This is a genomic window from Microbacterium testaceum StLB037 (genome assembly GCF_008763945.1).
Lineage (GTDB): Bacteria > Actinomycetota > Actinomycetes > Actinomycetales > Microbacteriaceae > Microbacterium > Microbacterium testaceum_G.
Map to the genome: position 1 here is coordinate 744,110 of NZ_VTQH01000001.1, position 111,437 is coordinate 855,546.

The window sequence follows — 111,437 nt, forward strand, 5'->3', positions numbered from 1 at the left end:
GATGTCCAGCTGATCCAGCGCGTCAGCGATGTCCAGCTGATCCAGCGCGTCAGCGATGTCCAGCTGATCCAGCGCGTCAGCGATGTCCAGCGCGTCGATCACGTCCGTGTCAGCCACGTCGGCGTCGAGCACATCGGCGTCGACGACATCCGCATCTGCCACGTCCGCGTCAGCGACATCCGCGTCCGCGTCGATGTCGGCCACATCAGCGTCCGCGTCAACGACGTCCGCGTCGATGTCCGCGACGTCCGCGTCTACGACGTCGGCGTCAGCAACGTCGGCGTCGACAACGTCCGCGTCAACAACGTCAGCATCGATGTCCGCCACGTCAGCGTCCACAACGTCCGCGTCAACCACGTCAGCATCGATGTCCGCCACGTCAGCGTCGACAACGTCCGCGTCGATGTCAGCAACGTCCGCATCCACGACATCAGCGTCCACAACGTCCGCGTCGATGTCAGCAACGTCCGCATCCACGACATCCGCGTCAACCACGTCCGCATCGATGTCCGCCACGTCCGCATCCACGACATCCGCGTCAACAACGTCAGCATCGATGTCCGCCACGTCCGCATCCACGACATCCGCGTCAACCACGTCCGCGTCGATGTCAGCCACGTCCGCATCCACGACATCCGCGTCAACCACGTCCGCGTCGATGTCCGCCACGTCCGCGTCCACAACGTCCGCGTCGATGTCAGCGACGTCCGCGTCCGCGTCGGTCACGTCCACGTCGACCGCGTCGGCGTCTGCTGCCGCGGCGCTGACCGCGAATGTGACGGTGTCCGTCGAGCCGTCGATGTCCTGCACGGCGGTGGCGGTGAACTGCCCCACCCCGACGTCGAGGAACGAGACGGACCACAGCCCGGTCTCGAGGACCGTCGTCGTCTCGACATCGCCGTTCGACAGAGTGACCTCGATCTCGGCGCCGGCCTGACCGGTACCCGAGACGACTACCGTGCGCGTGGCATCCGGCTCGCCGACCTCGTATTCGGTGCCGTCGATCGGAGCGGTGATCGTGACGGGTGTCGCGAGCACGACCGAGAAGTCGACGGTGTCCGTCGAGTCGTCGGCATCCTGTGTCGCCGTCGCGGTGTAGTCGCCGATCGGCAGATCCGTGAAGTCGACGCTCCACGAACCGTCGTCGCCGACCACGTCGGTCTCGGTGTCACCGTTGTCGAGCACCACCGTCACGGTCGCGCCCGGCGAGCCGCTGCCCGAGACGGTCACCGTGGCGACGTCGTCCTCGGCGCCCACCGCGATCTCGGTACCGTCCGCCGGCTCCTCGATCACGACGTCGGGCGTCTCGGCGATCGAGAAGTCGACCTCGTCCGTGGAGCCGTCGATCTCCTGCGTCACCTCGGCGGTGTAGTCACCGATCGGCAGATCCTCGAAGGTCGCCGTCCAGGTGCCCTCCGGGGTGACCGTCACCGTCTGCGTCTCACCGTCGACCGTGACGTCGACCTCCGAACCCGGCGAGCCGGTGCCCGTGACCGTCACATCGATCACGTCGTCGGCGCCCGGGACCACGAAGATCTGATCGGGCGTCGGGGTGAGGATCGCCACATCGGGCGCCTCGACGACCGCGAAGGTCACGTCGGCGGTGGTCTGGTCGACGTCCTGGGTGGCGGTGGCCGTGTACTCGCCGACCGGCAGGTCGGGGAAGGTCACGGTCCAGGCGCCGGTCTCGTCGACCGTGTCGGTCTGGTCTTCCTGACCGGGAATCGAGACGGTGATCTCAGCCCCCGGCTCACCGGTGCCCGAGATCGTCACGTCGGAGACGTCATCGGCATTGGGCACGACGAACTGGTCGCCGTCCTCGGGCTCGGTGATCGTCACGTCGGCGTTGGCATCGAGGGCGTTGGGACCCACGGTGGCGTTGGCCAGTTCGATGGTTGTTGCGAGGGTTCCGGGCAGGATCGTCACGATGACGGCCGTCTCCGAGAAAACCCCCGGCGAAGGCTCGCTCTGGTTGTTGACCGTCACGGTGACGAGCTCCGGCAGGATCTCGTCTAGCGCGGGGGTCAGCACCGTGGTCACCGGGGCGGCCACGGCCTCGACGGTCGCGCCGAGGTTCGTCAGCAGCGTCTCCAGGGGCGTCGTCAGGCCATCCACGAGCCCCTCCACGCCACCCCCGAGTCCCAGGCCGATGCCGAGCAGCTGGACGCCGGTGGTCTGGCCATCGAGAAGAGCCCCGACCGTCGTGTTCACGGTGAGGACGTTGACACTCCCGAGGCCGAGGTTGACGGACGCTCCGCCCGTGACGCTGAGCCCGCGGACTGCGGTGACAAGAGCCTCGTTCACGTCGTCGACGAGACCACCGACGAGTTCGGCGACGGCATCGCCGATCTCGCCCACCGTCTCAGACCCAAGGATGTTCGTTCCCGGCGCGAGGCCGTTGAGGGGCTGGATCTCGTCGAGGTCGACGATGATCTCGCCCGTGGAGAGATCGATGATCACCCCGGGGTAGTCGGGAGAGGTGAGTTGCCCCTGCAGGAGCCCCTCGACCGCCTCGGTGAGGCTCGTGGTGCTCACGGAGAGGTTCGCCGTGACCAGACCGCCGAGCGGTCCGAGCAGCGTGGCGAGCGTGCTGTTCAGGCCGGTGTCGACGTTGTCGACCGTGCCCTGCGCTCCGGCGACCGCGGCGTTCAGATCCGCGGTCAGAGCGGCGAGAGTTGCGCTCTCGATGACGAGCTGACCGCCGGCGATCGTGTAGTCGCGAACCAGCTCGGGTTCGCCCTCCTCCGTCGCCTGAAGAGAGGCACGGGCCGAAACGGCGTCCAGCGTGAGGTCGACATCGGCGAGCTCGGCGACGAGTCCCGCCGCGACCGACCCGGCGAGGGCATCGACCGCTCCGCCGAGGCTGACGTTCAGCGGGCCGGTCGCGGGCGCGCCGGTGCCGATGACACCGCCCGAACCGACCGCTCCCGAGGCGCCGACGGAACCGCCGTCGGGGTCGGCCTCGGCATACTGCCCGACCACACCGAGAGAGCCGAGGTCGACGGGAACCTGGATGCCGCCGGGCACGGTGACGTTCACGACGCCCAGCGCCGTGAGGTCCAGGGTGTTGTAGTCGACGACCGTCGGCTGCGTGCCGTCATTGACCGCCGACGCACCCTCGAGGTTCGCGATGGCGTCGAGGTCGATGAGGCTGAGGATCGAACCGCCGAGGAACGTCCCCGTCGCGTTCGAGGTGTCCCCGGGGGCGGCGTTCGCGGCCGTCACACCACCGAACAAGCTGAGAGAGGCGGCCCCCACCACCGCGGCCGTCTTGACCGACGCCCGCCCGATACGGGAGCGGGACCACAGTCCGCTCCTCCTTCGTGTTCCGGACCGCCCGGGCGATGCCCCGGACGTCCCCCATTCCGCGCGATCCATAGAGATGCTCCTGTACCTGGTGCTCGGGACGCCGCGTGTGCAGCACCCTCTGCGGCCTTCCGACAGCCGTGCGAACCATTCAAAAGCGCTATGTACAGGCTGTGAATCGGCCGGCATACCGGGATCGCTACCGGTTCCGGGGCCAGGAAACCTCAGTAGGTACTACGGGGACTACCGACAACGCGGCCCTTCTGGCGCGCGCCCGGGGCGTCAGAGCTTGCGCAACAGCACCGACTCGACGGTGTGGTCCGCGCCCTTCTGCAGCACGAGCTTCGCGCGGTGGCGCGTCGGTAGCACGTTCTCTTCGAGGTTGGGGAGGTTGATCTCGCGCCAATAGCCGAGGGCGCGCTCGACGGCCTCGTCGTCGCTGATGTCGGCGAAGACCTTGAAGAACGAGGTCGGGTTGGTGAAGGCGTTGTCCCGCAGAGCGAGGAACCGGTCGACGTACCAGCGTTCGATGTGCGCGGCGTCGGCGTCGACGTAGATCGAGAAGTCGAAGAGGTCGCTCACCGCCACCTCGTTCGGCGAGGGCGGCGGCTGCAGCACGTTCAGCCCCTCGACGATGACGACATCGGGACGGTGCACGGTGACGTGCGCATCGGGCATGATGTCGTACCGCACGTGGGAGTAGAACGGCGCACGCGCCTCCTCGGCCCCGGACTTCACCTCGCTCAGGAACTCCACGAGCGCCCGGCGGTCGTACGACTCGGGGAAGCCCTTGCGATCCATCAGGCCGCGGCGCTCGAGCTCCGCGTTCGGGTAGAGGAAGCCGTCGGTGGTCACCAGCTCCACGCGAGGCGTGTCGGGCCACCGGCTCATCAGCTCGCGCAGCAGACGGGCGATCGTCGACTTGCCCACCGCCACCGATCCCGCGACGCCGATGACGAAGGGGGTCGTGGCATCCGCCTCCCCGAGGAACGTGCTCGTGTCGGCGCCCAATCGGCGCGTGGCCCGCGCGTACAGGCTGAGCAGACGGCTGAGCGGCAGATACACCTCGGCGACCTCGCGCGGATCCAGCCGGTCTCCGATGCCCCGCAGCTGCACGATCTCGTTCTCGGTGAGCGGCTGCTCCAACCCTCCGGCCATGCGAGCCCAGTCGTCACGGTCGATCTGACGGTAGGGGCTCAGCGACGGTGCGGGAGCTGTGGTCTCGGCGGCGGACACCCGCTCATGCTACCCGGGGCACCCGCGCATCTCGGGAGTCCGGCCACCGCGCGAGACCGCGCTGCGGCGCCCACTACGCTCGGACCGTGCGCCTGGGAGTCCTCGACATCGGTTCGAACACCGTCCACCTGCTGGTCGCGAACGCCCGGGCGGGGGGCCGCCCGACCGCCACCACCTCGCACCGCTCCGTGCTGCGGCTCATGCGGTATCTGCTGCCGGACGGGTCCATCTCCCCCGAGGGTGTCCAGGGACTGGTGGATGCCGTGACCGCCGCGTGCGAACGCGCCCGGGCCGAGGGGGTCGATGAACTCCTCGCCACCGCGACCTCTGCGGTGCGCGACGCGACCAACGGCGAGGAGGTGATCTCGCTCATCGAGCAGGCGCTGGGCCAACCCCTCCAGGTCCTCGGCGGCGCGACGGAGGCCCGGCTCACCTACCTGGCGGTGCGTCGCTGGTTCGGCTGGTCGGCGGGGCAGATCCTTCTCTTCGACATCGGTGGCGGCTCGCTCGAGATCGCCGGCGGCGCCGATGAGCTCCCCGACCTCGCCGAATCCGTCCCGCTCGGTGCGGGACGCTCCACGGTGCAGTTCCTCCCCCACGACCCGCCGAGCGTAGACGAGATCGACGCCCTCCGTCGGCACGCGATGGATGTGCTCGCTCCCGTCGCCGATCGTTTCGCCGCCCTCCCGCGCCCCGATCACGTCGTGGGGTCGTCGAAGGCCATCCGCTCGCTCGCGAAACTCGCGGGCTACCCCGTGCCGGGGTGGTCGGGCATCGACCGCATGGTGCTGCCGCGCCGCGAACTGAAGGACTGGATCCCCCGGCTGGCGCGCATCCCCGCCGACGCACGCGAGGCCCTGCCCGGGATCACCGCCGACCGCACGTTCCAGATCGTGGCGGCCGCGGTCGTCGTCGAACGCGCGATGAAGGCGCTCGACGTCGAAGAGCTCGAGGTCTCGCCCTGGGCCCTGCGCGAGGGCGTGCTGCTGCGCTTCATCGAGTCGCTCGAATACTGACGAAGGCTCAGGCCGCTCCGAAAGACGGAGGGCCTGAGCCTGTCGAAAGCGCGGTGGTTACAGCGCGAGCCGCTCCCGCACGACCTCGGCCAGACGGTCCGCGTGCGCACGGGCATCCTCTTCCGAGGCGGCCTCGACCATCACGCGCACCAGCTGCTCCGTACCCGACGCGCGCAGCAGGACGCGCCCGGAGTCACCGAGCGCGGCGGACGACGCCGCCACGGCCTCCTGCACGCCGTCGTCGCTCACTCCGTCGCGGTCGACGCCGCGCACGTTGACGAGCACCTGCGGGTACACGGTCATGATCGACGCGAGCTCGGCCAGCGTCTTGTTCTGGCGAGCCATCTCGGCCACGAGGTGCAGGCCGGTCAACAGCCCGTCTCCGGTCGTGGCGAACTCGCTCATGATGACGTGACCCGACTGTTCGCCGCCGAGGGAGTAGCCCCCCTCGTTCATGGCCTCGAGCACGTAGCGGTCGCCCACGGCGGTCTGCAGAACCCGGATGCCGTGAGCCTCCATCGCCCGGTGGAGCCCGAGGTTGCTCATGACCGTCGCCACGAGCGTGTCATCGGCGAGGGCCCCGCGGTCCTTCATGGCCACCGCGAGGATGGCCATGATCTGGTCGCCGTCGACGACATTGCCCTGGGCGTCCACGGCGAGGCAGCGATCGGCGTCGCCGTCGTGGGCGATTCCGACGTCGGCGCCGAGGCGCACGACAGCCTCGGCGAGCACGTCGAGGTGGGTCGAGCCCACGCCGTCGTTGATGTTCAGGCCGTCGGGTTCGGCGCCGATGACGGTGACCTGGGCGCCCGCGTCCTTGAACGTCTCGGGCGAGACCCCGGCCGCGGCACCGTGGGCGCAGTCGAGGACGACGTGGATGCCGTCGAGACGGTGCGGCAGCGACCCGAGGAGGTGAAGCACGTAGCGGTCCTCGGCGTCGGCGAAGCGGCGGATGCGTCCGACGCCCGCGCCGGTCGGCTGCAGCCGCTCCCCCTCGAGGGCGCGCTCGATGCGCTGCTCGACGATGTCGGGGAGCTTCGTGCCGCCACGGGCGAAGATCTTGATCCCGTTGTCAGGCGCCGGGTTGTGCGACGCCGAGACCATCACGCCGAAGTCGGCGTCGTGGTCGGCGATGAGGAAGGCGGTGGCGGGGGTGGGGATGACGCCGGCGTCGAGCACGTCGACCCCGGAGGAGGCCAGGCCTGCGGCGACCGCGGCCGAGAGGAACTCTCCCGAGACGCGCGGGTCGCGCGCGACGACGGCCGTGAGTCGACGGCCCTCGGCCTTGCGCGCCTCCGCAGAACGGCCCTGGCCCAGGACGACAGCAGTCGCCTGGGCCAGGTGCAGCGCGAGTTCGGCGGTGAGGAGGCCGTTGGCCAGCCCCCGCACCCCGTCCGTGCCAAAGAGAGGCATACGGAGGATCGAACTCAGCGCTTGGAGTACTGAGGCGCCTTGCGGGCCTTCTTGAGACCGGCCTTCTTGCGCTCCTTGACGCGAGCGTCGCGCGAGAGGAAGCCGGCCTTCTTCAGGGTGGGGCGGTTGTTCTCGGCGTCGATCTCGTTGAGCGCGCGCGCGATGCCCAGGCGCAGTGCGCCGGCCTGACCCGAGGGGCCGCCGCCGGAGATGCGAGCGATCACGTCGTACGAGCCCGCGAGCTCGAGAACCGTGAACGGGTCGTTGATCAGCTGCTGGTGCAGCTTGTTCGGGAAGTAGTCCTCGATCGTGCGGCCATTGACCGTGATCGTGCCCGAACCGGGAACGAGACGCACGCGGGCGATGGCCTGCTTGCGACGGCCCACGGCTGCGCCGGGGACGGAGAGCACGGGGCGCTCGGCCGCGACGGCCGACTGCTCGGCCGGCGTCTCGGTGCTGTAGTTGCTGGAGTCGATGTTCGACACTGTTTCGTCCTTATCCGGCGGCGCTTACTGGGCGACCTGGTCGAAGGTGTATGCCGTGGGCTGCTGGGCACCGTGGGGGTGCTCGGCGCCGCGGTACACCTTGAGCTTCTTGAGCTGCGCCGCGCCGAGGCTGTTCTTGGGCAGCATGCCGCGGATGGCCTTCTCGACCGCGCGGACGGGGTTCTTCTCGAGGAGTTCGTCGTAGGTGACGGACTTGAGACCGCCCGGGAAGCCCGAGTGGCGGTAGGCCTTCTTCTGCGTGAGCTTCTGACCCGTGAGCGCGACCTTGTCGGCGTTGATCACGATGACGAAGTCACCCGAGTCGATGTGGTTGGCGAAGGTCGCCTTGTGCTTGCCGCGGAGGAGGACCGCCGCGTGCGAGGCCAGACGGCCGAGAACGACGTCGGTGGCGTCGATAACGACCCACTCGCGCGTGACCTCAGCGGCCTTGGGGGTGAAAGTGCGCGTCACAGTAGTGCTGCTTTCTTGATCGAACGGAGGAGTTCGTGAATCCCGCTCCGGTGGTCCGTTTCCTCGCCGATGGCGGGGGAACAGGGCCGGTGGAGGGCTCACGTTCGGGCGACCCGCTCGCAGAGAGGCGGGCACCAAAGAGCAAGACTACGTCATCCGGATGCCAGGACCAAACGCGCGCGGTCGCCCTCAAGCCAGCAGTGTCCCCACCGCGATCATCGCGAACCCCGTCGCGTTGAAGACGAGATGCACCCACACCGCGGGCCACAGGCGACCGGTCCCGACGACGAAGGCCCCCGCGACCACCCCGAGCAGAGCCAGGATGGCGAGGTCCACGGCATCCGGGTCTCCGACGAAGATGTGGGCGACGACGAAGAGGACGGTGGACAGAGCGACCGCCGCGATGCCGGCCGCCACGGCACCCGCCACCCGTCGGATCGCGACGAAGGCGCACACGAGCACGACACCGCGGAAGAACGCCTCCTCGAGCACGGGCGACACGACGACGCCGGCGATCGCCCGCGCCGAGAAGGACGCCGGCAGTCCTCCTCCGGTCGAGAACGTCGAGGGCCAGGGCGCGGGAGTCCCCCCGAGCCCCGAGACGACGCCCTGAGCGGCGCGCAACAGCACGCCGAAGACGACCCCGTAGGCGAGGTCGATCGCGCGCAGACGCAACAGTCCGCGCGGCCGTGAGCGTCGGAGAGCGACGACGACGGGGAGGGCGAAGCAGAGCCAGACGAGGAGCTGGGCCGCGAGACCCGCCGCCTCGGACGGGAGCGTGAGCTCGACGACGTGCGCCCCGATGACTCCCACTCCGAGGAGGCACACGGCCAGCCCCAGGAGACCGACGTCCCAGCCGACGACGCTCGATTCCCCCTCTCTCCAGCGTCGGGGCCGACGAGGACGCCCCGAGCGTGAGGCGCGGGACGGGGCGGCGGGCGAGGGGGCGAACATGCGCGTCAGGCTAGGGCCTGCGCACCCGGCGCCCTCGCGACAGCCGTGCGGGGGCCGAGAGCGTCACCCCGCGACTCACCCGTTCGGCTGAATCGTTCCCCCGGACGACGTCTGCCCCGTCACCGAGCGGGCGACGGGGCAGACGGCATCCGTTCGCGTCCTCCGCGGATGCGGGCGAGAGGGGACGCGAGCGAGGATCAGCGCTGGAGGAAGTCGATGAGGACGCGGTTGAACTCCTCGGCGTGGCTGACGTTGACTCCGTGCGGAGCCCCCGCGACGACGTGGAGTTCGCTGCCCGCGATCGCCTCGTGCGTGCGCTTGCCCGACCCCTCGAAGGGGACGGTGGAGTCGCTGTCGCCGTGGATGACGAGGGTGGGCACGGTGACGCGGGGCAGGTCCTCGCGGAAGTCGGTCGTGGCGAACGCCTCCATCGATTTCAGGGCCGCGTGGTGGTCGGCCTGGTTCGCGAGACGCTCGGCCTCGGCGCGATCGGCCTCCGAGACGGCGAGCGTGCCATCGACCGAGAAGAAGTCGGTCGTGAACTGGTGGTAGAACGCCTTCTCGTCGTCCTCGAGACCCTGCTTCATCCCGTCGGCCGTCGCATCGTCGAGCGGGCCCTCCGGGTTGTCGTCGGTCTGGGCGAGGTACGGGGGCACCGCGGCGGCGAAGACGACGCTGTGGATGCGGTCGGAGCCGTGACGCGACAGGTACCGTGCCACTTCGCCACCCCCCATCGAGAAACCGACCAGCGTGACGTCGCGGAGGTCGAGGGCCTCGAGCACCGCCTCGAGGTCGTTGCTGAAGGTGTCGTAGTCGTAGCCGCCGCGCGGCTTGTCGCTGCGGCCGAACCCTCGGCGGTCGTACGTGACGACGCGGTATCCCGCCCCCTCGAGGGCGGGGACCTGGTGCGCCCAGGACTCGCCGGAGAGGGGCCAGCCATGGATGAGGACGACGGGGCGGCCCGTGCCGCCGGTGTCGTCGACGTGGAGGTCGATGTCGGTCAGAAGTCCGTGGTGTGCGGTGATCTCGCTCATGCGCTCAGAGTTCGGGTCGAAGCTGAACGGACGCCGCCCGTTGACGAAGCTCGGCCCGCTTGGTAAGCCCCGTTACGCACACTCCCCCGCCGGACCGCAACGCCTGCCCCCGACCGGGGCGACCCGCATAGCCTGCCCTCATGGCTCCGTCCCGCACGCCCGCCGTCGCTCTCCTGCTCACCGCGGGCGCACTGCTTCTCAGCGCCTGCTCGGCGAGCACCCCGGCAGGCGGCTCCGCCGCCAATGACCGCGAGGCCGTGCGCGCCATCACCGCCGCGGAATCGAGCGCCGGCGGTCGTGCCTTCCAGCTCGAATCCGACGACGGGGTGTGGGAGGTGCACGTGGCCTCCGGGGACCGCGAGGTCGAGGTTCGCGTAAGTGCCGACGGCGGGGAGGTCACCGCGACCTCGGACTCCGGCGCACTCGACGGTGCGGACCGTGCCGCCCTCGATGCCGCGGTTACGACTCTGGCCGACGCCGTGCGCATCGCCGCGGCTCAGGGCGAGGGCGGCGCGATCGACGAGGCAGAGCTCCGACGCGAGGGCTCGACGACGACGTGGGACGTCGAGCTGATCGGGGGCGCCGTCGTGCGCGTCTCGGCGGCCGACGGCAGCATCGGCTGAACCGAACCGAACCGGTCGGCCCCACGGCACGGGCGGCCGGCGCGAGCCGGTCGGCTCGCGCTCGAGGAGGCGGTCAGGCGAGGTCGCCGGCGAGCGGGGCGACAGGTGCGCCGAGCTCGAAGTGGTGCCCGTTGATGGCGAGCAGATCCCGGTCGCCTTCGGGGAGGAACCCCGAGGGCGCGGAAGCGCTCGCGTCGCTGCGGCTGATCATGCGACCCATGCTCCGACGTCGGGCGCGCCGATGTTCAGGGCTTGACAGCACCGCGGCTCGCGAATCGGGGATCTAGGGATTCAGTTGTGCGCAATTAAATTGTGTGCAATAGTTCTTGCATGCCCGCCGTCGATCACCTCGTGTGCTTCGCCCTGTATGCCGCGAACCGCACGACCACCCAGGCCTACCGGGTGCTGCTCGAACCGTGGAACCTGACGTACCCGCAGTACATCGCCCTCGTCACCCTCTGGAACGACGGCGAACAGACGGTGGGCAGCCTGGGCGAGGCGCTCCAGCTCGACTCCGGCACGCTGTCACCGATGCTCGCCCGCATGGAGAACGCGGGCTACCTCACCCGCTCGCGCCGCCTCGACGACGAGCGCGTCGTCGAGGTCGCCCTGACACCCCGAGGGCTCGCGTTGCGCGCCGAGCTCGCCCACGTCCCCCGCTGCATCGCCGCGGGGTCCGGACTCACCGACGCCGACAGCGCCCGTGAGTTGATCGATGCCCTCCATCAGCTCACCGAGGCCATGAAAGACCTGCGCGACCACCCCGCCGAAGCCCGCGACGCCGATGCGGCGCGCAACCCGGCCTGACGCGCGCCCCCCCACCGTCCTCAGAAAGGAACACCATGGACGTTCTCTACACCGCTGAAGCCGTCTCCACCGGCCAGGGCCGCCTGGGTCACGTGACCGCCGGCACCTACCTCGACCTCGATGTCGCGCCCCCGGCCGAGCTCGGCGGATCCGGCGCCGGCACGAACCCCGAGCAGCTCTTCGCCGCCGGCTACGCCGCGTGCTTCCACAGCGCGCTGCACTCCGTGGCCCGCGCCCGCAAGGTGAAGATCGAGGACTCCTCGGTCGGCGGCCGCGTCCACATCGGTCCCAACGGCCAGGGCGGTTACCAGCTCGCCGTGCTCCTCGAGGTCGTTCTGCCGGGCATCGAGCCCGATCTCGCCCAGCAGCTCGCCGACGAGGCGCACCAGGTCTGCCCCTACTCGAACGCCACGCGCGGCAACATCGAGGTCACCGTCACCGTCTCCGAGGACTGACCTCCCCCAGACCCCGGGGCGAGGCGCTGAGCCCCACGTATCGCGCCTCGTCCCGGCCCCGCCGCCCCGCCCCCGGGGCGGCTTCGTCGTCTCGCGACGAAGGTGTCGGCGTACAGTGACTGTCGTGATCCGGGTGGTTGTCGTCGACGACGAGGCTCTTGTCCGCTCCAGCTTCGCCATCATCCTCAACGCGGCCGACGACATCCAGGTGGTCGCCGCCGTCGACGGACCCGACGCGCTCGACGTCATCCGCACGCTCCGCCCCGACGTCGTCCTCCTCGACATCCGGATGCCGGGACGCAGCGGCCTCGACATCCTCGCCGACCTGCGCGGCACCGACCGGCCCGTGGTCGGCATCCTGACGACCTTCGCGGCCGATGAGGACATCGCCCGGGCGCTGCGGGACGGCGCCTCCGGGTTCCTGGTGAAGGACACCGACCCCGAGCACCTCGCCGCGATGGTGCGCTCCCTCGCGGCGGGCGGGGTCGTGCTGTCGCCCCAGATCTCGCGCGCCCTGGTCGCGGGCTTCTCCGGTGGACCGGACCGCGAGGCCGTTCGCCGCGTCTCCCTCCTGACCGACCGAGAGCGCGACGTGCTCGCGTGCCTGCCCACCGGAAGCTCGAACACCGAGATCGGTCGCCGTCTGCACCTGAGCGCGGCCACGGTCAAAGACCACGTCAGCTCCATCCTGGGCAAGCTGTCGGTGTCGTCGCGGGTCGAGGCCGCCCTCATCGCCGAACGCGCGAGCGCCTCCCCCGACCGCCGCTGAGCTCAGGTGAGGCGCAGCTGGTCCTCGGTCTTGCCGTACGAGCGGCGCAGCCATTGGCCGAACCCCGGTTGCGCGAGGCAGGCCGCCGCGGTGTCGCACGTGACCACGGGGTCCTGCGCGGCGTAGGTCGCGTACACGTCGACCTTGGCATCCAGCTCCTCGCCCTCCACGTTCACCGGCTCGTGCCGTGAGGGATAGCCGATGTAGTACGTGACAGCCTCGGGGGCGACACCCGCGACGGGAGCCACGGCACGCACCAGCGAGCCGACGCAGGAGTGGTCGGGATGGTCGCCTCGGGCGAAAGCGCTCTCGTGAGGGATGTTCGTCGTGACGTGTTCCGGGCGTCCGGCGTGGATGAGCTCGGCGACGGTCTCCGACAGGCGGCGCGTGTCGAGGGTCGGCCCGTCGTCGATCGGCGAGAGCACCGGGACGAGCCCGTTGATCAGCTGCGTCAGCCCCGCCTCGCCCGTCGTCGGGAAACCCTTGCCGCTGAGGTTGCCATCGGGCAGCCGCAGCACTGTGATCGACAGGCGCGGATCATCGGACGGCACGAACCGCGTGACCCGGGCTCCGCTGAGCAGATTCAGCTCGGTGGTCTGCCAGGGCTCGGTGCTCCCGCGCATCTCGTCGTACGCCGCCCGGATGCCGGCCTCGCGCTGCTGCGCGTAGGCGAGGCCACGACCCGCGTCGCCCGCCGTGACGAAGATCGTGCGCAGGGTCGCCCCCGAGGCGATGAGCCCCGCGAGATGAGGGTTGGCGAAGATGATGTCGTCGTCGGCGTGCGCCCAGACCGCCACGGTCGTCTCCAGCCCCGGCGCTTCGAACGCCGGCGATGCCGCGCGCGGCGTGGACTCCGGCACGGGCACGATGGGGCTGAGCTTGACCCAGGTCCCCTCCGGGGCCGCGGAGCGCCGGATCTCGCGGTAGACGAGCGCTCCTCCGCCCAGCGCAGCGAGCCCGCCGACGGCGACGCCGCCGAACACCAGCGCTCGGCGCGAGATCTCCGATCGTCGCGGCGACGCGGGTTCGTCGGGAGCCCGATCGGCACCCGAAGGCTCGTCGATGTCACTCACGGCGACTCCGTCCTGTACTTCGCCCCCCGGCGACGGATTGCGGGTTTCCCCTCGCCCTCGGGCGCCGTTCGACGCTATCGCGGCGACGGCTCTTTCCGAATTCGAAACCCCGCAGTCCCGCCACCCGGCGGGGTGGGGTGGAACCGATCGGCGGATCACGCTCCCACAGCGCGAGCGGATGAGCAGCGGGTCCGCACCGCACGCATCGACGATCCTCAGCGCGCACCTAAAGAGACTGACGACACTCGCACCATGCAGACGTCCACACCGCCGCGGTCATTGTCGCCCGCTGCTCTGCGCATCCGCGCCGTCCTCAACGACTGGGACCCCATCGGGGTCCACCACATCGGCCAGGGATGGCCCGCCGACGAGTACGACGACCTCATCCTGCCGATCCTGGCTGCTCTCGATGCGCAGCCCTCCGTCGACGATCTCGCCGTGCAGTTGCGCTCCGTCGTCGAGAACGACTACGGACTCCCCGCGCCCGACGGTTGCCACGAGACCGCGCTCGCCCTTCTCCGGCTCCCGCGCTGAGCGCTATCCCTCGACGGAGCCGGACGCAAGCCCCGCCGTCCGGTCACCGTCGGGCTCTAGCCTCCCCCTCATGGTCGATCTCTCCCGCCCGCAGACGCCCGATCCGTACCCCCTCCTCCCGTCCGCGCCGTCCTTCGACGTGCGCAGCGACGACGTCGTCGACGGGCAGCCGCTGAAGGACGATCAGGTCGCCGACAAGGGGAACAGCTCCCCGCACCTCGCGTGGTCGAACGTGCCCGAGGGCACCCGGTCCTTCGTGATCACGGCCTTCGACCCCGACGCTCCCACCCCGAGCGGCTTCTGGCACTGGGTTCTCGTCGACGTTCCCGCGGACGTGCGGGAACTGGCATCCGGTGCTGCCGGCGAGGCCCTCCCCGGCGCGGCCTTCCACGTGCGCAACGACGGCGGCGAGGCCGGCTTCCTCGGTGCCGCTCCGCCGCAGGGCGACCAACCGCATCGATACTTCTTCGTCGTCCACGCCGTCGGCGAGGAGTCGCTCGGCGTCGACGCCGACGCCTCTCCCGCCGTCGTCTCCTTCAACCTGGCCTTCAAGACGCGGGGTCGAGCGATCCTGCACGGCACCTATCAGCACTGAGGAGCCGGACGATGACGAAGCGCGACGAAGGTTTCGACAAGGACGAGACGATCGCGGGCGTCGAGGAGCGGGTGAAGGCGCGCTTCCCCGAGGCCGCGCCCGAGATGGTGCACGAAGAGGCCGTCGTGGCCGTGGACAAGTACGCCGACGCCCCGGTGAAGGACTTCGTCGACATCATCGCCGAGCGCGAGGCTCGGGCTGCGGTCGCGGATTCCCTGACGACCGAGTCCTGATCTCGCCCGAGGTCACCCCGCGGGTCACCCCATCTGCAGTTCGCCCTCGGCCTTGGGGTACGACCGCTGCAACCACTCGCCGAACTTGCGGGTCTTGAGGCACGCCGTGCGATCGGCGCACCGGATCACCTGGTCCTGCTGCGTGTAGATGCGGTACGTGTCGACCTTCCTGTCGAGCACGGCGCCCTCGAGATTGCGCGGCAGATTCTCCGAGGGGTAGCCCACGAAATACCGGATGCCGGGCCCCACCGCCGCATCGGAGGTCAAGGTGTCGCGCACGAGGGCGCCGACGACCGAATGATCGGGGTGGTCCCCGGGGGCGAAGGCGCTTCCCCGGGGAATGTGGGTGAGCGTGCTCTCGGGAGCGAACGCCGACGCCAGTTCCCGCACGGAGGCCACGAGTTGATCCCGCGTCACCGCGGGGCCCCCGTCGACCGGGCTGAGCGAGCCGGCCGCTCCGTCGTAGAGCTTGCTCAGGGTGGCATGCCCCGTCGCGTCGAAGCCGGCGCCGGTGATGTTGCCGTCCGGAAGGCGCAGGAACAGCGCCGACACACGCGGATCGTCCTTCGGCGTGAGCCGACGTACCTTCATGCCCGTGTCGAGCGTGATCTCGCTGACATCCCACTCGCCGTCCTTACCCCGCATGGCGTTGTAGGCGCGCAGGATGCCGAGCTCCCGGGCCTGCACGTACCCCATGCCCTTGCCCGCGTCGCCGGCCGTGACGAACACGGTGCGCACGCACCGTCCGGCGCCGATGGCGTCCGAGATGGTCGGGTTCGCGAAGATGATGTCGTCGTCGGGGTGGGCCCAGACCGTCAGCAGGGTCGATGACCCCTCGCACCCCTGCGCCGCCGGGGAGGCCGGGGGCGGGGGCGGAACCGGCGTCGAGGTCGGCGTCGGCGTCGAGATCGGCGGGGGCGTCGAGGGCGACGTCGTCGTCGGCGCGGCGGGCGTCGCGGAGGCCGCCGGCGACGCGGTCGACACCGGCTCGGGCCGCAGCAGGGCGAAGCCGAGGATCCCGGCGACGGCGATCGCCACGATGGCGGCGACGGCGATGGCCGCGATCAGACCGGCCGATGCTCTGCGACGGCGTGGCGAGGTCGAGGGCGTCGAGGCGCGGGGCATCGGAACCTTTCGTGCGGACGGCGGTGGCGACCCCGCCGTGCGGCACGATCTCGCGGGAGCCGAGCTCGGCTGATCCGCGCCCGAGTGTAGAGGAACAGTCTCCGCCGTACCAAGGCTTCACCCGCCGGACGGGTTTCGGCGTTCGGCCGGTCATGTTTCCTCCGTATGACGAGAGGCGACGGGTGAATCAGCGGGTGAATTTGCCTGTTACTGTTCGCGGGAGAGTTCCACTCGCGGGGGTGGCGCGCGCGGCGTGGGGGAAGGGGCACACATGGCGATCTCTGGCCTGCGCCCGGACGCGTCGTCCTCCGATGCGAACCCGGACGACATCCTCCCCACGCTCGCGGGTGACGCGACCCCGCCGTCCACCTCGGCGGCGACGCCGCGATCCGTGACACCGGTATCGACCCTCGCGCACACGCGCGACCCGTGGCGCCGCCGCTACCGCCGCAACCTCGTCGTCACCGACTTCCTCGCCCTGGTGTGGGTCGTGTACGGCACCCAGCTGCTGTGGTTCGGCCTGGGCAACGCCCAGCTCGCCGCGGGGCGCGACAGCCGTATCAGCGACCTGTCGTACTGGGCCTTCTCGGCGATCCTCATCGTCACCTGGATGTGGGCCCTCGCCTTCGTCGAATCCCGCAGCGACCGCGTGATCGGCACCGGTTCCGCCGAGTACGTCCGCATCGCCGACGCCAGTTTCCGCCTGTTCGGGACCGTCGCGATCATCGCGTTCCTCACACAGATCGACGTCGCCCGCGGCTATCTCCTGGTGAGCCTGCCCCTCGGTATCCTGGTGCTCTGCTTCACCCGCTGGATGTGGCGTCAGTGGCTCGTGGTGCAACGGTCGCGCGGGCGGTATTCGGCGAACGTGCTCCTGGTGGGCTCGCTCCCCTCGGTGACGCAGTTGGCCCGAGAGCTGGCGCGCACCCCGAGCGCGGGATACCGCGTGGTCGGCGCGTGCGTGCCGAACGGCAAGATCGCCGACACCATCCCCGGCACGGCGATTCCGATCATGGGTCACGTCGGGGACGTGACCGGCGCGCTCCAGGCGACCGGGGCCGACACCGTCGCGATCACGAGCGCCGACGAGCTGCCCGCCGAGAAGGTCAAAGAGATCTCCTGGAGTCTCGAGGCCGGCCGCCAGCACCTCGTGCTCGCGCCGAGCATCGTCGACGTCGCCGGACCGCGCCTGCACACCCGTCCGGTCGCCGGCCTTCCGCTCATCCATGTCGAGACGCCCAAGTTCTCGAGGGGACAGAGCTTCCTGAAGAGATCCGTCGATCTCATCGCCGCCAGTGTCGGGGTGGTGCTGCTCAGCCCTCTGCTGCTGTTCCTGGCCCTGACCGTACGACTGTCGAGCGAGGGACCGGTCCTCTTCCGCCAGACGCGGGTGGGTTTCCGCGGTCGCGAGTTCACCATGATCAAGTTCCGCTCGATGGTGATCAACGCGGAGGAACTCCTCGCTCAGCTGGCCTCGCAACAGCGCGACTCGGGCAACGAGGTGCTGTTCAAGATGAAGAACGATCCGCGGGTGACGCCGATCGGTCGGATCATGCGCAAGTTCAGCCTGGATGAGCTCCCCCAGCTGTTCAACGTCATCGGCGGATCCATGTCCCTCGTCGGTCCCCGCCCGCCCCTTCCGTCGGAGGTGGCGGTCTATGCCGACCACGTCCACCGCCGCTTCCTCGCCAAGCCCGGGATCACCGGCCTGTGGCAGGTGAGTGGGCGCTCCTCCCTCTCCTGGGAGGAGTCGGTTCGACTCGACCTGTCCTACGTGGAGAACTGGACCCTCCTCGGCGACTTCGTCATCCTCGGCAGAACGGCCCGCGCAGCGCTCGCCCCCGGCGAGACCGCGGCGTGACCGTCGCTCCGCTGCGCCGCGGCATCCCTCGTGGGGTCCGTGCGTGTGCTCTCCGAAAATCTGAAAGGCTCTGATCGTGCGTCTGTCTGTGGTGGGTTGCGGATATCTGGGAGCCGTTCACGCGGCGGCGATGGCCTCGATCGGCCACGAGGTGGTCGGTATCGATGTCGATGAGCGCAAGATCGCCGCGCTCTCCCGAGGTGAGGCACCGTTCTTCGAGCCCGGCCTGCAGCAGATCCTCACCGAGGGCATCGCTTCGGGGCGCCTGACCTTCACGACCGAGATGTCGGCGGCGCAGGGCGCCGCGGTGCACTTCGTGGGCGTCGGAACCCCCCAACAGGCGGGTGGCTACGCCGCCGACCTCACCTATGTCGACGCCGCGATCGACGGACTGCTGCCGTACCTCACCCCGGGCGACGTCGTGGCGGGCAAGTCGACCGTCCCGGTGGGCACCGCCGCGCGACTGGCCCCTCGGGTGGCGGAGCGCGGCGCCGTCCTCGTGTGGAATCCGGAGTTCCTCCGCGAAGGATGGGCCGTTCAGGACACCATCGACCCCGACCGACTGGTCGCGGGCGTCCCCTCCGACGACGGCGCCCCGACGGCGGAGGGCGAGCGGACAGCGCAGATCCTCCGCGAGGTCTATCACCCCTCCATCGCGAAGGGCACGCCCTTCATCGTCACCGACTACGCGACGGCGGAGTTGGTCAAGGTCGCCGCGAACGCGTTCCTCGCCACGAAGATCAGCTTCATCAACGCCATGGCCGAGATCGCCGAGGTCACGGGGGCCGACGTGACGACCCTGGCCGACGCGATCGGTCACGACGCGCGCATCGGCCGCCGGTTCCTCGGTGCCGGCATCGGATTCGGCGGGGGCTGCCTCCCCAAGGACATCCGCGCGTTCTCGGCGCGCGCCGAAGAACTCGGGCGCGGCGAGTCGATCGCCTTCCTCCGCGAAGTGGATGCCATCAACCTCCGCCGCCGCGACCGTGCGGTGGAACTCGCGATCAGCGCGCTGGGAGGGAGCGTCTTCGAGAAGAAGATCGCCGTTCTGGGCGCGGCCTTCAAGCCCCACAGCGACGACATCCGCGACTCCCCCGCTCTCGACGTGGCCGTGCGCCTGCACGGGCTCGGTGCGCACGTGACCCTGACCGACCCGGCCGCGATCGACAACGCGCGCCGCGTGCACCCGCAGCTCGCCTATGACGACGATCTCGATTCCACCCTCCGCGGTGCGGACGCGGTCATCGTGGTCACCGAGTGGGACGAGTACCGACGGGAACTGAGCCCTGAGCACGCCGCATCGCTCGTGCGGGGCCGAGTCGTGATCGACGGACGCAACTGCCTCGACCCCGCCGCCTGGCGCGCCGCCGGCTGGGCCTACCACGGCATGGGTCGCCCCTGACGGACCGCTGTCGTCCGATCGATGCGGGTTCCCGCGTGACGAAACCCGTGGCACGCCCGTCTCAGTGGTGACGGATCCCGCCCCTCGGCTTCCCAGCCGGCGAGGGGGCGGGGTTCTCATCGACAAGGAGACAGCCATGCGCAACAAGCTCATCCTGATCGGCGCCGTCGCTCTGATCGCCTACGCCGTCGGAACCCGCACCCCGCGCGTCCAGATCAAGAACCGCGAGTCGGTCGGCCACCAGATCGTGCGTCTCTGGAACGACCCGCGGGCGCGCAAGCGTCGTCACAAGGCCGCCAAGAAGGCGGCTCGAGCCGCCGAGAAGCGCGCCAAGAAGGCCGCGCGCGATCTTCGGAAGTGAGACGGGCCATGACGCGCTTCTCCACGGACGCGGGCCTGGTGACCTCCCGCCGCAGCGCCACCGCTGCGGCCGTGGGGGCAGGTCTCATCGTCATGATCGCCCTCGTGCTGTATCTGCCGCTCGTCGGCTTCCTCGCCGGCGCCACCGCGAGCACCGCCGGCCTGATCCCGTTCCCCACGCTGAGCGTGGGGTTGGTGACGGTGTTCGGCGCCGTCGTCGTCCTGGGACTGCTGGCCCTCGCCGCCACGCGTCGACGCTCGGGCGTGGCCTGGGTGCTGGTGGTCGTCGCCATCCTCGCGGCCCTCGGTGTCACGGCCTTCCCCCTCGTCGCGGTCGTCCTCGGTTCGGCGCAGCGCGTGGGCGAGATCGGTCCCGTCGTCTCGAGCCTGTGGCAGCAGGTGTCGGGCTTGTTCTGAGAGCCCCTGTGGACAACGACTGACACCCTGCATGCGCATGTCAGAATGCCGCATGCACACCTTCACCCTCCCCGCCCTCCACCACCACGGCCACCCACTCGGGTCCGACCATGACGACGACGTGCTCGCGGGCTTCGCCCCGGCGTGCGCATCCTGCGGGGGCGTCGTCGAACCCCTCGAGAGAGGTGCGGCGGCGTGGTGGCACTGCCCTCGATGCGGGCTGGCCCGACTCGCCTGAGCCCGCCGGGCTACGCTGACCACGTGGTGGCCAGCATTCTGATCTCGATCGCCGCGGTCGTCTCGGCGGTCCTCGTCGGCTTCGTCGCGCGGCGCGTGCTCGGCACGGCCGTCGGATGGCCCCGCAGCATCGTCGTCGGCCTGCTCGTCTTCCTGCTGGGAATCCCCTCGGCGGGATGGACCCTGCGCCAGACCGGCTTCCCGGACGCCTCGGCATCCCTCCCCGCCGAAGACGGATGGATCTGGGCGGGGCTGATCGCCCTCTCCCTCGCCTGGGTCTTCGCGCTCGGGGTCGCTGCGCTCGTCGCCAGCGAGGCGATCTTCCCGACGCGCCCGCTCCGCAATCCGATCGACGTCGTGCGAGCGGCACTCCGGCAGCGCAAGCGCACCCGAAGGTATCTGGAGATCCTCGCGATCGCATCGCGTCACGGTGTGGGCTGGATGTTCCACGGGGGCCGAGCCCGCGTCGAGGAGCAACTGAGCACGTCGGAGGAGCGCGCCCGCGCCGTCGTGGCGACGATCAACGACGCCGGCGTCAGCTTCGTCAAACTCGGTCAGGTGCTGTCCACCCGTCGCGACCTCGTGCCCGAGCCGTACCTGAGCGCGCTCGCGTCTCTGCAGACGAGCGCCACGACCCTCCCGTGGGACACCGTGCGCGCGGTGATCGAGAACGACCTGGGAGTCCCCATCGACGCTGTGTACGCGGAGGTCGACCCGACCCCCCTGGCGGCGGCCTCCGTCGCTCAGGTACACAGGGCACGCCTGCTCGACGGCACGCCCGTCGTCGTCAAGGTGCAGCGCCCCGCGGCGCGGGCGCAGGTGGAGGCGGATGCCGACATCATCGGCCGCCTCGCGCACCGGGCGGAGGCGCGCACGCGTGTCGGTCGCGACCTGCGGATCGAGTCGGTCGCACGTGGATTCACGGCGACTCTGCTCGAGGAACTCGACTACCGGATCGAAGCGCGCAACACGCAGATGATCGGATCGACCCTCGAGCTGATCGACCGTGCCGAGCCCGCACGACGCGGACTCGTGACGGTTCCGCAGGTCTTCGCCGAGGCGTCAGGACAGCGTGTGCTCACGATGGGACTCGTCGACGGAGCGGCCCTCAGCGACGCGGCTCCCCTCATCGCCCGTCTCGACCCCGACCGGCGCGACCGTCTCGCGGAGACGCTCATGGCCACGGTCCTCGAGCAGATCCTGGTCTACGGGGTGTTCCACGCCGATCTGCACCCCGGGAACGTGCTCCTCAAGGCCGACGGCACCCTCGGTCTCATCGACTTCGGCGCCGTCGGCATCATCGAGAGGAGCCGGCGCCAGCACATGACGGCCTTCCTCCTGGCAGCCCTTAGCGAGAACGATGTGGCCGCCACCGACGCCCTGCTCCTGATCGTGGACGCCCCCGACGACGTCGACCTCGAAGCCTTCCGGCACGACGTCGGCGTGGTCCTCACCACCGAACATCTCCGCACGAGCGGCCACGGCTCGATCTTCACGCGGATGGTCGACGTCATCCGCCAGCATCACATCGCCCTCCCGGGCGAGCTGGCGTCGGCGTTCCGCAGTTTCGCGACCCTCGAGGGGTGTCTTCGGGTCATCGTGGACGATTTCGACATGGTCGGTCGCGCTCTTCCGCTCATGCCGACGCTTCTGCGCAGGACGGTGTCGATCTCGCGGATGGCCACCGACGCACAGGCGCAGGCGGTCATCGCCCTCGCGCGCCTGGAGCAGATCCCCCGCCGCCTCGACGCCCTGCTCACGGGCGTCGAGAAGGGATCCATCGGAATCACCCTCCGCAGCGCCGACGGAGAAGACGTCAGCGGCATCCTCGGCCGTGCGACGGGCGAGATCGCGTCGACCCTCGTCTCGATCGCGGCCGTCGTCATCGCCGTCGTCCTGATCATCGCGGGCGGCGGTCCGGTGCTCGGCGGGTCCATCACGCTCTTCGCCGTGCTCGGCGCGGTCACCGGGCTCTTCGGCTTCCTCGGCCTGCTCCGTATCGTCCGCAGGACGTTCGGTCGCCGCTCCTGAACCCTGCTCACCCCGCCGCCGGAGCACCGTGACGGGGGTCGGGGTGTGCCTACAGTGGTGCGTGCCCACCCCCGGCGCGCCGCTCCGGCGCAGACACGTCGCGATGATCGTGGCGGCCGTCTACCTCTGCGGCCTCGGGGTCATCCTGCTCTGGCCCGATCATCTCGACCGTCACGCCGGTGCTGCTTACGCGATCCTGTACGCCCTCTTCCCCGGTGCGACCGCCGAGACGATGGACTTCGGCCTCAACGTCGTCCTCTTCGCGCCCTTCGGCGTCCTCTTGTCGGCGCTGCTGCGCGGACACCCTTGGCGACTGCTCGGCGTCGCCTGGGTGGTCCCGCTCCTGGTCGAGATCTTCCAGGGGGTCTTCCTGCCCGGGCGAACCAGCAGCGCCCTGGACGTCGCCGCCAACACCGTCGGTGGTGTCGTCGGGGCGGTCGCGACGGTGGTCGTCCGACGCTTCCTCACCCGCTCGCACACCCGCGATCGGTCCTGACTTCGCCCCCTCCGGGGCCGGTGCCGTGGCCCGAGCCGCTTCCTCCCCGAGGTCGCGCAGGATTCGACGCGGGTCGAGCTGACGCGGGTCGTACTCCCGCCAGTCGGGGGCCAGCTCGTCGAGCTCACCCACGACCTGAGATCGGCCCTGCTGATACAGCGCGTGCACGCGGCCGACGAAGCGCGGCAGGGCTCGACGCCACTCCCGAAGCCTCGCCGGGCCCGCGATGACGCCGATCAGGATGCCCACGATGACAAGCTTGTCGATCCCCATGTCGAACATGTCACGACCGCCAGGGGGCCACGGAAGGCATCGGCGACGCCGCTCTCGAGCGGTACTCCCGACGCGAGGAAGGGATGCCGACGGCTCCCTCTCCCTCGGCCGCGACGGCGGGGAGGGCGTTGAGGGCTCCGAGGATCGCCGAGACGGCGAGAGTGGCCTGCCGCTCGAACTCCAACCACACAGGCTCTCCTTGCCCGATCGGATCCACGATGTCGTCGTCACTGCCCGCACCCGCGGAGGAGACGGCGAGCCGCGCGCGGGCCGCCGCGCGCACGAGGGTCGGCCACGACGACGCCGCCTCGCGCACCCGGGCCGACTCGACGAGACGCGCGAATTCCCTCACCGTGAACACGGATGAGATCAAGTCGGGGCGCAGGTCGAGGACGACGCGGCGGTGCGCGCGCTCGGCGCACAGGACCGTGTCGCCGGTCTGCAGGACTGCGTCATCGAGTCGCCGCGAACGATGAGCGCTCAGGTCGACGCCGTAGACGCCCCCGAGCCGGACCACCTCGTCGACGGCGGGCATCCCTGCTCGCGCTACCGTGCCGGCGCTGGCGACGACGAGGGCGGAGGCCGAGCCCGCGGCGAGACGCGAGGCCAGCAATCCCCCCACGAAGGGGGATCGGATCACGTTGGCCGTGCAGACGACGACGATGCGACCGCCGATCATCCTGTGCTCTTCCGCATCGTTCCGCTCCTCCCGCGCCGACCGCGACGCCCGGACAGTCAAGCTCATCCGGTTCTCGAGGCTGGCCGGGCCGGAAACTACGGGCACCCTCGCTCGGCAGGTGAAGTGGCCCCTCCTCGAGGGCGAAGTTGCGGTCCGACGCCCGGCGCCGCGCCGAGGGCGATCGACCATGGAGATTCGACTTCGAACGAAGGGTCCCCCGATGGGCATTTTCGGAAACGCGTTCTCCGGGTGGCATCTCATCCTCATCCTGGCCGTCATCCTGCTGCTGTTCGGCGCGGCCAAACTGCCCGGCCTCGCCAAGAGCGTCGGGGAATCGGTTCGCATCCTGAGGTCCGAGACGAAAGAGACCAAGGCCGGGAAAGACGCCGACACGCCGTCGCCGACCGCCACCACGGACGAGCACCCCGGACACGGCGGCTCCGGTTCGACGTCGACTCCATGACACGCAGCGGGCGCGGTCGACGCCCCCGCGAAGCCGGGCAGGCAGACGGCCGGGGAGGCGCCATGCCTCTGCTTTCGCACCTCTCCGAGCTGCGCAAACGCGTCACCATCGCCGCCGTGGCGATCATCGTCGCGGGAATCGTGGGCTTCGCCTTCTCGGATGCGGTCATCGCCGCGGCGGCCGAGCCTGTCGCCCACGTCACGGGGCCTTCGCTGACGAGCCTCAACTTCACGCGGATCGGCGAAGCTTTCGATCTGCGGTTCAAGATCGCCCTGGCCATCGGCATCGTGCTCGCCGCCCCCGTCTGGCTGTACCAGATCTGGGCTTTCCTCGTCCCGGGACTGACCCGACGCGAGCGACGCATCGGCGTCGCGTTCGTCGGCACCGCCGTTCCCCTCTTCGCCGGCGGTGTCGCCTTCGGCTGGTTGGTGGTGCCGCAGATCGTCCATCTGCTCGCCGGATTCGCACCGGCGGGCTCGACGACGATGCTGACGGCGAGTCAGTACTTCGACTTCCTCCTCAAGCTCGTCGTCGGCGTCGGAGTGGCTTTCGTGTCACCGCTCGCCGTCATCGCGCTGAACGCCGTCGGCGTCCTCAGCGCGGCGAGCATCATCCGAGGGTGGCGGGTCGCGCTGATCGTGATCGTGATCTTCTCGGCGACGGTCACCCCTCCGTCAGACCTCATGAGCATGCTCATCATCGCCCTCCCGCTGTGCGGCTTGTACGTCGGCTCCGCCCTCTGGGCATGGGCACACGACCGACGCGCCGCGCGCCGGGTGGCCGCCGCGTCCCGCTGACCCGACGGCCCCGCCGATCAGTCGAGGTCTTCCCGCGGAGACAGCACAGCGGCGACCGGGCGGTCCTCCCCCACGCGGGCGATGAGAGCACGTACCGCGTGCACCGGGAGACAGATCGACGTGCCGTCGCTCGTCTCGACCACCACCCACGTCTCGGAGTCGTCGCCGCGCTGCAGAAGTCCGACCTCGACATCCGTCAGGACCCCGGACCCACGCGCCGCGCCCCTGCGCACGCGCGCGGTGAGGCCGGTCCCCCGGCTGCGGTGATCCTCATCGTCGGGGTGCACGGTCGCACCGTGTTCGGTGGTGCACCACGCGAAGACGCATCTGCGGTCCTCGCTGGTCTGCTCGTGTCTTCCGCGTGAACTCATGCCTGACACCTCTCTTCCGGGGTCGCCGCCGACGACGACCCGAACACCGGTGGGCACGAACGCATTACATCGCGAACCTCCGACACCGCCGTCACTGACCGGGCGGGAGGCCCTTCGGCGGGGTGGGGATCAGGTCGCGAAGCGGTACTCCGAGGACGTCCGACAGCGCGACGAGAGTGCGCAGACGCGGATTCGCCGCGGTGCCGGGGTTGGATTCGCCCTTCTCGAGCTTGCGATACGTGAAGGTCGCCAGGCCCGCTGCGTGAGCGACCTGCTCCTGCGACATCTTCTTCTCGGCCCGCGCGCGCAGCATGCGCACGCCCAACTCTCGAGCGAAATCGGACCAGGGGTCGGGTGCGTCGGTCATGGTTCCAGCTTGATCGGCGGCCCACGCTCACATGAACATGTAAACATTCCCACCGAAGGCCTCGCGCCCCTTAGCCGACGCCCGCGGGAACGGGTGAGGTCGATGCCCTCCGGGGTGAGATCGCAGGCGATCATCCGACTAGGGAGAACGCGCGCGCCGCCCCGCCCTGAGCGGCACGCGCACCGCGGGAAGCGGACGCTCAGCGCTCGACAGGCGCCTCACCCCGTTGCGCTCCGGGAAGCACGTTCCGATCGCGCGACGGCGAGGTGGGAGAGTCCCCGCGCCCACCGCCCTCTCCGCACCCGGAGCGAGGCACGGGGAAAGTCCCCGGGCGTCAACTGCGGAGCAGTCATGAAAACATCCGTCTCACTCGCTGAGTCACCCGAAGTCCCCGCGGAGATCACCCCGCCCTCGGGCCCGCGCCGCGGCTCCTGGCAGCGGCGGTACGCACGCCTCGTCGCAGGTGTCGACGTCGTGGTGGTCTTCGCCGCCGTGTTCGGCTCGCAGGTCGTCTGGCTGGGCCCGCACACCGTCCACGTGGCATCCGCTCCGCTGGACTACACGACGGTTTCCGCCGTGCTCTCCGTGGCGTGGCTGATCGCGCTGGCGGTGTGGGGCACACGCCAGCCGAGGGCCATCGGGTACGGCGTCGGGGAGTATCGACTCATCCTGAGCGCTTCGGCGCAGCTCTTCGGGCTCGTCGGGATCGCGGCGTATCTGACGAGTGCCGATCTCTCCCGCGGGTACTTCCTGCTCGCCCTCCCCCTGGGCGCGGCGAGCCTCGTCTTCGGACGCATGATCTGCCGCGTGTGGCTCGCTCGACGCCGTCGCGCCGGCGGGATGAGCACCCGGGTCCTGCTCGTGGGCAGTGCGCAGGAGAACATCCGCGTCGCCGACGAGCTCGCACGACACCCCGCCGCGGGACTGCGCGTCGTGGGCGAACTCGCCGTCGCCCGGGCGAGCTCGGGGGCGACCTGGACCGACGACCTGGCGGGCGATCTTCGCGACCGGCTGTCCGTGTGCGAGGCCGACAGCGTGCTGGTCTCCGGTGGGGCGACGCTCGACGCCCACGACATCCGACGTATCGGGTGGACCCTCCACCCCGGCCGACAGCACCTCATCGTCGCCGTCAATCTCACCGACGTCGCGGGCCCGCGCCTGCACACGCGCCCGGTCGCGGGACTGCCGCTCGTCCACGTCGAGACGCCCCGGTTCTCCGCCGCCCAGAGCGTGATGAAGCGCGGCTTCGACATCCTGGGATCGGGGGCTCTGATCCTCCTGCTCTCTCCCGTGCTGGCGGCGATCGCTCTTCTGGTGCGCGCGTCCGGGCCCGGCCGGATCCTCTACCGTCAGGAACGCGTGGGCCAGGGCGGAGAGCCCTTCGGGATGCTCAAGTTCCGGTCGATGATCGACGGGGCCGACTCCCGACTACAGGAGCTGCTGTCCGCCCAGGGCCGCTCGGAAACCCCGTTGTTCAAAGTGGAGAACGACCCGCGCATCACCCCCGTCGGACGATGGCTGCGCAAGTACTCCTTGGACGAGCTCCCGCAGCTGTTCAACGTGCTGGGCGGCCAGATGAGCCTCGTCGGCCCCCGGCCTCAGCGAGACGCCGAGGTGCGCTTCTACGACGACGACGCGCACCGCCGCCTGATGGTGCGCCCGGGCATGAGCGGCCTGTGGCAGGTGAGCGGCCGCTCCGCCCTCGCCTGGGACGACGCGATCCGCCTCGATCTGTTCTACGTGGAGAACTGGTCGCTCGTGGGAGATGTGGCGATCCTGCTCCGAACCTTCAAGGCGGTCTTCGCGCCCGGCTCCACCGCGCACTGAGAACGACGAAGGCGCCGACTCGATCGAGTCGGCGCCTTCGTCGTTCACCGGGGAGCGCTCACCCCTCCCTCGACCGTCCTCGACGAGGAGGGATTCCGGATTCCTGCAGGGAGTGGTCGACGTTCGGATCGCCCCCGACTTCGCCCGCTCCATCACCCGCGGGGTTCCCCGGCTTCCTCCGCTGGGAGAGAGTCCGCAGTCCACTGACGTTCTCGGGCGGGAACTCGCTCGAGCGATGCTGCCTCGCCGCTGCCTCCTCTGCGCCCGACCCCGTCGAGGCGCCTCGACGGGTTCGCAGGAATCCGAACCGCCGCGAACGTCGGCCGCGCTGCGGGGCCCCGTAGCCGTAGTACCCGGCGTACTGCGAGCCGTAGTAGCCGGAGTCCGCTCCGCGCAGGGCCACGCGGTTCAGGACGATGCCGAGCAGCCGCCCTCGTGTCTTGGCGATGTTGTCGGCGGCGCGCGTGAGCATGTCGTCGGTCGTGCGGCCGGCGGTGACGACGAGGACGGCTCCATCCGCCCAGCTCGCGATCACGGCCGCGTCGGCCACGGCGAGGGTCGGCGGCGAGTCGATGATGACGACCAGATCCTCCGCGAGCTTGTGGGCGAGCGACTGCATCCGCTGCGAGCCCACCATCTCGCTCGGATTGGGGGGCGTGCGCCCCGCCGCGACGACGAACAGGCGCGCGTGCTCGTCGACCTGGTGCGCCACCTGTTCGATCTGAGCGCGTCCGGCCAACACGTCCGACAGGCCGACGTCGTCGGAGAACCCGAACACGCTGCCCAGGACGGGTCGCCGCAGATCGGCGTCGATCAGCACCACCGACTGTCCCGTCGCCGCGATGCTCACGGCGAGGTTCGCCGCGGTGGTCGACTTTCCGTCACCCGGCAGGGGGCTGGTCACGACCAGGATGCGGGCAGGACGATCGACGTCCACGTATTGGAGGTTGGTCCGGAGCTCGCGCACCGCCTCCTTATGCGCGAACGATCCGCGACCGTCCCTGATGTCGTCGAACGAGAAGACGGCTCGACCCCCGGCGAGCTCCTTGTCCACGGGGAGGGCACCGATCACCGAGGCATCGGTGACCTCGGCGACGTCGCGCACGGTGCGCACTCTGCGGTCGAAGGTGCGGCGGACGAGCGCGAAGATGACACCGATGACCGCGCCGCCCAGCGCGCCGATGGCGATGTCCAGCTTGACGTTCGGCGACGACGGCGCGGTCGGCAGGCGGGCGGAATCGCCGGCGACGAGGCGCACGGCCCCCTTCCCGCTGCCACCGGTCTCGAGCTGATCGACCTGCTTCGCCATCCCCTGGATCCATGCCTCGGCGAGGTCACGCGCGGCTTCGGGCGTGGGGCCCGTGGCATCTACCCGGACGTTGACCGTGTCGACGGGGTTCGACACCCGGATGCGTTGGACGAGCTCCTCGGGGCTGTCCGTCAGACCCAGCTGGTCGCGCGCCGTCTCCGCGACGCTGCGCCAATACCCCATGTCGACGAAGGACTTGACCTTCGAGAGGGCCAGCTGATCTCCGGCGAGCGCGGCTCCGGTCGATCCGTCCGAGGCGACGGCCGCGACGTATCCGCTCGCGTCGGCCGTGTACACCCGCGGCTGCACGGCGCTCCACGCGAAGCCCGCCAACCCGCCGATCACCGTGAGGGCGATGATCGCCCTCCAGTAGGCGCGCAAGATGCGCACCACCCGCTGCATATCCACTCGTTCCGCCTTTCGCCTGACGCAACGGCGGCGCCGTCGGGTCGCCCGAAGCCTAGGCACCCGCCACATCGCCGCCGCCGAGCGGGTGGCGGATGAGGACCGGGCGAAAAGCGGGGGGTACACCGGGCGACGCTCGAGGCGAGGGTGATGCCGAGAGGGTGAAGAGGGGATGACGAGGGGGATGAAAGATCCGGATTCGGCACGGGTGGGCCGTAGATCACCCACAAGATCATCTCGACGCGGCACTTTTTCGCCTCGTCGGCGACCGCCCCACCCGAAGGGGCGCGTCGCCCCAGCTCTGGGAGGTCCTGATGTTGATCGATGTGGATGCCGTGCCCGCCGGTGTTCGTGCTGTGCGTCGTACGAGCCGGTTCTGGGCCCCGCGTACCGACGCACTGAACCGTCTCGAAGAAGCACTCAGCAGCGACGTCGTCCTCCTGCGCGGACCCGCCGGCGTCGGCAAGACCTCTCTCCTGCGTCAGTTCGCGGCGGCGCTCGAGGCAGACCCCGAGCGCGGCGTGCAGTTCATCGACGGCACGCTCACCTCCCCCGAGGCGCTCCAACGCATCGTCGACGCGTTCGCCGAGGGACCGGCCGCTCACGTCCTGCTGATCGACAACCACGTCGAGGGCGTGGGGCTTTCCAGCGACCATCTCCTCCAGCTTCTGCGCGCCGACAGCAATCTGCGCCTGGTCGTGGCCACACGGCTGGCGACCGGGCTGGAGAGCCCGCTCATCGCCCTCGAGTTCGACGTGCAGGTCCTTCCCGCTCCCGACCTGCTCATGACCCGCGACGAAGTGGCCGCCGTCCTGACCCTGAACGGGATCGAATCGACCGAGGTCGCGATCGACGAGCTGGCGGAGCGGACGCACGGGTGGCCCGCGCTGGTGCAGCTGGCCGGTGCACGGCTCCGCCTGGAGGAGCTGACCCTGCGCACCCGAGAGGAGGCGGCCGCGGTGGCGGCCTACGCGGGCGCGGCGCTCACCCGCGACATGGAGCAACGCCTCACCGAGCCCGTCACCGACGACGTCCGACTCCTCGCCGTCGCCCCGTACGTCACAGAGCCGATCGCACACGCGCTGGGGGTCGACTCCACGGCGGGCACCACGCGAGAGCTGCTCGATCACCTGCAGAACGCGGGGTTCGTGTGGCCCAGTGCGACGAGACTGGTGCTGGCCGAGCCCATCCGCGAGCGCTGGCTGCACGACATCACCGCCCGACAGCCGGCGCTGGTGTCGGCGGCGCGGTTGCGCCTGCTCGACCACCTCGTCTCCGGCGGCGAACCGCTCCTCGCCGCCCAGCTCGCGGCCGACGCCGGGCAGTGGTCCATCTTGGCCCGGGTGCTGCGCAGCTCCGGACCGGAGATCTGGGCGCGCAACGGCGAGGGCTTCGCGCGCCTGCTCTCTCGCCTCCGGTCGAGCGCCCCCACCTCGCCGGCGGCCGTCGAGGCGCTGCTGACGCTCGACCCCGACACCGCGACATCGTCGGAAACCCCTGGACTCGTCGTCTCCGCCCTGAGCAGGCTCCCCGATGCCAAGAGCGCTGCGGCGGGCAACGCCGAGGCCCTCATCGTCCGCATCAGTCTTCTGCGCGCGGCCGGTCGGTTCGCTCTCGCGACCGAATCCGCCGGGATGCTCACGGACGTGTTGCGGCGGACACGGGATCTCCCTCCCGAAACCATGGCGGAGGGGTGGTATCAGGTGGCGTTGACGTCGCTCGCGATGGGGCGCCTGCGCGATGCGGCGGTCTCCCTGTCGCTCGCCGAGCGGACGGCTCCCCCTGCTCGTCGGCTCCGCGCGTGCGGCGCACGTGCCGTCATCTGCCTCATCGACGGCGACGTCCGCACCGCGCGGTCCATCGTCGAGGCCAACCGCGACGACAATTGGTACTCCTCCCCCTGGGGAGAGGGCCTGCGATTGGCATCCGCGTGGGTCGTCCTCGAGGGCGGGGAGGCGGAGAAGGCGCGCGAACTCCTCGACACCGTATCGGCCACCGCCGGCGCGCGCGAGCTCTGGCCTTTCGCCGCCTCCGCGCACATCCTGTCGTTCCTGCTGTCCGGTGCGGCCTCCGACGCCCTCGGTCTCCTCCGCACGTGGATGTCGCGGGCGCGCAGTACGCCGCCCTCGCACTTCCAGTCGACCCACCTTCTGATGGCGCGGGCGAAGGTTCTCATCGCCCTCCGGCAGGCTCGGAAAGCATCCGCCCTATTCGAGGGTCCCTTCACGCTCTCCCCCGTCACGGCACCCGCGATCGCCCTCTCGCACTTGTACGCAGGTCGGGCTCACGAGGCATTCGTCATGAGCGTCAAGTGGGGCCTCCACCACGAGCCCTCACCGCGCGCTGCCCTCGAGAGCCTCGTGATCAGCATCATCGCCGACGTGCGCCTTAACGGTGTCGCCTCTCACCGCGCGACCGCCCAGCGCGCCGAGGCCCTGAGCATCCGGCACGAGCTGTGGAGCGCGTGGGGCGCGGTGGCTCCGGAGGACCGGGCTCAGGTGGTGAAAGTGCTCTCCCCGTCGTCCCGCGCTCAGGTCGAGGCGCGTTCCTCCTTCTTCGCCTCGTCGGTCAGCGTGCCGCACCTGACCAAGCGCGAGCTGGTGGTGCTCAACCAACTCACCCCGACCTCGACGATCGCCGAGATCGCTCGCGCGCTCGTGGTCTCACCGAACACGGTGAAGACGCAGCTGCAGAGCCTCTACCGCAAACTCGAGGTGTCGGACCGCTCGAGTGCGATCCGGGCGGCCCACGCGTGGGGGCTCATCGAGGGCGATCCCGAGGTGTGATCGGGCGGGTGCGCCGGCGACGACGGGATCGCCCGATCATCAGCCGGGAGACACCGAGCAGCACGATCACGACCACGATGCCGGGAACGGACAGGGGAACCCCCGCTCCCTTGAGCACCGCCAGGATGACGACGAAGGCCGCGACCGGAGCCACCCACGAAAGGATGCGGAGCAGGCGTCTGTACGTCACGGCAGTAACGCTAATCCGTTCCGCGGCGCATCCGTGCCGAGGCTGAACGTCGTTCGTCCGCGGCCACCTGCAGACCGAAGACCCCGAACCAGGCGATCGCGAGGGTGGCCGCGGTGAACTCGAGGTTTCCGCCGAGCACGGTGTCGCCGCGGAACAGGGCGATCATCGCGCCCGTGAAGGACGTCGCGCCGACGGCCACGAGGGTGACCACCGAGGCGGTGCGCATCCAGGGGCGCCGCCGGACGGCGGCGACCTGACCCATGGCGACGATCGCGAGAACGAAGCCCAGTACGGCGAACGTGATGTGGATCAGATCCTGCGGGAGAGCCCCCGCCGTGAATGGAATGGGGCACCCGGGCGAGCAGGTCACGACCGACGCGACGCCGAAGCAGAAACCGCAGATGAGAAGGGTCGTGGCGACGGGCCACCCGACGACGTATCCCCCGCCCCGAGCGACGAGGGAACGGTCCACGAGCACAGCGGCGATCGCCAGCAGAAGCAGAGCGGTGTTGAAGACGGGCGCGGTCGGCATGGCCGTCGCACCGAGCTGACTCACGTACTGGACGCCGGGCTCCCACAGGCGGCACACCCAGATCAGGGCTGCGCTGAGGAACGCCGCGATCCCCCCGGATCCGGCGAGGAGGGCGGCGTGGGCGGGTGGCGTCCGCGTCGCCCGCGTGACGGGCCGCTCGACGGTCTCGGTCATCGGCTCCTCCTGCTACGGGCTCGGCCACACTACCGCTTCGTCGGGGTGCGACCGGCATCGGAGGTGATCTGCGGAGCGCGAGGGGTGATATCCGCCCGCTTCGGCGGGCTGGACGCCCGGCGAGGCCCGATGCTTGATCTCGCGGGCAGAGAAGAGCGCGACCTGTGAGCCGGGGGGCCGCGGGTCCGACGCGGATTCTCTGCCCGCGCCCTTTCCCGCGGTCCCGACCGATCGCGGCGCGACCACTCCGCCCAGAACATGTCGCGTCACCGCCCACTCCCGAGCGGGCGGGCGAAGTGCCGGGTGAGAAACGCCGGTGATCACGCTCCCGGACGAGACCGGGATGCCATCGTCGAACCGGGACGTTCGTCGAGTGGTTCTCCCCCAAGATCCCGACTCGGTCGACGGACGACCCTCCCCCGGATGCGCGGTCTCACCCGTCGGTGGGGCCGCGCATCTCTGCGCGCCTGCGTCGATGCCCGGGGTCAGTCACCGCGCCGGCGCCGCCGACCGCGCGAGATCACGAAGATCGCGCCGACGCCGATGACGGCGGCGGCCAGCAGCGGGATCAGCACGAAGGCGTACCGCCCCGCCTCGGCTTCGGGATCGGGCTCCGCTTGAGCGGAGTCGTCACCCGTGGCCGCGGTCGACGTCGCGCTCGGCGCGGGCGTCGTGGGCACCGGGGCGGGAGTTGCGGAGGCGGCGACGACGGTCAGCGTCGTCTCGGCGAGGACGGATTCCCCCGTTCCCACGGAGATCACCACGAAGCCCGACCGGGTGGGGGTGAAGTCGACCGACGCCGTCCCTCCGGAGACATCGACGACGGCCGTGGACGCGGCCCCCGCTGCCTCCGCGCCCGCGAACGCACCCGCCTCGGTGTCGGCGAGCCCGAAGGTGGCGGAGGAGAGGCCGCCGAGATCCGATGCGGTCACCGTGGTCGTCTCCCCGATCGAGACGGTCTCCGGCTCGGCGACGAGCTGCGGGGCACCCGCGGCCATCGCTCCGCCTGCGGGAGCGACCAGCATCGCGAAAATCGTCGTGGCGAGCAGCGCGGTCGTGGTGTGGCGCACGGTGTGATCCCTTCGTCGGTCAGGTCACGCTAGCCAGCGGCATCGCGTCCCACTCGGTGGTGGACGCGGCGGCCGACACGGGGTATGACCGCCCCGGGCGACCGCCTAGGCTGTCGACGAACCAGCGTTCGGAGGAAGATCGATGAGCTCCCGGCCCTCTCGCCCGACCGGCTTCGCTTTCTGCGTGGCTGCGGCGGGGCTGCTCGCCGTCCCGACTCTGCTGTTCCCCGCGGACTCACCGACCGAGCCGAAGCTCGTGCTCGCCGCAGTGGGCGCGGGTCTGCTCGCGTCGGCGGTCGTGTTGATCCGTCGCGAACCCGCGGCCAAAGCCGCCCCGGCGCGTCCCGACGAGGCGGTCACCGAGGAGTAAGGGCGGCGATCTCCTCGGCGACGACCGCAATCGGTTCGGTAGGGACATCCCAGGCATCCAGCGGATTCATTCGCGTTCTGCCCGCGCCGGCCGAACGGGGAGCAGGAGTCATCACGCCGCGCGTACGAAAGAGCGCGACGACTTGGCGGCCGGGGCCGCTGCCCGCGTGGGGGCGGCTGCAGCCGGCTCCTCCCACGCGATGTCGAGGCTCAGCCCGCGCGAGGAGTTGGCATCGTTCGCCATGCGCTTCAGCATGTTCTGATCCAGCGCCTCGGGCTGCTCGGAGTCGAAGACGAAACGCAGGGGAATCGAAGGCTGCAGCCAGATCGTGGATCGGCCCGTCGGCTCGTCCGCCCCGTGGACCCACGAGAGCGTGAAGCTCTCGCCTCGGCGAAGCTTGGTGGCCACGACGACCTTGACATGCGCCAGCATGCGGTCGTCGATGTGGATCGGCTCGGTCGTCGTGCCGTAGTAGAGCTTCGCCATGATGTCTTCCTCTGCTCGTTGCTTGTCGATCAACTTACTAGCTAGACTAGCGAATAGGCAAGCGAGATATTAGGAGTCCGATGTCGATCGAGAACGCGGCACCTCCGTCGTACTGGTACAGCGACAGCACCGACGACGAGCGCGGCGCGCGCGTGATGGAGGCGATGCGCTCCTACCGCTCGGCCGAGATGGCGATGCGCCGCCGGACGCAGACATCCATGGCCATGGGCGAGAACGAGCTTCTCGTTCTGCGGTTCCTCACGAGAGCCGTCGCCTCCGGCCACGACATCACCCCCGTCGACCTGTCGCGTCATCTCGGGGTGTCCACGGCCTCCATGACCGCCCTCCTCGACCGACTCGAGCGCTCGGGTCATCTGCGGCGCACGCCCCACCCCTCCGATCGCCGCAAGGTGCTCGTCACCACGACACCGCACGCCGACGAAGAGATGCGCGACACCCTCACCTCCCTGCATGCGCGAATGATGCAGGCCACGCGCGGCATGAGCGAGGCCGAGACCGTCGCGGTCACCGCCTTCCTGCAGCGCATGCGCTGCGCCGTCGCCGACGCGTGCGCGTCAGACGGTCGCGTCTGCTGCGCGGTCGTCGCCGCGAACGCCCCCGTCCACGTCGCGCCCTCCCCGGACGAGATGGCTCCGCCCAGCGCGGCGGCGTGACGACACCCCCGCCGCGCCTCGACGAACGAGCGACGGACTCCGCCGCGCGGGGGAGTCGAGCGGGACGCTCGGCGGCTAGCGTCGGAGCATGGCCTCCCGCGACGCGTCCCTCGTTCGCCTCCGTCGGTGGCGCGCCGCGACGGCCGTGGTCGCCCTCACCGTTCTCGTGGTGCTCTCTTTCCCGCTCTCCTCATCCGCGGACACGAGCGATTTCACCTTCGACTCCTTCGACGCGCAGATGACGCTCTCCCGCGGGTCCAATGGGCACGCGGAACTCTCCGTGACCGAGACCCTCGTGGCCCGCTTCCCCGACGAGGATCAGAACCGCGGCATCATCCGCTCGATCCCCGATGACTACGACGGCGTCCCCCTGCGAACGCGCATCACTTCCGTGGTGGATGGGGCCGGGACCGCCGTCCCCTACGAGGTCGAACAGGACCGCCGCGAGGTGCGGGTCCTGACCGGCGACGACTCGTACGTACAGGGCGTCCAGACGTACGTCATCTCCTACACGCAGCGCGACACGATCCGGTCCTTCGCGGACACGGACGCCGACGAGTTCTATCGCGATGTGAACGGCACGGAGTGGGAGCAGCCCTTCGGCGTCGTCTCGGTGCGTCTCGCGGTCGATCCCGCTCTCTCCCCCGCTCTGAAGGAGGGCGCGGCCGCGTGCTACGTCGGGCGGCAGGGCTCCGATCGCGCGTGCGACATCGCCACCTCCGTCGATACCGACGGTTCGGCTCGGTTCTCCTCCTCCGCGGCTTCGCTCGACGCGCGCGAGAACGTCACCATCTCCGTCGGATTCGCCCGCGGCACGTTCGTCCCCGGGGAGGTGGTGCGAACCCCTCTCGAGCAGTTCTCGGTCGATGCCGCCCCGGTGCTCGCCGGCGCGTCGATCGGAGCCGTCGGACTCGGCGCCGTCGGCGTCGGTGCCGCGATCGCCGCCCGTCGGCGCGGCCGCGATGCCCGAGGCCGGGGGATCATCGTCCCCGAGTATGCGCCGCCCGCCGACATCGACGTCCTCGAGGGCGCGCTCTTGGTGCAGCGCCGGGATGCCGGCATCCCGGCCGCTCTTCTCGACGCAGCCGTCGCGGGGCGCCTGCGCATCCTCGATACGACGGACGACGCCCGCGCACTCAAGCTCGAGTTCGTCGACGCGCGGGACGCGACGCCGTTGCACGGCGCGGTGATCGGCGCCGTCTTCGGCGACAGCCCGCATCCGGGGCAGCGCGTGAAGCTGGGACCCGACCGGCAGGACGTCGCGAAGGCCCTGCAGAAGCTGCCGGCCGCGGCGGCGACCGAGCTCCGCGCGCGCGGGTGGACGCAAAGGCAGAAGCCGGGCCCCTCTGTCCTTGCGGCCGGTGCGGCCGTCGCGGCCTTCGTGGTCGCGGTCGGCGCGCTCATCCTCTCCGCCGCCGGAACGACCCCGGCCTGGTGGCAGGTCGTCGCGATCCCCGCGGTCGTGCTGCTCGGCATCCTGGCCTTCGTCGTCCTGAGGTATCGGGACCGGATCACGGATGCCGGCGCCCCGGCGCGCGATCACCTCCGGGGTCTCCGCGACTACCTGCAGCTCGCCGAGGCCGACCGCATGCGGGTGCTCCAGAGCCCCGAGGGTGCGGAGCGCACGCCCGTCGATCCGGGCGACCCCGCGCAGGTGCTGCACCTGTACGAGCGGCTCCTGCCCTGGGCGGTCGTTTGGGGTGTCGAGAGGGAGTGGGCCGAGGCCCTCGACACCCGCGTGCGCGACAGCGGCGACGACCTGCGCTGGTACGGCGGCGGGAACGGCTTCTCGGCGGTGGCGTTCTCGAGCACGATGGGCTCACTGCGCACCGCGAGCGCGCCCGTGGTGGCCACGACCAGCGGGTCGGGGAGCTTCTCGGGCGGGTCGTTCGGCGGCGGATTCTCGGGCGGCGGCATGGGCGGCGGAGGCGGCGGAGGCCGGTGACCCCGCGCGTCACTCCGCGACGCGGATGACCTCGGCGACGACGCGCGGATCGGTGAGGACGCGGAAGTGCCCCCCGCTGGAGAGCACGACGTTGCGGGCTCCGGCCAGCTCGCTCCCCTCCGGGATGTGCGGATCGAACGGCCCGAAGACCGACACGATACGCGCGTTCGCCTCGGCGGATGCCGCGAGCGCCCGCATGGTCGCGTCGCCGGAGGCGAAGGCGCGCAGAGAGGGGGTGGGCATCAGGCGGCTGTAGCGCGATCCCCCGAACGGGGTGGCGACCGCGACCATGGCGCGCACCCGGTCGCCCGCCGGGCTGAACGCCATCACGTGCTTGCCGATGAGACCGCCCTTGCTGTGGGCCACGAGCACCACGTCGTGCAGATCGCGCGCGACCAGCAGCGCCGCCACCCGGCCCGCCGATTCGGCGATCGGTCGACGGTTGCCGCCGAGCTCGGCCACCACATGCACGGGATGCCCGCGATCGTGCAGGACGCGTGCGAGCGGCTCGAGGAAGCGCCACGTCTCGTAGATGCCCGGGAGCATGACGATCGGCGGCCCCTCCCCCTCGGCGAGGGAGTCGGGTCCGCCTCGACCTGTGAGGGCCCGCACCTGTGCCCGCACCGCGTAGGCGTAGTCCCGGGCCCACCAGCCCGCGTCCCGCAGAGCGGTGCGTACGGTGTGCGGCGCGCGCGTCACGGCATCCCTCGACATCCCCCCATCGTGTCGTGCTGAAAGCCGGAAGCCAGGTGGGTTGCCCGGCACATCGTCTCGTGCGACGCAACCCCGGGATCGCCGGATCGGCGTCGACCTACCGTGTGGCCATGGACATCTCAGACATCCGTTGGAACGAGCCCGCCCGCCAGAAGATCCTCGACGACGCCGACGGCGTGCTGCGCGAGGCCGTCGTCGCCATCGCGCGCGAGAACCAGGGCATCTCCTCCGACGAGGCCTACGCGCAGATCAACGCACGGATCAAGGACCGCTTCATCGACTACGAGCCCGGCCCCGACATCCGTACGTACGCCGACGCGATCGCGGCGGGCGAGATCCCCACGGAGTCCTGAACCCGCAGGGGCGAAGGCGGCCCCGCGAGAATCGTCGGGGCCGCCTTCGTATTGCCTGGGAGGACGTCCGGGGCGTGGTGCAGCGGCGTACTCTTCGAGAACCGGCCCCGGCATCGCCGGTGCGGATGACGCCTCTCTCGGCGTCCGCGACGACTCCCGCCCGTCGAGCCCGTCCCCCATTCGGCTCCGGACGGGAGTCGTCGTCCGCTCAGCGGTCTTCGCCGTAGCCGCGGATGCTGCGGAGGTCGTCCTTCAGATCCTGCTGCGCGGGCTCGTCGTCGTCGTGGACGGCGGCATCGGCGGCACGCTGCTGCTGCGCTCCCGCCTTCTTCTCCTCCACACCGGCGTCGGTGGCGCCGTCCATGACAGGGGCGTCCTGGGTCTCTTCGCGATCGGTCATCGTCGTCCTCCTCGGAACGGTCGTTCCCTGCATCCTGTTCCCTGAGGGGGCCCCGCGACCGGGGCTTGCGCTCCCCCGCCCGCCGATGCTCGACCCGCGGTACTCACTCCCCGTGGTGCGCCGGGTGCCGCCGCTCGAGAGCCGATCCCTCGACGTCGACGTTGGGAACGATGCGGTCGAGCCACTTCGGAAGCCACCACGCCGCGCCACCCAGCACGTGCATGACCGCCGGCATGAGCAGCATGCGCACGACGAACGCGTCGAAGAGGACACCGAGGCCGAGGCCCAGACCGAACGACTTGATGATCACCGCCTCCGAGGTGATGAACCCAGAGAACACCGAGATCATGATCACCGCCGCCGCGATGACGACGGTGCGTCCGGCTCGGAAGCCCTGCGCCACGGCCAGCCGCGGTGACGCTCCGTGCGCCCACGCTTCACGCATGCCGGTCGTCAGGAACAGCTGGTAGTCCATCGCCAGACCGAACAGGATGCCGACGAGGATCACCGGCAGGAAGCTGAGGATCGGCCCGGGGTTGTGCACGCCGAACAGACCGCTCAGCCAGCCCCACTGGAACACCGCCGTGACCGCACCGTACGTCGCGAACAGCGACAGGACGAAGCCGAGGGTCGCGATCAAGGGCACGAGCAGAGATCGGAAGACCATGACCATGATGAGGAACGACAGGCCGACGACCACGACGAGGTAGATCGGCAGGACGTCCGCCAGGCCCTCGGAGATGTCGATGTTGATCGCCGCGGCGCCGGCGACGCCGAGATCGATGTCGCCGTTCACCGGGGGCAGCGCGCGCAGGTCGCGCACGAGCTGATCGGTCGACACCGCGTTGGGGCCCTCGGCGGGGATGACCTGGAACGCGGCGATCGTCCGGTCGTCGGACACCGCGACGGGCGCCACGGCCACCACATCGTCCTGAGCGAACAGCTCGCGGGCCACGTCGAGCTGCAGCGTCTGCACATCGCCCTCGGTCGTCCCCGTCGGCAGCGCCGCCGTGACGAGCAGGGGGGCGTTCGACCCCGCACCGAAGGCCTCTTCGCTCCAGGTGAACGCCTTGTAGCCCGTCGAGTCCTCGGCCTCGGAACCGCCGTCGGGCAGGCCCAGCCGCATCGAGAGCGCGGGGATGGCGACGACCAGCAGGGCCACGGTCGCGACGAGCATCGTGACCACGGCGCGTACGGTAGACATCGGACGGACGGGACGTCCGTTCGTCGCGACCGGCCCGGTCTCGGTGCGCGCGGCACGGCGCGGGTGCTCCCCGGCGTCGACCGGTGCCGTCCGCGCGGCACGGCGCGGGTGCTCCCCGCCATCGCGAGCGGCCGCGGCGCGAGCGCGCGCCTTACGGCTGAGGATCCGGTTGCCGGCGAGACCCAGCAGAGCGGGAGTGAGCGAGACGGCGATGAGCACCGCGACCAGGACGCTCACCGCGCCCGCGGTTCCCATCAGACCCAGGAATGGGATGCCGGTGATGTTGAGCGCCAGCAGGGCCACGATGACGGTCGACCCGGCGAAGACCACGGCGTTGCCGGCCGTTCCGTTCGCGAGCCCGATCGACTCGCGGACGTCGGCCCCCGCCAACAGCTGCTTGCGATGGCGGTACAGGATGAACAGCGCGTAGTCGATGCCGACGGCGAGACCCAGCATCACCCCGAGGAAGGGCGTGACGGATGCCATCTGGATCACACCCGAGAACGACAGCGTCGCCATGGCCCCGATGGCCACACCGATGATCGCCGTGACGATCGGGAACGACGCCGCGAGGAGCGAGCCGAGCACGATCACCAGGACGATGCCGGCGATCGCGACGCCCACGACCTCGCCCACACCGAAGATCTCGGGGATGCCCTGGGAGATCTCGGTGTTGAAGGCCACGTCGACACCGGCGATGGGGGTACCCGAGAAGTGCTCGACGACCGCCTCCTTCGAGGTCTCGGCCAGTTCGAGCCGCGGCTTGTCGAAAGAGACGTTGACGGTCGCCGTCGAACCGTCCTCCGACACCAAGCGGATGGCATCCGCGAAACCGAGCAGCTCGGATCCCTGCTCGAGCTGCGTCTGCTGCGCGTCGATCTGCGCGAGGCCGTCGGTCAGCTGGGTCTGCTGCTGCTCGAGCGCGCTGCGCTGCTGATCGATCTGCTGCTGCTGCGCCTCGAGCGCGGAGAGCTGCGCCTGCTTCTGCGCCGCGGGCAGCGGTGCCGCCTCGAGCTGCGCCTTGCCCTGGTCCAACTGCTGCTGGCCGGCCTCGAGTTGGGCCGTGCCCGCGTCGAGCTGCTGCTGCCCCGACTCGGCCTGCGCGCGCGCCTCATCGAGCTTCTGCTGCCCGTCGGCGACCTGCTGGCGCTGATCCTCGAGCTGCTGCTGCGCGGTGAAGGGGTCGGTGACGCGGGCCACATCGGGCAGATCACCCGCCGAGGACACGAGAGCCGAGATCTCGGTGCGCTGCTCGTCGGTGAAGGCGGAGCCGTCGCTCGTGCGGAAGACCACGGCACCGGAAGCGCCCGCGAAATCGGGCAGCTCCCCTTGCAGTTCGGCGATCACGTCACCGGATGCCGTCCCGGGGATGTCGAAGCTCGAACTGAGCTCCTTGAAGCCGATCGCGAAACCACCCACGACGACTCCGAGGATTACCGCCCACGCGACGATCACCGTCCAGGCGCGGCGCGCCGCGAAGGTTCCGAGGCGGTGCAGCAGTTCAGCCATGCGGGGTGGTCCTCTCGTGCGGTGCACGCGAGGGAGCACCGTCGGCTCCGACAAGTCCGGGCAAAGATAACACGCACCGTCTCGTCTCGTTATCGGTCGCGATCGTCCAGAATGTGTGTCATGACTCTTCCGCGCAGTGGTCCCGTCCGCAGCGAGGCGGCGCGCTTGGCCATCCTCGACGCGGCGGTCGCGCTCTTCGCCGAGCGCGGGTACGACCACCTCACGATCGAGGGCATCGCCCGGCGGGCGGGGGTGGGTAAGCAGACGATCTACCGGTGGTGGCCGAGCAAGGGAGACGTGATCGCCGAGGCGATCCTCGAGGGTCGGCTGCTCGGCGGCAGGCGTGAGCTGCCCGACACCGGCGACGCGCGATCCGATCTCGCCGCATGGCTCACCGACCTGTTCACTCTCCGGGCGAGCGCCGACGGGGAGGGGCTGCTGCGGTCCCTCGTCGCGGCGGCAGCGGGCAGCGCGGAGACCGGGCGACGCCTCCGCGCCGAGATCCTGGCCGCTCCTCTCGTCGAGAGTCTGTCCCGGGCCATGGGCGGGGTCACGGGGCCCCGACTCGACGCCGCCGCCGACGCCCTGCTCGGAGCCGTCATCCTGCGTGCCCTGAGCCGCGAGGAGTTCGACGGCGACGACATGCTCGCCCTCGTCGACGCGATCGTGGGCAGCGCTCCACCGCGCTGACGGGTCGCCCGCGTCTCGGCACCCGATCGATCCCGGCTACCACAGCGCCGAAGCCGCTGTCCAGACGCGGCGTGCGGGGCCGCGTGCCGTAGAATCATCCTCAACAAGGGGAGTACTCCCACCGCGACGTTCTCGTCAATACGGATCACGCCATCGTGAACCCGGGACGTCGGCCCATCTCGCCGGGTGGAGGAGACCTTGGTGTCTCGTCGTACACCTATTTCCCTTGGAGGTCGCCATGGGCGTCACCCCGTTGATCTGGATCATCACGATCGCGATCACGATCGCCTTCTTCGTGTTCGAGTTCTTCGCTCACGTCCGCAAGCCGCACGAGCCCTCGATCGCCGAATCCGCGCGCTGGTCGGCGTTCTACATCGGCCTGGCCCTGCTGTTCGGCGTCGGCATCGGCGTGTTCTCGGGGTGGACGTTCGGCGGCGAGTACTTCGCCGGCTATCTGACCGAGAAGGCCCTGTCGATCGACAACCTGTTCGTGTTCCTCATCATCATGACCGGCTTCGCGGTGCCGAAGATCTACCAGCAGAAGGTGCTGATGATCGGCATCGTCATCGCACTGATCATGCGCGGCGCCTTCATCGCCGTCGGCGCCGCCCTCATCGAGAACTTCTCCTGGATCTTCTACATCTTCGGCGCGCTGCTGCTCTTCCTCGCCTACCGGCAGGCGTTCGCCCACGGTGAGAGCGACCCCGCCAACGGGAAGTTCATGCGGTTCGTGCGCCGCGTCCTCCCCGTGAGCGAGGAGTACAACGACGACAAGCTGACCATCCGCAAGGACGGCAAGCGCTTCGTCACCCCGATGCTGCTGGTGATCATCGCGATCGGCTTCATCGACCTCGTCTTCGCCGTCGACTCGATCCCCGCCATCTACGGACTGACGAACGAGGCCTACATCGTCTTCACCGCCAATGCCTTCGCCCTGATGGGTCTGCGTCAGCTCTACTTCCTCATCGGCGGGCTGCTGGAGCGCCTGGTCTACCTCGCGCAGGGGCTGGCCGTGATCCTGGCGTTCATCGGCGTGAAGCTCGTCTTCCACGCCCTGCACGTCAATGAGTTGCCCTTCATCAACGGCGGAGAGCCCTTGCTGTGGGTCCCCGAGATCCCCATCTGGTTCTCGCTGCTGTTCATCGCGGCGACGGTGGCCGTGGCGACGTTCCTCAGCCTCCGCAAGACCCGCAACGACGCCGAGAAGAAGGAGCGCGAGACCTTCGACGGTGAGAAGGTCATCCACGCACCGGAGGACTGATCCTGCGCGACGGGCCCGCGGCGACGGTCGCGGGCCCGTCATCGTTTCCTGCCGCATCCCGGCGGCGAGCGCAACCCCGCGGAGCCCTCGAGAACACCGCCCTACCGTGGCCGTCATGACGCGATTCGGTTACACCCTCATGACAGAGCAGAGCGGCCCCAAAGCCCTCGTCGACTACGCCGTCGGTGCCGAGCGCGCCGGCTACGACTTCCTCGTCTCGAGCGATCACTACTCCCCGTGGCTGACCAGCCAGGGCCACGCGCCCTACGCGTGGACGGTGCTCGGGGCGGTCGCGCAGGCCACCTCGGACGTCGAACTGATGACCTACGTCACCTGCCCCACGGTGCGCTACCACCCCGCCGTCGTCGCGCAGAAGGCGGCGACCCTCCAGCTGCTGTCCGACGGTCGGTTCACCCTCGGACTGGGGTCCGGCGAGAACCTCAACGAGCACGTCGTGGGCGAGGGATGGCCCGCCGTCCACGCGCGCCAGGACATGCTCGTCGAGGCGATCGAGATCATCCGCGCCCTGCACACCGGCGACCTCGTCACCTACGACGGCGAGTACTTCCGCGTCGACTCCGCGCGCGTCTGGGATGCGCCCGAGGGCGGCGTCCCGATCGGCGTCGCCGTCTCGGGTGAGCACTCGATCGAGCGCTTCGCCCCTCTCGGCGACCACCTCATCACGACCGAGCCGGATGGCGAACTGATCTCGGGCTGGGACGAGCACCACGAGGGCCCGTCCCGCAAGATCGGTCAGATCCCCATCAGCTGGGACCCGGACAAGGATGCCGCCATCGCTCGCGCCCACGATCAGTTCCGGTGGTTCGCGGGTGGCTGGGCCGTCAACGCCGACCTGCCGACCCCGGCCGGCTTCGCCGGCGCGTCGCAGTTCGTCCGACCGGAGGACGTCGCCGAATCCATCGCGTGCGGCCCCGACCTCGACGAGCTCGCCGAGAGCGTCCGGCCCTTCATCGACGCCGGGTTCACCGACATCGCCATCGTGCAGGTGGGCGACGAGCAGCAGCAGCGTTTCGTCGACGAGGTCGCCGCGCCGCTTCTCGAGAAGCTCCGCGCACTGTGACGGGGAGGGGTGCGGGCCGCCCGCACCCCTCGCTCAGCGTCGGCCGACGTACCCCGCCTCGGCGACCCACTGTTCCAGCTTCCAGACGGGGAGCCGGAAGACGCGCGCGACGCTGACGACGGAATGCTCTCCGTCGACGACGGCAGCCACCGCGAATTCACGCAGCGAGCGGAACTCGCGGTTCTCGAGGGCCCCCCGACGGAGGTCCGAGAAGGTCCTCGGCTCCGGTGCCGCGGTAGCGCTCGGAGCGACGAGCACGTAGCGGGAGGCTCCGCTCATGCCCTGGGCGGCGGCCCGCTGATGCACCTGCGCGGCGGCGGAAGCCGGCGCGGCGCGGTGGTCTGCGGGAACGGGCGGCGCGGGGTTGGTGGAGACACCGTTCGGTTCGTCCTCTGCCCACGGCGCCGGCGGAAGGGGCCCGCCCCAGACTCTCTCCGTCGGAGCGATCGGCGGTGTCTCCGGTGCGACGGCGGCAACCACGGCGGGTACGGGCACGACGCTCTCCGGCATCTGCGGCGCGACCTTCGCCTCGGTCCGGGGAGCCGCCGGCAGATCTCCACCCCAGACCCTTTCACTGGGGACGACGTACGGGCTCGGAGCAGGAGCGGGAGCCGCCTCGGGGGACGCCATCCAGGGCGCCGGTGGGAGGTCTCCGCCCCACACGACCGCGCTGGGGACGACGTACGGACTCACCGGCTCGTCGACCGCACCTGCCCGCTCGGTCTCGCCGAAGAGGTCGGACAGCTCGATCTCGAACGTCTCGGCGAGAGCGACGAGGGTCGCCAGCGATGCCGTCGACCGACCCGACTCGATCCCGCGCACGCGCGACTCCGAGATCCCCGCCTCGAACGACAGGGCCGTCACCGTGAGGTCGCGCTCGCGCCTCAGACGGCGGACCCGATCCGCGAGCGTCTGGAGGACGGCATCCAAGCGATCGTCGGCGGACATGGGGGTCACTCCTCCGCCTCGGTTCGAACACTGCCGGGAACCCACCCGCATCTGGAGGAGGGCGCGTGGCCCGCACGCGGATGACGGCCGCGCGGTGAAGCGAGCACCCCCGATGCGTCGAATGATTCTGTCGACACTCTCTCCCCCTCCGGCGCGAAGCCGTCGATTCCTGTCCGGGGGAGACACTGAACACTATCGCGTCCGACGACCACGGCGGGGACGACTCCGCGCCGCCGCGCTGAGGGTGGGCGCATGCGGCGTCTGCTCCCCCTCGCCGGCGCGACCGGCCTCCTCCTCCTGCTCGCCGGCTGCGCGGCGCCGCCCGCATCCGCACCCCCGACCCGCGACACACCCCCGGCGGGCGCCGTCGCCGACGACCAGCTGGGTGGCGCCTATCCGCCCGCGGACTCGGTGGGAGTCGTCGTCCGCGACCGCACGTCGAAACCGGCGGATGGGACGTACTCCATCTGCTACGTGAACGCGTTCCAGACGCAGCCGGGAGAGCAGGGCGCATGGCCGGCGAACACTCTTTCGACGCGCGAAGGGGCGCCGGTCATCGACCCCGCCTGGCCCGACGAGGTGATCCTCGACACCTCGACCGCCGATCGGCGCGCCGTCATCGCCGACACCGTCGCTGCGTGGATCCGCGGGTGCGCGGCATCCGGTTTCCGCGCCGTCGAATTCGACAATCTCGACACGTTCACCCGCTCCGATGGCGCGTTGACCCTCGACGACAACGCCGCGCTCGCCCGGGAACTCGTCGACCTCGCCCACGCGTCGGGGCTGGCGGCCGGCCAGAAGAACGCGGCCGAGCATGCGTCCGAGTTCAGGAAGGTCGCGGGTTTCGATTTCGCCGTCGCCGAGGAGTGCGCGGCGTTCGACGAGTGCGGGGCGTACACCGAGGTGTACGGCGACCATGTCATCGACATCGAGTACACCGACCAGATCCCGCGGAGCTTCGCGGAGATGTGCGCGGATGCCGGCACCCCGGCCTCCACGATCCTGCGCGACCGGAAGCTCTCGACGCCCGACGGCGCGGAGTACGCCTTCGCGACGTGCGCCGCCCCGGAGGGATGACCGGCGGCGGACCGCCGCCGGTCCGCGCCCTCAGGCTCCGTCGCGAAGATCGCGGAAGAACGCGTCGACGTGGGCGCGGAGGCCCTCCACGCGACGATCCCGAGCCGCGCCGGCGTCATGCCCCAGATAGGCGGGCGGATCGAGGCGGCGCACGTTGCGCGAGCACTCGAAGCGCGCGCACACCAGGGTGCCGACCGTGTTACCGGCGCGCCCCGCCTTGCCCGCGCGGCGCGCGGAGAAGAAGACGACGTCGTTGGGCAGCGTCACGTCCGAGCACCACGAGCACTGCGGGCGGGTGCGGGTGGGCTGCTCGGCCTGTCGGAACTGGAGGCCGACGGGGGTTCCGTCGATCTCGGCCACGACGAACCCGAGGAGGGGGGTCTTGGCATCCCTCCACCCGAAATAATCGAGCCGGTCCCACGGGGCCGCGTCGAGATCGGCGGGGATGACGATCGAGCTGCGTTCTCTCGTGGAGACGTTGACGAAGCTGGAACGGAGGTCGGAAGCGGACAGGGCGTGCATGGGTGGATCCCGTCGATGGGCCGCGACGCGCGAGACGGCGCGGCGAGGAACGCGCGATCGGATCGCGCGGCGAGGTGCCCGTCGCGGAGAGGACGGGCGAAGAGGGCGCACGCTCGCCGAAGCGGGGCGCCCGCGCCGGTCACCCGGCGAGAAGAGCGGCGTGCACGGCGCCTGTGCCGTCGACGCTCCACGCGCCGACGACCCCCTCACACCCAGCGGGCATCGATGAGGGGCGGGAAGACATGGGTTCAGGATACGCGCGTCAACGTCGGAAGGCGACCGACCCCAGCACCCGCTCGACGGTCAGCTCCAGCACGACGCGGTCGGGGTTCACCCGCGGTTGCCGATAACGCGCCGCGTACAGATCGACCGCGTGAGCCACGGCATCCCCCTCATCGGTCACGCGCGCGGGCCCCTCGAAGCTGATCCACCGGGCACCGTCCACCGAACAGATCGAGGCCCGCCCGCTGCGCGCCGCGTTGACGAACTTCTGCGTGCCCCGGGACCCGATCACGCGAACCACCCCGTTCTCGTAGGTGAAGCCCACCGGGACGGCGTGTATGCGCCCGGAGCGCCCCACGGTCGACAGGGTGGCCAGGTGGTACTCGCGCACGAAGGCGAGGGCGTCGTCGGTCAGCACGGTCTTAGCGTGCCACGTCAGACGAGATCCGTGATCGTGCGAGTGGCGGCATCCCACCGGCGCATCCCGACAGCGCGCCCCGCGAGATCGCTCCCGCCGCTCTCGCCCAGGACGCCGAGCGCGTCGCCGATGCGGTCGAGGGGCATGCGCCGCGCCAAAGTCACGTGCGCCGTCCAGCGACCGGGGCGGGTGTGAGGGGCATCGTCCCCCGGTCCCGCGAGGTCGTGCACGCCGGCGTGCAGGGCGAGCAGATCGGCCGTCGGGATGACCGATCGCGCGATCACGCGACTGCGCCCCGCGCCGAACAGGACCGGCGCACCGAGCACGAGGGGCAGGGGGAAGGTCGTTGCGAACGGTGCCGCGTCGATGAGCGGAAGCTCCGTCCGCACGAGGAGAGTCGCATGCGGACGGTTGCTCTCCCCCCGATGGCGGGCCTGGCTGGGCAGATCGGCGCGCAGCAGGGCGTCCCACTCCGCTCGTACAGCCGCGTCCGTCTCGTCGTCGAAGACGAGCTCGAGGCTGACGACGTCGGTCATCGGCGCCTCACCGGGTGGACCACCACGCGGCCGCGACCAGGAGGGGCTGGAAGAACAGACGTCCGAAGCGCTTCTGGTCGGTGTCCAGTCCGAACGCCGACCGCCCCTTGCGCCACTGGTCCACATTGCCGGGGAAGATGGCCACGAAGAACGCGGCGAGCGCGGCGCCGATGCGACGGCGTTCTTTCGGGAGGACCAGCAGCGCCAGCCCGAAGGAGGCTTCGACGACACCGGATGCCACCACGACGGCGTCGCGGTCGAGGGGCCCCTTCGCGACGAGCACGTCGGGCACCTGCGCCTGGAAATCCCGTCGAGCGAATGTCAGGTGGGAGGTACCGGCGAACAGCATCGCCAGGGCGAGGAGCCATCGGACGACATTTCTCATAGCGCAACGGTACGACGGGCCCCGATCGGGACGGGGCGGGCTTGACGCCGGTGCGGCCACAGCTTCGTCACCCCCGCCTGCGGCGCTACGGCACACGTCCCGATTACGCAACCCCAGGCCGCCGACGACGGACGGCGGTTGACTGTCAGAACAGACGAAGGAGGTGCGCCGTGACGATGACAGACCCCACCACCCGGATGAGCCGGGAGGATGACGTGGACGCTCTCCTCGTGCGCGCCGCCACCGGGGACTGCGACGCGTTCGTCGAGTTCTACGACGCGACCGCCCCCCGCGTCTACGCGGTGCTCCTTTCCCTCACCGGCGTGGCTGCCACCGCCGACGGTCTCCTCGAGGGCATCTACCTCGAGGCCTGGGAGCGAATGCGCGGTCGCACCGCTCCCCCGTGTCCGGGGATGGAGTGGATGTCGGCGATCGCCCATCGCCACGCCCGCGGAGACCGCTGAGGAGCGTGGTCTCAGGGCGCCTGGACGGCCGCGTCGGCGGGGTGTTCGTCGAGGTCGAGGATCAGACCGCCCGAGGAGTTCGCCGAGGTGGCCAACATCTGCAGGAGTGCGGGGTCGAGCACCTCCGGCTCCGCCGAACCGAACACGAAGCGGAGGGGGATGGACGGCTGGATCCAGAGCGTGCTCCGACCGACCGGCTCCCCGGAGGGATGCCGCCACGAGACCGTGAAGCTCTCTCCGCGCCGGAGCTTGGTGGCGATGACCACCTTGACGTGCGCGAGAACGCGGTCGGGGATGCGGATGGGGCTCGGAGAAGAGCCGTAGAACAGTGAGCCCATCAGCGCCTCCTTCCCGGAGATCCCGTACGGCCCATCATACGAGGTGGCCGCCGTTTCGCCTACGAACGACGGGGAAAGACAAAGCGACAGCACCATTGTTGGACCCGAGCCGGAATACATCGGCCAACTGGAATCTCGACGACCGAACTAGACTGCTGTGCCAGGGGCGCAACCCGAGGAGACCCATGACGCTCGAGACCGAAGACGACCCCGCGACGACGGCGGCGCTGGCGGTCGAACGGCTCCGCCTCGCCGAAGCCCGTCTGTCTCGTCGACGCCAGTCCGAGTGCGGCCCCAGCGAGAATGCGCGGGCGGCGATGCGCCTGATCCTGGAGCGAGCCGACGCGGGGGCGACGCTCACTCCGACCGAGATCGCCCAGTCCCTCGGAATCTCCACGGCATCCGTCACCGGCATGCTCGATCGCCTGCGCGCGGGGGGACTCATCGACTTCGTCGCGAATCCGTCCGACCGACGGAGCAAGTTCGTCGTTCCCTTCGACCGCGCCACCGATCCGGATGCCATCGACCCGGTGACCGCTCGCATCCGGGAGTTCGCGCTCGGACTCCCCGACGATACGGCCGGGCAGGTGGCCGCCTTCCTCGACCGTGTGCGCGAGGTCGTCGACGCGGAATGCGCGTGAGGGCGCTCAGACCCCCGACGCCGGAAGGGATTCGGGGTCGGGTTCCGCGACGACGCTCAATCCGTGCGGCGAGCTCGCCTCGTCCATGAGGTCTTCGATCCACCGGCGATTGAGCTGCGGGGCCCGGCTTCCGTAGAAGTGGAAGACGAGCGGGATCGACGGAGAGATCCAGAGCGTCCGGGTGCCGCTTCCGTCACCCATCGGGAAGTGGAACATGAACGGCTCCGCCCGGCGGAGTTTGTTCATGAAGACCACACGGAGGTGGGAGAGGGTCCGGTCCTCGATGTCGAAAGAGTGTCCAGAGGTGTTGTAAACCAGTTTTCCCACGACGACAGCCTATATCGATTCACCCCCTTAACTACCTCGACCCTCGGCACTCTCACCTCGACTAGAGTCTCGATCGTGGCGAGATCACCCCGGCCGAGGCGGCCTCGACGACGACTCCCCCGCGCGCTGCTCGTCGCGGGCGTGATCGTCGCCGTCGTCGTGGTCATCGCCGGTATCGGCGTCGTCGGCAGCCTCGTCACGAACCTCTTCCAGACGCTGTCGGCCACCCCTCCCGCCGTCGACACGCACATCGTCGCGCCGGACGAATCGAAGGCCGCGCAGGCCGCCCGTTCGGGTGACGGCGACGCGGACGAGGTCGCTGCCGCGCAGTGGCTCTCGACGCAGCCGACCACCTACTGGCTGACCCCGGAGATCGACCCGATCGATGAGGTGTGGGACCGCATCGCGCACCTCGCCGCCGAGGCGCGCGATCAGAAGGCGGCCATCGCCGTCGCGGTGTACGGACTCCCCGATCGGGACTGCGGCAATCACTCCGCCGGTGGGCTCGACCCCGACTCCTATGCCCAGTGGACCGCCCGCATCGGCGACGCGTTGCGCAACGCGTCCGATGTTCAGAAGATCGTGATCCTCGAGCCCGACAGCATCGCCCTGTCCTCCTCGTGCGGATCGGTCGGCGATCGGGCGGGATATTTGCGCGAAGCGGTGGAGAACATCCGCGGCACGAACACGTGGATCTACATCGACGGGGGCCACTCCGCCTGGCATCCCGCGGCCGAGATGGCCGGGCTCATCCAAGCGATGGGCATCCTGTCCGAGGTCAGGGGCGTCGCGCTGAACGTCTCCAACTACCAGGATACGGCGGCCGAGTTCACCTACGCCCACGCGCTCTCCGACCTCCTCGGCGGAACGCACGCGATCATCGACACCTCGCGCAACGGCGCCGGACCGGCGGGCTCGGAGTGGTGTAATCCGTCCGGTCGCCTCGTGGGCAGTCCGAGTGGTTCGTACGGCGACGGCGTCATCGACACCACCCTGTGGATCAAGCCCCCCGGCGAGAGCGACGGGGAGTGCAACGGGGGACCCACTGCGGGGACGTGGTGGCCCGCTGCGGCGGCGGAACTGACACGGGAGCAGCGCTGAGCCACGGGTCGACCGCGGCGACACCGCGAAGTGTGTCAAGATTGCGCTCGTCGCGCTGCGACACCGCGACTCGGGGGAGAACGCGGGCACGACCTCGTGCGAAGCCGGAAGAGTGGGTGACATGAGCGACAGCACCGAGATGCTGAAGACAGCAGTGATCGTGGAAGACGATCCCGATATCCGCCACCTGCTCGTCGAGGTGCTCGAATCGGCGGGGTTCTCCACCGTGTCGGTGGGCAATGGGATCGACGGCGTACGAGCGGTCATCGCGTATCAGCCGCTCATCACCACCCTCGACGTCAACATGCCCGGGATCGACGGCTTCGAGGCCGCCCGACGCATCCGCCAGCAGAGCGACACGTACATCATCATGCTCACGGGGCTCGAAGAGGAGGCGGACGTCGTCCTGGGCCTCGGCGCGGGTGCCGACGAGTACGTCGTGAAGCCCTTCCGTCCGCGCGAGCTGCGCGCGCGGATCGAAGCACTGTTGCGGCGCCCCCGCGCCGGCGAGTCCGCCGCGTCCTCCGCACCGCGACAGGACAGCGTCGGACCGTCGTTCCCCGCCGCCCGCTCCGAGAGCGCGGCCACCCCGTCGGCGCCCGCGCCGGCCGCGGCCAACGCGGGTGCGGCACCGGTCATCGTGCCGTCGTCTCAGGGGCCCGAGCCCCGCGCAGCCGCCCCCGGGGGTGAGATCGTCCCGCGCTCGGCGCCCGGGGAGCTCACGCCGACCGGCGGCGCCTGGGTCGCGCACCGCGATCTGCTCCTCGACCCCGACAGCCGCCTCGTGCGGGTGGGCGGGGAGGAGCTCGAGCTCACGCGAACCGAGTTCGATCTGCTCGCGACGCTGATGGAGTCGAAGAGACGCGTGCGCAGCAAGGCCGATCTGACCCTCGTCCTGCGCGGCGAGTCCTACGTCACCAGTTACTTCGTCGGCGAAGCCGACAAGAGGGCTATCGAGGCGCACATGACCAACCTCCGTCGCAAGCTCGGCGACAACCCCGCCAATCCCCGTTACATCGAGACGGTGCGCGGCGTCGGCTACCGACTCACGTCGGAGCTGCTGGCCACTCCCTGACCCGCTCGCGCAGACAACGGATGCCTCGACCCTCCCCAGGGCCGAGGCATCCGTTTTTCTCTGATGCGTTCGGGCGTATCAGACCGGGTGTCCGTCAGACCTTGAAGCCGTGGTGACGACGGACGAGCTTGGAGAACATGAGGAGCGTCTGCAGGACGGTCACGACGCCGACGATGGGCCAGCCGATCCAGAGGATCGACGACTGGATCATCGGGCCGACCATGACCCAGATCACGGCGAGCGCGATCGCGACCGCCACGAGCACGACCATCGGCGTCCAGTGGCCGAGGCCACCACCGCGTTCGGCCTTGGCCTGCATGGCCCAGTTGTCGACCTTCTTGCGCGAGAGGAATCGCGTCCACGACCGCACGAAGTGGCTGATGCGGATCCACATGAAGATCTCGGCGGGGAAGAACAATACGGCGAAGAGCACGTCGGTGCGATTGACGTTCTTCATCGTGCGGGCGATACGCAGGTTGAGCAGCATGGCGATCACCGGCGGGATGAGCCACAGGGGCGAGAAGACGAAGGCCCCGATCGAGAGCGAGCCCGCCAGCAGGGTGAGGAAGGCCACGCGGACGAAGAGGTTGGTGAGCATGCCGAAGTTCTCGAACCACCGCAGGCGCAGGTTCGGGTGGAAGGGCTGGCCCTTGGTGTCGCCGCGCTGACCGGGCCACATGAGCTCGATGGCGCCGTACGTCCACTTGACCTGCTGGGCGTCGTAGCCGGACAGGGTCGTCATGCCGCCGACATCGGCGCGCGCGTACGGGCTGATCTTGGTGAGGTAGCCGGCGCTCTTGATCTGCAGCGACAGCAGGGAGTCCTCCACCTCGGAGTCCTTGACCCACGGGGTGCTCTGGTGGTTCTGCTTCATCGCATCGCGCAGGGCGTTCGTGGAGAAGATCGAGAACTGACCGCCCAGCACGGCCATGTTGCGGCCGCGGAGCATGTTCTGCAGGTTGAACGCCGCGAACTGCGTCCGCTGACCCGCGGTGAGGAAGCGTGCCATCAGGCCCTTGATGGGCTTGTCGTCGATCGTGTAGATCGCCGAGATGCCGCCGATGCGGGAGTCGGAGATGGCTTCGGTCTCGAGGTACTCGACGGCTTTGCTGTCGGCGATGGTGTCGCCGTCGACACCGAGGAGGTAGTCGTAGCCCTCGACGAGGGAGTAGCCGTAGTTCAGCGCCCCGACCTTCTTGTCGGGGTTCTTGCCGATGTCGTGGACGAACACCTCGGTGAACTGCTCCCCGAGCTCGGTGTGCAGCTCATGGGGCCCGCTGTACTCCGAGGCGATCTTCACGGTCGCGTCGGAGGTGTTGTTGACGACGACGTGGATGACGTCGGGCACGCGGGTCTGAGCGAGCAGCGCCTCGATGACGTCGGCGATCGACTCCTCCTCGTTGTACGCCGGGATGACGCAGCCGATGGTGGAGCGGTGCACCGAGGTGTTCTCGAGCACAGCGGCGAAGTCGTCGGCGAAACCGTGCTCACCCGCGGCCCCGAGTGCACTCTGGTGCATGTCGAAGTCCCTCGTGTGGGGGGTGAAGCTGCGCGCATCGGTCATGGCGGTGTCTTCCTGTCGGTTTCGCGGCGTATCGGCCGAGTCCCACTCTGGTAGGTTCGCCGCAAGACGACCGCCGCACATGACCACCGTCCCCGCAAGATTTCCTCAAGATTGCGTCGGGCACCCGAAGGAGACGACCGTCCGTGATCGTCCTCGCCCTGCTGGCATCCATCGCCGCCGCAGGAGTCGCCCTCGCAATGCTGTTCGTGGCCCACGGCCGACCCGAGGACGACCGCGGCGGAGCGCGCGCCGACATGGTCCGCTACTTCGGCATGTCCGCCATCGCCGCTCTGCTTTGCGGAGCGTTGAACGTGATGGAGACGGCGTGGGATTCGGTGGCGGCAGCCGCCGCGGGCAACGCGACCAACATCATGGCGGTCGGGTTGCTCTGGGCCGGGGCCCGGCGATTGAACGGACGGCGCGCCATCGGAGCGATCAGCACCGGCGCCGGCGGCATCCTGCTGTTCGGTCTGACCTTCCTGGTGCCCCTCGACGACGCCACCCTCCTCAAGACCGCGGGGCTGGTGGTCTTCTCGGCGCTGTGCGCCCTGGAGTGCTCTCGGCCCTCGCTCGGCCTCCTGGGCGGGGCACGTCTGCTCTCGTGGACGCTGAGCCTGTACGCCGCCTACAACCTCGCCCGGCTCGGCGTCGTCGCCGTCTTCGGCGTGGAGCCGCTCCTCCAGCAGGGACCGGTCTCCGCCGAGACCACCGCGGCGGTGAGCGCCGTGGCGATCGTGTTGGTCTCCATCGGTGCCGTCTGGATCGGGCGTCAGCTCGACGACGACCCGGCCCCCGGCACGCGCGCCCATGACCGGGGCACGTTGCGCCGTGAGACCTCACGGCTGCTCGAGGGCCACTCCATCGTGCGTGCGAGTCTCGTCCGCGTCCCCGAGATCGATCTGATCCGCGCTGCCCACAGCGGCGAGCGTGCGGACACGATGCTGCGGACCGTGGCCGACGCCGCCGCGGACGCCGTCGCGGACGTCGTCACGGGGATGCCGACTCGCGACACGGTGTTCGTGGTCGCCCCGGCCATTCTCGAGGCCGAGGCGTTCGAGGAGACGTTCCGGCGCGCGTTCGCGCGGCGTATGCCGTCGATCGCCTACGACGACGTCCCCGACCTCGCCTTCGAGCACCACCTGCTGAGGGACGTCGACGACCTGTCGTGGCTCATGGAGAGTCGACGCTCGAGACCGCACCTGGGCCGGTCCCGGAGCGAGTGACCGGGCGCCTCAGCCCTGGTTGGTCGTCGACTGGCCCCAGCCCGGTGCGCGCCCGGTGCTGCTCGACGTGCCGGTGCTCTGACCGCCCGCCGCCTGCCCCTCGTCGGCGTAGATCGCGATCGGAAGGTACTGGTACACCGTCTGCTGGCTGAACGAGGTGTCGGTGTTCGCCGTGCCCTCGACCGCGATGTTCAACGCGAACTCGAGCGTGATTCCGTAGGTGTCCGCGGGCAGCTGACGGATCGAGGTGGTGGGCACCAGAAGGCCGCCCTGGAAGCTGTTCAACAGCAGCCCGCGGTCGGAGCGCAGGGTGTCCGAGGGCACGAGCGTGCGGGGATCCGCGCTGAACTGGAACGGGTTCGAGACCTGGCCGCCGGTCTGGGCGGTCTGCGAGGTGACGGAGATCGACGACACGTAGACGCGACGCTTCTGCGCGAGCACGGCCTTCTCGTCCACTCGGTTGTCGACGACGTTGACGGCGAAGCCGAGCTGCTTCTCATTCGTCGCCGTCCACTCCATCGTCCGCTTGGGATCGACGGCCCAGACATCGAGTCGCAGCTCCAGGCCGTCGGCGACCTCGGAGGTCAACCGCACGGAGCCGTCGTAGGTGAACTGGGAGTCGAAGGGCTTGCTCGCCGCCGAGGACTGCGGCGCCGGAGTGGCGACGACCACGGACTGCTTCCCCCCGATCTGCCCGGGCAGCGAGGCGAAGATGTCGCTCATCTGACTGCAGCCGGAGAGCATCGCGGGCGCGACGAGGGCGAGAGCGACGGTGGCGGCTACGGCACGCGCGCGTCGGCGAGAGGGCATGTTCACGGGTGTCTCCTGAGGACGGGGCGCGGGGCGCGCGGAAGGTCGACGATCGACCATCACGCTGCGGGATGCAGGCCTCAGGGGGAGTCTGACCGGGCGACGTGAGCGGGAGCCACGCGCGGCGAGCAGAGACAGGATGGCGCGCAGAAGACTACACCACTCTCTATACACTCGGAGAATGGCATCCATGAGGAGCGTCCCCCCGGCGGTTCCTCCGGAGGGCATCCCCGACGACGACGCGAACACCCCGGGCAGTCGCACGCGATCGGTGTGGCTCCTGCAGCTGATCCTGGGAGCGAGCGTCGTCATCACGGTCCTGCTCGTGCAGGCCCTGGAGCCCTCCCTGTTCACCCGCTGGCCCTTCTCCTCGGGCGTCGGCGTCATCATCGCCCTGACGGCGATCGCGATCGTCGTCCCCTGGCACAAGGTCCCCCGCGCCGTCGTCGCCGTCATCCCGTTCGGCGACATCATCGGGGTCGGCCTGCTGAGCTTCGGGACCGACCTGCGTTTCAGCTTCTTCTGGGTGTTCCCCATCATCTGGATCGCCACCCACTTCTCGCTCGTCTACCTGATCTCGGCGATCAGCGCGGTCGGCGTCATCATCGTGGTGGATGCCACGGTGAACGCGTCCGGCCCGGTGTCGGCGCTCCGATTGATCATCGTCCTCCTCTCGCTCGCCTTCATCGCCATCACCTCCTACCTCTCCGCTCGGCAGACGCGCGCGTTCAAACAGCTCCTCCGCCGGCAGGCGAGCCGCCTGCAGGGCACCCTCCAGCGGGTGTCCGGCCAGGAGCGCCGCGTGTCGCAGATGCTCAACGGGCTCGACACCGGCATCGCCCGTCTCTCGGCCGACGGCGAGGTCCTGGCCCTGAACGATACGTACGTGGCGCTCTACGGGGTCGAGCGCGACGAACCGCAGCGGCCCGGGGCGGCTGTGGAGTACGCGACGCTCCGAGGAGAGCCGCTGCCCGAGGCGGAGCGCCCGTTCGCGCGCGCCTCTCGAGGAGAACAGTTCGACGACGAGCGCGTCTGGCTGTTCGACCCGCACGGAGAGTGGCACGCCCTCTCGGCCTCGACGCGTCGACTCATCTCGTCCGACGAGCCCGAGAGCACCCTGCTCATCGTCCACGACATCACCGCGCTGATCGAGTCCGAGCGCGCGCGAGAACGGCTCGCGGCCACGGTCTCGCACGAGCTGCGCAACCCCCTGACCGCGATCATCGGTCACGCCGATCTGGCCCTCGACGACCCGGGTCTGCCGCCGAAGGTCCGTGAGCAGCTCGAGGTGATCGCGGGTGCCGGCGAGAGGATGCAGAAGCTCATCTCCGAGATCCTCGCGACCTCGCGAGGGGTGTTCCGGGAGAACTCCACCCCGCTGACCGCCGACGCGAGCCGCATCATCGCTTCGTCCCTGGCGTCGTTCCGCCCGGCCGCGGCGGCGCGCCGCGTGAGCGTCGTCGACGATCTCCCAGATTCCGCCGAGGTGCTCGGAGACGCCTTCCGACTGCGCCAGGCGTTCGACAACATTTTGAGCAACGCGATCAAGTACACCCCCGCGGGCGGCTCGATCCGCATCTCCGGGGAGGTCTCCCCCGACGACGTCATCCTCCACTTCGCCGACACCGGGATCGGCATCCACCCGGACGATCTCGAACGCGTCTTCGACCCGTATTTCCGCGCGCAGTCGGTGCGCGAGAGCCCGACCCCCGGCACCGGGTTGGGGATGGGGATCATCCGCAGCATCGTCGAGGATCAGGGCGGCTCGCTCTTCCTCGAGAGCGAGCTCGGGGCGGGCACCACCGTCACGGTGATCCTCCCCGCCCGATCGGAAGTCGGCGCCGCCTGATGCCGTCCGACGTTCTATCGAACCTGGGACTCGCCCAGGCCACGGTGGCCACCCTCGGTACCGTCATGATCATCGGCCTGGGATTCCTGCATCGGCCCTCCCGATCCGCGCTCCTGTGGTCGCTGGCGTTCGTCCTCGCCATGTCCAGCACCTGGGTGTCGGTGACCGGGGCGATCCTGAACGACGAGACGGTCCGTCGCGCGGGGCTGGGCCTGATGCTGGGGGCGCCCGCCCTCATCTGGTCGGGTTTCCGGGCGCGACGCGGCGCACGCGCGTTCCCCTGGGTGGGCGGCGCACAGGCCGTCGCGATGGCCGTGGTGTTCGTCCTGGTCACCGATTCGAACGCGTACGGTCTGGCGTTCCGGCTCGCTTTCGTGGGCTCGGCGGTGTTCGCCGGTCTCACGGTGTGGGAACTCCGGCGCGCGGCCGACCGCCTCGAACGCCTCGCTCTGCCCCTGACGACCGTCTCCGCGGCCTTCGTCGCACTGGGCGTCGGGACCATGATCTCCGGGCTCGCGGTCCCCACAACGCTCGGCGATCTCGCGCTTCCCCGCGTGCTGAACGGGCTCGCGATGCTCGTCTTCCTCGTGTGCGCCACGGTGTCGCTGCTGTACTTCACCTCGGTGTCGCCCAGCGGGAGCCGAGCGGCGTCGAGCTGGCCGCACTTCATGGTCACCGCGACCGACCGCCTGGCCCGAGCGCGGCGCGCTCGCGAAGAGTCGTGGGCCGTCCTCAGCGTCCGGCTCGACGATCCCGACCAGCTGCGCAGCGCGGCCGGTGAGAGCGGGTGGCTGCGCCTGGTGGCCCGTTTCGAAGCCGTCGTCGCCGACTCCTTCCCCGCCGAAGCCGACCTCGGCCGCGAGATACGCGGCCGGGTGGTCGTGGTCGTCTCGCGCCCCGACGCCGTGCTCCGCGAACACGTGCGGACGGTTCTTCAGCGCGTCTCCTCGCTCGACGTGTCATCCGACATCGGCATCCAGCTCTCGGCGAGCGTCGGATGGGTGCCCGCCCCCGCAGGAGACTACGACCTGCACGCTCTCATCCTCGCCGCGGATGCGGCTGCCGGGGAAGCCACCCGCGAGGGTGGCGACCGCTGGGAGCGCGTCCGGCCCTGATCAGCCCCCGGCGGTGTCGCCGCCCGCGATCGCCACGGTGAGGGAATCGCTCGCCGTCTGCTTCGCGAACTCGTTCGACGTGGGGGTGGTCTGCACGAGGAACTCGAAGGTGAACTGCAGGGTGACAAATGTCGCTTCCGCCGGCACCTCGCCGACGTTGAACGTCTGGGAATAGCTGTACGGGGAGAGCACGAGATAACCGGGCGCGTCCGTCTGATCGCTCTGGGGCGACAGCGCCGCGAAGGACTGCGATGCGTTCCCCGGAACCGCTGTCATGGTCGCCCGCTGAAGGTAGACCTTCTGCCCGTCGTTCGGGGTCACCGTCGTCTCCATCGACAGGTTGACGGGCTTGAGCGCCGTCGCCGTCCAACGATCCATCGAGAGCGTTGACCAGTAGTTCACCGTCGCCGCAACGGATCCGGCCGTCAGCGAGCGCTGGGTCGAGCCGCTGGACAGGTCGTTGCGGACGGGTTGCGGAGCCGCCGTCATCGTGGCGGTGGGAGACGGGGAATCGGGCGCTTGCGCGCCGCCCTGAGCCCACGGAGGCGCTCCGCATCCGGTGAGTCCGAGTAGGACCGACGCCGCCAGAGCGACGCCGAACACCGCCCTGCCGCGACGCGCTGTGAGACGCATGAATCCTCCCCCGGACCGTTTCCCCCAGTGTAGGTGTCGCAGACGGCAGGGCGGTCGGTCCGCGAATACGCTCCCTTAGGGTGTTCGCGTGAAATCCCGCCCCCGTTCCCTCCCTCTCCCCCGAGCGGCCTCGCTCTTCGCGTGGACGGTGATCGCGGTGCTGGCCGCCGGTGTGGTCGCGGCCGCGTGGATCGGAGTGCGCGCCATCGCCGCATACGGGCATCTCCACAACGCCGAGGCGGTCGTCTCGCGCGCCGCGGCCGACGTCGACGACCCCTCGGCCGCCATCGCCGCCCTCGCCGCGATCGGCGACGACACGTCTGCGGCGCGCGCGCTCACCAGCGATCCGGTGTGGCGCCTCGCAGAGGTGCTGCCGTGGGTCGGCCCGCAGCTCTCCGCCGTGGCCCGGACCACGGCGGCCGTCGACGCGGCCGCGACGCAGGCGTTCACACCCTTGGCCGAGGCGTCTGACGGGCTGTCGGCCGATGCCCTGCGTCCCGACGACGGGGCGATCGACGTGACGCGGATCTCGGCCGTCGCCCCCGCCGCCGAATCGGCCGCCACGACCCTCGAGCGATCGGCGGGCGAGGTCGCGGCCATCGATCGGGCGCCCCTGATCGGCCGCGTGGCCGACGCCGTCTCCCGCTCGGAGCAGATGCTGCATACCGCCGCCGACACCGCAGACGCCTTGCAGCGCGCGACCCGGCTGGTCCCCCTCATGCTCGGGGCCGACCGCCCCCGCTCGACCCTCGTGCTCTTCGAGAACAACGCCGAGTGGCGATCGCTGGGCGGCGTGGTCGGCGCCGTCGCGCAGTTGGACTCCCGCGACGGACGGATGACGCTCAGCGCCCAAGCCTCCACGGCCGACTTCGCGGCGCTGGGCGATGCGCCGGTCGCCGATCTCCCGCCCGACGTGACGAACGTCTTCGACACACGACCCGCACGCTTCATCCAGAACACGACGCAGGTACCCGACTTCTCCGTCGGCGCACCCCTGGCGCGCGAGATGTGGCGGCGCCTGCACGGCACGACCGTGGATGCCGTCGTCGCACTGGATCCCGTCGCGCTCTCGTATCTTCTCCGGGCGACGGGGCCGGTGCGCCTCCCATCCGGCGATGAGCTGACCTCCGACAACGCCGTCTCCCTGCTCCTGAGCGATGTCTACCGGCGCTATCCCGACCCGCACCGGCAGGACGCGTTCTTTCAGAGTGCCTCAGCCGCCGTGTTCCAGGCTCTCTCGGACGGCCGGTTCGATCCCGCCGCGCTCGTCGATGCGATCGCGCGTGCGGGGAGCGAGCGTCGCCTGCTGATCTGGAACGCGGATGCCGCTGAGCAGAGCATCCTCGACGGAACGACGCTGCAGGGCGCGCTGCCGACCTCGGACTCCACGCGCACCACCTTCGGCGTCTACCTCAACGACGGGACGGGCTCGAAGATGGACTTCTACCTGCACCCGGAGGTCGAGACGGCGTGGTGCGGCGGGGATCGCGCCTCCCTTCACGTCTCGCTGCGGAACGACGCACCCGACCCTCAGACGCTCCCCTGGTACGTGACCGGTGGTGGCGAATACGGCGTGCCAGCCGGAGAGGCGCTCACGGGGGTGTACGTCTATCTTCCGCCGGGAGCGGAGGCGATCGACCGACGGACGACGACCACGGGTGCCCTGTCTCCCGGATTCGCTGACGGGACCCATGAGGCCCGGCACGTCGTGAAGTGGTCGGTGCAACTGGGGCCGGGGCAGTCCGCGGATCTCGACCTCGAGGTCCGCCTGCCCGTCACCCCCGAGCTGACCGCCGCGTCGACGCCCACCCGCGACGCGACGGAGGTCCCGCGCGAGGGAGCGTGCCGCTTCCCGGGGTGAGCGGAGCGCGGCCGGGTGAAGAACGCACCGCCAACGCATGAAACTGGGCCGCCCGCACCGTGTCGTCGCGCACCGACCCAGAAGACTCGCACAGAGCGATCGATGCTGGCGTCGAAGACCGGTTCGCCGCTCATCGTCATCCCTCGACACGACCTTGCCAAGCAGATGGGGCACACCATGAAGACCAGAATCATCCAGGCCGTCGCCGCGCTCTCTCTCGCCGCGGCCGCGCTGTGGGCCCCGACGGCCGCCAACGCCTACACCGACCCGGCCGTCGTGACGGCGACGCCCGCCGTCGTGGCACCCGGCGGCTCGACGACGTTCACGACGAACACCGCCCCGTACCAGGGCGACGAAGACGTGCTCATCTCGGTGACGGGCGTGAACGCCAACGGCGTCACTCTCGCGTCCGTCGTGCAGACGAACACCTCGCTGCGCTCGAAGGCCGTCAACGGCAAGCTCGACGTCCCCGTCAAACTCCCCGCGAACGCGAGCGGCACGTACTACCTCACGTTCACCGGTGCGCGCAGCGGCGTCGTCCTGCACTCGTCCATCACGGTGCAGGGCTCGGCCAGCACGCCCGCGAAGGGTGGTCTCGCGATCACCGGTTTCGACGCGGGCAGCACGGCGGGCCTGTGGATCGCCGGCGGCGGCCTGGTGGTGGCCGGCGGCGCCGTCACGGTCGGCGCGCTCATGCGTCGTCGCCGCGCCGCAGCGGACGCCTGACCCGGGCAACGAGAGTGAGGGGGCCGTCTTCGGACGGCCCCCTCACTCTCGTTGCACTCGCCTAGAAACTCGCGAGCCCGTGTCTCTGCGTCACCTCCGCAGTGACGAGGATGGGCAGGTGATCGCTGAGTCCCTGGGGCAGCGTCTTGATGTGCGCGATGTCGAACCCGATGGATGTCGCGAAGTCGTAGTGCCCTCGGAAGAAACGGTAGCGGGTGTAGGTACGGGTGTCGCTGAGCGTGAGCTCGTACCCCTGGTCGCGTACTTTCTGTCCGAGATTCTCCTTGAACACCGGGTAGTTGTAGTCCCCGACCATGAGGGCGGGAAGGCCCGGCCCGAGATTCTGAAGCTCGGTGAGCGCGGTGCGGATCTGGTGCCGGCGCAGCGAGTTGAGCGCGGTGAGAGGCGCCGCGTGGAAAGACGCGACGATGACGTCTCGTCCGTTGTCGATGTCGCGCAGGCGCACCCCGAGCATGCGCTCTTCCGCGGGCTTGAGAACCCGGTCGTGCAGGGACTTCTTCAGCCCGATCGCGCGCACGTCCTCGGCGCGAAAGGTGTTCTCCCGGTAGTACAGGGCCAGACCCAGCCGGTTCCGCTGCGTCGCTTCCGCCAGGCGCAGTCCGCCGAGTTGCTCCGGGATGTCGGTGCTGTCGCACTCCTGCAGACAGAGGACGTCGACCTCGTGCTTCTCGACGAGCGCGACGAGTTCACCGGCGGCACGGTGCTTGTTGAGGTTGTACGAGATGACCTTCATGGCGAAGCCAGCATACGTCCGACCCCGGACGCGCGACCGAGGGGTTGCACCCGGACCGCCCGCCCGGATCAGGCGGCCGCACCGTCCGCATCGCGACGGTTCCGCGTCTGCTCCGCGCGAGCTGCCAGCAGCTCGTCGGCGGGGTAGCCGACCTCCGCGAGGACGAGGCCCCGCGCGGCCAGGACCTTGGTCTCGGGGATGCGCAATCGTGCCTCGCGGATCGCCACGACGTCGTCGATCTCGATCCGCCCCTCCCCCACTGCGACGCATGCGCCCACGAGGGCACGCACCATGCTGTGGCAGAACGCGTCGGCTCGGACGTTCGCGACGAGCACGCCCGACTCATCGCGCTGCCAGTCGTACTCGAGCAGGGTGCGGATCGTCGTCGCCTCTTCGCGGGCTTTGCAGTACGCGGCGAAGTCGTGGAGTCCGATGAGGCGGGAGGCCGCGGCATCCATCGCCTCGACATCGAGGGAGCTGCGGACGTAGGTCGTGCGCTGTCGTTCCAGCGGATCGTACCCGGCCGCCGCATCGGCGAGACGGTAGCTGTATCGCCGCCACACGGCCGAGAATCGCGCGTCGAACCCGTCGGGGGCGGGCGAGGTCCGCGAGACCGTCACGTCGGAGTAGGCGCCCAGCACACCCCGCAAGCGACCGGCGAGGGCGGCGATCGCGTCCGTCTCGTCGTGGTCCCGGCGCCGCCGGGGTAGCCGTGCGATCTGGTCGTCGTCGAGGTCGAGGTGTGCGACCTGACCGGACGCGTGGACGCCCGCATCGGTGCGCCCGGCGACGATGAGCCGCGGGTCGCCGCCCACGATGCGCGTCAGAGCGCTCTCCAGCTCGCCCTGCACCGTGCGCAGCCCCGGTTGCCGAGCCCATCCCCGGAAATGCGAGCCGTCGTAGGCGATGTCGAGTCGGATGCGCACGAGGTCAAGCCTACGAGTGCGGACCCCGCGTGAGAGACGACGAAGCCCCCACCCGGATCGGGTGAGGGCTTCGTGCGAGCGAGGGGGCTCAGGCCTTGGCGTCGTCCTGGACGGCGTCGTCGGCTGCAGCCTCGGCGGCTGCGCCTTCCTCGGGCGACTCGGCGCCGGCCTCGGCGGCCTCGTCGGTCGAGGTCTCCTCAGCGGCGGTCTCGTCGGCGACGGGCTCCTCGGCGGCGGCCGGGGCGGCAGCGGCGGGAGCCGCGGCGGCCTTGTTCGACGCCTTCTTCGCGACGGGCTCGAGAACGAGCTCGATCACGGCCATGGGAGCGTTGTCGCCCTTGCGGTTGCCGACCTTGGTGATGCGGGTGTAGCCGCCGTCACGCTCGGCCACCAGGGGCGCGATCTCGGTGAAGAGGGTGTGAACGACCTCTTTGTCGCCGATGACGCTCAGCACGCGACGACGCGCGTGCAGGTCGCCGCGCTTGGCGAACGTGATGAGGCGCTCGGCGAGCGGACGCAGGCGCTTGGCCTTGGTCTCGGTCGTCTTGATGGACTTGTGCGTGTACAGGGCTGCCGCGAGGTTCGCGAGAAGCAGACGCTCGTGGGCCGGGCCGCCTCCGAGGCGGGGACCCTTCGTGGGCTTGGGCATGTCGTATTACTCCAGGAGAAGGTTCGGTCGGGTCCGACGGGGTCAGACGGTTTCTTCGTCGTAGCCGCTGTAGAACTGAGCGCCGTCGAAGCCGGGCACCGAGTCCTTGAGCGACAGGCCGAGAGAGGTGAGCTTGTCGCGCACCTCGTCGACCGACTTCTGACCGAAGTTGCGGATGTTCATCAGCTGCGTCTCCGAAAGGGCGACCAGCTCCGAAACGGTGTTGATGCCCTCGCGCTTGAGGCAGTTGTACGAGCGGACAGACAGATCGAGGTCTTCGATCGGCATCGAGAGCTCGTTCGAGAGGACCGTCTCGACCGGCGCGGGGCCGATCTCGATGCCCTCGGCCTCGACGTTCAGCTCACGGGCGAGACCGAAGAGCTCGACGAGGGTGCGGCCCGCGGAGGCCACGGCGTCGCGCGGGGCGATCGATGCCTTCGACTCGACGTCGAGGACGAGCTTGTCGAAGTCGGTGCGCTCGCCGGCACGCGTCGCGTCGACGCGGTAGCTGACCTTGAGCACCGGCGAGTAGATCGAGTCGATCGGGATCTGACCGGCCTCGGCGTACTCGTTGCGGTTCTGGGTCGCCGAGACGTAGCCGCGGCCACGCTCGATCGTGAGCTCGAGCTCGAACTTCGCGGTGTCGTTGAGCGTGGCGATGACCAGCTCGGGGTTGTGCACCTCGACGCCCGCCGGAGCGGAGATGTCGGCGGCGGTGACCTCACCGGCGCCGGTCTTGCGCAGGTACGCCGTGATGGGCTCGTCGCGCTCGCTCGAGACGACCAGCTGCTTGATGTTCAGGATGATCTCGGTGACGTCTTCCTTCACGCCCGGGATGGTGCTGAACTCGTGCAGGACGCCGTCGATGCGGATGCTCGTGACGGCCGCGCCGGGGATCGACGACAGGAGGCTGCGACGCAGCGCGTTGCCGATCGTGTAACCGAAACCGGGCTCCAGCGGCTCGATGACGAAACGGCTGCGGAACTCCCCGATCTTCTCCTCGGTCAGAGTGGGACGCTGTGCGATGAGCACTATGTGTTCCTTTCGATCACGTGCCCGCTATATGACACGTGTAATGGGGTGAGGTGTTGAGTTGTACTCGCGGGATGCCGCGGCGCCCGACTTTCACGTCAGGGGTGACGCATGGCATCCGGAAGTCTGGATCGCGCGCAAGCGCGTCGTTCCCGGGGAGCGACGAGCACTCCCCGGGAACAGAACGCGTCAGACGCGGCGGCGCTTGGGCGGACGGCAGCCGTTGTGGGCCTGGGGCGTCACGTCCTGGATCGAGCCGACCTCGAGGCCTGCTGCGGTCAGCGAGCGGATCGCGGTCTCACGACCCGAACCCGGACCCTTCACGAAGACGTCGACCTTCTTGACGCCGTGCTCCTGCGCCTGACGAGCGGCCGACTCCGCGGCCATGCCTGCGGCGTAGGGCGTCGACTTGCGCGAGCCCTTGAACCCGACACCGCCGGACGAAGCCCAGCTGATGACGGCACCCGAGGGGTCGGTGATCGAAACGATGGTGTTGTTGAACGTCGACTTGATGTGGGCCTGACCCACGGCGATGTTCTTCTTTTCCTTGCGGCGCGGCTTGCGCGCGGCGGACTTGGCCTGTGCCATGTGCGTTCTCCTGAATCCTGACGCTCAGCCCGCGGCTTAGCGCGCCTTCTTCTTGCCGGCGACGGTGCGCTTGGGGCCCTTGCGGGTACGCGCGTTCGTCTTCGTGCGCTGACCGCGCACCGGGAGGCCGCGGCGGTGGCGCAGGCCCTCGTAGGAACCGATCTCGACCTTGCGGCGGATGTCGGCGGCGACCTCGCGACGGAGGTCACCCTCCACCTTGTAGGTGCCCTCGATGTGGTCGCGCAGGGCGACAAGCTGGTCGTCGGTGAGGTCCTTGACGCGGATGTCCTGGCTGATGTCCGTTGCGTTCAGGATCTCGACGGAGCGGGTGCGACCCACGCCGTAGATGTAAGTAAGTGCGATCACCACGCGCTTGTCGCGCGGGATGTCGACGCCGGCGAGACGTGCCATGCGGCTCTCCTCAGAGTGTCGTGGAGGTGTGGAGCAGGATCGGTGCTCGGGCCTCCGACCCGAGGTGTCCCCCGTCCGCGCAAGCGGACGGGATCTGATCCTGCCGTTGTGTATTCAGTTGGAAAGGTGTCGAGCTGGAAGCTCAGCCCTGGCGCTGCTTGTGGCGCGGGTTGCTCTTGCAGATCACCATCACGCGCCCGTGGCGACGAATCACCTTGCAGTGGTCGCAGATGGGCTTGACGGAGGGGTTGACCTTCATGATGTTCCTGATTTCGCTGTCTTCGAGGCCGCGGGAGCGGCTCGTTACTTCTCGGCCGGACTCAGCGGTAGCGGTAGACGATACGACCACGGGTGAGGTCGTAAGGGCTCAGTTCGACGACGACGCGGTCCTCCGGGATGATGCGGATGTAGTTCTGCCGCATCTTGCCCGAGATCGTCGCGAGCACCTTGTGCCCGTTCGTCAGCTCGACACGGAACATCGCGTTGGGCAGTGCTTCGGACACCGTGCCCTCGATCTCGATGACACCGTCTTTCTTCGCCATAAACTCGCTCACGCTCAGTTGCAGACCGGCCGGTCTGCGGTGGATGGGGATTCGGTGCTTCGACACGCCAATGAAGGCGCAACGCACCAAAGATCAAGCATACGTGGTATTACCCGACCCGGCAACTCGCCGGGAGTGTCGTCAGCCGTTGAGGCGGGCGACGATGTCCTTCTGCGGGTCACCGGACAGGTCGGTCTGGTTCTGCAGGACCGTACCGTTGACGGCGATCGTCGGCGTGGCGATACCCGAAGCATTCGGTTGCAGCGGGGTCTTCTGCGTCATCGCCGTCACGAACTTGGTGTACGTGCCGGAGGTGATGCAGGAGGACACGGCATCCGATGCCCCCGCCGAGGTGGCGATGGAGGTGAGGGTCGCGTCATCCAGTCCCGCGGTGCCCTCCTTCGGCTGCTGTGCATAGAGCGCCTTCACGAACGCGGGGATGTTCGCCGGGTTGTCTACGGCGACGCAATATGCCGCGTTCGCCGCACGCGTCGAATACTGCGTGCCCTGCGACTGCCGGTCGAGAATCGCGATCGGGTGGATCCTCAGCGTGATCGTGTTGTCGTCGACGAGCTGCTGCAGCGTCGGGCCGTAGGCCTGCTCGAACGAGTTGCACACGGGGCACATGAAGTCGATGTAGGTGTCGACCGTCTTGTCGCCCGTACCGACCGAGATCGCCCCGGTTTCGGTGTCGACGGCGGAGGCCTGGGGCAGGGTTCCGGGCGAGGTCGCCTGGCTGTTGGCGAACCAGACCACTCCCCCGACGATCAGAACCACGACCAGCGCGGCGGCGGTCACCCCGATCGCGAACCAGTTGGTGGTCTTCCGTGCGGCGGCCATCATCATCAGTCGATCTCCTTCGGCACCACACCGAAAGGCGCCAGTTTCTCGGCACCGCCGTCGTGCGCGGTGAGGACCCAGATCCCTCCATCATGCACGGCGACACTATGTTCCCAATGGGAGCCGGCTGTGCCGTCCACCGTCGACACGGTCCAGCCGTCGTCCTCGGTGAAGGTCTCCTGGTCGCCGATGACGACCATCGGCTCGATAGCGACCGCCAGTCCCGGACGCACCTCCGGGCCGCGATCCGCGACCGCGTAGTTGAAGATGCTCGGCGACTCGTGCATCTTGCGTCCGATGCCGTGACCGACGTAGTCGCGGAGGATGCCGTAGCCCCCCTCGGGCGCGTTGTCCTGGATGTACTGCTCGATCGCGGCGCCGACCTCGGCGAGGTGGGTCGCTCGGCTGAGTGCGGCGATGCCGGCCCACAGCGACCCCGCGGTCACGTCGGAGAGCCGCTGTCGGGGGGCGACGAGGTCTGCGGGGGCGTCTCCGGGCACGATGACGGTGAAGGCGGAATCACCGTTCCACCCCCGGAACTCCGCGCCCGCGTCGATCGAGAGGATGTCGCCGGGGCGAAGCGGACGATCGTTCGGGATGCCGTGCACCACCTGCTCGTTCACGGAGGCGCAGATCGTGTGCCGGTAGCCGCGCACCATCTGGAAGTTGGACTTCGCCCCGCGCGCCGAGATGAGCGCCGACGCTGCGGCGTCGAGCTCGAGGGTCGTCACTCCGGGCTCGATCATCGAGCGCACGGCATCCAGGGCATCGGCCGTGATCAGACCGGGCTCGACCATCGACCGCAGCTGCGCGGGCTTCTTGTAGATCGAGGAGCGCAACACCACGTCAGGCGGCCGACGAACCGGCGATGCCGCGCGCTTCGAGAGCGGCGAAGATCCGGGCCGTGACCTCGTCGAGGCTGCCTACGCCGTCGACCTCGTCGACGATGCCGCGGGTGCCGTAGACGTCGAGGATCGGCGCCGTCTCACGCTCGTAGATGCTCAGACGCGTGGCGATCGCCTCTTCGGTGTCGTCGGCGCGACCCTGCTCGGCGGCGCGCGCGGTAAGGCGCGACAGCGACTCCTCGCGCGGGACGATGAGCGCGATCACCGCATCGAGCGACTCGTCGCGACCCTCGAGGAATTCGTCGAGGTGCATGACCTGCGCGAGGTTGCGCGGGTACCCGTCGAGCAGGAAGCCGTCGGAGGCATCCGCCTGCGAGAGCCGGTCGCGCACCACGGCGCTGGTCAGCTCGTCGGGAACGAGATCGCCCCCGTCGATGATGGCCTTGACCTGCTGGCCGAGCTCGGTGCCGTCCTTCACGTTGGCGCGGAACACGTCGCCGGTGGACACCACGGGGATGCCGAGAGCTTCACCGACGCGGACACCCTGCGTCCCCTTGCCCGAGCCCTGGGGGCCGACGATCAGAAGACGCGCGGTCATCGCAGCAGCCCTTCGTAGTGACGCTGCTGAAGCTGCGCGTCGATCTGCTTCACCGTCTCGAGGCCGACACCCACGATGATGAGGATCGAGGCTCCGCCGAACGGGAAGTTCTGGTTCGCGCCCACCGTGGCCAACGCCACGAGCGGGAGCAACGCGATGAGACCCAGGTAGATCGAGCCCGGGAGCGTGATGCGCGTGAGGACGTAGTCGAGGTACTCGGCGGTGGGACGACCGGCACGGATGCCGGGGATGAACCCGCCGTACTTCTTCATGTTGTCGGCGACATCGACCGGGTTGAAGGTGATCGCGACGTAGAAGTACGCGAAGCCGATGATGAGGAGGAAGTACACGAGCATGTACAGGGGGTGATCGCCGCGCGTGAGGTACTGCGAGATCCAGGTCACCCAGGCCGCGGGCTCCTGGCCTGCCTGCGGCTGGTTGAACTGCGCGATCAGCGCCGGGATGTACAGCAGCGACGAGGCGAAGATGACGGGCACGACGCCGGCCATGTTCACCTTGATCGGGATGTAGGTGTTCGTCCCCCCGTAGGTGCGACGGCCCACCATGCGCTTCGCGTACTGCACCGGGATGCGTCGCTGGGACTGCTCGACGAAGACGACGAGCGCCACGATCACGATGCTGACCGCGAGAACGAGGAGGAAGACCTCGACGCCACGGGCGTTGAGGATCGAGATCATCGCACCGGGGAAGGTGGCGGCGATCGAGGTGAAGATGAGGATCGACATGCCGTTGCCGACACCGCGCTCGGTGACCAGCTCGGCGAACCACATGACCAGGCCGGTGCCGGCGGTCATCGTGATGATCATGAGCAGCTGCGCCCACCAGATGTCGTTCGTGAGGAGCTGCTGGCACTCGGGCACACCGGCGGAGCCGAAGAGCTGACCCGAGCGGGCGACCGTGACGAGGGTCGTCGACTGCAGGAGCGCGAGCGCGATCGTCAGGTACCGGGTGTACTGCGTGAGTTTCGCCTGTCCCGCCTGGCCCTCTTTGTAGAGGGTCTCGAAGTGCGGGATCACCACGCGCAGCAGCTGCACGATGATCGTCGCCGTGATGTAGGGCATGACGCCCAGGGCGAAGATCGACAGCTGCAGCAGAGCGCCACCCGAGAACAGGTTGACCAGCGACAGCAGTCCCTCGGTCCCGCCCGACTGGTTCAGACACTGCTGAACGTTCGGGAAGTCGACGAAGGGCGTCGGCACGTGGGCACCTAGCCGGTAGATGGCGATGATGCCCAGCGTGAAGGCGATCTTCCGCCTCAGGTCGGGCGTGCGGAAAACCCGCGCGATGGCGCTGAACAAGGGAGATTCCTCCAGAACGATCTCGGCGCGCGGCAGGGCGCACACCAAATCAGACTAACCCAGAAGGGGCCGACGGCCCTAAGGCCGCCGGCCCCTCGAGGGTCGGGCGTCAGTTGACGGAGCCGCCAGCGGCGACGATCTTCTGCTCAGCGGAGCCGGAGACCTTGTCGACCGAAACGGTCAGCGCGACCGAGATGTCGCCGGTGCCCAGCACCTTGACCTTCTCGTTCTTGCGGACGGCGCCCTTGGCCACCAGGTCGGCGACGGTCACGTCGCCACCCTGCGGGTAGAGCTCGCCGAGCTTGTCCAGGTTCACGACCTGGTACTCGACGCGGAACGGGTTCTTGAAGCCGCGGAGCTTCGGGGTGCGCATGTGCAGCGGCATCTGCCCACCCTCGAAGCCGACCTTGACCTGGTAACGGGCCTTGGTTCCCTTGGTACCGCGACCGGCCGTCTTACCCTTCGAGCCCTCACCGCGACCCACGCGGGTCTTGGCGGTGCGAGCACCCGGGACGGGACGCAGGTGGTGGACCTTGAGCACGCCGGGGCGCGCCGCGGGGGCTTCCTTCTTGGCGGCCGTCTTACCGGCCGTTGCCTTCTTCGGGGCGTCGACCGTGGCGGTCTCGTCCTTCTTGGCAGCCATTAGTCGATCTCCTCAACCTTGACGAGGTGGGCGACGGTCTTGACGTAGCCGCGCGTCTGCGCGTCGTCGGGACGGACGACCGAGTCGCCGATCCGCTTGAGACCGAGCGAACGCAGCGTGTCGCGCTGGTTCTGCTTCTCACTCACCTTGGACTTGATCTGCGTGACCTTCAGACGCTCGGCCATCAGGCACCTACCTTCTGAGCGGCGGCCTCGGCGCGCACGAGGCGGGCCGGGGCGACCTGATCGAACTCCAGGCCACGGCGAGCGGCCACGGCGCGGGGCTCTTCGAGCGACTTCAGCGCCTCGACGGTCGCGTGCACGATGTTGATCGTGTTCGACGAACCGAGCGACTTCGACAGCACGTCGTGAATACCGGCGCACTCGAGGACGGCGCGGACGGGACCACCGGCGATAACACCGGTACCGGCTGCGGCGGGGCGCAGGAGCACCACACCGGCGGCGGCCTCACCCTGGACGGGGTGGGGAATGGTCGAGCCCGAGCGGGGGACGCGGAAGAAGTTGCGCTTGGCCTCTTCGACACCCTTCGAGATGGCGAGGGGGACTTCGCGGGCCTTGCCGTAACCGACACCCACGACACCGTTGCCGTCGCCCACGACGACGAGCGCCGTGAAGCTGAAGCGACGGCCACCCTTGACCACCTTCGACACGCGGTTGATCGTCACGACGCGCTCGAGGAACTGGCTCTCGTTGCGGTCGCGCGAACCACGGTCGCGCTGGTTGGTGTTGCGCTCGCGACCACCGCGACGCGGCTCGCGCTCACGCTCGGCGGGGGCCTGAGCCGCAGCCGCACCCTCAGCCGGTGCAGTCTGCTCGGTCACTTCGGTCTCCTTGTTGTCACTCACAGGTTCAGCCCTCCTTCGCGAGCTCCGTCGGCGATCGCGGCGACGCGACCGGCGTAACGGTTGCCGCCGCGGTCGAACACGACGTCGGACACGCCAGCGGCCTTCGCACGCTCGGCGACGAGTTCGCCGACCTTGCGGGCCTTGGCGGTCTTGTCACCGTCGAACCCGCGCAGGTCGGTCTCGAGGGTGGAAGCGGAGGCCACGGTGTGGCCCTTGCTGTCGTCCACGACCTGGACGAACACGTGGCGGGCGGAACGCGTCACCACGAGGCGGGGGCGCAGCTCGGTACCGACGATCTTCTTGCGAAGACGCAGGTGGCGACGCGAGCGGGCGACGGACTTTGTCTTGACAGCCATGGCTACTTACCACTCTTTCCGGCCTTGCGGCGCACGACCTCGCCCGCGTACCGCACACCCTTGCCCTTGTAGGGCTCGGGCTTGCGGATCTTGCGGATGTTGGCGGCGGCCTCGCCGACGGCCTGCTTGTCGATGCCGCTCACGGTGACCTTGTTGTTGCCTTCGACCGTGAGGGTGATGCCGGCGGGCGGGTCGATGAGGACGGGGTGCGAGAAGCCGAGGGCGAACTCGATCGAGCTGCCCTTCTGCGCCACGCGGTAACCCGTACCGACGACCTCGAGGCCCTTGGAGTAGCCCTCGGTGACACCGATGATGTTGTTGTTGATGAGAGTGCGGGTCAGGCCGTGGAGCGACCGCGACTCGCGCTCGTCGTCGGGCCGGGTGACGAGAACCTGGTTCTCCTCGACCGCGACCTCGAGGGGCTGCGCAACGGTGAGCGCGAGCTCGCCCTTGGGGCCCTTGACGGAGACCTCCCGGCCGTTCACCGAAACGGTGACGCCGGCGGGGATGTCGATGGGAAGACGTCCAATACGCGACATGTCAGATCACCACACGTAGGCGAGGACTTCCCCGCCGACGCCCTTCTGCTCGGCCTGACGGTCGGTGAGAAGACCGGAGGAGGTGGACAGGATGGCGACGCCGAGGCCACCGAGGACCGTGGGGACCTCGGTCGACTTCGCGTACACGCGAAGGCCGGGCTTCGACACGCGCTTGATGCCGGCGATCGACCGCTCGCGGTTCGGGCCGTACTTCAGCGTCATGTTGAGGGTCTGGCCGACACGAGCGTCTTCGACGTTCCAGTCGGCGATGTAACCCTCCTGCTTGAGGATGGCGGCGATGTTGGTCTTGAGCTTGGAGCTCGGCATCGACACGGAGTCGTGGTGCGCCGAGTTCGCGTTGCGCAGACGGGTCAGCATGTCTGCGACCGGGTCTGTCATCGTCATGTTTTGCTTCTTTCGATCATGAGGTTTCGGCTGCCGTTACGCGACAGTCGACCTTCGATGAAGGGCCCCCGGAAACCCCGGGGGCCCTGGGGGTCAGGCCTGCGCGTCGGCCGACTGGAACGGGAAGCCGAGCTGACGCAGCAGCGAGCGGCCCTCGTCGTCGGTCTTCGCGGTGGTGACGATCGTGATGTCGAAACCACGCACGCGGTCGATGCGGTCCTGGTCGATCTCGTGGAACACGGACTGCTCCTGGAGACCGAAGGTGTAGTTGCCGTTGCCGTCGAACTGCTTGGCCGACAGACCGCGGAAGTCGCGGATGCGGGGCAGGGCGAGGTTGACGAGGCGGTCCACGAACTCCCACGCACGGTCACCGCGGAGGGTGACGTGCGCACCGATGGCCTGGCCCTCGCGCAGCTTGAACTGCGCGATGGACTTGCGGGCCTTGGTGACGATGGGCTTCTGGCCGGTGATCTTGGTGAGGTCGTCGACCGCGCCATCGATCACCTTGCTGTCGCGAGCAGCCTCGCCGACACCGGTGTTCACGACGACCTTGACCAGACCGGGGATCTGCATGACGTTCTCGTAACCGAACTCGTCCTGCAGCGCCTTCTTGATCTCGGCGTTGTACTTCTGCTTGAGGCGGGGCTGGATCTTGCCAGTCTCCGCGGCAGTCGTGGTGCTCATGTTCAGAGGTCCTTGCCTGACTTCTTCGCGAAGCGCACGCGGACGGTGCGCTTGACGCCGTCCTTGACCTGCTCCTCGACACGGTGTCCGACACGGGTCGGCTTCTTGGTCGAGGGGTCGACGAGCGCGACGTTGGAGATGTGGATCGGGGCCTCGAACGTCTCGATGCCACCGGTCTTGGTGCCGCGCTGGGACTGACCCACGCGGTTGTGCTTGGTGACGTAGTTCACGCCCTCGACGATGACGCGGTTCTGCTCGGTCAGGACCTCGAGGACCTTGCCCTGCTTGCCGCGGTCGCCGCCACGCTCGGGCTTGGCGCCCGAGATGACCTGAACCAGGTCGCCCTTTTTGATTTTCGCCATGATCAGATGACCTCCGGGGCGAGCGAGACGATCTTCATGAACTTCTTGTCGCGAAGCTCACGGCCGACCGGTCCGAAGATGCGGGTGCCGCGGGGCTCCCCGTCGTTCTTCAGGATCACGGCGGCGTTCTCGTCGAACTTGATGTACGAGCCGTCGGGACGGCGGGTCTGCTTGACGACACGGACGACGACGGCCTTGACCACATCGCCCTTCTTGACGTTGCCACCCGGGATCGCGTCCTTGACCGTGGCGACGATGACGTCGCCCAGGCCGGCGTAACGGCGGTTGGAGCCGCCGAGCACGCGGATGGTGAGCAGCTCCTTGGCGCCGGTGTTGTCGGCGACCTTCAGCCGGGATTCGTTCTGAATCACTTTTTACTCCTTGGGTTCCAAGTAAGCGCGAGGCTTACTTGGCCTTCTCGAGGATCTCGACCAGGCGCCAGCGCTTGGTGGCGCTCAGCGGACGGGTCTCGTTGATGACGACGAGGTCGCCGATGCCGGCCGAGTTGGACTCGTCGTGCGCCTTGACCTTCGAGGTGCGGCGGATGACCTTGCCGTAGAGCGGGTGCTTCACGCGGTCCTCGACCTCGACGACGATGGTCTTGTCCATCTTGTCGCTGACGACGTATCCACGACGCGCCTTGCGGTAACCGCGGGCGTTCTCGTCGCGAACGTCGTTCTCGGAGTGCTCGTGACCGGCGACCTGCGCCTCGGCCTTCTTCGCGGTAGCCATTACTCCGCCTCTTCCTTCGCGGCGTCGTCAGCGGAGTCCGCCTTCTTCGCCTTGCTCTTCTTCGCCTTCGTCGCCTCGACCGGGGCCGGGGTGGCGCGGATGCCGAGCTCGCGCTCACGGATCACCGTGTACAGACGCGCGATGTCGCGCTTGACTGCACGGATGCGACCGTGGCTCTCGAGCTGGCCGGTGGCCGACTGGAAGCGCAGGTTGAACAGCTCTTCCTTGGCCTTACGCAGCTCCTCGACGAGGCGCTGGTCTTCGAACGTGTCGAGCTCGCTCGGGGCGAGCTGCTTGGTGCCGATCGCCATTACGCGTCGCCCTCCTCGCGCTTGATGATGCGTGCCTTCAGGGGCAGCTTGTGAATGGCTCGGGTGAGTGCCTCGCGAGCGAGCTGCTCGTCGACACCCGCGACCTCGAAGAGGACGCGGCCCGGCTTGACGTTCGCAACCCACCACTCGGGGGAGCCCTTACCCGAACCCATGCGGGTTTCGGCGGGCTTCTTGGTGAGGGGGCGGTCGGGGTAGATGTTGATCCACACCTTTCCACCGCGCTTGATGTGACGCGTCATGGCGATACGAGCGGACTCGATCTGACGGTTGGTCACGTAAGCGGGGGTCAGCGCCTGGATACCGAACTCACCGAACGACACCTGGGTGCCACCGGTGGCCTGGCCCGAACGGCCGGGGTGGTGCTGCTTGCGGTACTTGACCTTGCGGGGGATGAGCATTACGCCGACGCTCCTTCTGCCACGGGGGCCTCGTTGCGAGGGCCACGACGGCGGTCGCCGCCGCGGTCGTCACGACCGCGCGACTTGGGCGCGTTGGCCTGCTCGCGGGCGAGCTCCTTGTTGGTGAGGTCGCCCTTGTAGATCCAGACCTTCACGCCGATGCGGCCGAAGGTGGTCTTGGCCTCGTAGAAGCCGTAGTCGATGTTCGCGCGCAGGGTGTGCAGGGGCACACGGCCTTCGCGGTAGAACTCCGAGCGGCTCATCTCGGCGCCGCCGAGGCGGCCCGACACCTGGATGCGGACACCCTTGGCGCCGGCGCGCTGCGCGCCCTGCAGGCCCTTGCGCATCGCGCGACGGAACGCCACGCGAGCGGTGAGCTGCTCGGCGACGCCCTGGGCGACGAGCTGAGCGTCGGCCTCGGGGTTCTTGACCTCGAGGATGTTCAGCTGGATCTGCTTTCCGGTGAGCTTCTCGAGGTCGGCACGGATGCGCTCGGCCTCGGCGCCGCGGCGACCGATCACGATGCCCGGACGGGCGGTGTGGATGTCGACGCGGACGCGGTCACGCGTGCGCTCGATCTCGATGTTGCTGACACCGGCGCGGTCGAGCGAGGTGGTCAGCAGGCGACGGATCTTGATGTCCTCGGCGAGGTAGTCGGCGTAACGCTGACCGGCCTTCGTCGAGTCCGAGAACCACCGCGACACGTGGTCGGTCGTGATGCCGAGGCGGAAGCCGTACGGGTTGACTTTCTGTCCCATTACTTGCTCGCCTTCTTGTTGGCGCGAGCCGGGGCCGCCTCAGCGGTCTCGGGCGTCGCGAGCACGACCGTGATGTGGCTCGTGCGCTTCTTGATCTGGAAGGCGCGACCCTGAGCGCGGGGCTGGAAACGCTTGAGCGTCGTGCCCTCGTCGACGTACGCGTTCTTCACGTACAGGTCGGCGTCATCCAGGTACTCGTTCGTCTTGTCGGCCGTGACGCGAGCGTTCGCGATGGCCGAGGCGACGAGCTTGTAGATCGGCTCGCTCGCGCCCTGGGGCGCGAACTTCAGGATCGCGAGGGCCTCTTCGGCCTGCTTGCCCTTGATGAGGGCGACGACGCGACGAGCCTTCTGAGGGGTCACGCGGATGTGTCGCACACGTGCGATGGACTCCACCATTTCTCTCTCCTCCTCGGTCGCCTTAGCGGCGACGGCCCTTCTTGTCGTCCTTCACGTGGCCGCGGAAGGTGCGGGTGGGCGAGAACTCGCCCAGCTTGTGGCCGACCATGGTCTCGGTCACGAACACGGGGATGTGCTTGCGTCCGTCGTGCACGGCGATGGTGTGTCCCAGCATGGCGGGGATGATCATCGAACGGCGCGACCAGGTCTTGATGACGTTCTTGGAACCGGCTTCGTTCTGCGAGACGACCTTGCGAAGCAGGTGCTCGTCGACGAAGGGGCCCTTCTTAAGGCTGCGAGGCATCTTCCTCTACTCCTACTTGCGCTTCTTGCCGGCGGTGCGACGGCGGACGATGAGCTTGTCGCTCTCCTTGTTCGCGTGGCGGGTGCGGCCCTCGGCCTTGCCCCACGGCGAAACAGGGTGACGACCACCGGAGGTCTTACCCTCACCACCACCGTGCGGGTGGTCGACCGGGTTCATGGCGACACCGCGGACGGTCGGGCGGACGCCCTTCCAACGCATGCGGCCGGCCTTGCCCCAGTTGATGTTCGACTGCTCGGCGTTGCCGACCTCGCCGATCGTGGCGCGGCAGCGCACGTCGACGTTGCGGATCTCGCCGGAGGGCAGACGCAGCTGCGCGTAGGGGCCGTCCTTCGCGACCAGACGCACCGAGGCACCGGCCGAACGGGCCATCTTCGCTCCTCCGCCGGGACGCAGCTCGATCGCGTGGATCACGGTACCGGTGGGGATGTTGCGCAGCGGCAGGTTGTTGCCGGGCTTGATGTCGGCGCCGGCACCCGACTCGACGACGTCGCCCTGCGACAGCTTCGCGGGCGCGAGGATGTAGCGCTTCTCGCCGTCGGCGTAGTGCAGCAGCGCGATGCGCGCGGTGCGGTTGGGGTCGTACTCGATGTGAGCGACCTTGGCGTCGATGCCGTCCTTGTCGTTACGACGGAAGTCGATCAGACGGTACTGACGCTTGTGGCCACCACCGATGTGACGCGTGGTGATGCGGCCCTGGTTGTTGCGGCCACCGGTCTTCGACAGCGGGCGCAGCAGCGACTTCTCGGGCGTCGATCGGGTGATCTCGGCGAAGTCGGCCACCGACGAGCCGCGGCGACCGGGGGTCGTGGGCTTGTACTTGCGAATAGCCATTGTTCTTGTCCTCTATCCCGACCGTCAGCCGACAGACGTGAAGATGTCGATGGTGCCCGACTTCAGCGAGACGATGGCGCGCTTGGTGTCCTTGCGCTTGCCGATGCCGAAGCGGGTGCGACGGGCCTTGCCCACGCGGTTGATCGTGTTGACCGAAGCCACCTTGACGCCGAAGATCTTCTCGATCGCGAGCTTGATCTCGGTCTTCGACGAACGGGGGTCCACCAGGAAGGTGTACTTGCCCTCGTCGATGAGCGAGTAGCTCTTCTCGGAGACGACCGGCTTCAGGATGATGTCGCGCGGGTCCTTGTTGACGGCGGTCATGCCGAGACCTCCTCGGTGGCGCCGGACTTCGACGCGACGAACGCGTCGTAGGCGGCCTTGGTGAAGACGATGTCGTCGGAGACGAGCACGTCGTAGGCGTTCAGCTGACCGAAGGACAGCACGTGGACGTACGCGAGGTTGCGCACGCTCTTGACCGTCAGCTCGTCGTCACGGTCGATGACCACGAGGACGTTCTTGACGGCGCCGAGGGCGTTGAGCACGGTCGCGGCGGCCTTGGTCGAAGGCGCACCCTCGATGCCGAAGCTGTCGACGACGTGGAGACGCTGGCCACGAGCCCGGTCGCTGAGCGCACCGAGCAGAGCGGCGGCGATCATCTTCTTGGGGGTGCGCTGGCCGTAGTCACGGGGCTTGGGACCGTGGACGATGCCACCACCGGTCATGTGCGGCGCGCGGATCGAGCCCTGACGGGCGTTACCCGTGCCCTTCTGCTTGAAGGGCTTGCGACCGGCACCGGAGACCTCGCCACGACGCTTGGTCGAGTGCGTGCCCTGGCGGGCCGCGGCACGCTGCGCCACGACGACCTGGTGGATCAGCGGGATGTTCGTCTTGACGTCGAAGATCGCGGCGGGCAGCTCGACAGAGCCGGCCTTGTTGCCGTCGGCCTTCACGACGTCGAGCGCGAGAGTCGAGTCAGCCATGATCAGGCACCCTTCACTGCGTTGCGGACGTAGACGATGCGGCCACGAGCGCCGGGGACGGCGCCCTTGACGAGCATGAGTCCCTTCTCGGCGTCGACGGCGTGCACCGTGAGGTTGAGGACGGTCACGCGCTCGCCACCCATACGGCCGGCCATGCGCATGCCCTTGAAGACGCGGCTCGGGGTCGACGATGCGCCGATCGAACCGGGCTTGCGGTGGTTGCGGTGCGCACCGTGAGACGCGGAGACACCCTTGAAGTTGTGACGCTTCATGACACCCGCGGTGCCCTTGCCCTTGCTGGTGCCGACGACGTCGACCAGCTGGCCGGCCTCGAACAGGCCGTCGACGGTGAGCTCCTGGCCCAGCGAGTAGTCGGCGGCGTCCGCGGTGCGCACCTCGGTGAGGTGGCGGCGCGGGGTGACACCGGCTGCGTCGAAGTGAGCGGTGAGGGGCTTGTTCACCTTGCGGGGGTCGATCTGGCCGTAGCCGATCTGAACGGCGTTGTAGCCGTCCTTGTCGAGCGAGCGCAGCTGGGTCACGACGTTCGGGGCGACCTCGATGACGGTGACGGGAACGAGCTTGCCGTTCTCGTCCCACACCTGGGTCATGCCGAGCTTGGTGCCGAGGAGGCCCTTGGAGATCTTGGAGTTGATGTCAGCCATGTCGAACCTCAGAGCTTGATCTCGATGTTGACGTCGGCAGGAAGGTCGAGACGCATCAGCGAGTCGACGGCCTTGGGCGTCGGGTCGATGATGTCGATGAGGCGCTTGTGGGTGCGCATCTCGAAGTGCTCGCGGCTGTCCTTGTACTTGTGGGGCGACCGGATGACGCACACGACGTTCTTCTCGGTCGGAAGGGGAACCGGGCCCACCACGGTGGCGCCGGCACGGGTCACGGTGTCGACGATCTTGCGCGCCGACGAATCGAGTCCGGCGTGGTCATACGACTTCAGGCGAATGCGGATCTTCTGTCCCGCCATTGTCTGCTCTCTCTCTTTCTCGCGTCTTACCCGACCTGGGGCATTGGACGCACGGTGGCGCTCTCGCGCCCTGGCACTTCCCCTCGCTCGCGCGAGAGATGCTGCACCGCTGTTCAGCTGTCAAACCGGATGCCGAGGCTTCCGGCCCGCCCCTCGTGCGCACGCGCACGAATCCCGCGAGGGATGAAGGGGATCGGTGTGATGTTCTGCTGCCCGCGGCCCAGGACCTTGCGCATCCGCGCCGCCTGTGCACTGCCGAGACAGTGATCTGGCGCGCGCCGAGCGCACGCCGGAATGTGGAACTGGACTAGTCTACGTACCCCGTGCGCGAGTCGCAAACCCGGGCGTGTCGCGCCCGGGGAATGCCCAGCATCCGGGGCGCCCGCACAGCAGCGGCGCCTCCCCGATGATCAGGGAGGCGCCGCTGTGGTCGGTCGTTGTCAGGCGTTCCCGATGTGCTTGTCGACGTTCGCGCGGGTCTCGTCGATCTTCGCGTGGTGCTCCACCGGCACGACCTTCTTGATCGCATCGGCCGCTCCGTCGAGCACCTTGTCGCTGACCTCCTCGGCCTTCTCGCTCTTGAGGGCCTCTTCGATCTTGTCGCGGTTCTCGTCGAGGAGCTTCTTGCCCTTGGCGATGATGTCGTCGACTCCCATGTGCGTCTCCTTCGCAGACCCGGCCGGCTGTGGTGCCGACTCCCGCCCATTGTGGCGGCGGCTCGCCGAGGAGCGAAAGCCCTCGTCGCACATCGGACACCCCGTGTAGGACGAGTTCCGGGAACGACAAAGGCCGGGCCCGAGGGCCCGGCCTGTGCCGAGTGAAGTCTGGAAGGACTTACTTGAGGATCTTGGTGACGGTACCGGCACCGACGGTGCGGCCACCCTCACGGATCGCGTAGCCGAGGCCCTCTTCCATGGCGATCGGCTGGATCAGCTCGACCGACATCTCCGTGGTGTCACCGGGCATGACCATCTCGGTGCCCTCGGGCAGCGTGATGACGCCGGTCACGTCGGTGGTGCGGAAGTAGAACTGCGGGCGGTAGTTCGTGAAGAACGGGTTGTGGCGGCCGCCCTCCTCCTTGGACAGGATGTACGCCGTGCCCTCGAAGTTGGTGTGCGGGGTGACCGAACCGGGCTTCACGACGACCTGGCCGCGCTCGACGTCGTCACGCTTGGTGCCGCGCAGGAGCAGACCACAGTTCTCGCCGGCCCAGGCCTCGTCGAGCTGCTTGTGGAACATCTCGATACCCGTGACCGTGGTCTTCTGCGTCGGGCGGATGCCGACGATCTCGACCTCGGAGTTGATCGCGAGGGTACCGCGCTCGGCGCGACCCGTGACGACCGTGCCACGACCGGTGATCGTGAAGACGTCCTCGATGGGCATGAGGAAGGGCTTGTCCTTGTCACGCACCGGGTCGGGGATCGACTCGTCGACGGCTTCCATGAGCTCGACGATGGCGTTGACCCACTGCTCGTCACCCTCGAGAGCCTTGAGGCCCGAGACGCGCACGACGGGGGCGTTGTCGCCGTCGAAGTCCTGCGACGACAGCAGCTCGCGAACCTCGAGCTCGACGAGCTCCAGGATCTCCTCGTCGTCGACCATGTCGCTCTTGTTCAGCGCGACGAGCAGGTAGGGCACGCCGACCTGCTTGGCGAGCAGAACGTGCTCACGGGTCTGAGCCATCGGGCCGTCGGTGGCGGCGACCACGAGGATCGCGCCGTCCATCTGAGCGGCACCGGTGATCATGTTCTTGATGTAGTCGGCGTGACCGGGCGCGTCGACGTGAGCGTAGTGACGCTTCGGGGTCTCGTACTCGACGTGCGAGATGTTGATCGTGATACCGCGCTGACGCTCTTCCGGCGCCGAGTCGATCGACGCGAAGTCGCGCTGAACGTTGGTGGCCGACGGGAACTTGTCGGCGAGCACCTTCGAGATGGCAGCGGTGAGCGTGGTCTTGCCGTGGTCGACGTGACCGATCGTTCCGATGTTCACGTGCGGCTTGGTCCGCTCGAACTTGGCCTTAGCCACTGGGTCCTCCTCAGGACGTTGGTTGCGAGGTCTCGGGCACTGGATTGCGACCGGTTCTTCGCGGGGATGGTTCTCAGATTACTAGAGAGTCGGTATTCAGTTTGAGCGGATGCCGAGAACCTGGGCAGAACCGGGGTTCCCGGCATCCGTGAGAGCGGTTTTACTCGCCCTTGTTCTTCTGGATGATCTCGTCGGCGACGGCCTTCGGGACATCCGCGTAGCTGTCGAACTCCATCGAGTAGACCGCGCGGCCCGAGGTCTTCGAGCGCAGGTCACCGATGTAGCCGAACATCTCGGACAGCGGCACGTTGGCCCGGACGACCTTGACGCCGGCGGCGTCTTCCATCGACTGGATCTGGCCACGACGCGAGTTCAGGTCGCCGATGACATCGCCCATGTACTCCTCGGGGGTACGCACCTCGACGGCCATGATCGGCTCGAGGATGGTGGGGTTCGCCTTGCGGACGGCCTCCTTGAAGCCCATCGAACCGGCGATCTTGAACGCCATTTCCGACGAGTCGACATCGTGCGACGCACCGTCGAGGAGAATCGCCTTGACACCCACCATGGGGTAGCCGGCGAGCACGCCGACGTTCATGGCGTCCTGGAAGCCCTGGTCGGTCGGCGAGATGTACTCGCGCGGGATACGACCACCGGTGACCTTGTTCTCGAACTCGTAGGTCTTGTCGGCCGTGACCTCGAGGGGCTCGATCGCGAACTGGATCTTCGCGAACTGACCCGAACCACCGGTCTGCTTCTTGTGGGTGTAGTCGTGGCGCTCGACCGACTTGCGGATCGTCTCGCGGTAGGCCACCTGGGGCTTTCCGACGTTGGCCTCGACCTTGAACTCGCGCTTCATGCGGTCGACGAGGATGTCGAGGTGGAGCTCGCCCATGCCCTTGATGACGGTCTGACCGGTCTCGGCGTTCTGCTCGACGCGGAACGTGGGGTCTTCCTCAGCGAGCTTCTGGATGGCGACACCCAGCTTCTCCTGGTCGGCCTTGGTCTTGGGCTCGATGGCGACCTCGATGACCGGCTCGGGGAAGGTCATGGACTCGAGGACGACCTGGTTGGCCGGGTCGCACAGGGTGTCGCCCGTGGTGGTGTCCTTGAGGCCGATGACGGCGTAGATGTGACCGGCGGTGACCGAGTCGACCGGCATCTCCTTGTTGGCGTGCATCTGGAAGATCTTCCCGATGCGCTCCTTCTTGCCCTTGGTCGCGTTGACGACCTGGGCACCGGAGTCGAGGTGACCCGAGTACACGCGGATGTAGGTCAGACGACCGAAGAAGGGGTGCGTCACGATCTTGAACGCGAGGGCCGCGAAGGGCTCCTCACGGTCGGCGTGGCGCTCGATGACGATCTCTTCGTCCTTCGGGTCGTGCGCCTCGATGGCCGGCACGTCCAGGGGCGAGGGGAGGTAGTCGACGACCGCGTCGAGCATGGGCTGCACGCCGCGGTTCTTGAACGCCGAACCGCAGAGCACGGGGTAGAGCTCGGAGGCGATCGTCATCTTGCGGATGGCGCCCTTGATCTCGGCGACCGTGAGCTCCTCGCCACCGAAGAACTTCTCGAGGAGGGCGTCGTCGGACTCGGCGACGGTCTCGAGGAGCTGCTGGCGGTACTCGGCGGCCTTGTCGGCGAGGTCGGCCGGGATCTCCTGGATCTCGTACTTGGCGCCCATGGTCACGTCACCCTTGGCGTCGCCGGGCCACACGAGTGCGCGCATCTCGACGAGGTCGATGACGCCGACGAAGTCGTTCTCGGCACCGATCGGCAGCTGGATGACCAGCGGCTTGGCCTTCAGGCGGTTGACGATGGTGTCGACCGTGAAGTAGAAGTCGGCGCCCAGCTTGTCCATCTTGTTGACGAAGCAGATGCGGGGGACGTCGTACTTGTCGGCCTGACGCCACACGGTCTCGGACTGGGGCTCGACGCCCTCCTTGCCGTCGAAGACGGCGACGGCGCCATCGAGCACGCGCAGCGAGCGCTCGACCTCGACCGTGAAGTCGACGTGACCGGGGGTGTCGATGATGTTGATCTGGTTCTTGTCCCAGAAGCAGGTCACAGCAGCGGAGGTGATCGTGATGCCACGCTCCTGCTCCTGCTCCATCCAGTCGGTGGTAGCCGCACCATCGTGCGTCTCACCGATCTTGTGGTTGACGCCCGTGTAGAACAGGATGCGCTCGGTCGTCGTGGTCTTGCCGGCGTCGATGTGGGCCATGATGCCGATGTTGCGGACCTTGTGCAGGTCGGTGAGCACGTCTTGTGCCACGGGTGTCTTCCTTACCTGTTGGGAGGTTGATGCCGGGCCCATCGGAGGGTCCGCGACCGGGGTCGGTCACGAACCCTCCGCGGGTTTTACCAGCGGTAGTGCGCGAAGGCGCGGTTCGACTCGGCCATCTTGTGGGTGTCTTCGCGGCGCTTGACCGCGGCACCGAGGCCGTTCGAGGCGTCGAGGATCTCGTTCTGCAGACGCTCGGTCATCGTCTTCTCACGACGGCCCTTGGCGTAGCTCACGAGCCAGCGCAGCGCGAGGGTGTTCGCGCGGTGCGGCTTGACCTCGACGGGAACCTGGTAGGTCGAGCCACCGACGCGGCGGCTCTTGACCTCGAGGGTGGGACGGACGTTGTCGAGCGCCTTCTTGAGCGTCGCGACCGCGTCCTGGCTGTTCTTCGCCTCGACGCCCTTGAGGGCATCATAGACGATCGACTCGGCGATGGACTTCTTGCCGTCGACGAGGATCTTGTTGACCAGCTGGGTGACGACGGGAGCGCCGTACACCGGGTCGTTGACGACGGGACGCTTCGGGGCAGGACCCTTACGAGGCATGGTTCTCAGCCCTTCTTCGCGCCGTAGCGGCTACGAGCCTGCTTACGGTTCTTGACAGCCTGGGTGTCGAGCGCACCGCGGACGATCTTGTAACGGACACCGGGGAGGTCCTTGACGCGACCACCGCGGACGAGCACGAGCGAGTGCTCCTGCAGGTTGTGGCCCTCGCCGGGGATGTAGGCGGTGACCTCGGTGCCGTTGCGCAGCTTCACGCGGGCGACCTTGCGCATGGCCGAGTTCGGCTTCTTGGGGGTCGTGGTGTACACGCGGGTGCACACGCCGGCCTGCTGGGGGTTCGACTTCAGCGCGGGAGCCTTGGTCTTCGAGACCTTCGGCGAGCGGCCCTTGCGAACCAACTGCTGAATGGTTGGCACGTTCTCTCCTTGATTGGCTGGACGTTCCCTCGCGGTGGCGCCCAGGGTGCTGCACGGTGACAGCGTCGTGTCTCCCCCGCCACCTCGTTCATCTTGCGATTCATGACGTGTCGGGCTCACGTGTGATCCACCCCGCGACAGAATGATCTGACGCGATTCGTGGTGGATATGCCGTGGGGGCGACCTGTTCGCAGGCCGATCCCTGAGATGGTGCGAGCGTTGATCCGGACGACCTACCCGAGGGCATGACGCACGGCGCGCGTGAACGCACACCCGGTCAATGATACGCGTTCCCCGGGACACGGGCAAACGTGCGCGGGTCTACTCACTGGGAGTATCCCGGATGCCGTACGCCTCAGCCGGTCAGCAGCACTGCCGCCCCGATGGCGGAGGCGACGATCACGACGACGATGACCGAGACGAGGATGACGACACGTGCCGCGCCGCGGCGGGCGCGAGGGCGGATCGACGCGGCGTCCGGAGCCGACGCAGCGCGGACGACAGGGGCGCGTTCCACGCGCGCCGGTCCCTCCCGGCGCGGACCATAGGACTCGCGCCCGAGGGCCTCGGGGACACGCGCATCGCGCACGACCCCCTCGACGACCGGGTGGGACGACGCTTCCGCCGCCTCGCGGCGACGGCGGCGAGACCCCGACGCGGTGTCGTCGTCGACCTCCGGACGCGGACGCGCACGCGTCGCCTCGTCGATGACCGCCTCCCACAGAGGACGTCGGCGGATGGTCTCCTCGACCTCGGTGACGCCCCTCCCGCGCTCGACGTCCGAGCGAGCACCGGCCCGGCCCCGAGGGGCGGTGTCACCCACCTCGTCGTCGCCTGCGTCACCGGTGTCGGACGCCTGCCGTGACACTCCTCGGGAGCGAACGGTCGTGTCGTCGGGTGCGTCGCCCCGCGAGATCAAGGTCTGGTCGGCGGGCTCCTCGGTCGAGGGGTGGGCGGTCTCGACCACCGCCGCGTCCGGACGCGAGAGAACGGTCTCGTCCTCGGGCGCCTGACGGGCGGTCAGGACCGTCTCGTCCTCCGGCACGTCCCGACGCGAGAGAACGGTCTCGTCCTCCGCCGCCTCGCGGGCGGTCAGGACCGTCTCGTCCTCCGGCACGTCCCGACGCAAGAGAACGGTCTCGTCCTCCGCCGCCTCGCGGGCGGTCAGGACCGTCTCGTCCTCCGGCACGTCCCGACGCGAGACCACGGTCTGGTCCTCGGGCGCCTGACGAGCGGACAGGATCGTCTCGTCAATGATCTCGTCGTCGTCCTCGGCCGGGGGTGGAACCGGCCACGAACGCAGCCGGCCGGCCCAGAGCGTCACCTCATCGGGGTCGTCCGCGCGATCATACGGTCCGCTCACGCGTCGCTCCGCGAGAGGCGCACCTCCGCGTCGCCGAGGAAGAAGCGCTCTCCGGCTTCGATCTCCTCGCCGGGAGGAGCCTCGACCTCGGTTCCCATGAGCGTGGCGAAGAGCACACCGTTGGTGGAGTGCAGATCCGTCACGAACCAGGTGTCGCCGCGGAGCTCCAGGCGCGCGTGGGTCTTGGAAACCGTCCGCGTCTCGTCGGTGATGGCGACCAGCTGCGCGTCGGGGTAGGCGGAGTCCGGACCGGGGCGACGGCCCAGGATCACGGTCGTCGAGGTCAGATCGACCGGCGTCCCGCTCGGCGGCACGAGGGCCCACGGGATCCGCTTGCGCCGCGTGACGACGGTGCGGTCGAGGGCGTCGAAGTCCTCGTCGCGGGAAACCGCCGGAACCTCCGGCTGCGTGTAGAGCGCCGACACCGAGGTGCGCGCGGAGCGGGGGGAGCCGGCATCCGGAGCCTCCGCCACCGCGGACACCGCCTCCGACAGCTCGGGGAACTCGTCGACGGCGGCAGAGGGGCGGGGCGCAGGGACCGCGTCGGGTGCCGGCCGGGTGAGCGGCACGTCCGCGATGGGGGCGGCCCCCGCGTCGGAGGTCGAGCGGCGCGGCGGGGTCACCCAGGGAGCGACGGGATCGGAGTCCTCCTCGACGCGCGCGGCCGGCGGCGAGGAGACGGCGGGCGCCTCCGTCGTGGTCGTCGGCGGGGCCCAGGTCGCCGCCCCGGCCATGGGGGCGTCGAGGACGTGGGGACGCGATGCCTCGGCGCCGGTGGACGGCTCGTGCGCGAGCGCCGGAGCGGGTGCCGAGGGCCGGTCATCGTCTTCGGGCGCACCGTCGCGAAGGGCGTCCAGCACGTCGAAGACGCTGGTCGCCGGCGCGGGTCCGAGGTCGTCGCGGTGTGCACCGACGGTGTGCGGAGACTCCGACATCGCCGGTGACACCTGCGCCGGCGGGGCCCAGGCGCGCTCCGCCGGAACGGCATCGGCGAGCGCGGTCGACGCAGGAGCGAACGGCATCGCGGCCGGATCGGAGGCCGGAGGTGACACGGGCGCGGAGGACACGGCATCCTGAGCCGGGGCGGACGGACCCTGCTCGGGCGTCCACCCTCCGATGAGCGGCACGTACGGACCGTCGAAGTCCTTGCCGCGACGGACGGGAGTCGAATCCTCGTGGGGCCGCGCGGTGCGGCGCTCCCCCTGCCAGCGGGCGGAGCCGAAGCCCAGGATGCTCGCCCAGACGACGGGGAGGATCGCCCCGACGACCGTGAGACCCGCACCCACGCCGAAGCCAGTGTTGATGCGATGCACGGCGACGATGAACACGACCGCGAACGCGATGAAGCCGAAGAGGGGCACCAGGTTCAACAGCACCAGCCACGGCGAGAACCCGCCGAGCTTGAGCACCGTGGCGACGTTCAGGACGGGGACCCACCCCTTCCACGACGCTTCGCCGACCTTGCGGAAGAGGGCCGCGAGGGCGAGGGCGAGCCAGACGTACAGCACGACGACGAGGGCGAACGACGTCGCCCCGAGAACCACCATGGTCGAATCGGTCATGTCGTGTCGCGCTCCACCGGGGCGGTGGACCGCTTCCCCCTCTCGTCGCGGTGCGGCGACCCCCGCCGCGAGGGGCGTGGGGCGAGGAACCGCAGGAACGATCTCAACGATACGGCCGCGCGCACGCGGCGCCAGAAGCCTCGCTGACGGGTCAGACGACGGCGTTCCGCGTCGACGATGCGCCAGAAGTCCGTGACGTCGTCGGAACCGACCGCCGCGTCCGAGAAGACGGCGCGATCGGCACCCTCGGCCAGGAGCGTGCCGGACGGGGTCGCGAAGGCCTCCGCGACCTCGCGCCGCGTGGGCGCGCGGGGCACGGTGCGTCCCGCATCGATGCCGGCGTCGACGTACTCGTCCCACCCCCCGGCGATCGCCGCACGGGGATCGGCGTCACGCCGACGCCCGCGGCGGCGGACCGCCTTGGCGATGACGATGGCGAAGAAGGGACCGAACAGCACGAGCAGGATCAGCAGCGAGATACCGGCGATGCGCAAGCCCGCCCAGAGCCAGGCCAGGTCGACCCCGTCGTCGGTGCGCTTGTCGTCGTCGAGGGAGTTGTCCTCCTGCACGGGCTCGGGGGGGACGACCTCCTGGACGTTGTCGGGCCGGACCTCGGTGACGTTCTCGGGATCCTGCTGCTGCGTGACCTCGAGGCTCGGCGACTGCTCCCACTGCGGGGTGACGTCGATGGCGACCCATCGCCCGTCGGCCCCCTGCACCTCGGTCCAGGCGCTCAGGTCGCGCGCTCGGCACTCCCCGCTCTCGCAGGTCGACAGCGTTGCGTCGGTCGAGACCAGGCGCGTTCCGACGACCACCCGCGCGGGGAAGCCGAGTTCGTGGGCGATCAGGGCCGTGGCGACGGCGAACTGCTCGTCGTCGCCCACGGCGGCGACGTAGTTGCCGGAGGCTGCGGCGCGGGGATCGTCCTCCCGCTCGAGCAGGCGCTCGAACATGCGGTCGACGCGGGCGAGGGAGTGACCGGAGGCGCTCGGCTGCAATTGGTACCCCGACAGAGCTGCGGCCCATGCCGGGGTGGGACCACCCTCGGGCGCCAGGCTGTGGCTCAGATACCCGCGTTGGCGCAGCATCTGCACGAGGCTCTGCAGCGCCGCCCCGTCGTCGCCCGCCGCGTGCTCCTCCACCCACCGCCGGAGGTTGTCACCGCCGGCGACGCCGTCTCCCGCTCCGGGCGGGGTCAATGTCGCGAGGTCGTTCGCCGCGGGCTCGACGGCATCGATCGTGTAGCGGTCCCCCGCCACTAGTCCGCCCTCGGCCGTCTGCACCCCCGCCTCAGCGTCGGAGCTGTAGTAGAACCTGTCGGCGAGGAGGCCGCGGCGATCCCCCTCGAACGTCGCCGAGGTGAGGCGCCCGGCCGTCGGCATCCAGATCCCTCCGAGATCGACGATCTCGACGTCGGCTCCAACGGGTCGCCCCTCCCCCGCCTCGCGTGTCGAGGGCAGGCGAACGAAGCCGGCACCCTCGTTCCCGGACGCGCGGAAGATCTCGCCGTCGTAGGTGTCGAGGGTGGCGATCCGGACGCGTTCCGGCATCGGCCCCGTGCCGCTGATGCGGAACAGGACGTCGTCCGATCGCGCGTCGGAGAACATCGACCGGTACTGCGACAGGGGGCTCACGGCCTCGGCGATCAGTCGCTCCGGGCCGGCCGCCGACCGCAGCACCTGCCTGTCGGCGTCGCGGGAGGCGGCCGGGACGACGGTGATCGTGACGATCGCCGCGACGAGGAGCATTCCCGCTCCCAACGCCAGTCGACGGCGGTCCGCGCGGGAGCGCCCCGTTCCGACGGAAAGCGCCGAAACGTCGCTGGCACGGCGGAGGGCGCGCCCGCGCTCGTCGCGCGCACGCCACGCGAGCCAGAGCACGGAGGCGAGCAGGGCGCCGATCCCGACCGCGGTCTCCACCGGTGCGAGCAGGGTGAGAGGGCCGATCGTCAGCGGCGCGCTGGTGGAGGTCCGACCGAAGAACAGCCCGAACCCCGTCATGCCCAGGCCACCGACCACGGCGAACGGCGACCAGCGGTCGCCACGGGTGGCGAGCTTCAGGGTCAGCGCGGTCCCGACGAGGAAGATCACTAGCGCGGGCACGAGCAGATTCCGATACGTCCCCACGGGCAGATCGACCGTGACCAGGTCTTTCCACGCGACGATGACGCCGGCGAAGGCCTCGCCGAGGCCGCGGAGCGCGTCGAGGGGAGACGTCAGCCGCGACGGGACGGCCAGCGGGACCGCCAGCAGCGCGAAGGCGCCCAGCAGGCCCGCGGCGAGGATCCAACCGCTCCACCGGCGCCACGTCACGACCCCCACCAGGGCTCCGGCGACGACGACCGACACCGCGACGAGGAGGAGGAAGGAGCCGGACGCGTACACGGGCCACGCGGCGACCGCCGCCAGGACGACCGAGACGACCGCGTAGATCCCGGCGGCCGCATACCGCGGCAGGCTCGTCTCGCGGCGGCGGGCACCGGTGCGCGGGGTCGCGGGGCCGCTCACGAGGTCGCCCCCCGCACGAGCAGGCCCGAGAGATCGTCGAGAGTGCCGATGGTGAGCACGGTGAGCCCGGCGACGTTCTGCATGCGCGGATGGGCGCGTTCGTCGCAGATGACGGCGGCGACCGCGGTGTCGGCGGGGAAGGCGAGGGCCGCCTGGCGCAGCCGGGTGAGCGGCACCGTCGACCCGACGACCACGAAGGCGATGGACAGCCGTTCGTTCGCCTCGGATGCCAGCCGGCAGACGTCCTCGACGGCCATGGTGTTCTCGTGCCGTTCGATGGCGCTGAAGCCGTCGAGCATCGTGCGCGGCGCCACGACGGGGATATGGCGGATGGCGCGCAGACGCCCCTTGACCACGCGCGGGATCTCGGACCCCGTCACGATGTCGATGTCGCGCGCATCGCGGACGGCACGAAGGCCCAGGGACGCCGCGGCGGAGACGGCGAGCTCGTACTCATCGGCATCCGCGTACTCCTGCGTCGCAGCGGCGAGCACCACCGCCATGCGCGACCGGCGCGACTCCTCGTACTGGCGGACCATCAGCCGGCCCGTCTTCGCGGTCGACTTCCAGTGCACCTGCCGACGCGAGTCACCGGGGACGTACTCCCGGATGGCGTGGAACGACATGTCCGCGTCGACCAGGCGGCGCGTGGCATTTCCCTCGAGGTCGCGCACGAGGCCCGCGCTTGTGGAGGGCAACCCCACCGTGCGCGGGTGGACGAAGAGATCGTGGACGTCGTCGAAGGCGTGCTCGCGACGCAGCAGCCCCACGGGGTCGCTGCGCACGGTGGTCACCGGACCCACTCGGACCACGCCACGCGGGAGCGGGGGGATCTCGAGCGGCTCGGTCGAGCTCTGACCCGGGCGCAGGAACGGCACGCCGAACTCCACGAGGCCGCGGCCCACCGGGATGTCGAGGCGCCCGGGAAGCGCGGGACGCGCACTCTCGTTGCGCACCACGATCCGCCCCGTGACGCCGTTGCCCGCGGTCACCCGCTCGTGCTCGAGGTCTAGCTCGACCTCGTAGGCCCGGGCCCCGAAGAGGAACGGGACGCTCATGAGCAGCAGGAGCAGCGCCGCGCTTCCGGCGACCCTCCACTCCACCCACCCGAAGATCACGCCGAGGAGCAGACCGACGGTCGCGGCGATCACGACGACGACCCCGGCGGGGCGGACCGTGCGGCCGGCCCACCGCGCCGCCGCGGTCACGGCCTCGGTCGCCGCCCGCCACCACTCGGCGAGTAGGACGACGGCGCGGACGATGCGACGCTGCCGACGCACCGAGGTGGAGGTGATCGAGGTGCGCGAGCTGGTCGCCATCGTGCCCGCGGAGGTACGGGTGAGACGCGACTCGGTCAGGCTCGGATCAGGCACGACTCACCCCCTTCGAGAGGTGCGTGCTGCGCGCGCGGCGTCACCGTCAGGCGCTCTCGCGCTGCGAAGGCGGCAGGGTGTCGAGGAGCACCTGACCGACGACGGCCTCCTGGGTGACGCCGTCGAACTCCGCCTCGGGGTGGAGGATGAGACGGTGCGCGAGCACCGCCACGGCCAGGGCCTTCACGTCGTCGGGGGTGGCGTACGTCCGCCCCTGCGAGGCGGCGCGTGCCCGGGTCGCCCGCGTGAGGGCGAGCGCTCCGCGGATGCTCACCCCGAGGCGGACCTCGTCGGCCGTGCGGGTGGCATCCACGAGGCGGGCGATGTAGTCGAGGACGAGGGCGTCGACGTAGACGGATGCCGCGAGATCGGCCATCCCCACGAGCGCTTGGGGGGTGATGATGGCACGCAGCTCGGCCGTGGCCACGGGCGCACCGTCGAGGATGCGCACCGTCGCGGCGTGGTCGGGGTAGCCGAGGGAGGTGCGGAGCAGGAAGCGGTCGAGCTGGGCCTCGGGAAGCCGGTAGGTTCCGGCCTGCTCGACGGGGTTCTGCGTGGCGAGCACGAGGAAGGGGACGCCGACCTCGCGAGAGACGCCGTCGATGGTGACGCGGCCCTCTTCCATGACCTCGAGCAGGGCCGACTGGGTCTTGGGGCTCGCGCGGTTGATCTCGTCGGCGAGGACGATGTTCGCGAAGATCGGGCCGGAGTGGAACTCGAAGGAGCCCGTCTTCTGGTCGTAGACCGTGATGCCCGTGATGTCGCCGGGGAGGAGGTCGGGGGTGAACTGGATGCGCGTGTTCGTGCCCTGCACGGACTGCGCGACCGCGCGCGCGAGCGAGGTCTTGCCGGTGCCGGGGACGTCTTCGAGCAGGACGTGACCGTCGCTGAGCATCGCCGTCAGCACCAGCTCGACCACGTGCCTCTTGCCGAGGACGGCGCGCTCGACGTTGTCGGCGATCTGCGAGAAGGTCTGGGAGAACCAGGTGGCCTGCTCCTGGGTGATCGTCATGCGGTGTCCTTCGAGAGGGAGAGGGGGGTGGATGCCGTACGGCTCAGGATGAGGGGGCGGAGGTGCCGGGCTGGCATGCGCCCGAGAGCTTGGCCGTGGCCTTGTCGAGGTTCCATCCCTGGGCGGACCAGTCGACCGTGACGCCGATGTTCTCGACGGTCACCGCGCCGGCGGGTACGAGCCGGGGGTTGCCCTCGGTTGTGGGAAGCTTCGCGCCGCTCTTGTCTTTGTAGACCACGCCGTCGTAGTCGAGGGAGAGGGCGGCCTTGCCGTTGCTCGAGCTGCCCTCGGCACGGAGCGTGCCCCCCGCTTCGCAGCTCGAGACCTTCCACGACGCCTGCACCTGGTAGGGCGCGCTGCCGGAGGCGGGCTTGACGAGCCCCCGCTCGGACTGGGTGCCCCAGACCTTGTGCTGGAAGTAGACGAGGATGTTCGGGTCGCGGTCGAACACCTGCGATCCGGGCGCCCAATTCTCGTACTTCAGCTCGTTGTTGCGCGGGGGCGTGCTACCGGCCTTGATGTCCTTATCGAAGTACCACCGCGCTTCGTCGCCCTTGACGACCGCCTTCGGGTCGACGGTGAAGGTGTAGCCGCTGGGTGCCGCGTTGTCTTGCGAGACGTTCAGGCTCTGCTTCGTCGAGACCGCCCCGTAGGACTGGCCGTTGAAGAACGTCTCGACGCACATCGTGAAGTCGTAGCTCTCGCCGTCGTTCTTGTTCGGGAACTCCTCGCGGCTGGACCCGGAGCCGGGCTGGCAACGCGACCACCCCTCGACGATGTCGTACCTCAGCTCCACGTCGGCGCCGTTGGGCTGGGCGGAACCCTCCGCGATCACGGTGGACTGCTGGTTGCCCGTCGAGCGCGACGTGAGGTTCAGGGTCAGGTTCTGCGCCACGCCCACGCCGTGGGCCGTACCGATCAGCTCGCCGCCGTTGGTGGAGCCGCCGAGGCCCGGGGGCGTGCTGAACCGCGAGATCGGGCGCACCGTGATGCTCGTGGCGTTATTCGAACCGACCAGGAACCGGCGCACCTGCACGGTGTCCTGGTTGCGACCGACATTGACCTGGATCTTGTCGCCCACGGGGCTCGAGATCTCGAGGGTGCCGGTCTCGGCGCCGTCGACGCCCGTGATGGTCAGATCCGCCACGTTGCCCTCCCCGTTCGTCTGCGAGGGAACGAAGGTCAGGGCCCCGGGCTGCTTCGGGGCGCGGTACGCCCACCCGCTCGTGCGCACGGCTCCGCGCGACTCGCCGACGCTGTTCACCGCGGTGACGACGTACTCCCGCTGCTCGCCGTTGGGCGCGGAGATCGGCGGGCACGAACCGTCGGCACCGCACCGGGCGACCTCCGCCCCGTTCGAACGCACGACGAAGCCCGAGATGCCCGGGTACGCGCGACGCGCCTCGCCCGGGTCGACCCGCAGCGTCACCGTGCCGTCGCCGAACGCCGTCTGCCGCACGCTCGACGGCGGCCGGGGGAAGCCCAGCAGATCGAGCACCACGCGCGCGTCGCGGGTGGATGCGGTCGTGCGCCCCTGCGCGTCGCGCAGCGTCACGCTGGCACTGCAGGTGGCCCCCGGAGCGTCGTCGCCCCACGAGGCCACGATGCTCGACGAGGAGGCCACACCGAAGCTGACGCCCGTGCACGACGCCGTCGGCCGGACGTCGACGACCTCGAGGGGGGTGCGCGGCAGCGGGTTGACCTCGCCGCTGCTGCCGATCACGCCGATCGTGCAGCTGGAGCCGGACGCCTGGGAGCACTGCTGCGACGTCGTACCGCCCTGCGGGAGGGTGGAGGGCGCAGCGCCCACCCGCAGCACCAGGCGCGCCGGGGCGACGGCGTTGTGGCTGGTGACGGAGATGATCGCGGCGTTCTCGGTGCCGGGCACGGAGCGGTCCTTGCCGGTGACCGTGACGACGGATCCGTCGAGCGACACCTGGAACGCGGCCCCGCCGTAGTCGAGCGCGTACCGGATGCCGTTCCAGTCCTCGCGTCCGAGCTGCCAGCTCGTCATGTTGCGCAGGTCGAAGGTCGCGGTCTCGCCGGGGCCGACCGTCAGGGCTCCCGGCTTGAGCTCGGGCTGGGGATCACGCGCGACGATGCCGATGGGCACCGAGACCACCGTCCACTCCTGGGTGCCCGCGACGCGCACCGGCACCTGGCAGGCGTCGGTGTACGGCGACCCGGCTCCCGCGTCGTAGCGGACGACCGTCCCCGACACGGAGCAGCGACCCTCGGCACGCACCCCGGTGGCCGAGACGTCGGTCCCGACCTCGAGGGTCGCTCGGCGGGGAAGGGCGACGAGGTTCGCCATGTCGAAGTCGACCGAGGCGAGCTCGTCGACACGCTGGGCGGCCCCCGGCCGCAGCGCGAGGCTCAGATCGTCGTCACCGGGAACGCGGAGGAATGCGTAAGTGGTCACATCGGTATCGCCCACGCGCCCGGTGATGGCGAACGGGATGACCCGTCGCGTGGCGGGGAGCGTCCCCGAGATCTTCCGACCGTCGATCGTGACGTCGGTGGGCTGACCCCAGAGCGACACATCGAGATCCGACACCTCGCCACCCGACCAGGTGGCCTTGCCCGCCAGCACGTCGACGCCGGTGGTGAAGTCGTCGCGGTTCTCGACGGTGAGGACGGTGTCGGCGACGACCGGGTAGTCCGGCACGCTCTCGCGCACCACCTTGACCACGATCAGCCCACGCCCGGTGTTTCCCGAATCGGATGCCACGTCGTAGAGGAACGACATGGTCCCGGGCTGTTCGCCGGCTTCGATGACGACCCCGGTGTCGGAGATCGACCCGATGTAGCTCTTGAGGCGCGCGTACTCGGGGTTGTCGCTCTCGTCGGCGAGCTTCTCCGGCAGATCGGGTCGCACCCCCGTGAGCGTGAGGCGTCCCTGCGTGGGGTCGATGTCGTTGGCCAGCGGGCTGACGCGAATGGTGCGGTCGGCACCGGCCTGCACCTGGACGTAGTCGGTGAAGGTGATGGGGCTCGGGTTGGCCTGGGCGTCGAGCACGCCGATGCGGACGGTCCCCTCACCGGTGGCACCGGAGGGATCGGAGACGCGGTAGCGGAACGACACCTGGCCGCGGTCACCCGGGACCGAGGAGTACAGGATGCTCGCCCCATCGGGCGAGATGCTGGCCGTTCCCCGGTCGGGCTGCGCGACGATCCGGTCGAGCGTGACCGAATCCCCGTCGGGATCGACCCCGAAACCGCGGAAGTCGATCGACGTGGTGCCGCCGCTCAGGACGCGCCCCTCGAGCGTGTCGGGCAGGGGGGCGCGGTTCGCCTCACCGCCCAGGACCGTGATGTGGACGGTCGCCTCGTCCCAGAGCGCCGGGGTACCCGTCGTGTAGACGCGATAGGTCACCTCGTACGAGCCGGGCGTCGTCGGGGCGAGATAGCGCAGGACGCCCCCCGAGGTGAAGGCGAGGGCGTCGCTCGCCGGTTGCGTCTGGACGCTCGAGGGATCGAGGGTGGGACGACCGCCCGCGGGCGAGATGTCGTTGTCGAGCACCGGGATGTCGATCTGCGCGCCGACGCGGACCGTGACGTTGTCGTCGACGGCGATCGGCGCGATCTCGGGAGCGGGCGGCAGGAGGTAGACGGTCGCCTCTCCGGCCACGCGCGAGCCCTCGTCGTCGGTGCCGTCGCTCACCGTGTAGGCGACGGTGCCGAGGGGTCCGGCCGAACCGTCCGCGGTGCTCCCCGAGACGCGCAGGTCGTTCTGCCCCACGGTGTCGACCGTGAGCGACGCGCCCTCTTCGGCCGAACCGGTCACGTCGCTGAGCAGCAGCACCCGGCCGGTCGGGTTGGAGACCGCGCTGAAGACGTCGAGGGTCGCGTCCTCCTGCGGCCGGACGAACGCCACCACGGGAGACGTCGCCAGTTGCGCCGGGGCGTCGGCGGGCAGCAGGGTGATGCGCGCCGTTCCCGTGGCGTCGCGACCGCCCCCGTTGACGGTGAAGTCGACGCGGTACACGCCGGGCTGGTTGGCCGTGAAGTCGAAGGTCGTGCTGCCTCCGACGACCGTCGCCGAAGCCGCCGCGTCGTCGAGGACGCGGACCGAGGTGAGGCTGATGTTGCCGGCGGTCCCCGTGACGTGCGGGCCCACGTCGACGGCGAGGGACGACCCGACCGTGTCGATGCGGGCGAACGACTGCACCGCGAGCGTGGGGTCGGGTGCCACGCGGATGATGAGCGGCTTCGTCGTCACGGCGCCCTCGGTGTCGGCGACCGTGACGTCGAGCTGGATGTTCTGCTCGCCGCCCGAGCCGTCGTCGGCGTGCTGGTAGACCACGTCGCCGCCGGGGGTGGCCGCAACCGTTCCCACCCCACCGGGGTTGTCGACCGAGAGCAGCAGGAGCGGGTCGCCGTCGGGGTCGACCCACCCGGGGAGCACGGGGACGGTGACGGTCCCACCGCGCGCGACCTCGGGGGTCGGCCAGGGCTGAAGACACTTGTCGACGCCGCACCAGACGGGCGCCGCGTTGGACTCCGGGGGCGAGACGGTCAGGGTCACCGTCGCCGGCGCGGAGTTCAGCCCATCGGCCGCCGTGCCGTCGGTGACCGAGTACGAGAAGGTCGCGCTGCCCGTCGCCCCGGGTGCCACGCGAACGGCGAGGCGTTGACCGGAGTCCGTGACGGTGAGCGTGCCGAAACCCGGATCGAGGCCCGTGACGCTCTCGGCGATGATGCTGAGGACGTCCTCGTTGGGGTCGTGATCGTTCAGCAGGACCGGCAGGGTCGTGAGCCGGCCCGGCCGGACCCCGAACGCGTCGGGCTCGGCGACGGGCGGCTTCGGGTCGAGCACCACGCTGAGCTTCTCGTCGCTCTGCACCGCCGTCTGTTCGGTGCGGTCGTCGAGGGACCAGTTCTGGCTCGACGCGACGAGCGCGCCGTCGGGGACGGTCCACACCCACCCCGTGCGCGTCTCGTTCAGGATCACGGCGTGATCGGTGGCGACGAAGACCGGTCGCCGCTGGTCGGGCAGGCTCGCCCCGCCGTAGTCGAGGTTCGTCTCGCCCTGGTCGGAGCGCCACAGGGTTCCGCGTGCGTCGCCGGGGAGCAGCCACGCGGCGTAGGCGATGCCCCGGTGGGAGAGGGGACGAGCCGGCTGACCGAGCACGTTGCCTCCGCCGCCGACCTCGCGGCGCGGCGCCGACCCGTCGGTCGGGATGCTCCACAGCGATTGGTCGTCGGCGACGTAGACCGCGCGGGCCTCGGCGTCGGCGTCGGAGACGACGAGCTGGTCGGCGGTCTCGATCGCCTGGGCATCCGCCCCGCGAACCCACACGCGCCCGGAGTCCGCATCGACGAGGACCCAGGTGTCGCCCGCCGCCGAGAGCACGGGCGTGGCGACGTCCACGTCGAGGGCATCGCGGCCGCGCAGCTCGTCGGCCTCGATGTCGTACCGGATGACGGAACCGTCGGCGGAGGAATAGGCGAAGAGCATCCCCCGGTCGTCGAGCGCGATGGCATCCGCGGTGTACGAGGGCGCGTTCTCGTCTTGAGAGGTGCCGAAGGGGTCGAGCTCGCTCGGCCGCTGCCCGGCCTGGCTGAGACGGCTCGCGAAGAGCGTGCCCGTGTCGGTGCGGTAGACCGCATAGTCGCCGGCCGTGGCCACCGAGGTCGTCCCGGGCGGAGTGTCGGGCGAGGCTTCGAGCTGCTCGTCGGACAGGTCGACGGGCTGCGCTTCGTCGATGCGGGTCAGCTTGCTGTAGCTGTCGGTGAAGAGGTAGGCGCCGTCGCCGCTCTGCGCCACCTGGCTCGGATTGCCGGCGGTGCGCACCGTGTCGAGCTCGCCGACGGTGGTGTTCACGCGCGCGTACCGCTGGCCGTCGCCGGTCTGCAGCGCCCACACCGAGGTGTCGACCTCGGGCGTCTGCTGAGAATCGAGACCGGGCCATACGATGCTCGCGGTGACGACGAGGGCGGCGGCCGCCAGGGTCGACGCCAGCCCCGCGATGGTCCCGCGCTTCACCGGAGCACCCCCGTCGCGAACAGCGCCGCCACCGCGACGGCCCCGGCGGTCACGAGGGTGGCCGAGGCGAGGATCCACGGCAGGACCTTCGACCCGGCCGAAGCGGGGGCGGCGATGTCGGTGTCTTCGTCGCGGACGTATCCGGCCATGCCGGAGGACGTGCGGAGCTTGCGCGCACCCTCGCGCTCGATGCGGGAGCGGGCGGGACCGCGCACCGTACCGTCGGCGAAGTCGACGGCACGCGCCGCGGGCGCCCACTCCGCCGCGGGGATCTCGAGGGGCGTGGCGGGCAGACCGCTCTCGACCTGGACCGCCTGGATCGCCTCGCCGAACTCCCGCGCGCTGGCGTAACGTTCCGCGGGATTGCGGGCCATCGATCTCGCGAGCACCGCCTGCAGCGACGCCGGCACATCGGTGCGGGAGATGGCGGTGTACGAGGCTCGGGCGATGCGGCGGCGCAGCTGCTCGCGGGAGTTCTGCCCCTTCTCCCGTCGCTCGAAAGGGCTCTGGCCGGCGAGCAGGGAGTAGACGGTGGCGCCGAGGCTCCAGACCTCGCTCGACACCGTGCCGGCGGTCTGCTCCGAGACGACCTCGGGCGCGCTCCACGGCACCGACATCGCCAGCATCTCGTCGGCGCCCTGCCGCACCAGCGACGAGGAGATGCCGAAGTCGGCGAGCACGGGGGCCCCGAAGGTGGTCACGAGGATGTTGCTGGGCTTCACGTCGCGGTGGATGAGCCCCGCGTGGTGCGCCGATTCGAGCGCGCCCGACATGCGCACGGCGATCGAGAGGACCTCGGCGACGGGGATGCGCTCGACGCGGTACCGCTGGGCGAGGGAGCCCGGGCAGAACTCCATCACGATGTAGGGACGACCGTCGGCCGAGATCCCGGCCTGGTAGACGGTGACGATCGAGGGGTGGGCCGACAGATGCGCGAGCACGTCGGCCTCGGCGTTGAACATCCGCAGCAGTTCGGTGTCGCGCACATCGCTCGGCAGGACCTTGACCGCCACGTCGCGTCGGGGCATGTCCTGCCCGTAGAGGAAGACGTCGGCGAATCCCCCCGAGCCGAGCGGGCGGATGTACGCGAGCCCGGGCAGGATGGGCGGCGACGACGGAAGCCGCTGCGGCATCGAGCCCCCTCCCCCGGACGACGTGTCCGCGACTCGATCAGCGGACAACCCGTCGATGCTAACAAAACCGCGATGACACACCGCGCGCTGTGGACGAAGCTTCAGGATGCCGGCGGCTCCACGTCGCGCGGATCGAAGGGCGCATCCAGCGACCGGGTGAGATCGTCGAGGAGCGCGGCGATCTGGGGCTCGACGAATTCGGCCACGGCGGCCTGGATCCGCAGACGGTGGTGCAACAGCACGGTGCACACCTCGCGTCCGATCATGTTCGCGTAGTCGTCGGCGAGCCCTACCTCCTGCCGCAGCGCCGCCTTCGCGGCATCCGAGAGAGGAGGAAGAGCGGGGATCGACGCGTCCTCCTCCGCGGCGAGGCCCGACAGGGTGAAGAGGAAAGGCGCGCCGGGTTCGGGGTCGGGATCCAAGGGCATCCCGTCGAATTCGGGTTCGAGTCCCTCCGCGGGGCGGTAGGAGCGTCGACGATTGCGCTCCGACTGCTGATCGAGCTCGGCCTGCAGCATCGGCAGGTTGCGGGAGGTGTACTCGGCGACCGCGTGATCGACGATGGCCTTCATCCGCGTCGACAGCCCGTGCTGCACCCCGTGGGGGACGTCCGAGCCCAGACCCGCGGCGGACAGGACCGGTGAGCCGAAGCACCGACGACAGGGGGCGACCCGTCCGCGGTGGTTGGCGGGCTCCCACCGGGGCAGCCAACGCAGCCAGGCGTCCACCGCCTGACCGACCTGGCTTTCGAGCGACCGCTCCACGCCTCTACGCTAGCCCGACACGCCCGGGAACACGCGGATGTCGGTGGAACCGCGCGTCACGGACGACCTCGAGGACCCTCTTCGTCGTCCTCCCACCGCCAGTGCGGTCCGTTCGAGCGGGATCTCACGAGCAGGATGCCGAAGAGACCGGCGATCAGTCCGGCCGCAGCGACGACGGGGCCCGGGAATCCCAGGGCGACGCTGCCGGCGGCGGCGACCCCACGAGCCGGGTCGGCACCGCTGACGAGGGCGCCGGTCACGATCCCGAGAACCTCGCCCAGATAGGCGGCGATCGCGCACGGCACGGCGATCAGGTACCCGGGCGGATCCGCACGCAGGCCCCACCGCAGCGTCAGGGCGAAGGCCCCGAGCGCCAGCAGCTGACCGATCACTCCCGGGATGGGGCCGAGGCCGCGGACAGGGATGACGTCGGCATCGACGATGAGACTCGCCACGCCCAGCCCGGCGATCGAGAGGGCGACGAACACGACGGCCGCGAAGACGACAGCGACCGGCCGGGATACCCCCGCCGGTCGCTGTTCGTCGGCCATCTGCTCCCGGCTCAGCGCTGCGAGAGCTGAGGACCGGCCTCCAGGGTGCGCTCGTACTCGCGCTGCGCCTCGGCGTTGATCTCGGTGACCCGACGACCACGTGCCGACACCCACGACCCGAACCAGATGGTCAGCTCGCGGCCGAGCACGAAGGCCACGATCGCGAGCGGGGCCAGGACGTTGTTCTGCAGGAGATCGACCGACTCGCGCGGGGTGATCTCCCAGAAGGGAGCGGCGAAGAGCGCGCCCAGCAGGTGACCGCCCCAGGCCACGACACCCACGACGAGACCCCAGACGACCCAGTGGCCCCACCGGCCCCGGTTGATGAGGGCGCCCAGGAACCAGAAGCCGAGGTAGAACGCCACCGTCGGAACCCACAGGCCCCAGGTGGTGAGGGCAGACAGGGCCGCCTGACCGAGATCGGCGACCTGGATCGCGTTCGTGAGCAGTCCGAGACCGAGGGTGGCCGCGAGGTAGAGCACGGCGAAGGCGAGCGCGGCGAGCAGACCGATGGCCCCGGCTGCGCCGCGGTTGTTGCGCGGGCGGGGAGCCTCGGGCGCCTGCACGAAGATCGGCTGCGGACCGCCGACGGCGCGCGTCGGCTCATCGGAGACGGGGGTCGCGGCCGCAGCGGCTGCACCCGCGGCCGCGGGGTAGGCGGTGGTGTGCGCGTCGTCGTGACGCGCGGCGGCGGTGGTGTCGTCGTAGCGGACGTCGTCGTGGCGGACGTCGTCGTAACGGGCGTCGTCGCGGCGGACCTCGTCGTGCGCGGGCTCGGCAGAGGCGGCGTAGGCGGCCCAGCGGGCGTCTTCGTCGTCGAGGTCGACGGAGGAGTCGCGGGGCGCGACGGGGGACGCGTCGTGGACGACCGGCGCCGTGTGCTCGCTGCGGGCCGTGGTCGGGACGGCAGCCTCACGCTCGTGCGCCTCGCGCTCGTGCCACGCGGCCTCGGCGGCGGCGGGGTCGACAGCGTCGCGACGGGCGGCCTCGGCGTCGGCGAGACCCTCGTGGGCTCGGCCGACGACATCCTGCGCTTCGTCCTGGGGCTCGACGACGGGGTCGCCGTACGTGTCCTTCGGTTCAGCGACGGGGTCGCCGTACGACTTGTTGTCGCTCATGGGGTCTCCTCACGCGGTGCTTGCGGCGCCAGGCTAACCCGCGAGAGGCTCGCCGCCGCGCAGGCGTGCCGTCGGATATCCTTCTCGACCGTGTCGGTGGTGCGGCTTAGGGTGTTCCCATGTCCCGTCGTCTGCTTCGTCCGGCCGTCGCGGCGGCCCTCGCCGGCGCCGCCCTCCTCGCCCTGAGCGCCTGCGCGCCCGCGGCCGAAGAAGCGGCTCCCGCCCCGTCCGTGACCGTGGTCTCGGAGAGCCCGACGCCGATCCCGACGATCACTCAGACCGCCCCCGCCGTCCGCATCCCCGCGGATTGCCGCGCCATGCTGTCCGCCGACGTGCTGGCGCAGCTCGGCAACACCCCGCTGAATGACCCCTCGCTCGGGGCATCGGGCGTGCAGTCGGACGGCTCGCTGACCTGCATCTGGCGCGACCCCGGGGCCGATACGACCGGTCTGGTCACCCGCATCTCGCGCGAGGATCGCGGGCCCGCCCTCGACATGCTCAACGACCTCGTCGATACGCAGGGCTTCAGCTGCTACACCCCCGACTCCGGCACGCGGTGCGAGAAGACCTGGATCAACCCCACCTACCCCGTCAACGACGGGCGCACGTTGTACTGGCGCGACGGCGTCCTGATCGACACGCAGTACTCGAATCTCGCGCCCACCGGGTACACGGCGAGCATCATCTCCTCGGTGTTCGGCGGCTGACAGCTCGTAGGACCGCGGGGCGCCTTCTTCGACGTTCGGCCGGCGAGCGGCCGACCGGGTCGGCGCCGATCCCACGGGGCCCCGCGCCGGGACCCGGTCGCGTCACTCGCCCGAAAAGGCGTGGGATGCCACGATGGCGGCGTAACCGTCGGGCATCCAGTCCGTGAGCGTGGACGACACCCAGCGGTCTCCGCGAAGGTCGTGGATCTCCGAGACGTCGCCGACGGTGCGTTCGCAATGCGTGGTGTCTATGGCGACGGAGCACGAGAAGCCCTGGCCGGTGAGAGTGGCGACGGCGGCGGAAGCGCCCTCGGGGGTGACTGTCGACACGGTCGTCTCGATCGCGCGGCCCGCCTCCCCGCGCCAGTGGCACGTGATCACGACCGTGGGCGCGGCCGCCGCGACGGCCTCGGGCGTCGAGGCCGGGGCGGTGTGCCGCTGCGAGAGCAACGCTTTGGGTGACCAGACCAGCGACGACCACAGCGGTTGCGAGTACAGGTGGCGGCAGTCCGAGGCCGGCGCGGGGGCGACCGTCGGGGTGTCGGCATGCCGGCCGGTGGCGGCTCGCAGCGTGTCGCCCGCGAAGCCGATCGCCAAGGGCACCCCCGGGGTGGCGAGCACCCCCAGTGTCACGACCGCGGCGGCGCAGAGCAGCCCCGCCGGCCAAGCCAGCCACAAGCTGCGTCCCCCGATACGGGCCATGCGAACCTCCACGACAACGGTAGGCGCACCCGGGCGGATCCCCCGGCACCCGACACGCCGCGGGCACGACGAAGGCCCCCGGCGCGAGCCGGGGGCCTTCGGGGATCAGGATGCCGCGCCGGGGCGTGGCATCCGTCGTTCGATCAGTTGTACGTGCCGGGGGTGAAGTCGTCCGTCGAGAAGCTGTCGAAGTCGACGTAGCTCAGGTCGGCGTCGCTGTACGCGCCGTCCGAGGCGAAGATGCGGTTGGGGTACCGCTCGCTCTTGGCCTCTTCCGTCGCCTCGACAGTGACGTTGCGGTACTTCGCAAGTCCGGTTCCGGCGGGGATGAGCTTTCCGATGATGACGTTCTCCTTGAGGCCGACGAGCGGGTCGCTCTTGCCCTCCATGGCCGCCTGCGTCAGGACGCGGGTGGTCTCCTGGAACGACGCGGCCGACAGCCACGACTCCGTCGCGAGCGACGCCTTCGTGATACCCATCAGCTCGGGACGACCGGACGCGGGACGCTTGCCCTCGCCGACGGCCTCGCGGTTGATGGTCTGGTAGCGCTTGAAGTCCACCAGCTCACCCGGCAGCAGGTCGGTGTCGCCGTGGTCGACGACGGTCACCTTCCGGAGCATCTGTCGGACGATGACCTCGATGTGCTTGTCGTGGATCGGCACACCCTGCGAGCGGTACACGCCCTGGACGCCGTTGACGAGGTACTTCTGCACCTCGCGGGCACCCTGCACGCGCATGACCTCCTTGGGGTCGAGCGTTCCGACCTGGAGGGGCTCGCCGACCGAGACGTGCTGTCCGTCCTCGACCAGGAGCGTCGCGCGCTTCAGGACGGGGTAGACGACCGGCTCGTCGCCGTTGTCGGGCGTCAGGATGACCTTCTTGGCCTTGTCGGTCTCGTCGATCGTGATGCGGCCGTCGGCCTCGGCGATCGGCGACGCACCCTTGGGGGTGCGGGCCTCGAACAGCTCCTGCACGCGGGGAAGACCCTGCGTGATGTCGTCCGCCGACGCCGAACCACCGGTGTGGAAGGTACGCATCGTCAGCTGGGTACCGGGCTCACCGATCGACTGGGCCGCGATGATACCGACGGCCTCGCCGATGTCGACGATCTTGCCGGTGGCCAGCGAACGGCCGTAGCACTTGGCGCAGACACCGACGGCCGAGTCGCACGTCAGGACCGAACGGACCTTGATCGTCTCGACGCCACCGGCGACCAGCTTGTCGATGAGCACGTCGCCCACGTCGTCGCCGGCCTCGGCCAGCACGGTGCCCTGCGCGTCGACGACCGCCGTGGCGAGCGTACGAGCGAACACCGAGTTCTCGACGTTGGCGTCCTTGACCAGCGCACCGGTCGAGTCGGCCGCGGCGATCGGGAGCTCGAGGCCCTTCGACGTGCCGCAGTCCTCCTCGCGGATGATGACATCCTGCGAGACGTCGACGAGACGACGGGTCAGGTACCCCGAGTCGGCCGTACGGAGGGCCGTGTCGGCCAGACCCTTACGGGCACCGTGCGTCGCGATGAAGTACTCGGCGACCGACAGACCCTCGCGGTACGAGGAGATGATCGGACGCGGGATGATCTCACCCTTGGGGTTGTTCACCAGGCCTCGCATACCCGCGATGTTGCGGATCTGCAGCCAGTTACCACGGGCGCCCGACGAGACCATGCGGTTGATGGTGTTGTCGGCGGGGAAGTTGTCCCGCATCGCCTTCTGGACCTCGTCGGTGGCCTCGGTCCAGATCTTGATGAGCTCCTGGCGACGCTCGGCGTCGGTGGTGAGACCCTTCTCGTACTGGCCCTGGACCTTCGCGGCCTGCTTCTCGTAGCCCGCGACGATCTCCGCCTTGTTCGGCGGGGTGAGGATGTCGCTCAGCGCCACCGTGACACCCGAACGGGTGGCCCAGTAGAAACCGGCGTCCTTGATCCGGTCGAGCGACGCTGCGACCTCGACCTTGGGATACTCCTCGGCCAGCTTGTTGACGATCTGCGACAGCTTGCCCTTGTCCGCCTGCTCGCGGACGAACGGGTAGCCCTTGGGGAGGGTGTCGTTGAAGATCGCCTGACCCAGCGAGGCGTCGACGAGACCGTGCACGTCGTAGCCCTCGGGAGCCTGGCCCTCGAGGAACGTCAGGCCGGGGATGCGGATGCGCGCCTTGGCCTGCAGGTCGAGGGTCCCCTCGTCCTTGGCCAGGATCGCCTCGCCCACGGAACCGAACGCACGGCCCTCGCCCACGGCACCCTCCTTGAGGGTGGTGAGGTGGTGCAGACCGATGATCATGTCCTGCGAGGGCAGGGTGACCGGGCGGCCGTCCGACGGCTTGAGGATGTTGTTCGAGGCGAGCATGAGCACGCGAGCCTCGGCCTGGGCCTCGACCGACAGGGGCAGGTGGACAGCCATCTGGTCACCGTCGAAGTCGGCGTTGAACGCCGCGCACACGAGCGGGTGCAGCTGGATGGCCTTGCCCTCGACGAGCTGGGGCTCGAACGCCTGGATGCCGAGACGGTGCAGGGTGGGTGCACGGTTCAGCAGCACGGGACGCTCGCGGATGATCTCCTCGAGCACGTCCCACACCTCGGGACGGTAGCGCTCGACGGCGCGCTTGGCGGCCTTGATGTTCTGCGAGTGACCGAGGTCGATCAGGCGCTTGATCACGAACGGCTTGAACAGCTCGAGAGCCATCTGCTTGGGCAGACCGCACTGGTGGAGCTTGAGCTGGGGTCCGACGATGATGACGGAACGGCCAGAGTAGTCCACGCGCTTTCCGAGCAGGTTCTGGCGGAAACGACCCTGCTTTCCCTTGAGCATGTCGCTCAGGGACTTCAGGGCGCGGTTGCCGGTGCCGGTGACGGGGCGACCACGGCGGCCGTTGTCGAACAGCGCGTCGACGGCCTCCTGCAGCATGCGCTTCTCGTTGTTGACGATGATCTCGGGGGCACCGAGGTCGATCAGGCGACGGAGGCGGTTGTTGCGGTTGATCACTCGACGGTAGAGGTCGTTCAGGTCGGAGGTCGCGAAGCGGCCACCGTCGAGCTGGACCATCGGACGAAGCTCCGGCGGGATCACCGGGACAACGTCGAGCACCATCGAGGCGGGGGTCATGCCCGTCTGCAGGAACGAGTTGACGACCTTGAGGCGCTTGATCGCGCGGATCTTGCGCTGGCCCTTGCCCTCGGAGATCTGCAGGTGGAGGCTGTCGGCCTCGGCCTGCAGGTCGAAGGCCTCGAGGCGACGCTTGATCGACTCGGCGCCCATGTGGGCCTCGAAGTACTGACCGAAGCGGTCCTGGAGCTCGTGGAACACGTCGTCCTCGGGCTTGAGGGCACCGACCTCGAGCGTGCGGAAGTCCTCCCACACGCGCTCGAGCTTCGCGATCTGCTCGTCGGCGTTCTTGCGCGCCGAGGTCATCTCCTTCTCGGCGGCGTCCTTGACCTTCTTCTTCTGGTCGGCCTTGGCGCCCTCCGCCTCGAGGGCGGCGAGCTCCTCCTCGAGCTTGGCGAGGCGAGCGGCGATGCGGGCATCGCGGCGGTCGCCGAGCGTCTTCAGCTCGAGACGGATGTTGTTCTCCTGCGTGGCCAGGTCGCGGTGACGAGCATCCTCGTCGACCGAGATGACCATGTAGGCGGCGAAGTAGATGACCTTCTCGAGGTCCTTCGGCGCCATGTCGAGCAGGTAGCCCAGGCGCGAGGGCACGCCCTTGAAGTACCAGATGTGGGTGACGGGCGCGGCGAGCTCGATGTGGCCCATGCGCTCGCGACGGACCGAGCTCTTGGTGACCTCGACGCCGCAGCGCTCGCAGACGATGCCCTTGAAGCGGACGCGCTTGTACTTTCCGCAGGCGCACTCCCAGTCGCGGGAGGGCCCGAAGATCTGCTCGCCGAAGAGGCCGTCCTTCTCGGGCTTCAGCGTGCGGTAGTTGATCGTCTCGGGCTTCTTGACCTCACCGAAGGACCAACGACGGATGTCGTCGGCGGTGGCCAGACCGATACGGATCTGATCGAAAGTGGTTGATTCGAGCACTGGTTCTCCTGTGTCGGAATTCTCTGAAATCTGAGCTGGGTCGCTGAGCTGGAAGCTCAGATCTCGTCGATCGACGAGGACTCGAAGCGGCTGGAGATGTTGATGCCGAGCTCTTCCGCGGCGCGGAAGGCGTCGTCATCCGTGTCGCGCAGGTTCACCGCGGTGCCGTCGGCCGAGAGGACCTCGACGTTCAGGCAGAGCGACTGCATCTCCTTCATGAGCACCTTGAAGGACTCGGGAATGCCGGGCTCCTGGATGTTCTCGCCCTTGACGATGGCCTCGTACACCTTGACGCGGCCGAGGATGTCGTCGGACTTGATCGTGAGGAGCTCCTGCAGCGCGTACGCGGCACCGTAGGCCTCGAGCGCCCACACTTCCATCTCACCGAAGCGCTGACCACCGAACTGCGCCTTACCACCGAGCGGCTGCTGGGTGATCATCGAGTACGGGCCCGTCGAACGCGCGTGGATCTTGTCGTCGACGAGGTGGTGCAGCTTCAGGATGTACATGTAGCCGACCGAGATGGGCGCCGGGAACGGCTCGCCGGAGCGACCGTCGAAGAGCTGCGTCTTGCCCGAGGAGTCGACCATGCGGTCGCCGTCGCGGTTGGGGATCGTCGAGTCGAGCAGACCCGCGATCTCCGCCTCGAAGGCACCGTCGAACACCGGGGTGGCGACCTTCGTGCCGGGGGCGGCCTCGCGAGCCGACTCGGGCAGCTGCGCGGCCCACTCCGGGGTGCCCTCGACCTTCCAGCCCTGCTGGGCGATCCAGCCGAGGTGGAGCTCCAGGACCTGACCGAAGTTCATTCGACCGGGGATGCCGAGCGGGTTGAGGATGATGTCGACCGGCGTGCCGTCGGGCAGGAAGGGCATGTCCTCGATCGGGAGGATCTTGGCGATGACACCCTTGTTGCCGTGGCGGCCGGCGAGCTTGTCGCCCTCGGTGATCTTGCGCTTCTGGGCGATGTAGACCACGACGCGGCGGTTGACGCCCGAGCCGAGCTCGTCGTCACCGTCTTCGGCGTTGAACTCCTTGACGGCGATGATCGTGCCCTGCTCGCCGTGGGGCACCTTCAGCGAGGTGTCACGGACTTCGCGGCTCTTCTCGTTGAAGATCGCGCGGAGCAGGCGCTCCTCGGCAGAGAGCTCGGTCTCGCCCTTGGGCGTGACCTTGCCGACGAGGATGTCGCCGGGACGCACCTCGGCGCCGATGCGGATGATGCCGCGGTCGTCGAGGTCCTTCAGTAGGTCGGGGCTGACGTTGGGGAGGTCACGGGTGATCTCCTCCTTGCCGAGCTTGGTGTCGCGCGCGTCGACCTCGTACTCCTCGATGTGGATCGACGACAGCGTGTCGTCCTTCACGAGGTCCTGGCTGAGGATGATCGCGTCCTCGAAGTTGTGGCCTTCCCAGGTCATGAACGCCACGAGGAGGTTCTTGCCGAGGGCGAGCTCGCCGTTCTCGGTCGCGGGACCGTCGGCGATGACCTCGCCGGCCTCGATGCGCTCACCGGCCGAGACGACCACGCGCTGGTTGTACGAGGTGCCCTGGTTCGAGCGGTCGAACTTGCGCAGGAAGTAGTCCTGCGTGCCGCCCTCGTCGAGCTGGATCGTCACGACGTCGGCCGAGACCTCCAGGACGACACCGGACTTCTCGGCGGTCACGACGTCACCGGCGTCGATGGCCGCGAAGCCCTCCATACCGGTACCGACGACGGGCGACTCGCTGCGCACGAGCGGCACGGCCTGACGCTGCATGTTCGCACCCATGAGGGCGCGGTTGGCGTCGTCGTGCTCGAGGAACGGGATGAGCGAGGTCGCCACCGACACCATCTGGCGCGGCGAGACGTCCATGTAGCCGATCTCGTCGACGGGGAACAGGTCGACCTCGCCACCCTGACCGCGGCGAGCCAGGATGCGGTCCTCGACGAAGTGGCCGTCGGCCTGCAGCGCCACACCGGCCTGAGCGACGATGTGGTCGCTCTCTTCGCTGGCGGTGAGGTAGTCGATCTGGTCGGTCACCCGGCCGTCGACGACGCGACGGTACGGGGTCTCGATGAAACCGAAGGCGTTGATGCGGGCGAACGAGGCCAGCGAGCCGATCAGACCGATGTTCGGGCCTTCAGGGGTCTCGATGGGGCACATGCGGCCGTAGTGCGAGGGGTGGACGTCACGGACCTCGACGCCGGCGCGCTCACGCGAGAGACCGCCGGGGCCCAGGGCCGACAGGCGGCGCTTGTGGGTCAGACCCGCGAGCGGGTTGTTCTGGTCCATGAACTGCGACAGCTGCGAGGTTCCGAAGAACTCCTTGATCGCGGCAACGACGGGGCGCACGTTGATCAGGGTCTGCGGCGTGATCGCCTCGATGTCCTGCGTGGTCATGCGCTCGCGGACGACGCGCTCCATGCGCGACAGACCGGTGCGGACCTGGTTCTGGATGAGCTCGCCGACGGCGCGGATACGACGGTTGCCGAAGTTGTCGATGTCGTCGGTGTCGAGACGGATCTCGGCGGCCTGGCCACCGCGCACACCGTCGAACGTGGTGTCTCCACGGTGCAGGCGCACGAGGTACTTGATCGTGGCGACGATGTCGTCGACGGTCAGGACCGAGTCGC

119 protein-coding genes (1 of these 119 cut by a window edge) are annotated in these 111,437 nt (G+C 69.4%); 38 read left to right on the forward strand and 81 right to left on the reverse strand.

Annotated elements, in window-relative coordinates:
* Positions 1-3,495, reverse strand: a 3,495-nt coding sequence (locus F9B98_RS03445; RefSeq protein WP_150952907.1) for a choice-of-anchor G family protein, incomplete at its 3' end; no start/stop codon positions are given.
* Positions 3,496-3,588: 93 nt separating this feature from the next.
* The gene (gene coaA / locus F9B98_RS03450) at positions 3,589-4,542 is read right to left on the reverse strand and encodes a type I pantothenate kinase (protein ID WP_150952910.1); all 954 of its coding nucleotides are present in this window, start codon (positions 4,540-4,542) and stop codon (positions 3,589-3,591) included.
* An 86-nt stretch (positions 4,543-4,628) separates the two neighbouring features.
* On the opposite strand from coaA, the gene F9B98_RS03455 reads away from it, so the two are divergent.
* Complete coding sequence (locus F9B98_RS03455) at positions 4,629-5,558, forward strand: Ppx/GppA phosphatase family protein (protein WP_150952913.1); 930 nt, start codon at positions 4,629-4,631, stop codon at positions 5,556-5,558.
* A 57-nt stretch (positions 5,559-5,615) separates the two neighbouring features.
* Here F9B98_RS03455 and glmM read toward each other — a convergent pair whose 3' ends face one another.
* The 5 genes from glmM to F9B98_RS03480 form a co-directional block, all read right to left on the reverse strand.
* Positions 5,616-6,971, reverse strand: a complete 1,356-nt coding sequence (gene glmM / locus F9B98_RS03460; RefSeq protein WP_150952916.1) for a phosphoglucosamine mutase — start codon at positions 6,969-6,971, stop codon at positions 5,616-5,618.
* A gap of 14 nt (positions 6,972-6,985) precedes the next feature.
* Positions 6,986-7,456 carry a 30S ribosomal protein S9 gene (rpsI, locus tag F9B98_RS03465; RefSeq protein WP_058230951.1) on the reverse strand — a complete coding sequence of 157 codons (471 nt, stop codon included), beginning with the start codon at positions 7,454-7,456 and terminating at the stop codon, positions 6,986-6,988.
* Positions 7,457-7,480: 24 nt separating this feature from the next.
* Positions 7,481-7,927: a 50S ribosomal protein L13 gene (gene rplM / locus F9B98_RS03470; RefSeq protein ID WP_058230950.1), complete on the reverse strand. Its 447-nt coding sequence runs from the start codon at positions 7,925-7,927 to the stop codon at positions 7,481-7,483.
* A gap of 189 nt (positions 7,928-8,116) precedes the next feature.
* On the reverse strand, positions 8,117-8,881 hold the full coding sequence (locus F9B98_RS03475) for a CPBP family intramembrane glutamic endopeptidase (RefSeq protein ID WP_150952919.1): 765 nt from the start codon (positions 8,879-8,881) through the stop codon (positions 8,117-8,119).
* 197 nt (positions 8,882-9,078) lie between these two features.
* Positions 9,079-9,915: an alpha/beta fold hydrolase gene (locus F9B98_RS03480; RefSeq protein WP_150952922.1), complete on the reverse strand. Its 837-nt coding sequence runs from the start codon at positions 9,913-9,915 to the stop codon at positions 9,079-9,081.
* Between the two features lie 140 nt (positions 9,916-10,055).
* On the opposite strand from F9B98_RS03480, the gene F9B98_RS03485 reads away from it, so the two are divergent.
* Positions 10,056-10,538: a PepSY domain-containing protein gene (locus F9B98_RS03485; protein ID WP_150952925.1), complete on the forward strand. Its 483-nt coding sequence runs from the start codon at positions 10,056-10,058 to the stop codon at positions 10,536-10,538.
* Positions 10,539-10,611: 73 nt separating this feature from the next.
* Here F9B98_RS03485 and F9B98_RS15845 read toward each other — a convergent pair whose 3' ends face one another.
* Entirely contained in the window at positions 10,612-10,749 is a 138-nt protein-coding gene (locus F9B98_RS15845; protein ID WP_191966653.1) for a hypothetical protein, read from the reverse strand.
* Between the two features lie 119 nt (positions 10,750-10,868).
* Here F9B98_RS15845 and F9B98_RS03490 point away from each other — a divergent pair, with 119 nt between their 5' ends.
* The 3 genes from F9B98_RS03490 to F9B98_RS03500 all read left to right on the forward strand — a co-directional run bounded on the left by F9B98_RS03490 (position 10,869) and on the right by F9B98_RS03500 (position 12,569).
* Positions 10,869-11,345 carry a MarR family winged helix-turn-helix transcriptional regulator gene (locus tag F9B98_RS03490; protein WP_150952928.1) on the forward strand — a complete coding sequence of 159 codons (477 nt, stop codon included), beginning with the start codon at positions 10,869-10,871 and terminating at the stop codon, positions 11,343-11,345.
* 35 nt (positions 11,346-11,380) lie between these two features.
* The gene (locus F9B98_RS03495) at positions 11,381-11,800 is read left to right on the forward strand and encodes an organic hydroperoxide resistance protein (RefSeq protein ID WP_150952931.1); all 420 of its coding nucleotides are present in this window, start codon (positions 11,381-11,383) and stop codon (positions 11,798-11,800) included.
* Positions 11,801-11,924: 124 nt separating this feature from the next.
* Positions 11,925-12,569 (forward strand): response regulator, encoded by a 645-nt coding sequence (locus F9B98_RS03500; RefSeq protein ID WP_150952934.1) that lies wholly within the window; start codon positions 11,925-11,927, stop codon positions 12,567-12,569.
* A gap of 2 nt (positions 12,570-12,571) precedes the next feature.
* Here F9B98_RS03500 and F9B98_RS03505 read toward each other — a convergent pair whose 3' ends face one another.
* Positions 12,572-13,642 (reverse strand): PIG-L family deacetylase, encoded by a 1,071-nt coding sequence (locus F9B98_RS03505; RefSeq protein WP_150952936.1) that lies wholly within the window; start codon positions 13,640-13,642, stop codon positions 12,572-12,574.
* Positions 13,643-13,894: 252 nt separating this feature from the next.
* On the opposite strand from F9B98_RS03505, the gene F9B98_RS03510 reads away from it, so the two are divergent.
* The 3 genes from F9B98_RS03510 (at position 13,895) to F9B98_RS03520 (ending at position 15,004) form a co-directional block, all read left to right on the forward strand.
* Entirely contained in the window at positions 13,895-14,176 is a 282-nt protein-coding gene (locus F9B98_RS03510; RefSeq protein ID WP_150952938.1) for a hypothetical protein, read from the forward strand.
* Between the two features lie 70 nt (positions 14,177-14,246).
* Entirely contained in the window at positions 14,247-14,771 is a 525-nt protein-coding gene (locus tag F9B98_RS03515) for a YbhB/YbcL family Raf kinase inhibitor-like protein (RefSeq protein ID WP_150952940.1), read from the forward strand.
* 11 nt (positions 14,772-14,782) lie between these two features.
* Positions 14,783-15,004: a three-helix bundle dimerization domain-containing protein gene (locus F9B98_RS03520; RefSeq protein WP_150952942.1), complete on the forward strand. Its 222-nt coding sequence runs from the start codon at positions 14,783-14,785 to the stop codon at positions 15,002-15,004.
* A 24-nt stretch (positions 15,005-15,028) separates the two neighbouring features.
* Here the strand turns inward: F9B98_RS03520 and F9B98_RS03525 are convergent, their stop codons facing one another.
* Positions 15,029-15,826: a PIG-L family deacetylase gene (locus tag F9B98_RS03525; RefSeq protein ID WP_225310278.1), complete on the reverse strand. Its 798-nt coding sequence runs from the start codon at positions 15,824-15,826 to the stop codon at positions 15,029-15,031.
* Between F9B98_RS03525 and F9B98_RS16080 the strand changes: the two genes are divergently transcribed.
* The 8 genes from F9B98_RS16080 (at position 15,759) to F9B98_RS03555 (ending at position 22,933) form a co-directional block, all read left to right on the forward strand.
* Positions 15,759-16,202 (forward strand): hypothetical protein, encoded by a 444-nt coding sequence (locus F9B98_RS16080; protein WP_225310289.1) that lies wholly within the window; start codon positions 15,759-15,761, stop codon positions 16,200-16,202. The genes F9B98_RS03525 and F9B98_RS16080 overlap by 68 nt on opposite strands.
* A gap of 198 nt (positions 16,203-16,400) precedes the next feature.
* Positions 16,401-17,990, forward strand: a complete 1,590-nt coding sequence (locus F9B98_RS03530) for a sugar transferase (protein WP_150952947.1) — start codon at positions 16,401-16,403, stop codon at positions 17,988-17,990.
* Positions 17,991-18,066: 76 nt separating this feature from the next.
* The gene (locus tag F9B98_RS03535) at positions 18,067-19,392 is read left to right on the forward strand and encodes a UDP-glucose dehydrogenase family protein (RefSeq protein WP_150952951.1); all 1,326 of its coding nucleotides are present in this window, start codon (positions 18,067-18,069) and stop codon (positions 19,390-19,392) included.
* Between the two features lie 136 nt (positions 19,393-19,528).
* Complete coding sequence (locus tag F9B98_RS03540) at positions 19,529-19,753, forward strand: hypothetical protein (RefSeq protein ID WP_150952954.1); 225 nt, start codon at positions 19,529-19,531, stop codon at positions 19,751-19,753.
* 8 nt (positions 19,754-19,761) lie between these two features.
* On the forward strand, positions 19,762-20,169 hold the full coding sequence (locus tag F9B98_RS03545; protein WP_225310206.1) for an MFS transporter permease: 408 nt from the start codon (positions 19,762-19,764) through the stop codon (positions 20,167-20,169).
* A gap of 52 nt (positions 20,170-20,221) precedes the next feature.
* On the forward strand, positions 20,222-20,407 hold the full coding sequence (locus tag F9B98_RS15850) for a hypothetical protein (protein ID WP_191966654.1): 186 nt from the start codon (positions 20,222-20,224) through the stop codon (positions 20,405-20,407).
* A 23-nt stretch (positions 20,408-20,430) separates the two neighbouring features.
* A complete protein-coding gene (locus F9B98_RS03550) occupies positions 20,431-22,437 on the forward strand; it encodes an ABC1 kinase family protein (protein ID WP_191966655.1) in 2,007 nt (668 codons plus the stop codon).
* 61 nt (positions 22,438-22,498) lie between these two features.
* Positions 22,499-22,933, forward strand: a complete 435-nt coding sequence (locus F9B98_RS03555; RefSeq protein WP_150952961.1) for a VanZ family protein — start codon at positions 22,499-22,501, stop codon at positions 22,931-22,933.
* A 283-nt stretch (positions 22,934-23,216) separates the two neighbouring features.
* On the opposite strand, the gene F9B98_RS03560 is transcribed toward F9B98_RS03555, so the two are convergent.
* Positions 23,217-23,885, reverse strand: coding sequence for a hypothetical protein (locus tag F9B98_RS03560; RefSeq protein WP_191966656.1), 669 nt, complete (start codon positions 23,883-23,885; stop codon positions 23,217-23,219).
* Positions 23,886-24,105: 220 nt separating this feature from the next.
* Between F9B98_RS03560 and tatA the strand changes: the two genes are divergently transcribed.
* Both tatA and tatC read left to right on the forward strand, forming a co-directional pair.
* Entirely contained in the window at positions 24,106-24,348 is a 243-nt protein-coding gene (tatA, locus tag F9B98_RS03565; protein ID WP_150952968.1) for a twin-arginine translocase TatA/TatE family subunit, read from the forward strand.
* 62 nt (positions 24,349-24,410) lie between these two features.
* Positions 24,411-25,145 carry a twin-arginine translocase subunit TatC gene (tatC, locus tag F9B98_RS03570; RefSeq protein WP_150952971.1) on the forward strand — a complete coding sequence of 245 codons (735 nt, stop codon included), beginning with the start codon at positions 24,411-24,413 and terminating at the stop codon, positions 25,143-25,145.
* A 17-nt stretch (positions 25,146-25,162) separates the two neighbouring features.
* Here tatC and F9B98_RS03575 read toward each other — a convergent pair whose 3' ends face one another.
* Positions 25,163-25,516 carry a hypothetical protein gene (locus tag F9B98_RS03575; protein ID WP_150952974.1) on the reverse strand — a complete coding sequence of 118 codons (354 nt, stop codon included), beginning with the start codon at positions 25,514-25,516 and terminating at the stop codon, positions 25,163-25,165.
* Positions 25,517-25,607: 91 nt separating this feature from the next.
* Entirely contained in the window at positions 25,608-25,883 is a 276-nt protein-coding gene (locus F9B98_RS03580) for a helix-turn-helix domain-containing protein (RefSeq protein WP_150952977.1), read from the reverse strand.
* Between the two features lie 351 nt (positions 25,884-26,234).
* On the opposite strand from F9B98_RS03580, the gene F9B98_RS03585 reads away from it, so the two are divergent.
* Positions 26,235-27,710: a sugar transferase gene (locus F9B98_RS03585; RefSeq protein ID WP_150952980.1), complete on the forward strand. Its 1,476-nt coding sequence runs from the start codon at positions 26,235-26,237 to the stop codon at positions 27,708-27,710.
* 58 nt (positions 27,711-27,768) lie between these two features.
* Here F9B98_RS03585 and F9B98_RS03590 read toward each other — a convergent pair whose 3' ends face one another.
* Positions 27,769-29,421, reverse strand: a complete 1,653-nt coding sequence (locus F9B98_RS03590) for a polysaccharide biosynthesis tyrosine autokinase (RefSeq protein WP_225310279.1) — start codon at positions 29,419-29,421, stop codon at positions 27,769-27,771.
* Positions 29,422-29,738: 317 nt separating this feature from the next.
* Between F9B98_RS03590 and F9B98_RS03595 the strand changes: the two genes are divergently transcribed.
* Positions 29,739-32,210 (forward strand): LuxR C-terminal-related transcriptional regulator, encoded by a 2,472-nt coding sequence (locus F9B98_RS03595; RefSeq protein ID WP_150952986.1) that lies wholly within the window; start codon positions 29,739-29,741, stop codon positions 32,208-32,210.
* On the opposite strand, the gene F9B98_RS03600 is transcribed toward F9B98_RS03595, so the two are convergent.
* The 3 genes from F9B98_RS03600 to F9B98_RS03610 all read right to left on the reverse strand — a co-directional run bounded on the left by F9B98_RS03600 (position 32,185) and on the right by F9B98_RS03610 (position 34,176).
* The gene (locus F9B98_RS03600) at positions 32,185-32,400 is read right to left on the reverse strand and encodes a hypothetical protein (protein WP_150952990.1); all 216 of its coding nucleotides are present in this window, start codon (positions 32,398-32,400) and stop codon (positions 32,185-32,187) included. The two genes, F9B98_RS03595 and F9B98_RS03600, sit on opposite strands and share 26 nt — an antisense overlap.
* Before the next feature lie 10 nt (positions 32,401-32,410).
* Entirely contained in the window at positions 32,411-33,106 is a 696-nt protein-coding gene (locus F9B98_RS03605; protein ID WP_150952993.1) for a DUF998 domain-containing protein, read from the reverse strand.
* 485 nt (positions 33,107-33,591) lie between these two features.
* Entirely contained in the window at positions 33,592-34,176 is a 585-nt protein-coding gene (locus F9B98_RS03610; protein WP_150952996.1) for a hypothetical protein, read from the reverse strand.
* Positions 34,177-34,318: 142 nt separating this feature from the next.
* Here F9B98_RS03610 and F9B98_RS03615 point away from each other — a divergent pair, with 142 nt between their 5' ends.
* Positions 34,319-34,546: a hypothetical protein gene (locus F9B98_RS03615; RefSeq protein WP_150952999.1), complete on the forward strand. Its 228-nt coding sequence runs from the start codon at positions 34,319-34,321 to the stop codon at positions 34,544-34,546.
* 111 nt (positions 34,547-34,657) lie between these two features.
* Here F9B98_RS03615 and F9B98_RS03620 read toward each other — a convergent pair whose 3' ends face one another.
* Positions 34,658-35,032, reverse strand: coding sequence for a hypothetical protein (locus F9B98_RS03620; RefSeq protein ID WP_150953002.1), 375 nt, complete (start codon positions 35,030-35,032; stop codon positions 34,658-34,660).
* 80 nt (positions 35,033-35,112) lie between these two features.
* Here F9B98_RS03620 and F9B98_RS03625 point away from each other — a divergent pair, with 80 nt between their 5' ends.
* A complete protein-coding gene (locus tag F9B98_RS03625) occupies positions 35,113-35,706 on the forward strand; it encodes a MarR family winged helix-turn-helix transcriptional regulator (RefSeq protein WP_150953005.1) in 594 nt (197 codons plus the stop codon).
* Between the two features lie 88 nt (positions 35,707-35,794).
* The gene (locus F9B98_RS03630) at positions 35,795-37,651 is read left to right on the forward strand and encodes a DUF2207 family protein (RefSeq protein ID WP_150953008.1); all 1,857 of its coding nucleotides are present in this window, start codon (positions 35,795-35,797) and stop codon (positions 37,649-37,651) included.
* Positions 37,652-37,660: 9 nt separating this feature from the next.
* On the opposite strand, the gene F9B98_RS03635 is transcribed toward F9B98_RS03630, so the two are convergent.
* The gene (locus F9B98_RS03635) at positions 37,661-38,365 is read right to left on the reverse strand and encodes an esterase/lipase family protein (protein ID WP_150953011.1); all 705 of its coding nucleotides are present in this window, start codon (positions 38,363-38,365) and stop codon (positions 37,661-37,663) included.
* Between the two features lie 110 nt (positions 38,366-38,475).
* On the opposite strand from F9B98_RS03635, the gene F9B98_RS03640 reads away from it, so the two are divergent.
* Entirely contained in the window at positions 38,476-38,718 is a 243-nt protein-coding gene (locus tag F9B98_RS03640) for a hypothetical protein (protein ID WP_150953014.1), read from the forward strand.
* 208 nt (positions 38,719-38,926) lie between these two features.
* On the opposite strand, the gene F9B98_RS03645 is transcribed toward F9B98_RS03640, so the two are convergent.
* Together F9B98_RS03645 and F9B98_RS03650 are read right to left on the reverse strand one after the other, a co-directional pair.
* Entirely contained in the window at positions 38,927-39,118 is a 192-nt protein-coding gene (locus tag F9B98_RS03645; RefSeq protein ID WP_150953017.1) for a hypothetical protein, read from the reverse strand.
* A 103-nt stretch (positions 39,119-39,221) separates the two neighbouring features.
* Positions 39,222-41,831, reverse strand: coding sequence for an MMPL family transporter (locus F9B98_RS03650; protein WP_150953022.1), 2,610 nt, complete (start codon positions 41,829-41,831; stop codon positions 39,222-39,224).
* Between the two features lie 120 nt (positions 41,832-41,951).
* Here F9B98_RS03650 and F9B98_RS03655 point away from each other — a divergent pair, with 120 nt between their 5' ends.
* The 3 genes from F9B98_RS03655 (at position 41,952) to F9B98_RS03665 (ending at position 44,863) form a co-directional block, all read left to right on the forward strand.
* Entirely contained in the window at positions 41,952-42,521 is a 570-nt protein-coding gene (locus F9B98_RS03655) for a TetR/AcrR family transcriptional regulator (protein ID WP_150953025.1), read from the forward strand.
* Between the two features lie 238 nt (positions 42,522-42,759).
* Positions 42,760-43,782, forward strand: a complete 1,023-nt coding sequence (locus F9B98_RS03660) for a TerC family protein (protein ID WP_150953028.1) — start codon at positions 42,760-42,762, stop codon at positions 43,780-43,782.
* A gap of 115 nt (positions 43,783-43,897) precedes the next feature.
* Positions 43,898-44,863 (forward strand): LLM class F420-dependent oxidoreductase, encoded by a 966-nt coding sequence (locus F9B98_RS03665; protein WP_150953031.1) that lies wholly within the window; start codon positions 43,898-43,900, stop codon positions 44,861-44,863.
* 33 nt (positions 44,864-44,896) lie between these two features.
* Here the strand turns inward: F9B98_RS03665 and F9B98_RS03670 are convergent, their stop codons facing one another.
* A complete protein-coding gene (locus F9B98_RS03670) occupies positions 44,897-45,811 on the reverse strand; it encodes a helix-turn-helix domain-containing protein (protein WP_191966658.1) in 915 nt (304 codons plus the stop codon).
* 252 nt (positions 45,812-46,063) lie between these two features.
* Between F9B98_RS03670 and F9B98_RS03675 the strand changes: the two genes are divergently transcribed.
* Positions 46,064-46,888, forward strand: coding sequence for an endo alpha-1,4 polygalactosaminidase (locus F9B98_RS03675; protein WP_150953038.1), 825 nt, complete (start codon positions 46,064-46,066; stop codon positions 46,886-46,888).
* A gap of 30 nt (positions 46,889-46,918) precedes the next feature.
* Here the strand turns inward: F9B98_RS03675 and F9B98_RS03680 are convergent, their stop codons facing one another.
* The 4 genes from F9B98_RS03680 to F9B98_RS03695 all read right to left on the reverse strand — a co-directional run bounded on the left by F9B98_RS03680 (position 46,919) and on the right by F9B98_RS03695 (position 48,971).
* Positions 46,919-47,410, reverse strand: coding sequence for an FBP domain-containing protein (locus tag F9B98_RS03680; protein ID WP_150953041.1), 492 nt, complete (start codon positions 47,408-47,410; stop codon positions 46,919-46,921).
* A 262-nt stretch (positions 47,411-47,672) separates the two neighbouring features.
* Positions 47,673-48,050 carry a PPOX class F420-dependent oxidoreductase gene (locus F9B98_RS03685; protein WP_150953044.1) on the reverse strand — a complete coding sequence of 126 codons (378 nt, stop codon included), beginning with the start codon at positions 48,048-48,050 and terminating at the stop codon, positions 47,673-47,675.
* Positions 48,051-48,067: 17 nt separating this feature from the next.
* A complete protein-coding gene (locus F9B98_RS03690) occupies positions 48,068-48,586 on the reverse strand; it encodes a 2'-5' RNA ligase family protein (protein ID WP_150953047.1) in 519 nt (172 codons plus the stop codon).
* Between the two features lie 7 nt (positions 48,587-48,593).
* Positions 48,594-48,971 (reverse strand): hypothetical protein, encoded by a 378-nt coding sequence (locus tag F9B98_RS03695; protein WP_150953050.1) that lies wholly within the window; start codon positions 48,969-48,971, stop codon positions 48,594-48,596.
* A 215-nt stretch (positions 48,972-49,186) separates the two neighbouring features.
* Here F9B98_RS03695 and F9B98_RS03700 point away from each other — a divergent pair, with 215 nt between their 5' ends.
* Complete coding sequence (locus F9B98_RS03700) at positions 49,187-49,435, forward strand: hypothetical protein (RefSeq protein ID WP_150953054.1); 249 nt, start codon at positions 49,187-49,189, stop codon at positions 49,433-49,435.
* Between the two features lie 11 nt (positions 49,436-49,446).
* Here the strand turns inward: F9B98_RS03700 and F9B98_RS03705 are convergent, their stop codons facing one another.
* Positions 49,447-49,773, reverse strand: a complete 327-nt coding sequence (locus F9B98_RS03705) for a hypothetical protein (protein ID WP_150953057.1) — start codon at positions 49,771-49,773, stop codon at positions 49,447-49,449.
* Between the two features lie 185 nt (positions 49,774-49,958).
* On the opposite strand from F9B98_RS03705, the gene F9B98_RS03710 reads away from it, so the two are divergent.
* Positions 49,959-50,414 carry a MarR family transcriptional regulator gene (locus F9B98_RS03710; protein ID WP_150953060.1) on the forward strand — a complete coding sequence of 152 codons (456 nt, stop codon included), beginning with the start codon at positions 49,959-49,961 and terminating at the stop codon, positions 50,412-50,414.
* A 6-nt stretch (positions 50,415-50,420) separates the two neighbouring features.
* On the opposite strand, the gene F9B98_RS03715 is transcribed toward F9B98_RS03710, so the two are convergent.
* On the reverse strand, positions 50,421-50,741 hold the full coding sequence (locus tag F9B98_RS03715) for an ATP-dependent DNA ligase (RefSeq protein ID WP_150953063.1): 321 nt from the start codon (positions 50,739-50,741) through the stop codon (positions 50,421-50,423).
* 75 nt (positions 50,742-50,816) lie between these two features.
* On the opposite strand from F9B98_RS03715, the gene F9B98_RS03720 reads away from it, so the two are divergent.
* Both F9B98_RS03720 and F9B98_RS03725 read left to right on the forward strand, forming a co-directional pair.
* On the forward strand, positions 50,817-51,842 hold the full coding sequence (locus F9B98_RS03720; RefSeq protein ID WP_150953066.1) for a glycoside hydrolase family 6 protein: 1,026 nt from the start codon (positions 50,817-50,819) through the stop codon (positions 51,840-51,842).
* Positions 51,843-51,963: 121 nt separating this feature from the next.
* The gene (locus F9B98_RS03725) at positions 51,964-52,917 is read left to right on the forward strand and encodes a response regulator transcription factor (protein WP_191966660.1); all 954 of its coding nucleotides are present in this window, start codon (positions 51,964-51,966) and stop codon (positions 52,915-52,917) included.
* A 94-nt stretch (positions 52,918-53,011) separates the two neighbouring features.
* On the opposite strand, the gene F9B98_RS03730 is transcribed toward F9B98_RS03725, so the two are convergent.
* The gene (locus F9B98_RS03730; protein ID WP_150953070.1) at positions 53,012-54,481 is read right to left on the reverse strand and encodes a glycosyltransferase family 2 protein; all 1,470 of its coding nucleotides are present in this window, start codon (positions 54,479-54,481) and stop codon (positions 53,012-53,014) included.
* Between the two features lie 143 nt (positions 54,482-54,624).
* Here F9B98_RS03730 and F9B98_RS03735 point away from each other — a divergent pair, with 143 nt between their 5' ends.
* Entirely contained in the window at positions 54,625-55,704 is a 1,080-nt protein-coding gene (locus F9B98_RS03735; RefSeq protein ID WP_150953073.1) for a hypothetical protein, read from the forward strand.
* Positions 55,705-55,713: 9 nt separating this feature from the next.
* Here the strand turns inward: F9B98_RS03735 and F9B98_RS03740 are convergent, their stop codons facing one another.
* Positions 55,714-56,514 (reverse strand): fructose 1,6-bisphosphatase, encoded by an 801-nt coding sequence (locus F9B98_RS03740; protein ID WP_150955828.1) that lies wholly within the window; start codon positions 56,512-56,514, stop codon positions 55,714-55,716.
* Positions 56,515-56,695: 181 nt separating this feature from the next.
* Here F9B98_RS03740 and F9B98_RS03745 point away from each other — a divergent pair, with 181 nt between their 5' ends.
* Positions 56,696-58,363, forward strand: a complete 1,668-nt coding sequence (locus F9B98_RS03745; RefSeq protein ID WP_225310207.1) for a sensor histidine kinase — start codon at positions 56,696-56,698, stop codon at positions 58,361-58,363.
* Positions 58,363-59,478 (forward strand): hypothetical protein, encoded by a 1,116-nt coding sequence (locus F9B98_RS03750; RefSeq protein WP_150953076.1) that lies wholly within the window; start codon positions 58,363-58,365, stop codon positions 59,476-59,478. Before F9B98_RS03745 ends, F9B98_RS03750 begins: the two co-directional genes overlap by 1 nt.
* Here the strand turns inward: F9B98_RS03750 and F9B98_RS03755 are convergent, their stop codons facing one another.
* Positions 59,479-60,111, reverse strand: coding sequence for a hypothetical protein (locus tag F9B98_RS03755; protein ID WP_150953080.1), 633 nt, complete (start codon positions 60,109-60,111; stop codon positions 59,479-59,481).
* A gap of 88 nt (positions 60,112-60,199) precedes the next feature.
* Here F9B98_RS03755 and F9B98_RS03760 point away from each other — a divergent pair, with 88 nt between their 5' ends.
* Positions 60,200-61,972: a DUF4012 domain-containing protein gene (locus tag F9B98_RS03760; protein ID WP_150953083.1), complete on the forward strand. Its 1,773-nt coding sequence runs from the start codon at positions 60,200-60,202 to the stop codon at positions 61,970-61,972.
* A 102-nt stretch (positions 61,973-62,074) separates the two neighbouring features.
* On the forward strand, positions 62,075-62,698 hold the full coding sequence (locus tag F9B98_RS03765) for a hypothetical protein (protein WP_150953086.1): 624 nt from the start codon (positions 62,075-62,077) through the stop codon (positions 62,696-62,698).
* Positions 62,699-62,759: 61 nt separating this feature from the next.
* On the opposite strand, the gene F9B98_RS03770 is transcribed toward F9B98_RS03765, so the two are convergent.
* The 47 genes from F9B98_RS03770 to F9B98_RS04000 form a co-directional block, all read right to left on the reverse strand.
* A complete protein-coding gene (locus F9B98_RS03770) occupies positions 62,760-63,452 on the reverse strand; it encodes an endonuclease/exonuclease/phosphatase family protein (RefSeq protein ID WP_150953089.1) in 693 nt (230 codons plus the stop codon).
* A 68-nt stretch (positions 63,453-63,520) separates the two neighbouring features.
* Positions 63,521-64,378 (reverse strand): tRNA pseudouridine(38-40) synthase TruA, encoded by an 858-nt coding sequence (gene truA / locus F9B98_RS03775; RefSeq protein ID WP_150953093.1) that lies wholly within the window; start codon positions 64,376-64,378, stop codon positions 63,521-63,523.
* A gap of 88 nt (positions 64,379-64,466) precedes the next feature.
* Entirely contained in the window at positions 64,467-65,027 is a 561-nt protein-coding gene (rplQ, locus tag F9B98_RS03780; RefSeq protein WP_150953097.1) for a 50S ribosomal protein L17, read from the reverse strand.
* 42 nt (positions 65,028-65,069) lie between these two features.
* Positions 65,070-66,059, reverse strand: coding sequence for a DNA-directed RNA polymerase subunit alpha (locus F9B98_RS03785; protein WP_056226291.1), 990 nt, complete (start codon positions 66,057-66,059; stop codon positions 65,070-65,072).
* A 189-nt stretch (positions 66,060-66,248) separates the two neighbouring features.
* Positions 66,249-66,647 (reverse strand): 30S ribosomal protein S11, encoded by a 399-nt coding sequence (gene rpsK / locus F9B98_RS03790; RefSeq protein WP_013583990.1) that lies wholly within the window; start codon positions 66,645-66,647, stop codon positions 66,249-66,251.
* Between the two features lie 36 nt (positions 66,648-66,683).
* Positions 66,684-67,058, reverse strand: a complete 375-nt coding sequence (rpsM, locus tag F9B98_RS03795) for a 30S ribosomal protein S13 (protein WP_056226287.1) — start codon at positions 67,056-67,058, stop codon at positions 66,684-66,686.
* 142 nt (positions 67,059-67,200) lie between these two features.
* Positions 67,201-67,317 (reverse strand): 50S ribosomal protein L36, encoded by a 117-nt coding sequence (gene rpmJ, locus F9B98_RS03800; RefSeq protein WP_005050492.1) that lies wholly within the window; start codon positions 67,315-67,317, stop codon positions 67,201-67,203.
* A 61-nt stretch (positions 67,318-67,378) separates the two neighbouring features.
* Positions 67,379-67,600, reverse strand: coding sequence for a translation initiation factor IF-1 (gene infA / locus F9B98_RS03805; RefSeq protein WP_013583992.1), 222 nt, complete (start codon positions 67,598-67,600; stop codon positions 67,379-67,381).
* Between the two features lie 141 nt (positions 67,601-67,741).
* Positions 67,742-68,446, reverse strand: a complete 705-nt coding sequence (locus F9B98_RS03810; protein WP_191966661.1) for a DsbA family protein — start codon at positions 68,444-68,446, stop codon at positions 67,742-67,744.
* Positions 68,446-69,285: a type I methionyl aminopeptidase gene (gene map, locus F9B98_RS03815; RefSeq protein WP_150953101.1), complete on the reverse strand. Its 840-nt coding sequence runs from the start codon at positions 69,283-69,285 to the stop codon at positions 68,446-68,448. Before map ends, F9B98_RS03810 begins: the two co-directional genes overlap by 1 nt.
* A gap of 1 nt (position 69,286) precedes the next feature.
* On the reverse strand, positions 69,287-69,883 hold the full coding sequence (locus tag F9B98_RS03820; RefSeq protein ID WP_150953104.1) for an adenylate kinase: 597 nt from the start codon (positions 69,881-69,883) through the stop codon (positions 69,287-69,289).
* Positions 69,880-71,202, reverse strand: a complete 1,323-nt coding sequence (gene secY / locus F9B98_RS03825) for a preprotein translocase subunit SecY (RefSeq protein ID WP_094736370.1) — start codon at positions 71,200-71,202, stop codon at positions 69,880-69,882. The genes F9B98_RS03820 and secY overlap by 4 nt, the downstream gene beginning before the upstream one ends.
* 109 nt (positions 71,203-71,311) lie before the next feature.
* A complete protein-coding gene (gene rplO, locus F9B98_RS03830) occupies positions 71,312-71,845 on the reverse strand; it encodes a 50S ribosomal protein L15 (protein ID WP_150953107.1) in 534 nt (177 codons plus the stop codon).
* A complete protein-coding gene (gene rpmD, locus F9B98_RS03835) occupies positions 71,845-72,030 on the reverse strand; it encodes a 50S ribosomal protein L30 (RefSeq protein ID WP_013583998.1) in 186 nt (61 codons plus the stop codon). The genes rplO and rpmD overlap by 1 nt, the downstream gene beginning before the upstream one ends.
* Positions 72,030-72,710 carry a 30S ribosomal protein S5 gene (gene rpsE / locus F9B98_RS03840; RefSeq protein ID WP_056226274.1) on the reverse strand — a complete coding sequence of 227 codons (681 nt, stop codon included), beginning with the start codon at positions 72,708-72,710 and terminating at the stop codon, positions 72,030-72,032. The genes rpmD and rpsE overlap by 1 nt, the downstream gene beginning before the upstream one ends.
* Entirely contained in the window at positions 72,707-73,066 is a 360-nt protein-coding gene (gene rplR / locus F9B98_RS03845; RefSeq protein ID WP_056226271.1) for a 50S ribosomal protein L18, read from the reverse strand. The genes rpsE and rplR overlap by 4 nt, the downstream gene beginning before the upstream one ends.
* 2 nt (positions 73,067-73,068) lie before the next feature.
* Positions 73,069-73,605, reverse strand: coding sequence for a 50S ribosomal protein L6 (gene rplF / locus F9B98_RS03850; protein ID WP_144782838.1), 537 nt, complete (start codon positions 73,603-73,605; stop codon positions 73,069-73,071).
* Between the two features lie 6 nt (positions 73,606-73,611).
* Complete coding sequence (rpsH, locus tag F9B98_RS03855; RefSeq protein ID WP_094736305.1) at positions 73,612-74,010, reverse strand: 30S ribosomal protein S8; 399 nt, start codon at positions 74,008-74,010, stop codon at positions 73,612-73,614.
* A 93-nt stretch (positions 74,011-74,103) separates the two neighbouring features.
* Entirely contained in the window at positions 74,104-74,694 is a 591-nt protein-coding gene (gene rplE, locus F9B98_RS03860) for a 50S ribosomal protein L5 (protein ID WP_150953110.1), read from the reverse strand.
* Between the two features lie 2 nt (positions 74,695-74,696).
* Positions 74,697-75,056 (reverse strand): 50S ribosomal protein L24, encoded by a 360-nt coding sequence (gene rplX, locus F9B98_RS03865; RefSeq protein ID WP_094736303.1) that lies wholly within the window; start codon positions 75,054-75,056, stop codon positions 74,697-74,699.
* Positions 75,057-75,058: 2 nt separating this feature from the next.
* Entirely contained in the window at positions 75,059-75,427 is a 369-nt protein-coding gene (gene rplN / locus F9B98_RS03870; RefSeq protein WP_013584005.1) for a 50S ribosomal protein L14, read from the reverse strand.
* Positions 75,428-75,461: 34 nt separating this feature from the next.
* Positions 75,462-75,788 (reverse strand): 30S ribosomal protein S17, encoded by a 327-nt coding sequence (gene rpsQ / locus F9B98_RS03875; RefSeq protein ID WP_056226259.1) that lies wholly within the window; start codon positions 75,786-75,788, stop codon positions 75,462-75,464.
* Positions 75,788-76,099, reverse strand: coding sequence for a 50S ribosomal protein L29 (gene rpmC / locus F9B98_RS03880; RefSeq protein ID WP_056226256.1), 312 nt, complete (start codon positions 76,097-76,099; stop codon positions 75,788-75,790). The genes rpsQ and rpmC overlap by 1 nt, the downstream gene beginning before the upstream one ends.
* The gene (gene rplP / locus F9B98_RS03885; RefSeq protein WP_056226254.1) at positions 76,099-76,518 is read right to left on the reverse strand and encodes a 50S ribosomal protein L16; all 420 of its coding nucleotides are present in this window, start codon (positions 76,516-76,518) and stop codon (positions 76,099-76,101) included. The genes rpmC and rplP overlap by 1 nt, the downstream gene beginning before the upstream one ends.
* Positions 76,518-77,276: a 30S ribosomal protein S3 gene (gene rpsC / locus F9B98_RS03890; protein WP_013584009.1), complete on the reverse strand. Its 759-nt coding sequence runs from the start codon at positions 77,274-77,276 to the stop codon at positions 76,518-76,520. The genes rplP and rpsC overlap by 1 nt, the downstream gene beginning before the upstream one ends.
* Complete coding sequence (gene rplV, locus F9B98_RS03895) at positions 77,276-77,674, reverse strand: 50S ribosomal protein L22 (protein WP_013584010.1); 399 nt, start codon at positions 77,672-77,674, stop codon at positions 77,276-77,278. The genes rpsC and rplV overlap by 1 nt, the downstream gene beginning before the upstream one ends.
* 22 nt (positions 77,675-77,696) lie before the next feature.
* Positions 77,697-77,978: a 30S ribosomal protein S19 gene (rpsS, locus tag F9B98_RS03900; RefSeq protein WP_013584011.1), complete on the reverse strand. Its 282-nt coding sequence runs from the start codon at positions 77,976-77,978 to the stop codon at positions 77,697-77,699.
* A 12-nt stretch (positions 77,979-77,990) separates the two neighbouring features.
* Positions 77,991-78,830 carry a 50S ribosomal protein L2 gene (gene rplB / locus F9B98_RS03905; protein WP_013584012.1) on the reverse strand — a complete coding sequence of 280 codons (840 nt, stop codon included), beginning with the start codon at positions 78,828-78,830 and terminating at the stop codon, positions 77,991-77,993.
* Between the two features lie 24 nt (positions 78,831-78,854).
* Entirely contained in the window at positions 78,855-79,154 is a 300-nt protein-coding gene (rplW, locus tag F9B98_RS03910) for a 50S ribosomal protein L23 (protein WP_144829723.1), read from the reverse strand.
* Entirely contained in the window at positions 79,151-79,813 is a 663-nt protein-coding gene (gene rplD, locus F9B98_RS03915) for a 50S ribosomal protein L4 (RefSeq protein ID WP_150953113.1), read from the reverse strand. The genes rplW and rplD overlap by 4 nt, the downstream gene beginning before the upstream one ends.
* A gap of 2 nt (positions 79,814-79,815) precedes the next feature.
* Positions 79,816-80,475: a 50S ribosomal protein L3 gene (gene rplC / locus F9B98_RS03920; RefSeq protein WP_150953116.1), complete on the reverse strand. Its 660-nt coding sequence runs from the start codon at positions 80,473-80,475 to the stop codon at positions 79,816-79,818.
* Between the two features lie 8 nt (positions 80,476-80,483).
* On the reverse strand, positions 80,484-80,792 hold the full coding sequence (gene rpsJ, locus F9B98_RS03925; protein ID WP_013584016.1) for a 30S ribosomal protein S10: 309 nt from the start codon (positions 80,790-80,792) through the stop codon (positions 80,484-80,486).
* Positions 80,793-81,232: 440 nt separating this feature from the next.
* Entirely contained in the window at positions 81,233-81,448 is a 216-nt protein-coding gene (locus tag F9B98_RS03930; protein WP_150953121.1) for a hypothetical protein, read from the reverse strand.
* Between the two features lie 178 nt (positions 81,449-81,626).
* A complete protein-coding gene (gene tuf / locus F9B98_RS03935) occupies positions 81,627-82,820 on the reverse strand; it encodes an elongation factor Tu (RefSeq protein WP_056226238.1) in 1,194 nt (397 codons plus the stop codon).
* 160 nt (positions 82,821-82,980) lie between these two features.
* On the reverse strand, positions 82,981-85,095 hold the full coding sequence (gene fusA, locus F9B98_RS03940; RefSeq protein WP_150953124.1) for an elongation factor G: 2,115 nt from the start codon (positions 85,093-85,095) through the stop codon (positions 82,981-82,983).
* 86 nt (positions 85,096-85,181) lie between these two features.
* A complete protein-coding gene (rpsG, locus tag F9B98_RS03945) occupies positions 85,182-85,652 on the reverse strand; it encodes a 30S ribosomal protein S7 (RefSeq protein WP_013584050.1) in 471 nt (156 codons plus the stop codon).
* A gap of 5 nt (positions 85,653-85,657) precedes the next feature.
* Positions 85,658-86,026 carry a 30S ribosomal protein S12 gene (gene rpsL / locus F9B98_RS03950; protein ID WP_013584051.1) on the reverse strand — a complete coding sequence of 123 codons (369 nt, stop codon included), beginning with the start codon at positions 86,024-86,026 and terminating at the stop codon, positions 85,658-85,660.
* Positions 86,027-86,381: 355 nt separating this feature from the next.
* On the reverse strand, positions 86,382-87,389 hold the full coding sequence (locus F9B98_RS03955) for a hypothetical protein (protein ID WP_150953127.1): 1,008 nt from the start codon (positions 87,387-87,389) through the stop codon (positions 86,382-86,384).
* A complete protein-coding gene (locus tag F9B98_RS03960) occupies positions 87,386-88,951 on the reverse strand; it encodes a DUF5684 domain-containing protein (protein ID WP_150953130.1) in 1,566 nt (521 codons plus the stop codon). The genes F9B98_RS03955 and F9B98_RS03960 overlap by 4 nt, the downstream gene beginning before the upstream one ends.
* The gene (locus tag F9B98_RS03965; RefSeq protein ID WP_191966662.1) at positions 88,948-91,458 is read right to left on the reverse strand and encodes a transglutaminase domain-containing protein; all 2,511 of its coding nucleotides are present in this window, start codon (positions 91,456-91,458) and stop codon (positions 88,948-88,950) included. The genes F9B98_RS03960 and F9B98_RS03965 overlap by 4 nt, the downstream gene beginning before the upstream one ends.
* Positions 91,455-92,831, reverse strand: coding sequence for a DUF58 domain-containing protein (locus F9B98_RS03970; protein ID WP_225310209.1), 1,377 nt, complete (start codon positions 92,829-92,831; stop codon positions 91,455-91,457). The genes F9B98_RS03965 and F9B98_RS03970 overlap by 4 nt, the downstream gene beginning before the upstream one ends.
* A 46-nt stretch (positions 92,832-92,877) precedes the next feature.
* Entirely contained in the window at positions 92,878-93,843 is a 966-nt protein-coding gene (locus tag F9B98_RS03975; protein WP_150953133.1) for an AAA family ATPase, read from the reverse strand.
* A 43-nt stretch (positions 93,844-93,886) separates the two neighbouring features.
* Entirely contained in the window at positions 93,887-99,832 is a 5,946-nt protein-coding gene (locus F9B98_RS03980; RefSeq protein ID WP_150953137.1) for an Ig-like domain-containing protein, read from the reverse strand.
* Positions 99,829-100,965 carry a serine/threonine-protein kinase gene (locus F9B98_RS03985; protein ID WP_150953140.1) on the reverse strand — a complete coding sequence of 379 codons (1,137 nt, stop codon included), beginning with the start codon at positions 100,963-100,965 and terminating at the stop codon, positions 99,829-99,831. Before F9B98_RS03985 ends, F9B98_RS03980 begins: the two co-directional genes overlap by 4 nt.
* A gap of 101 nt (positions 100,966-101,066) precedes the next feature.
* Positions 101,067-101,729, reverse strand: coding sequence for a spermidine/putrescine ABC transporter substrate-binding protein (locus F9B98_RS03990; RefSeq protein WP_150953145.1), 663 nt, complete (start codon positions 101,727-101,729; stop codon positions 101,067-101,069).
* Positions 101,730-101,785: 56 nt separating this feature from the next.
* Positions 101,786-102,280, reverse strand: a complete 495-nt coding sequence (locus F9B98_RS03995) for a hypothetical protein (protein ID WP_150953148.1) — start codon at positions 102,278-102,280, stop codon at positions 101,786-101,788.
* Positions 102,281-102,291: 11 nt separating this feature from the next.
* Entirely contained in the window at positions 102,292-103,398 is a 1,107-nt protein-coding gene (locus F9B98_RS04000) for an ABC transporter (protein WP_150953151.1), read from the reverse strand.
* 119 nt (positions 103,399-103,517) lie between these two features.
* On the opposite strand from F9B98_RS04000, the gene F9B98_RS04005 reads away from it, so the two are divergent.
* Positions 103,518-104,105 carry a hypothetical protein gene (locus F9B98_RS04005; protein ID WP_150953154.1) on the forward strand — a complete coding sequence of 196 codons (588 nt, stop codon included), beginning with the start codon at positions 103,518-103,520 and terminating at the stop codon, positions 104,103-104,105.
* Between the two features lie 102 nt (positions 104,106-104,207).
* Here F9B98_RS04005 and F9B98_RS04010 read toward each other — a convergent pair whose 3' ends face one another.
* The 3 genes from F9B98_RS04010 to F9B98_RS04020 all read right to left on the reverse strand — a co-directional run.
* A complete protein-coding gene (locus F9B98_RS04010; protein ID WP_150953157.1) occupies positions 104,208-104,807 on the reverse strand; it encodes a hypothetical protein in 600 nt (199 codons plus the stop codon).
* A gap of 143 nt (positions 104,808-104,950) precedes the next feature.
* Positions 104,951-108,826 (reverse strand): DNA-directed RNA polymerase subunit beta', encoded by a 3,876-nt coding sequence (gene rpoC, locus F9B98_RS04015; RefSeq protein ID WP_150953160.1) that lies wholly within the window; start codon positions 108,824-108,826, stop codon positions 104,951-104,953.
* Between the two features lie 56 nt (positions 108,827-108,882).
* Positions 108,883-111,437: the 3' portion of a DNA-directed RNA polymerase subunit beta gene (locus tag F9B98_RS04020; protein WP_150953163.1), read on the reverse strand. 943 nt of this gene lie beyond the right edge of the window; the window shows 2,555 of its 3,498 coding nt (coding positions 944-3,498); the start codon falls outside the window, past its right edge — the gene reads right to left on this strand; the stop codon is at positions 108,883-108,885.

Excerpts from the sequence above, each read along its gene's own strand:
- rplC (WP_150953116.1), bottom strand. The coding sequence starts at position 80,475 with ATGGCTGACATCAACTCCAAGATCTCCAAGGGCCTCCTCGGCACCAAG.
- rpsK (WP_013583990.1), bottom strand. The coding sequence starts at position 66,647 with ATGGCACAGGCCAAGTCCGCCGCGCGCAAGCCGCGCCGCAAGGAAAAG.
- F9B98_RS03620 (WP_150953002.1), bottom strand. The coding sequence starts at position 35,032 with ATGGCGAAGCTCTACTACGGCACGACGACCGAGCCGATCCACATCGAC.
- F9B98_RS03770 (WP_150953089.1), bottom strand. The coding sequence starts at position 63,452 with ATGAAGGTCATCTCGTACAACCTCAACAAGCACCGTGCCGCCGGTGAA.
- F9B98_RS03995 (WP_150953148.1), bottom strand. The coding sequence starts at position 102,280 with ATGGCCGACGAACAGCGACCGGCGGGGGTATCCCGGCCGGTCGCTGTC.
- rplV (WP_013584010.1), bottom strand. The coding sequence starts at position 77,674 with ATGGTGGAGTCCATCGCACGTGTGCGACACATCCGCGTGACCCCTCAG.
- rplD (WP_150953113.1), bottom strand. The coding sequence starts at position 79,813 with ATGGCTGACTCGACTCTCGCGCTCGACGTCGTGAAGGCCGACGGCAAC.
- rpsG (WP_013584050.1), bottom strand. The coding sequence starts at position 85,652 with ATGCCTCGTAAGGGTCCTGCCCCGAAGCGTCCCGTCGTCAACGACCCG.
- F9B98_RS04005 (WP_150953154.1), top strand. The coding sequence starts at position 103,518 with ATGTCCCGTCGTCTGCTTCGTCCGGCCGTCGCGGCGGCCCTCGCCGGC.
- F9B98_RS15850 (WP_191966654.1), top strand. The coding sequence starts at position 20,222 with ATGCACACCTTCACCCTCCCCGCCCTCCACCACCACGGCCACCCACTC.
- F9B98_RS03670 (WP_191966658.1), bottom strand. The coding sequence starts at position 45,811 with ATGTCCGCCGACGATCGCTTGGATGCCGTCCTCCAGACGCTCGCGGAT.
- F9B98_RS03585 (WP_150952980.1), top strand. The coding sequence starts at position 26,235 with ATGAAAACATCCGTCTCACTCGCTGAGTCACCCGAAGTCCCCGCGGAG.
- F9B98_RS03640 (WP_150953014.1), top strand. The coding sequence starts at position 38,476 with ATGGACATCTCAGACATCCGTTGGAACGAGCCCGCCCGCCAGAAGATC.
- F9B98_RS04010 (WP_150953157.1), bottom strand. The coding sequence starts at position 104,807 with ATGGCCCGTATCGGGGGACGCAGCTTGTGGCTGGCTTGGCCGGCGGGG.
- F9B98_RS03705 (WP_150953057.1), bottom strand. The coding sequence starts at position 49,773 with ATGGGCTCACTGTTCTACGGCTCTTCTCCGAGCCCCATCCGCATCCCC.
- F9B98_RS03545 (WP_225310206.1), top strand. The coding sequence starts at position 19,762 with ATGACGCGCTTCTCCACGGACGCGGGCCTGGTGACCTCCCGCCGCAGC.
- F9B98_RS04000 (WP_150953151.1), bottom strand. The coding sequence starts at position 103,398 with ATGAGCGACAACAAGTCGTACGGCGACCCCGTCGCTGAACCGAAGGAC.
- F9B98_RS15845 (WP_191966653.1), bottom strand. The coding sequence starts at position 10,749 with ATGATCAGCCGCAGCGACGCGAGCGCTTCCGCGCCCTCGGGGTTCCTC.
- rplW (WP_144829723.1), bottom strand. The coding sequence starts at position 79,154 with ATGACCGCCGTCAACAAGGACCCGCGCGACATCATCCTGAAGCCGGTC.
- glmM (WP_150952916.1), bottom strand. The coding sequence starts at position 6,971 with ATGCCTCTCTTTGGCACGGACGGGGTGCGGGGGCTGGCCAACGGCCTC.
- F9B98_RS03475 (WP_150952919.1), bottom strand. The coding sequence starts at position 8,881 with ATGTTCGCCCCCTCGCCCGCCGCCCCGTCCCGCGCCTCACGCTCGGGG.
- F9B98_RS03675 (WP_150953038.1), top strand. The coding sequence starts at position 46,064 with ATGCGGCGTCTGCTCCCCCTCGCCGGCGCGACCGGCCTCCTCCTCCTG.
- tatC (WP_150952971.1), top strand. The coding sequence starts at position 24,411 with ATGCCTCTGCTTTCGCACCTCTCCGAGCTGCGCAAACGCGTCACCATC.
- F9B98_RS03695 (WP_150953050.1), bottom strand. The coding sequence starts at position 48,971 with ATGAGAAATGTCGTCCGATGGCTCCTCGCCCTGGCGATGCTGTTCGCC.
- F9B98_RS03480 (WP_150952922.1), bottom strand. The coding sequence starts at position 9,915 with ATGAGCGAGATCACCGCACACCACGGACTTCTGACCGACATCGACCTC.
- F9B98_RS03530 (WP_150952947.1), top strand. The coding sequence starts at position 16,401 with ATGGCGATCTCTGGCCTGCGCCCGGACGCGTCGTCCTCCGATGCGAAC.
- F9B98_RS03660 (WP_150953028.1), top strand. The coding sequence starts at position 42,760 with ATGGGCGTCACCCCGTTGATCTGGATCATCACGATCGCGATCACGATC.
- F9B98_RS03540 (WP_150952954.1), top strand. The coding sequence starts at position 19,529 with ATGCGCAACAAGCTCATCCTGATCGGCGCCGTCGCTCTGATCGCCTAC.
- F9B98_RS03655 (WP_150953025.1), top strand. The coding sequence starts at position 41,952 with ATGACTCTTCCGCGCAGTGGTCCCGTCCGCAGCGAGGCGGCGCGCTTG.
- F9B98_RS03635 (WP_150953011.1), bottom strand. The coding sequence starts at position 38,365 with ATGTCGAGGGATGCCGTGACGCGCGCGCCGCACACCGTACGCACCGCT.
- rpmC (WP_056226256.1), bottom strand. The coding sequence starts at position 76,099 with ATGGCGATCGGCACCAAGCAGCTCGCCCCGAGCGAGCTCGACACGTTC.
- rplF (WP_144782838.1), bottom strand. The coding sequence starts at position 73,605 with ATGTCGCGTATTGGACGTCTTCCCATCGACATCCCCGCCGGCGTCACC.
- F9B98_RS03520 (WP_150952942.1), top strand. The coding sequence starts at position 14,783 with ATGACGAAGCGCGACGAAGGTTTCGACAAGGACGAGACGATCGCGGGC.
- F9B98_RS03650 (WP_150953022.1), bottom strand. The coding sequence starts at position 41,831 with ATGGCTGAACTGCTGCACCGCCTCGGAACCTTCGCGGCGCGCCGCGCC.
- F9B98_RS03495 (WP_150952931.1), top strand. The coding sequence starts at position 11,381 with ATGGACGTTCTCTACACCGCTGAAGCCGTCTCCACCGGCCAGGGCCGC.
- F9B98_RS03590 (WP_225310279.1), bottom strand. The coding sequence starts at position 29,421 with ATGCAGCGGGTGGTGCGCATCTTGCGCGCCTACTGGAGGGCGATCATC.
- F9B98_RS03975 (WP_150953133.1), bottom strand. The coding sequence starts at position 93,843 with ATGACGATCACCCAGGAGCAGGCCACCTGGTTCTCCCAGACCTTCTCG.
- F9B98_RS03725 (WP_191966660.1), top strand. The coding sequence starts at position 51,964 with ATGAGCGACAGCACCGAGATGCTGAAGACAGCAGTGATCGTGGAAGAC.
- tatA (WP_150952968.1), top strand. The coding sequence starts at position 24,106 with ATGGGCATTTTCGGAAACGCGTTCTCCGGGTGGCATCTCATCCTCATC.
- F9B98_RS03580 (WP_150952977.1), bottom strand. The coding sequence starts at position 25,883 with ATGACCGACGCACCCGACCCCTGGTCCGATTTCGCTCGAGAGTTGGGC.
- F9B98_RS03750 (WP_150953076.1), top strand. The coding sequence starts at position 58,363 with ATGCCGTCCGACGTTCTATCGAACCTGGGACTCGCCCAGGCCACGGTG.
- F9B98_RS16080 (WP_225310289.1), top strand. The coding sequence starts at position 15,759 with ATGGCGTCCGAGATGGTCGGGTTCGCGAAGATGATGTCGTCGTCGGGG.
- rplQ (WP_150953097.1), bottom strand. The coding sequence starts at position 65,027 with ATGCCCAAGCCCACGAAGGGTCCCCGCCTCGGAGGCGGCCCGGCCCAC.
- rpsM (WP_056226287.1), bottom strand. The coding sequence starts at position 67,058 with ATGGCACGTCTCGCCGGCGTCGACATCCCGCGCGACAAGCGCGTGGTG.
- rplP (WP_056226254.1), bottom strand. The coding sequence starts at position 76,518 with ATGCTCATCCCCCGCAAGGTCAAGTACCGCAAGCAGCACCACCCCGGC.
- rpsC (WP_013584009.1), bottom strand. The coding sequence starts at position 77,276 with ATGGGACAGAAAGTCAACCCGTACGGCTTCCGCCTCGGCATCACGACC.
- F9B98_RS03665 (WP_150953031.1), top strand. The coding sequence starts at position 43,898 with ATGACGCGATTCGGTTACACCCTCATGACAGAGCAGAGCGGCCCCAAA.
- rplE (WP_150953110.1), bottom strand. The coding sequence starts at position 74,694 with ATGAGCACCACGACTGCCGCGGAGACTGGCAAGATCCAGCCCCGCCTC.
- F9B98_RS03560 (WP_191966656.1), bottom strand. The coding sequence starts at position 23,885 with ATGATCGGCGGTCGCATCGTCGTCGTCTGCACGGCCAACGTGATCCGA.
- F9B98_RS03755 (WP_150953080.1), bottom strand. The coding sequence starts at position 60,111 with ATGCGTCTCACAGCGCGTCGCGGCAGGGCGGTGTTCGGCGTCGCTCTG.
- rplR (WP_056226271.1), bottom strand. The coding sequence starts at position 73,066 with ATGGCTGTCAAGACAAAGTCCGTCGCCCGCTCGCGTCGCCACCTGCGT.
- F9B98_RS03575 (WP_150952974.1), bottom strand. The coding sequence starts at position 25,516 with ATGAGTTCACGCGGAAGACACGAGCAGACCAGCGAGGACCGCAGATGC.
- rpmD (WP_013583998.1), bottom strand. The coding sequence starts at position 72,030 with ATGGCCGAGCGTCTGAAGGTCACGCAGATCAAGTCCAAGGTGAGTGAG.
- F9B98_RS03960 (WP_150953130.1), bottom strand. The coding sequence starts at position 88,951 with ATGACCGATTCGACCATGGTGGTTCTCGGGGCGACGTCGTTCGCCCTC.
- F9B98_RS03645 (WP_150953017.1), bottom strand. The coding sequence starts at position 39,118 with ATGACCGATCGCGAAGAGACCCAGGACGCCCCTGTCATGGACGGCGCC.
- rplO (WP_150953107.1), bottom strand. The coding sequence starts at position 71,845 with ATGGCTGCCAAGAAGGACGAGACCGCCACGGTCGACGCCCCGAAGAAG.
- F9B98_RS03485 (WP_150952925.1), top strand. The coding sequence starts at position 10,056 with ATGGCTCCGTCCCGCACGCCCGCCGTCGCTCTCCTGCTCACCGCGGGC.
- rpsH (WP_094736305.1), bottom strand. The coding sequence starts at position 74,010 with ATGACGATGACAGACCCGGTCGCAGACATGCTGACCCGTCTGCGCAAC.
- F9B98_RS03710 (WP_150953060.1), top strand. The coding sequence starts at position 49,959 with ATGACGCTCGAGACCGAAGACGACCCCGCGACGACGGCGGCGCTGGCG.
- rpsQ (WP_056226259.1), bottom strand. The coding sequence starts at position 75,788 with ATGGCTACCGCGAAGAAGGCCGAGGCGCAGGTCGCCGGTCACGAGCAC.
- F9B98_RS03615 (WP_150952999.1), top strand. The coding sequence starts at position 34,319 with ATGAGCTCCCGGCCCTCTCGCCCGACCGGCTTCGCTTTCTGCGTGGCT.
- rplX (WP_094736303.1), bottom strand. The coding sequence starts at position 75,056 with ATGGCGAAAATCAAAAAGGGCGACCTGGTTCAGGTCATCTCGGGCGCC.
- F9B98_RS03985 (WP_150953140.1), bottom strand. The coding sequence starts at position 100,965 with ATGCCGCAGCGGCTTCCGTCGTCGCCGCCCATCCTGCCCGGGCTCGCG.
- F9B98_RS03515 (WP_150952940.1), top strand. The coding sequence starts at position 14,247 with ATGGTCGATCTCTCCCGCCCGCAGACGCCCGATCCGTACCCCCTCCTC.
- rpsJ (WP_013584016.1), bottom strand. The coding sequence starts at position 80,792 with ATGGCGGGACAGAAGATCCGCATTCGCCTGAAGTCGTATGACCACGCC.
- F9B98_RS03740 (WP_150955828.1), bottom strand. The coding sequence starts at position 56,514 with ATGCCCTCTCGCCGACGCGCGCGTGCCGTAGCCGCCACCGTCGCTCTC.
- infA (WP_013583992.1), bottom strand. The coding sequence starts at position 67,600 with ATGGCGAAGAAAGACGGTGTCATCGAGATCGAGGGCACGGTGTCCGAA.
- F9B98_RS03680 (WP_150953041.1), bottom strand. The coding sequence starts at position 47,410 with ATGCACGCCCTGTCCGCTTCCGACCTCCGTTCCAGCTTCGTCAACGTC.
- F9B98_RS03510 (WP_150952938.1), top strand. The coding sequence starts at position 13,895 with ATGCAGACGTCCACACCGCCGCGGTCATTGTCGCCCGCTGCTCTGCGC.
- F9B98_RS03810 (WP_191966661.1), bottom strand. The coding sequence starts at position 68,446 with ATGATGATGGCCGCCGCACGGAAGACCACCAACTGGTTCGCGATCGGG.
- F9B98_RS03605 (WP_150952993.1), bottom strand. The coding sequence starts at position 33,106 with ATGACCGAGACCGTCGAGCGGCCCGTCACGCGGGCGACGCGGACGCCA.
- F9B98_RS03745 (WP_225310207.1), top strand. The coding sequence starts at position 56,696 with ATGGCATCCATGAGGAGCGTCCCCCCGGCGGTTCCTCCGGAGGGCATC.
- F9B98_RS03595 (WP_150952986.1), top strand. The coding sequence starts at position 29,739 with ATGTTGATCGATGTGGATGCCGTGCCCGCCGGTGTTCGTGCTGTGCGT.
- F9B98_RS03765 (WP_150953086.1), top strand. The coding sequence starts at position 62,075 with ATGCTGGCGTCGAAGACCGGTTCGCCGCTCATCGTCATCCCTCGACAC.
- F9B98_RS03630 (WP_150953008.1), top strand. The coding sequence starts at position 35,795 with ATGGCCTCCCGCGACGCGTCCCTCGTTCGCCTCCGTCGGTGGCGCGCC.
- rpsS (WP_013584011.1), bottom strand. The coding sequence starts at position 77,978 with ATGCCTCGCAGCCTTAAGAAGGGCCCCTTCGTCGACGAGCACCTGCTT.
- F9B98_RS03930 (WP_150953121.1), bottom strand. The coding sequence starts at position 81,448 with ATGGGAGTCGACGACATCATCGCCAAGGGCAAGAAGCTCCTCGACGAG.
- rpmJ (WP_005050492.1), bottom strand. The coding sequence starts at position 67,317 with ATGAAGGTCAACCCCTCCGTCAAGCCCATCTGCGACCACTGCAAGGTG.
- F9B98_RS03690 (WP_150953047.1), bottom strand. The coding sequence starts at position 48,586 with ATGACCGACGTCGTCAGCCTCGAGCTCGTCTTCGACGACGAGACGGAC.
- F9B98_RS03490 (WP_150952928.1), top strand. The coding sequence starts at position 10,869 with ATGCCCGCCGTCGATCACCTCGTGTGCTTCGCCCTGTATGCCGCGAAC.
- F9B98_RS03730 (WP_150953070.1), bottom strand. The coding sequence starts at position 54,481 with ATGACCGATGCGCGCAGCTTCACCCCCCACACGAGGGACTTCGACATG.
- rplB (WP_013584012.1), bottom strand. The coding sequence starts at position 78,830 with ATGGCTATTCGCAAGTACAAGCCCACGACCCCCGGTCGCCGCGGCTCG.
- F9B98_RS03820 (WP_150953104.1), bottom strand. The coding sequence starts at position 69,883 with ATGACCGCGCGTCTTCTGATCGTCGGCCCCCAGGGCTCGGGCAAGGGG.
- F9B98_RS03625 (WP_150953005.1), top strand. The coding sequence starts at position 35,113 with ATGTCGATCGAGAACGCGGCACCTCCGTCGTACTGGTACAGCGACAGC.